This window comes from Acinetobacter sp. YH12233 (assembly GCF_013417725.1).
Classification (GTDB): domain Bacteria; phylum Pseudomonadota; class Gammaproteobacteria; order Pseudomonadales; family Moraxellaceae; genus Acinetobacter.
In genome coordinates this window covers 1-114,118 of sequence record NZ_VPDK01000007.1, presented here as the reverse complement: position 1 = coordinate 114,118, position 114,118 = coordinate 1, and the positions used below count along the sequence as shown (strand labels likewise).

The 114,118-nt window shown below is 40.4% G+C and carries 98 protein-coding genes, 2 tRNA genes and 8 pseudogenes; 48 read left to right on the top strand and 60 right to left on the bottom strand.

Translation table 11 applies throughout. The annotated features are described in order from the left end of the window. Positions 1–137 precede the first annotated feature (137 nt). Together FTV12_RS05325 and FTV12_RS05320 are read right to left on the bottom strand one after the other, a co-directional pair. Positions 138–1,694, bottom strand: a pseudogene (locus FTV12_RS05325) (LysM peptidoglycan-binding domain-containing protein); the annotation flags it as partial. A gap of 15 nt (positions 1,695–1,709) precedes the next feature. Next, positions 1,710–4,508, bottom strand: a complete 2,799-nt coding sequence (locus tag FTV12_RS05320; RefSeq protein WP_180033651.1) for a type VI secretion system Vgr family protein — start codon at positions 4,506–4,508, stop codon at positions 1,710–1,712. Positions 4,509–4,781: 273 nt separating this feature from the next. On the opposite strand from FTV12_RS05320, the gene FTV12_RS05315 reads away from it, so the two are divergent. The 3 genes from FTV12_RS05315 (at position 4,782) to FTV12_RS05305 (ending at position 8,934) form a co-directional block, all read left to right on the top strand. Next, a complete protein-coding gene (locus tag FTV12_RS05315) occupies positions 4,782–5,936 on the top strand; it encodes a methionine aminotransferase (protein WP_180033650.1) in 1,155 nt (384 codons plus the stop codon). A gap of 103 nt (positions 5,937–6,039) precedes the next feature. Continuing rightward, positions 6,040–7,404: an MATE family efflux transporter gene (locus tag FTV12_RS05310; protein WP_180033649.1), complete on the top strand. Its 1,365-nt coding sequence runs from the start codon at positions 6,040–6,042 to the stop codon at positions 7,402–7,404. A 162-nt stretch (positions 7,405–7,566) separates the two neighbouring features. Next, positions 7,567–8,934, top strand: a complete 1,368-nt coding sequence (locus FTV12_RS05305) for an LLM class flavin-dependent oxidoreductase (RefSeq protein WP_180033648.1) — start codon at positions 7,567–7,569, stop codon at positions 8,932–8,934. Positions 8,935–9,083: 149 nt separating this feature from the next. Here FTV12_RS05305 and FTV12_RS05300 read toward each other — a convergent pair whose 3' ends face one another. The 10 genes from FTV12_RS05300 to FTV12_RS05255 form a co-directional block, all read right to left on the bottom strand. Beyond that, on the bottom strand, positions 9,084–9,899 hold the full coding sequence (locus tag FTV12_RS05300; RefSeq protein ID WP_180033647.1) for an ABC transporter ATP-binding protein: 816 nt from the start codon (positions 9,897–9,899) through the stop codon (positions 9,084–9,086). Positions 9,900–10,235: 336 nt separating this feature from the next. Next, positions 10,236–11,048: an ABC transporter ATP-binding protein gene (locus tag FTV12_RS05295; protein ID WP_166138948.1), complete on the bottom strand. Its 813-nt coding sequence runs from the start codon at positions 11,046–11,048 to the stop codon at positions 10,236–10,238. Positions 11,049–11,066: 18 nt separating this feature from the next. Further along, the gene (locus FTV12_RS05290) at positions 11,067–11,828 is read right to left on the bottom strand and encodes an ABC transporter permease (RefSeq protein WP_159124133.1); all 762 of its coding nucleotides are present in this window, start codon (positions 11,826–11,828) and stop codon (positions 11,067–11,069) included. 10 nt (positions 11,829–11,838) lie between these two features. Beyond that, positions 11,839–12,693, bottom strand: a complete 855-nt coding sequence (locus FTV12_RS05285; RefSeq protein ID WP_180033646.1) for an ABC transporter permease — start codon at positions 12,691–12,693, stop codon at positions 11,839–11,841. A gap of 27 nt (positions 12,694–12,720) precedes the next feature. Then, entirely contained in the window at positions 12,721–13,788 is a 1,068-nt protein-coding gene (locus tag FTV12_RS05280; protein WP_180025416.1) for an ABC transporter substrate-binding protein, read from the bottom strand. Positions 13,789–13,815: 27 nt separating this feature from the next. Further along, positions 13,816–15,303 carry a hypothetical protein gene (locus tag FTV12_RS05275; protein WP_180033645.1) on the bottom strand — a complete coding sequence of 496 codons (1,488 nt, stop codon included), beginning with the start codon at positions 15,301–15,303 and terminating at the stop codon, positions 13,816–13,818. A 13-nt stretch (positions 15,304–15,316) separates the two neighbouring features. After that, entirely contained in the window at positions 15,317–15,532 is a 216-nt protein-coding gene (locus FTV12_RS05270; protein WP_179992729.1) for a molybdopterin-binding protein, read from the bottom strand. 110 nt (positions 15,533–15,642) lie between these two features. Next, positions 15,643–16,347, bottom strand: a complete 705-nt coding sequence (locus FTV12_RS05265; protein WP_180033644.1) for a Crp/Fnr family transcriptional regulator — start codon at positions 16,345–16,347, stop codon at positions 15,643–15,645. Between the two features lie 118 nt (positions 16,348–16,465). After that, on the bottom strand, positions 16,466–17,407 hold the full coding sequence (locus tag FTV12_RS05260) for a TauD/TfdA family dioxygenase (RefSeq protein WP_180018351.1): 942 nt from the start codon (positions 17,405–17,407) through the stop codon (positions 16,466–16,468). A gap of 185 nt (positions 17,408–17,592) precedes the next feature. Continuing rightward, positions 17,593–18,441 (bottom strand): SDR family oxidoreductase, encoded by an 849-nt coding sequence (locus tag FTV12_RS05255; protein ID WP_180033643.1) that lies wholly within the window; start codon positions 18,439–18,441, stop codon positions 17,593–17,595. A 219-nt stretch (positions 18,442–18,660) separates the two neighbouring features. Between FTV12_RS05255 and FTV12_RS05250 the strand changes: the two genes are divergently transcribed. From FTV12_RS05250 to phoR, 3 genes are all read left to right on the top strand, one after another. Then, on the top strand, positions 18,661–19,353 hold the full coding sequence (locus FTV12_RS05250) for a TetR/AcrR family transcriptional regulator (protein ID WP_179992733.1): 693 nt from the start codon (positions 18,661–18,663) through the stop codon (positions 19,351–19,353). A gap of 221 nt (positions 19,354–19,574) precedes the next feature. Continuing rightward, positions 19,575–20,285, top strand: coding sequence for a phosphate regulon transcriptional regulator PhoB (gene phoB, locus FTV12_RS05245; protein ID WP_159124126.1), 711 nt, complete (start codon positions 19,575–19,577; stop codon positions 20,283–20,285). A 24-nt stretch (positions 20,286–20,309) separates the two neighbouring features. Next, a complete protein-coding gene (phoR, locus tag FTV12_RS05240) occupies positions 20,310–21,668 on the top strand; it encodes a phosphate regulon sensor histidine kinase PhoR (RefSeq protein WP_159124125.1) in 1,359 nt (452 codons plus the stop codon). Between the two features lie 51 nt (positions 21,669–21,719). Here the strand turns inward: phoR and FTV12_RS05235 are convergent, their stop codons facing one another. The 3 genes from FTV12_RS05235 to FTV12_RS05225 form a co-directional block, all read right to left on the bottom strand. Further along, a complete protein-coding gene (locus FTV12_RS05235; RefSeq protein ID WP_180033642.1) occupies positions 21,720–22,370 on the bottom strand; it encodes a glutathione S-transferase in 651 nt (216 codons plus the stop codon). Between the two features lie 120 nt (positions 22,371–22,490). Then, positions 22,491–22,889 (bottom strand): OsmC family protein, encoded by a 399-nt coding sequence (locus FTV12_RS05230; RefSeq protein WP_180033641.1) that lies wholly within the window; start codon positions 22,887–22,889, stop codon positions 22,491–22,493. A 32-nt stretch (positions 22,890–22,921) separates the two neighbouring features. Next, positions 22,922–23,869: a pirin family protein gene (locus FTV12_RS05225; protein WP_180033662.1), complete on the bottom strand. Its 948-nt coding sequence runs from the start codon at positions 23,867–23,869 to the stop codon at positions 22,922–22,924. A gap of 495 nt (positions 23,870–24,364) precedes the next feature. On the opposite strand from FTV12_RS05225, the gene FTV12_RS05220 reads away from it, so the two are divergent. Next, positions 24,365–25,717 (top strand): GGDEF domain-containing protein, encoded by a 1,353-nt coding sequence (locus FTV12_RS05220; RefSeq protein WP_180033640.1) that lies wholly within the window; start codon positions 24,365–24,367, stop codon positions 25,715–25,717. Between the two features lie 159 nt (positions 25,718–25,876). Continuing rightward, positions 25,877–27,100, top strand: a complete 1,224-nt coding sequence (locus FTV12_RS05215; RefSeq protein ID WP_180033639.1) for a GGDEF domain-containing protein — start codon at positions 25,877–25,879, stop codon at positions 27,098–27,100. A gap of 51 nt (positions 27,101–27,151) precedes the next feature. On the opposite strand, the gene FTV12_RS05210 is transcribed toward FTV12_RS05215, so the two are convergent. Further along, positions 27,152–28,084 (bottom strand): restriction endonuclease, encoded by a 933-nt coding sequence (locus FTV12_RS05210; protein WP_004780654.1) that lies wholly within the window; start codon positions 28,082–28,084, stop codon positions 27,152–27,154. A 93-nt stretch (positions 28,085–28,177) separates the two neighbouring features. Beyond that, positions 28,178–29,746: a glutamine-hydrolyzing GMP synthase gene (guaA, locus tag FTV12_RS05205; RefSeq protein ID WP_104426908.1), complete on the bottom strand. Its 1,569-nt coding sequence runs from the start codon at positions 29,744–29,746 to the stop codon at positions 28,178–28,180. 481 nt (positions 29,747–30,227) lie between these two features. Between guaA and FTV12_RS05200 the strand changes: the two genes are divergently transcribed. Then, on the top strand, positions 30,228–30,866 hold the full coding sequence (locus tag FTV12_RS05200; protein ID WP_034704672.1) for a DedA family protein: 639 nt from the start codon (positions 30,228–30,230) through the stop codon (positions 30,864–30,866). A gap of 25 nt (positions 30,867–30,891) precedes the next feature. Here FTV12_RS05200 and FTV12_RS05195 read toward each other — a convergent pair whose 3' ends face one another. The 5 genes from FTV12_RS05195 to FTV12_RS05175 all read right to left on the bottom strand — a co-directional run bounded on the left by FTV12_RS05195 (position 30,892) and on the right by FTV12_RS05175 (position 33,694). Further along, complete coding sequence (locus tag FTV12_RS05195) at positions 30,892–31,485, bottom strand: threonine transporter RhtB (RefSeq protein WP_180033638.1); 594 nt, start codon at positions 31,483–31,485, stop codon at positions 30,892–30,894. Positions 31,486–31,679: 194 nt separating this feature from the next. Then, positions 31,680–32,072 carry a hypothetical protein gene (locus tag FTV12_RS05190; RefSeq protein ID WP_180018360.1) on the bottom strand — a complete coding sequence of 131 codons (393 nt, stop codon included), beginning with the start codon at positions 32,070–32,072 and terminating at the stop codon, positions 31,680–31,682. Between the two features lie 13 nt (positions 32,073–32,085). Next, complete coding sequence (locus FTV12_RS05185; protein ID WP_159124118.1) at positions 32,086–32,922, bottom strand: ParA family protein; 837 nt, start codon at positions 32,920–32,922, stop codon at positions 32,086–32,088. A gap of 61 nt (positions 32,923–32,983) precedes the next feature. Further along, positions 32,984–33,376 (bottom strand): SirB2 family protein, encoded by a 393-nt coding sequence (locus FTV12_RS05180; protein ID WP_108675632.1) that lies wholly within the window; start codon positions 33,374–33,376, stop codon positions 32,984–32,986. A gap of 9 nt (positions 33,377–33,385) precedes the next feature. Then, positions 33,386–33,694, bottom strand: coding sequence for a BolA family transcriptional regulator (locus FTV12_RS05175; RefSeq protein WP_180033637.1), 309 nt, complete (start codon positions 33,692–33,694; stop codon positions 33,386–33,388). Between the two features lie 230 nt (positions 33,695–33,924). Here FTV12_RS05175 and FTV12_RS05170 point away from each other — a divergent pair. The 4 genes from FTV12_RS05170 to FTV12_RS05155 all read left to right on the top strand — a co-directional run bounded on the left by FTV12_RS05170 (position 33,925) and on the right by FTV12_RS05155 (position 36,074). Continuing rightward, positions 33,925–34,000: transfer RNA gene (locus FTV12_RS05170), tRNA-Gly, on the top strand. Between the two features lie 45 nt (positions 34,001–34,045). Next, positions 34,046–34,121, top strand: a tRNA-Gly gene (locus tag FTV12_RS05165). A gap of 349 nt (positions 34,122–34,470) precedes the next feature. Then, entirely contained in the window at positions 34,471–34,788 is a 318-nt protein-coding gene (locus FTV12_RS05160) for a helix-turn-helix domain-containing protein (protein WP_180033636.1), read from the top strand. Further along, positions 34,785–36,074, top strand: coding sequence for a type II toxin-antitoxin system HipA family toxin (locus FTV12_RS05155; protein WP_180033635.1), 1,290 nt, complete (start codon positions 34,785–34,787; stop codon positions 36,072–36,074). The genes FTV12_RS05160 and FTV12_RS05155 overlap by 4 nt, the downstream gene beginning before the upstream one ends. An 18-nt stretch (positions 36,075–36,092) precedes the next feature. Here FTV12_RS05155 and FTV12_RS05150 read toward each other — a convergent pair whose 3' ends face one another. After that, complete coding sequence (locus FTV12_RS05150) at positions 36,093–39,440, bottom strand: DEAD/DEAH box helicase (RefSeq protein ID WP_180033634.1); 3,348 nt, start codon at positions 39,438–39,440, stop codon at positions 36,093–36,095. A 247-nt stretch (positions 39,441–39,687) separates the two neighbouring features. On the opposite strand from FTV12_RS05150, the pseudogene FTV12_RS05145 reads away from it, so the two are divergent. Next, positions 39,688–39,924 (top strand): annotated as a pseudogene (locus FTV12_RS05145) (hypothetical protein); the annotation flags it as partial. Positions 39,925–39,953: 29 nt separating this feature from the next. Here FTV12_RS05145 and FTV12_RS05140 read toward each other — a convergent pair. Then, positions 39,954–41,303 (bottom strand): annotated as a pseudogene (locus FTV12_RS05140) (fructose-specific PTS transporter subunit EIIC); the annotation flags it as partial. 12 nt (positions 41,304–41,315) lie between these two features. Between FTV12_RS05140 and FTV12_RS05135 the strand changes: the two are divergent. Further along, positions 41,316–41,459: pseudogene (locus FTV12_RS05135) on the top strand (IS4 family transposase); the annotation flags it as partial. A gap of 420 nt (positions 41,460–41,879) precedes the next feature. Here FTV12_RS05135 and FTV12_RS05130 read toward each other — a convergent pair. Beyond that, on the bottom strand, positions 41,880–43,499 hold the full coding sequence (locus FTV12_RS05130) for an oleate hydratase (RefSeq protein ID WP_004883953.1): 1,620 nt from the start codon (positions 43,497–43,499) through the stop codon (positions 41,880–41,882). A gap of 383 nt (positions 43,500–43,882) precedes the next feature. Between FTV12_RS05130 and FTV12_RS05125 the strand changes: the two are divergent. From FTV12_RS05125 to FTV12_RS05115, 3 pseudogenes are all read left to right on the top strand, one after another. After that, positions 43,883–44,973, top strand: a pseudogene (locus tag FTV12_RS05125) (IS4 family transposase). A gap of 120 nt (positions 44,974–45,093) precedes the next feature. Next, positions 45,094–45,228 (top strand): annotated as a pseudogene (locus FTV12_RS05120) (IS3 family transposase); the annotation flags it as partial. Between the two features lie 113 nt (positions 45,229–45,341). After that, positions 45,342–45,464: pseudogene (locus FTV12_RS05115) on the top strand (VF530 family DNA-binding protein); the annotation flags it as partial. A 624-nt stretch (positions 45,465–46,088) separates the two neighbouring features. Here FTV12_RS05115 and FTV12_RS05110 read toward each other — a convergent pair. After that, positions 46,089–46,490, bottom strand: a complete 402-nt coding sequence (locus tag FTV12_RS05110) for an NUDIX domain-containing protein (protein WP_180033633.1) — start codon at positions 46,488–46,490, stop codon at positions 46,089–46,091. Then, the gene (locus tag FTV12_RS05105; protein ID WP_159123826.1) at positions 46,487–47,077 is read right to left on the bottom strand and encodes a TIGR00730 family Rossman fold protein; all 591 of its coding nucleotides are present in this window, start codon (positions 47,075–47,077) and stop codon (positions 46,487–46,489) included. The genes FTV12_RS05110 and FTV12_RS05105 overlap by 4 nt, the downstream gene beginning before the upstream one ends. Before the next feature lie 519 nt (positions 47,078–47,596). Here FTV12_RS05105 and FTV12_RS05100 point away from each other — a divergent pair. The 9 genes from FTV12_RS05100 (at position 47,597) to glmS (ending at position 57,555) form a co-directional block, all read left to right on the top strand. Further along, positions 47,597–48,565, top strand: coding sequence for an alpha/beta hydrolase (locus FTV12_RS05100; protein ID WP_180033632.1), 969 nt, complete (start codon positions 47,597–47,599; stop codon positions 48,563–48,565). Between the two features lie 336 nt (positions 48,566–48,901). Then, positions 48,902–50,413, top strand: a complete 1,512-nt coding sequence (locus tag FTV12_RS05095; RefSeq protein ID WP_180011581.1) for an aldehyde dehydrogenase family protein — start codon at positions 48,902–48,904, stop codon at positions 50,411–50,413. Positions 50,414–50,827: 414 nt separating this feature from the next. Then, complete coding sequence (ribBA, locus tag FTV12_RS05090) at positions 50,828–51,949, top strand: bifunctional 3,4-dihydroxy-2-butanone-4-phosphate synthase/GTP cyclohydrolase II (protein ID WP_180033631.1); 1,122 nt, start codon at positions 50,828–50,830, stop codon at positions 51,947–51,949. 11 nt (positions 51,950–51,960) lie between these two features. Further along, entirely contained in the window at positions 51,961–52,431 is a 471-nt protein-coding gene (gene ribE / locus FTV12_RS05085) for a 6,7-dimethyl-8-ribityllumazine synthase (RefSeq protein ID WP_004280926.1), read from the top strand. Positions 52,432–52,435: 4 nt separating this feature from the next. Continuing rightward, complete coding sequence (nusB, locus tag FTV12_RS05080) at positions 52,436–52,885, top strand: transcription antitermination factor NusB (RefSeq protein WP_005233270.1); 450 nt, start codon at positions 52,436–52,438, stop codon at positions 52,883–52,885. 17 nt (positions 52,886–52,902) lie between these two features. Continuing rightward, entirely contained in the window at positions 52,903–53,820 is a 918-nt protein-coding gene (gene thiL / locus FTV12_RS05075; protein WP_180033630.1) for a thiamine-phosphate kinase, read from the top strand. 22 nt (positions 53,821–53,842) lie between these two features. Further along, positions 53,843–54,319 (top strand): phosphatidylglycerophosphatase A, encoded by a 477-nt coding sequence (locus tag FTV12_RS05070; protein WP_180033660.1) that lies wholly within the window; start codon positions 53,843–53,845, stop codon positions 54,317–54,319. Positions 54,320–54,339: 20 nt separating this feature from the next. Next, positions 54,340–55,704, top strand: coding sequence for a bifunctional UDP-N-acetylglucosamine diphosphorylase/glucosamine-1-phosphate N-acetyltransferase GlmU (gene glmU / locus FTV12_RS05065; RefSeq protein ID WP_180033629.1), 1,365 nt, complete (start codon positions 54,340–54,342; stop codon positions 55,702–55,704). Positions 55,705–55,716: 12 nt separating this feature from the next. Then, positions 55,717–57,555 (top strand): glutamine--fructose-6-phosphate transaminase (isomerizing), encoded by a 1,839-nt coding sequence (gene glmS / locus FTV12_RS05060; protein WP_180011571.1) that lies wholly within the window; start codon positions 55,717–55,719, stop codon positions 57,553–57,555. A gap of 595 nt (positions 57,556–58,150) precedes the next feature. Here glmS and FTV12_RS05055 read toward each other — a convergent pair. Together FTV12_RS05055 and FTV12_RS05050 are read right to left on the bottom strand one after the other, a co-directional pair. Next, on the bottom strand, positions 58,151–58,636 hold the full coding sequence (locus tag FTV12_RS05055; RefSeq protein WP_180003567.1) for a GNAT family N-acetyltransferase: 486 nt from the start codon (positions 58,634–58,636) through the stop codon (positions 58,151–58,153). After that, complete coding sequence (locus FTV12_RS05050; RefSeq protein WP_180003568.1) at positions 58,626–58,892, bottom strand: DUF1778 domain-containing protein; 267 nt, start codon at positions 58,890–58,892, stop codon at positions 58,626–58,628. Before FTV12_RS05050 ends, FTV12_RS05055 begins: the two co-directional genes overlap by 11 nt. Positions 58,893–59,321: 429 nt before the next feature. On the opposite strand from FTV12_RS05050, the gene FTV12_RS05045 reads away from it, so the two are divergent. The 6 genes from FTV12_RS05045 to FTV12_RS05020 all read left to right on the top strand — a co-directional run bounded on the left by FTV12_RS05045 (position 59,322) and on the right by FTV12_RS05020 (position 68,744). Further along, on the top strand, positions 59,322–60,125 hold the full coding sequence (locus FTV12_RS05045) for a TnsA endonuclease C-terminal domain-containing protein (protein WP_180003570.1): 804 nt from the start codon (positions 59,322–59,324) through the stop codon (positions 60,123–60,125). Next, entirely contained in the window at positions 60,112–62,232 is a 2,121-nt protein-coding gene (locus FTV12_RS05040; protein WP_180033628.1) for a Mu transposase C-terminal domain-containing protein, read from the top strand. The genes FTV12_RS05045 and FTV12_RS05040 overlap by 14 nt, the downstream gene beginning before the upstream one ends. Beyond that, positions 62,229–63,911: an AAA family ATPase gene (locus FTV12_RS05035; RefSeq protein ID WP_180033627.1), complete on the top strand. Its 1,683-nt coding sequence runs from the start codon at positions 62,229–62,231 to the stop codon at positions 63,909–63,911. The genes FTV12_RS05040 and FTV12_RS05035 overlap by 4 nt, the downstream gene beginning before the upstream one ends. 25 nt (positions 63,912–63,936) lie before the next feature. Beyond that, entirely contained in the window at positions 63,937–65,490 is a 1,554-nt protein-coding gene (locus FTV12_RS05030) for a TnsD family Tn7-like transposition protein (protein ID WP_180033626.1), read from the top strand. Between the two features lie 158 nt (positions 65,491–65,648). Further along, complete coding sequence (locus tag FTV12_RS05025; RefSeq protein ID WP_257220874.1) at positions 65,649–67,121, top strand: Tn7-like element transposition protein TnsE; 1,473 nt, start codon at positions 65,649–65,651, stop codon at positions 67,119–67,121. Between the two features lie 252 nt (positions 67,122–67,373). Then, positions 67,374–68,744: a phosphomannomutase CpsG gene (locus FTV12_RS05020; protein ID WP_180033624.1), complete on the top strand. Its 1,371-nt coding sequence runs from the start codon at positions 67,374–67,376 to the stop codon at positions 68,742–68,744. Positions 68,745–68,795: 51 nt separating this feature from the next. Here the strand turns inward: FTV12_RS05020 and FTV12_RS05015 are convergent, their stop codons facing one another. From FTV12_RS05015 to tviB, 24 genes are all read right to left on the bottom strand, one after another. Then, the gene (locus tag FTV12_RS05015; protein ID WP_373687221.1) at positions 68,796–70,259 is read right to left on the bottom strand and encodes a capsule assembly Wzi family protein; all 1,464 of its coding nucleotides are present in this window, start codon (positions 70,257–70,259) and stop codon (positions 68,796–68,798) included. 187 nt (positions 70,260–70,446) lie between these two features. Then, positions 70,447–71,460, bottom strand: a complete 1,014-nt coding sequence (gene galE / locus FTV12_RS05010) for a UDP-glucose 4-epimerase GalE (protein ID WP_180033623.1) — start codon at positions 71,458–71,460, stop codon at positions 70,447–70,449. Further along, the gene (gene pgi, locus FTV12_RS05005) at positions 71,453–73,126 is read right to left on the bottom strand and encodes a glucose-6-phosphate isomerase (protein WP_180033622.1); all 1,674 of its coding nucleotides are present in this window, start codon (positions 73,124–73,126) and stop codon (positions 71,453–71,455) included. Before pgi ends, galE begins: the two co-directional genes overlap by 8 nt. Further along, positions 73,126–74,382 carry a UDP-glucose/GDP-mannose dehydrogenase family protein gene (locus FTV12_RS05000; protein WP_180033621.1) on the bottom strand — a complete coding sequence of 419 codons (1,257 nt, stop codon included), beginning with the start codon at positions 74,380–74,382 and terminating at the stop codon, positions 73,126–73,128. The genes pgi and FTV12_RS05000 overlap by 1 nt, the downstream gene beginning before the upstream one ends. A gap of 13 nt (positions 74,383–74,395) precedes the next feature. Further along, a complete protein-coding gene (gene galU / locus FTV12_RS04995) occupies positions 74,396–75,271 on the bottom strand; it encodes a UTP--glucose-1-phosphate uridylyltransferase GalU (protein ID WP_180033620.1) in 876 nt (291 codons plus the stop codon). Between the two features lie 23 nt (positions 75,272–75,294). Further along, the gene (locus FTV12_RS04990) at positions 75,295–75,918 is read right to left on the bottom strand and encodes a sugar transferase (RefSeq protein ID WP_180033619.1); all 624 of its coding nucleotides are present in this window, start codon (positions 75,916–75,918) and stop codon (positions 75,295–75,297) included. Positions 75,919–76,032: 114 nt separating this feature from the next. Then, positions 76,033–77,136 (bottom strand): glycosyltransferase family 4 protein, encoded by a 1,104-nt coding sequence (locus FTV12_RS16665; protein ID WP_180033618.1) that lies wholly within the window; start codon positions 77,134–77,136, stop codon positions 76,033–76,035. Beyond that, entirely contained in the window at positions 77,133–78,233 is a 1,101-nt protein-coding gene (locus tag FTV12_RS04980) for a glycosyltransferase family 4 protein (protein ID WP_180033617.1), read from the bottom strand. Before FTV12_RS04980 ends, FTV12_RS16665 begins: the two co-directional genes overlap by 4 nt. A gap of 32 nt (positions 78,234–78,265) precedes the next feature. Then, complete coding sequence (locus FTV12_RS04975; RefSeq protein ID WP_180033616.1) at positions 78,266–79,321, bottom strand: EpsG family protein; 1,056 nt, start codon at positions 79,319–79,321, stop codon at positions 78,266–78,268. 42 nt (positions 79,322–79,363) lie between these two features. Beyond that, positions 79,364–80,329: a glycosyltransferase gene (locus FTV12_RS04970; protein WP_180033615.1), complete on the bottom strand. Its 966-nt coding sequence runs from the start codon at positions 80,327–80,329 to the stop codon at positions 79,364–79,366. Continuing rightward, on the bottom strand, positions 80,326–81,597 hold the full coding sequence (locus FTV12_RS04965; RefSeq protein WP_180033614.1) for an oligosaccharide flippase family protein: 1,272 nt from the start codon (positions 81,595–81,597) through the stop codon (positions 80,326–80,328). The genes FTV12_RS04970 and FTV12_RS04965 overlap by 4 nt, the downstream gene beginning before the upstream one ends. Before the next feature lie 36 nt (positions 81,598–81,633). Beyond that, positions 81,634–83,478: a nucleoside-diphosphate sugar epimerase/dehydratase gene (locus tag FTV12_RS04960; RefSeq protein WP_180033613.1), complete on the bottom strand. Its 1,845-nt coding sequence runs from the start codon at positions 83,476–83,478 to the stop codon at positions 81,634–81,636. A gap of 70 nt (positions 83,479–83,548) precedes the next feature. Beyond that, a complete protein-coding gene (locus tag FTV12_RS04955) occupies positions 83,549–84,721 on the bottom strand; it encodes a DegT/DnrJ/EryC1/StrS aminotransferase family protein (RefSeq protein ID WP_180033612.1) in 1,173 nt (390 codons plus the stop codon). Positions 84,722–84,744: 23 nt separating this feature from the next. Further along, complete coding sequence (locus tag FTV12_RS04950) at positions 84,745–85,401, bottom strand: NeuD/PglB/VioB family sugar acetyltransferase (protein WP_180033611.1); 657 nt, start codon at positions 85,399–85,401, stop codon at positions 84,745–84,747. Further along, entirely contained in the window at positions 85,394–86,002 is a 609-nt protein-coding gene (locus tag FTV12_RS04945) for a sugar transferase (protein ID WP_180033610.1), read from the bottom strand. The genes FTV12_RS04950 and FTV12_RS04945 overlap by 8 nt, the downstream gene beginning before the upstream one ends. A gap of 146 nt (positions 86,003–86,148) precedes the next feature. After that, positions 86,149–86,688, bottom strand: a complete 540-nt coding sequence (locus FTV12_RS04940) for a serine O-acetyltransferase (RefSeq protein WP_180033609.1) — start codon at positions 86,686–86,688, stop codon at positions 86,149–86,151. A gap of 65 nt (positions 86,689–86,753) precedes the next feature. Further along, positions 86,754–87,893 (bottom strand): glycosyltransferase family 4 protein, encoded by a 1,140-nt coding sequence (locus tag FTV12_RS04935; protein ID WP_180033608.1) that lies wholly within the window; start codon positions 87,891–87,893, stop codon positions 86,754–86,756. After that, positions 87,890–88,990, bottom strand: a complete 1,101-nt coding sequence (locus tag FTV12_RS04930; RefSeq protein ID WP_180033607.1) for a glycosyltransferase — start codon at positions 88,988–88,990, stop codon at positions 87,890–87,892. Before FTV12_RS04930 ends, FTV12_RS04935 begins: the two co-directional genes overlap by 4 nt. After that, entirely contained in the window at positions 88,987–90,105 is a 1,119-nt protein-coding gene (locus tag FTV12_RS04925; RefSeq protein WP_180033606.1) for a glycosyltransferase, read from the bottom strand. The genes FTV12_RS04930 and FTV12_RS04925 overlap by 4 nt, the downstream gene beginning before the upstream one ends. A gap of 24 nt (positions 90,106–90,129) precedes the next feature. After that, positions 90,130–90,693 (bottom strand): acyltransferase, encoded by a 564-nt coding sequence (locus FTV12_RS04920; RefSeq protein ID WP_180033605.1) that lies wholly within the window; start codon positions 90,691–90,693, stop codon positions 90,130–90,132. Between the two features lie 145 nt (positions 90,694–90,838). Further along, complete coding sequence (locus FTV12_RS04915) at positions 90,839–91,429, bottom strand: acyltransferase (RefSeq protein WP_257220873.1); 591 nt, start codon at positions 91,427–91,429, stop codon at positions 90,839–90,841. Then, positions 91,426–92,598, bottom strand: coding sequence for an oligosaccharide flippase family protein (locus tag FTV12_RS04910; RefSeq protein WP_180033604.1), 1,173 nt, complete (start codon positions 92,596–92,598; stop codon positions 91,426–91,428). Before FTV12_RS04910 ends, FTV12_RS04915 begins: the two co-directional genes overlap by 4 nt. Then, on the bottom strand, positions 92,595–93,620 hold the full coding sequence (locus FTV12_RS04905) for an NAD-dependent epimerase/dehydratase family protein (protein ID WP_180033603.1): 1,026 nt from the start codon (positions 93,618–93,620) through the stop codon (positions 92,595–92,597). The genes FTV12_RS04910 and FTV12_RS04905 overlap by 4 nt, the downstream gene beginning before the upstream one ends. A 24-nt stretch (positions 93,621–93,644) precedes the next feature. Next, positions 93,645–94,922 (bottom strand): Vi polysaccharide biosynthesis UDP-N-acetylglucosamine C-6 dehydrogenase TviB, encoded by a 1,278-nt coding sequence (gene tviB, locus FTV12_RS04900; protein WP_180033602.1) that lies wholly within the window; start codon positions 94,920–94,922, stop codon positions 93,645–93,647. 423 nt (positions 94,923–95,345) lie between these two features. Between tviB and FTV12_RS04895 the strand changes: the two genes are divergently transcribed. The 3 genes from FTV12_RS04895 to FTV12_RS04885 are packed head-to-tail and all read left to right on the top strand — an operon-like array spanning position 95,346 to position 99,055. Then, positions 95,346–96,395, top strand: a complete 1,050-nt coding sequence (locus tag FTV12_RS04895; RefSeq protein ID WP_180033654.1) for a polysaccharide biosynthesis/export family protein — start codon at positions 95,346–95,348, stop codon at positions 96,393–96,395. Between the two features lie 3 nt (positions 96,396–96,398). After that, positions 96,399–96,830 carry a low molecular weight protein-tyrosine-phosphatase gene (locus FTV12_RS04890; RefSeq protein ID WP_180033601.1) on the top strand — a complete coding sequence of 144 codons (432 nt, stop codon included), beginning with the start codon at positions 96,399–96,401 and terminating at the stop codon, positions 96,828–96,830. A 26-nt stretch (positions 96,831–96,856) separates the two neighbouring features. After that, the gene (locus tag FTV12_RS04885) at positions 96,857–99,055 is read left to right on the top strand and encodes a polysaccharide biosynthesis tyrosine autokinase (protein ID WP_180033600.1); all 2,199 of its coding nucleotides are present in this window, start codon (positions 96,857–96,859) and stop codon (positions 99,053–99,055) included. A 106-nt stretch (positions 99,056–99,161) separates the two neighbouring features. Here FTV12_RS04885 and FTV12_RS04880 read toward each other — a convergent pair. The 3 genes and pseudogenes from FTV12_RS04880 to FTV12_RS04870 all read right to left on the bottom strand — a co-directional run bounded on the left by FTV12_RS04880 (position 99,162) and on the right by FTV12_RS04870 (position 101,580). Further along, positions 99,162–100,745: pseudogene (locus FTV12_RS04880) on the bottom strand (IS66 family transposase). A gap of 74 nt (positions 100,746–100,819) precedes the next feature. Beyond that, positions 100,820–101,155 (bottom strand): IS66 family insertion sequence element accessory protein TnpB, encoded by a 336-nt coding sequence (gene tnpB / locus FTV12_RS04875; RefSeq protein WP_180033599.1) that lies wholly within the window; start codon positions 101,153–101,155, stop codon positions 100,820–100,822. Further along, positions 101,152–101,580, bottom strand: coding sequence for a transposase (locus tag FTV12_RS04870; protein ID WP_180033598.1), 429 nt, complete (start codon positions 101,578–101,580; stop codon positions 101,152–101,154). The genes tnpB and FTV12_RS04870 overlap by 4 nt, the downstream gene beginning before the upstream one ends. 256 nt (positions 101,581–101,836) lie before the next feature. On the opposite strand from FTV12_RS04870, the gene FTV12_RS04865 reads away from it, so the two are divergent. From FTV12_RS04865 to FTV12_RS04825, 9 genes are all read left to right on the top strand, one after another. Then, entirely contained in the window at positions 101,837–102,550 is a 714-nt protein-coding gene (locus tag FTV12_RS04865) for an FKBP-type peptidyl-prolyl cis-trans isomerase (protein WP_180033597.1), read from the top strand. Between the two features lie 48 nt (positions 102,551–102,598). Continuing rightward, positions 102,599–103,288, top strand: coding sequence for an FKBP-type peptidyl-prolyl cis-trans isomerase (locus FTV12_RS04860; protein WP_180033596.1), 690 nt, complete (start codon positions 102,599–102,601; stop codon positions 103,286–103,288). Between the two features lie 163 nt (positions 103,289–103,451). Further along, entirely contained in the window at positions 103,452–104,186 is a 735-nt protein-coding gene (locus FTV12_RS04855; RefSeq protein ID WP_180033595.1) for a dienelactone hydrolase family protein, read from the top strand. 79 nt (positions 104,187–104,265) lie between these two features. Further along, positions 104,266–104,625, top strand: coding sequence for an HIT family protein (locus FTV12_RS04850; RefSeq protein ID WP_005233203.1), 360 nt, complete (start codon positions 104,266–104,268; stop codon positions 104,623–104,625). Between the two features lie 165 nt (positions 104,626–104,790). Then, the gene (mutY, locus tag FTV12_RS04845) at positions 104,791–105,819 is read left to right on the top strand and encodes an A/G-specific adenine glycosylase (protein ID WP_218949126.1); all 1,029 of its coding nucleotides are present in this window, start codon (positions 104,791–104,793) and stop codon (positions 105,817–105,819) included. 90 nt (positions 105,820–105,909) lie between these two features. After that, the gene (locus tag FTV12_RS04840) at positions 105,910–106,413 is read left to right on the top strand and encodes a M23 family metallopeptidase (RefSeq protein ID WP_171431287.1); all 504 of its coding nucleotides are present in this window, start codon (positions 105,910–105,912) and stop codon (positions 106,411–106,413) included. A gap of 15 nt (positions 106,414–106,428) precedes the next feature. Then, positions 106,429–106,674: a hypothetical protein gene (locus FTV12_RS04835; RefSeq protein ID WP_004780440.1), complete on the top strand. Its 246-nt coding sequence runs from the start codon at positions 106,429–106,431 to the stop codon at positions 106,672–106,674. 21 nt (positions 106,675–106,695) lie between these two features. Beyond that, a complete protein-coding gene (locus FTV12_RS04830) occupies positions 106,696–107,277 on the top strand; it encodes a DNA-3-methyladenine glycosylase I (RefSeq protein WP_180033594.1) in 582 nt (193 codons plus the stop codon). A 4-nt stretch (positions 107,278–107,281) separates the two neighbouring features. After that, the gene (locus tag FTV12_RS04825; protein ID WP_180033593.1) at positions 107,282–108,304 is read left to right on the top strand and encodes an NAD(P)-dependent alcohol dehydrogenase; all 1,023 of its coding nucleotides are present in this window, start codon (positions 107,282–107,284) and stop codon (positions 108,302–108,304) included. 85 nt (positions 108,305–108,389) lie between these two features. Here FTV12_RS04825 and FTV12_RS04820 read toward each other — a convergent pair whose 3' ends face one another. After that, positions 108,390–109,280, bottom strand: a complete 891-nt coding sequence (locus FTV12_RS04820; RefSeq protein ID WP_180033592.1) for a LysR family transcriptional regulator — start codon at positions 109,278–109,280, stop codon at positions 108,390–108,392. A 113-nt stretch (positions 109,281–109,393) separates the two neighbouring features. On the opposite strand from FTV12_RS04820, the gene dkgB reads away from it, so the two are divergent. After that, a complete protein-coding gene (gene dkgB, locus FTV12_RS04815; RefSeq protein ID WP_180033591.1) occupies positions 109,394–110,179 on the top strand; it encodes a 2,5-didehydrogluconate reductase DkgB in 786 nt (261 codons plus the stop codon). A 30-nt stretch (positions 110,180–110,209) separates the two neighbouring features. Further along, entirely contained in the window at positions 110,210–111,385 is a 1,176-nt protein-coding gene (locus FTV12_RS04810) for an MFS transporter (RefSeq protein ID WP_180033590.1), read from the top strand. Between the two features lie 52 nt (positions 111,386–111,437). Here FTV12_RS04810 and FTV12_RS04805 read toward each other — a convergent pair whose 3' ends face one another. Further along, entirely contained in the window at positions 111,438–112,082 is a 645-nt protein-coding gene (locus FTV12_RS04805) for an START domain-containing protein (RefSeq protein WP_034170748.1), read from the bottom strand. 57 nt (positions 112,083–112,139) lie between these two features. Then, complete coding sequence (gene dapB / locus FTV12_RS04800; RefSeq protein WP_180033589.1) at positions 112,140–112,961, bottom strand: 4-hydroxy-tetrahydrodipicolinate reductase; 822 nt, start codon at positions 112,959–112,961, stop codon at positions 112,140–112,142. 353 nt (positions 112,962–113,314) lie between these two features. On the opposite strand from dapB, the gene FTV12_RS04795 reads away from it, so the two are divergent. Beyond that, on the top strand, positions 113,315–113,473 hold the full coding sequence (locus tag FTV12_RS04795) for a hypothetical protein (RefSeq protein WP_257220872.1): 159 nt from the start codon (positions 113,315–113,317) through the stop codon (positions 113,471–113,473). A gap of 30 nt (positions 113,474–113,503) precedes the next feature. On the opposite strand, the gene FTV12_RS04790 is transcribed toward FTV12_RS04795, so the two are convergent. Beyond that, positions 113,504–113,701: a hypothetical protein gene (locus FTV12_RS04790; protein ID WP_104426834.1), complete on the bottom strand. Its 198-nt coding sequence runs from the start codon at positions 113,699–113,701 to the stop codon at positions 113,504–113,506. Positions 113,702–114,118: the final 417 nt, after the last annotated feature.

Sequence of the window (114,118 nt, the reverse complement as noted above, 5' to 3'; positions counted from 1 at the left end):
TTCTTGACTCAAGCATTAATGCAGTACGATCTTCAAAGTTAAGATGATGGTATGACAATTTTATATACTCCATAAACCCTTTAAATTAATTAGGTGGTTTATGTCGCACTTCAAGTTTTACTCTGCCAAGTATTTACAATTATTCCTGCACAATTAAAAATAGAATTTATATTTAGTGATTTAGCAATCTCAACTATCGGCTTACCATTTAGATCTTTAATCTCTTTTTTAAAGTATTCATCATTAAAGTAAATACTCGAGAATCTTGTTACATCAAAATGAACCCAAGTAGTTGCTCCATTTGCTCCACTCTTAAATTTTGTTGGCTCTAAATATATTTTATCAGAAGCCCTTTCTTCACTTGCTCCCATTTTTACAGTCATAATTTCTTTTCTAATAAACTCTACATCTTCTATAGCCTTAGTTCTTTTCCCATTTTTTTTGATGTGTATATCTAGCGCTAAACCCATATGGTTTACTGTGGTTCTGCCTTTTTTCTTATTATCACCTATACATCTATAACCAGATTCAATATAAGCCACTTCAAGGCCTTTAGGTTTAAATTCATTTTTTAAATAGAAATTTAAAGATTTTAATATCCATATTAATGACCTATGTAATCCTGGATATTCATTGGCAGTATTAAAGCCTGACTTTGTATTTCTTCTATTCATACCATAGCCTGAACATTCTCCACAAGGGCAACTGGCTTTAGCCATAAAATTAGCAATCGGGTATTCATAATAAAACTTATCTAAAGCAACTAAAACACTGCCACATATTTTTCCAGTTTCTGGCACCCCCATATAATCTCTTTGAAACTGTTTAATACATTTCGCAGTTAAAGGAGTAAACTCATCTGTAGGTAATGCACCTCCAAATCCAGCTAATCTGATATTAACTTCTCTAATTAATTCACTTTGACCTTTTGATATACACTGAGGATTATTTTCACACAAATTTTTGGTATTGGTTTTAGGTGTTCCACTCTCTTGGCTACGGTCTTCTGTAATATCAATTTTTACCGATTCTGAAAGTGCTTTTTTCCCTTCTTCATACCATTCATTAAGTTGTTCTAACGCTTTCCTTTGGTATTCTTCAAATGTAGTAGCAATGCCTGTATCTGCCGTAGTAGCAACTTTTTTATCTTCTGTTTTACTTTTTTCTATTGGTTGAGTACTCGTTTTTTTATTCGTACTAATATTATTCCCTGTTGCAGGTGTATTAACTGGTAGCTTAATTACTTGGCCTATACTAATTCTATTAGCATCTTTTATTCTATTCAGCTTTTCAAGTGCTCGAACTGTGGTCTGATATTTCTGCGCAATAGATGATAAAGTTTCACCCTTTTTAATAGTATGTGTTTTACGCTTATAACTTCCCTGACTTCCATTATTATCAACTGTTTTTAAATCCAATAGAATTTTAGGGCTAATTACCGTGACAAGCATACGATCTTTCGACATTGTGAATGTCTGAACTTTTTTCATACCTATGCCAAAAAGGCTTTTGACGTAAATATCTAAAACTGTTCCTTTATCTCTTTGAATCTCGTATAGGCATCCTTTAGAGTTGGTAAAGCCACGCACTACATGTTGGCCTGTTTTACTATTTTTAACTTCATATTGAACTTTAGAAATTGGGTTACCCAATAAATCTAAAATTTGTATGGTTGCTAAAGACTTATTCACCATTTTTGTTTTTATATCCTAGTTATTATTATGTTCTATTAAATCTTCTACATCATAACCCTGAACATTTAATTCCCAATCATCATTAAGGCCTACTAAAACTTCAATCTTAGAAGGATCTGCTGTAGTCATTTTTTTAGTACGACCATGCTCATCAAGCTGACCTGATATATATGAATTTGTCTCTGGAATAAAAGCTTTATAAGTTAATGTACTGAAGTCAGATTGCCAAAATAAATCATATACATCCAGTCTGTTGCTATATAAAGGCTTGTTGGGAAGCTGAGGTACTTCATACGTTACGTTTGCTCCCCCCATAAAACTATGCTTCCCAGCCTTACACTCAAACTTCCCACTTGTAGTACTAAATACTCCCTGTCCATTAATCTTTAACTGAGATCCACCCGCAGTCAGTACAATTTCTTTAGGACTTATAATTTCAATCTGATCTTCAGTCGAAATAATTTTGATTTGTTTGCGAGCAATAGCTTCAATTGCATCATCTTGTGCTTGAAGCTCAATTTTGCCTTTTGCCGCAATGGCTCTGAATCCTTTTTGTGCTGCAAACAGGCTAATCCTGTCCTGGGCATGGGCAATTAAAGATTTCTGGGTTGAAAAATTGATGCTATCCGCGGCACTGTGGTTAATCTGTTTATCGGCTGATAAATGCAAATCTTGATTCGTTGAAAGTGCAATCGAATTTGGTGCACAAAGTACCATTAGCGCCTGTTTAAAGGTTTCAGCCGTACTTTGATCCTGCTGTTCAATTTGGTTCAGAAAATTTGTCAGATGATCTAACCCTTCTAAGGGATCTGTTTGCTGATTTTTGGCAATCTCACTTAAGGCTTTACTATGATTCAAACTAGATTCAAGCTGGCTTTTCGCAGGACTGGCATTTAAGTGATTGGCATTGGCATTTTCTTGTTTATAGGTAGAGAGAAGCAAGCCAGCTCCCGCTCTAAGTGCTCCCCATTGATCTGTTCTTAACTCAAAGCCCTCACCACGCCCGTCGCTAGCCTCATCTTCTTTTGGATGACTTAGATTTCCTAAATTTAGCTGACTGGCCCCATGACTACTTTGCAGCTGTGCACTAATCTGTCCAGTTGTATCATCGAAGCGAAGCTGGTTAAAACCTTCACCCTCCACCTCTTGAGAACGGATACCACTTAGTTTTTTAGTGAATGGCAACTGCCCCTTCTTATCAAACATAGTTTGATAACGTTCAGCTTCATGAATACGTCCAACAATAAAGGGACGATCAATATCCCCTTCGAAGAAATCAATCACTACGATTTCCCCGATACGTGGATGGAATCGGGCGCCATAACCTTCACCTGCCCATGGCGTTAGCACATCTACCCAGGCCGAATCAGTGTCATTATCATTGGCGCCAGCACCACCATCATGCTGATGATCTTCACTACGGGTAAATAAAAAACGAACCTTCACGCGTCCCCATTCATCGACATAAATAGTCTCACCTTCAGGCCCTACCACTTTCGCCCGTTGTGGATAGGCCATTGGCCGATGTTGTAGTGGATGATATTCAGGTATCACCTGAATATCTCGACGAATTAAATACAGCTCACTGCCTTGTCTCTCGTCATCCAGAACTTTCCAGCGACTGGACAGCATGAGCTGATCCACCTGTAGCAAAATGTCTTTTGGTAAATTATTCTGGTTATAGAAATCTTTACCTAAGATGAGAAACTCTCGCTGATTTTCCGGATGTTGATCAATTTCGGGATGATCATGCAGCTCAAACCAGTAACCCACTTGGGCATCACGAACACTACTGCTGGCCTTAAAATATTTGGACTGCATGGCATGATAGTGACTAAGTTGCTGACTAAGTTGATCCAGTTGAGCTGGACTGGATGATGTAGCCTGATCTTCTCTATTTAGGTCACTGGTCCAAGCTGGGCTGATGTTCCAGACATCTTCCAGATTTAAACTAGTATGATCCTGAACACTACTCTGCTGAATATTCACCAATCGCTGGTTTTGCTCCTGCTCCAGATCTATAGCTTGCCAGCGTTGCAATCCAACATTGTTTGGCACTAATTGGCGCTCAGCAATTAGGCTGGTGATAGTATCGAATTGCTCAGTTGCATGACTGCGATGGAAGCGGATGGAACGGCGCTTTAAGGCTTGAAAATATTGCTGCTCATCAACAAGACGCAGGACTTGTGGCTGAATGGTTCGAGCTGATATTGAAATGATTAATTCCTTTTCATCAATCAGCCAGTTAATACCCTCACTACGCCATAGGCGGGTCAGAAAGTCATAATCACTTTCATTGGACTGTATGACCAATGGCCGTACATCATATTCACGATTTAGTCCGGAAAGATCCAAACTTAAACTTCTCGCAAATAAGCCACTTCGCTTTTGCCATTCAGTAAACAGAATTTCACTAATCGCTTTGACACTTTTATTCAAAAACACACGACTATTACGGCGTTTATGCCAAAGTGAAGTCGCATCTTCGAGAGTCAGCTGATAGACACTTAAAGCACCATCGCTATGCCCCTGTTTAGCTGCGGTAATGATACCTGTAGTCCGGAAAAGCTCACCTTGATCAGTGACCTGATCAACAGCAACCTGACAGCCAATAAACTGTTTTAAGGCAATATAAGGATGGGTGGATAGACAAAGTAATTCAGCATGTAGCCCCTCATTGATCCAGTGCCTGCCTTCAATACGCTGAATCAGAACCTGAGAATTTAAAATTTCATTAGAAAATCGGAGATGAAGTGCACGCTTCTGTGAGCTTAGACCCAAGCCTTCAAGCACCGTATAAATACTCTGTAGCATTTTATAATTATTATTTAAGGTTATTTTTATCGCACTGATTTTAGGGAATAAGCTTAGAACAATCCATCTTGGTATTTATTTCACATGAATTAACCACGAATAGCCTTAACCTGACCTTATATTCTCTATGTTTATGAAATAGAAGATGTATTCTGTTTCAACCTTTTCGATTTTTCTGATTATTTGCTGATTCACTTACTGCTACACTGAAAGCCGAATACTTTATATCTCCTACATCATCCTCGATTACAGGATAAGCCAGAGGCCAAGGACATGCTTGAGTTACATTCTAAACTTCCCAATCTGGGCGTTACTATTTTTAGTACTATGTCGGCCTTGGCACAAAAACTCGGAGCAATTAACCTGTCACAAGGTTTTCCAGATTTTCCTGCTCCACCGCAATTGATTGAAGCCCTCAGTCGGGCGGCTGAAAATGGTTTTAATCAATATGCACCGGGTGATGGTTTACCAGTATTACGTGGGCTGGTCGCTGATCTTTATCAGCATCGTGACCAGCTCATTCTAGACCCGGTAGATGAAATCACCATTACTCCTGGCGCAACGATTGCAATCTTCTGTGCAATTCAGGCAACGGTACGAACAGGTGAAGAAGTCATTATTTTTGATCCCAGTTATGACAGCTATGCGCCAAGCGTGAAGCTGGTCGGTGCCAAACCGATACATATCGCTCTAGAATATCCTGGTTTTTCTGTGGACTGGAATAAGGTCAAAGATGCAATCAATGACCGTACCCGCATGATTGTAGTGAATACACCGCATAATCCCACCGGAACGGTATGGACAGAGCAAGACTGGCAACAGCTGATTGAACTGATTCGTGATCGCAATATTGTAGTTCTGTCTGATGAAGTTTATGAACATCTGGTATTTGATGAAGTTCGTCATCATTCTGCAGCATCATTTCCGGAACTCCGTGAACGCAGTTTTGTGATTGGTTCTTTTGGTAAAACCTTTCATGTGACCGGCTGGAAAACTGGTTTCTGTGTTGCACCGCCAGCCTTAATGCAGATGTTCAGACAGATTTACCAGTTTGTCAGCTTCTGTGGTGTAACGCCAATTCAGGTGGCTTTGACTGAATATATGCAGCTACATTCTGAACATATCCATGAGCTGTCCGGTTTTTATCAGGCCAAACGGGATTTGTTTAATCATGCACTGACAGACTCCCGTTTTCACTGGACGCCGTCTCAAGGTACCTATTTCCAGAATCTGGATTACAGTGAAATTCGTCCTGATCTGGATGCACTGTCGATGTGTCACTATCTGGCTGAACAGCATGGCATTGTAGCGATTCCGGTATCAGCGTTTTATCAGGAGCCGCCTAAAGATTTACACTTATTACGCTTCTGCTTCGCCAAAAAAGATGAAACCTTAATAGAAGCGGCACAGATTCTTTCCAAAGTTTAAAAAAATAGACTTATTGGTTACTGAAAAGCTAAGGCGTTCTTGATGCGGATCAAGGATAATTTAGTCCTGATAAATATATGAAAAATCAAGAACAGGATGTCATATGGCACAGCAAGCATTGGTTCACCAGCAGAATTTATGGAAAACATTTTTTATTTTCCTGTTACCGCTGGTGGTTACCAACATCCTGCAAAGCCTGTCCGGTACGATTAATACTGTTTTTGTCGGGCAAATGCTCGGCGTGCAAGCAATTGCCGCTGTGGCAGTATTTTTCCCGATTCTGTTCTGTCTGATGGCTTTTGTGATTGGTCTCTCTGCAGGTTCTACGGTTCTGGTAGGACAAGCTTGGGGTGCCAGAAACCTGGAAAAAGTGCGCTGTGTAGTTGGCTCTACCCTGTTTATGACACTGATTGGTGGCAGCCTGATTGCCCTATTGGGTGTATTTTTTGCTGAAAATATCCTGCAACTCTTGGGTACAGATCCGGATGTGATGCACCTGTCTTTGCCTTATGTGCAATGGATGCTGGCCGGTAGTCCTCTGATTTTTATTTATATTATTTATACTTCAATTTTACGCGGGGTTGGAGACAGTACTACGCCACTGTTTGCCTCTGCCCTAACGATTGGTGTGGGCTTGGTAGTGACACCGGTCCTGATCGCGGGTTATTTTGGTTTTCCTAAGATGGGGGTCATCTCTCCAGCAATTGCAACCATTCTGGGCAACTTGGCTGTTCTGTTATTTCTCATTCTCTATTTAAATTATAAGCGTCATCCTCTAAGACCAGACTGGGCGTTGATCAAAGATATCCGTCATCAGCCCCAGCTCAGCAAGATTATCCTGCGCTTAGGTATTCCAACCGGGGTTCAAATGGTCACAACTTCAGTCGCTGGTCTGGTCATTGTAGGTCTGGTCAACCGTTATGGTGCAGAAGCGACGGCGGCCTATGGTGCCGTGAATCAGGTGCTGAATTATATTCAGTTCCCTGCCCTTTCTATTGCCATTGCGGCTTCCGTCTTTGGGGCACAGGCCATTGGTGCTGGTAAAAATGATTTGCTCAATAAAGTGACCCGAACTGCCTTAAGTATGAATATCTTGTTCACAGGTAGTCTGGTGATTCTGGCTTATCTGTTTTCTAAATATCTGATGGCACTATTTATCACTGATCCGCAGGTCGTGGTATTGGGTCAGCAACTTCTCTTCATTGTCCTATGGTCGATTTTGTTCTTTGGTGCTAGTGCAATTTTTGCTTCGATCATGCGGGCCAGTGGCACAGTAACAATCCCTATGTTGATCAATATCATTGCCATTATTGGAATTGAAGTACCAGCTGCCTATATGTTCAGCCGCTGGTGGGGTTTACAAGGGATCTGGTATGGCTATGCCCTTGCCTTTGTCTGTCTTTGTATTATGCAAGGCTTGTATTACCAGTTTATCTGGAAGAAAAAGACCATCGAGGCACTGGTTTAATCTTCCGGCCTGAACTACTGGATAAACCTTAGTAAACCACCTCTAAAGAGCGTATTTCCTGCTTAATCCATATTTTTTATATGGATTCATTTTTATTATATTTTTCAGGCATGAAGATCCTTGTTATAAGCAGTGTATTGTATAAAAACACAAGGTCTTCTCATGGCTAAACGACAAATTAAACTGGGTGCTTTTATTCCAACGACTTCGCAACATGCGGCAGGTTGGCGCCATCCTGAATCTCGTCCTCAGGATCATTTAAGCATTGATTATGCGATTGAATTAGCAAAAACTGCTGAACGCGGCCTGTTTGATGCCTATTTCCTTGCAGATGGTCTGGCAGTCAACTGGAGTCATGGCGCTTCCAAACATAATAAGAATGTCGGTTATAGCGATAAAGTTGTGGGCTTTGAACCCGTCACCTTATTCGCAGCAATTTCAGCCGTCACCCAAAATATTGGTTTTATTGCCACTGCTTCTACCACCTATGAAGAACCATATCTGTTGGCACGAAAATATGCCTCTTTAGACCATATCAGTAAGGGTCGTACCGCATGGAATGTCGTGACCACCATTTCTGCTGAAACCGCGCGGAACTTTGGTTTTAGTGCGCATCCGGATGCCAAAGTCCGTTATGAGCGCGCGGATGAATTTATTGAAGTTGTACAGAAGCTCTGGGACTCCTGGGAAGATGATGCATTCCTCTATGACAAAGAAAATGGTCATTTCTTTGATACATCTAAACAGCACGAACCCCTGCATAGCGGCAAATATTTTAATGTCCAGGGTGCACTCAATGTCCCTCGTCCACCACAAGGCTATCCAGTGATTGTTCAGGCGGGCCAATCTGAAGATGGACGTGAGCTGGCCGCCAAATATGCCGAAGTGATTTTTACCGCCCAGCAAAGCCTGTCTGATGCACAAGCCTTCTACCGTGATGTTAAAGGCCGTCTGGCTAAATACGGTCGTCATCCGGATGATTTAAAAGTAATGCCGGGGGTCTCTGTCTTTGTAGCTAAAACTGAACAGGAAGCCAAAGAAAAATATGAATTACTGAATCGTCTGATTCATCCAGATGTCGGTTTGGGCTTACTGTCTGGTCTGGCAGGGGATATTAATCTTTCAAACTATGATTTGGATGCCCCATTTCCTCTAGAAGATATTGAGATCAAGTCTAGCCGTCAGCAAATGATGTTTGAGATTGCTGCGAAGCATCACTTTAGTATTCGCCAGCTATATGAATATATTGCCTCTGCTCGCGGTCACTGGACACTGATCGGGACACCTGCACAGGTAGTCGACCAGCTACAGGAATGGTTCGAAAATGAAGCGGCTGATGGTTTTAATGTCTTGCCACCAACGACACCTACCGGTCTGAATGACTTTGTCGATTTCATCGTACCTGAGCTACAACGCCGTGGTCTGTTCAGGACCGAATATGAAGGCACAACCTTACGTGAAAACTTAGGATTGAAACGTCCAGAAAATCAGTATGTGATTGCGCAACAAAATACTGCGGTTGCCTCTTAAACCATCCATTATAAAAAATGCCCGATAGGGCATTTTTTATTTCTTTAAGTTAAGTACTGGGGTAATTGATGCTAATAAAAATGACAAATATGGGCGAGGTTGTGTCGCTGTTGATTTCTGTTTAATTTAAAATGAATGAAGACCCTAGCCTACCAGCAAAACTGACCAGAGCCTGTGAGTAGCGGCTGTTGATCCTTCACGATTGAAAAATTTAATGCTTTTAGAATTTCTTTTTTCAACTGCTGTAGTCGCGTATTCTGGCGCTTACGTGGATAAGATAAGGGTACTTTTAAAACCTGTTCGATTCGCCCAGGATTAGCCTGCATCACGACTACTGAATTGCTCAGCAATAAGGCCTCAGCAATATCTTGGGTTGCTAAAATCACGGTAATTTTTTTGGTTTTCCAGATTCGCTGTAATTCTTCATGCAGATGATGACGCATTAGCGCGTCCAGTCCAGCAAAAGGATCATCTAATAATAAAATATCCGGTTGAGTAACCAGGCTTTTGGCAATGGCCACTTTCAGATTCATGCCAGCAGACAAGTGCGATGGATAAGCATCCTTAAACGGCGTCAGTTGCAGCAATTCCAGCTGTTCCTGAATTCTTCGGTTTTCCTCTTCTTTACTTAAAGGGATTTGATGTAAAGCCATGCGGATATTTTCCGTCACACTGAGCCAGTTAAACAGTCGATGATCCTGATAGACAATACTGAGATTTGGAAGATGTTCAGCTGGCTGTTTCCCCTGAATCAGAATCTGGCCCTGCTGATGCTGTTCCAAGCCCATCAGTAAGCGTAACAATGTGGATTTACCGCAGCCAGCATACCCTACCACACTGACAAAATCACCTGCATGAATATCTAGATTAATATCTTCGAGGACTTGGGTCTGCTGATCTGGTGCGGTGCTATAACTTTTATATAAATTTTGAATCGTGATTCTACATTGAGATTGCTCCGTCATTTTTCCTCACCTTTTGCTGCAATACATATTTAATGATTGTTCTAGACTGGATCTATCCTGTTTATGAACTTGGATAAATTTCTGTCTCTTTTAGATCTGCTGAAAATAGGACTCTTTTGACTATAAAAGAGTTTAGGGTAAGGAGTTATCTTGATTTTTTATTTGGTTATCAAAAGCATGTATAGATTTTAATAGTTAGATATAAAATTATATATTTCAATAACTTAAAATTTTTTTCTTCTAGAAAACGTTATTTAAAATATTCCGAACAACCAAATCGCAACAATGCTTAGGGCAATAAAAAACCCGCGAATGCGGGTATTCAAATGGCTCTGCTTACCAGGCCAATTTATACTGTTCCAGTTCATGCGGCACAAGCTCGACCTGATCCTGGAAGTCAAGCAAGATGTCATTTTTAATGGCCGCCAGACGGTAGTCTTCACGTTTACGCGGACGTTCCAGATCCACTTTCACAATACGTTTGATTCGTCCCGGATGGGGTTGCATTACCACTACGCGATCACCTAACAATACCGCCTCTTCTACATCATGGGTGACCAGAATAGAGGTGATCTTTTCCGACTGCCAGATCCGCTGTAATTCCTGTTGCAAGTTGGCCCGAGTCAAGGCATCCAAGGCACCAAAAGGTTCATCCAGTAATAAAATTTGTGGACGATTCACCAGACTACGCGCAATTGCCACACGCTGGCTCATCCCCCCAGACAGCTGACTTGGATAGGCAGTTTTAAACTGGCTCAATTGCACCAGTTCCAGATGATAATCAATGAGTTCCTGCTTTTCGGCTTTGCTCAGGCCTGATTTTTCCAGCGCTAAAGCCACATTCTGCTCGACACTCAGCCAAGGGAACAAACGGTGATCCTGAAACACAATACCGCGATCCAGACTGGTGCCCTGAATCGGTTTGCCATCAATCAAAATACTGCCTTGAAACTCGGCATCAAGGCCCACCAAAAGCCGCAATAAGGTTGATTTACCACAGCCACTATTACCGACAATACTAATGAACTCGCCTGGCTGGATATTCAAATTAATCTGATCTAATACCTGCAACTCTTCCCCATCTTTAGGGAAGAACTTGTCGAGTTTCTGGATCTCGACATGACCCTTAATATTCACCTGTTGATTCATGTTGTTATCTCACATCTTTTATTTATTGGCCGCCTGACGCCAGCGTAAGTTATAGTTTTCAAAGAATTGTGCTGCCTTGGAAAATAACAGCCCGACAATCGCAATAATGGCCATGCCATATAGCACCACTTCCATCTGGAACAGGTTCTGTCCGTCCATGATTGGATTGACCACGCCAACCGAGGACACAAAAAAATACTCCGCGCCCACAGTCGCCACCCATGAAAATACCAGCGCAATATTCAAACCGGCAAAAATACTTGGGGCTGCTGCGGGTAAAATCACTTTAAAAAAAGTACGTACCGGACTGAGCTGGAAGATCTGCGCCACTTCTTTAATTTTGACCGGCACATTCTTGACCCCGTCATAGGTATTAAAGAACACCGGATAGAACACCACTAAGGCAATAAAAATCACTTTTGAAACTTCACCGTGTCCAAACCACATGATCATCAGTGGAATCCAGGCAAATACAGCCACGTGTTTAATGGCATTCAGTGTTGGAGAAAAGATTCGATCCAGCCAGACATTTAGACCCAGGGCCAAACCCAGCACTGCACCCATCACTCCACCGGCAATAAACCCTGCCGTGTTGCGAAGTAGGCTGGCGATAATGTTTTCTGTCACCTCGCCTGCCTGCCAGCTTTCTACAAAGGCTTGCCATACAGCAGCTGGCGGTGCCAGCAAAGCAGGATCAACCCATTGTTTTGCGGTCACGATTAACCAGGCAACCCACAGAACCGAAGGAATGACCCAGCCGCGATAATCTATTTTTTTCATGATATTCTCTCTATCTAGCCTGATCCCAACCACGGAACTGTTTTTGTATGAGGCGGATAATGACGTCAAAGCCAAATCCCACCAGTCCAATCACCACTACAGTTGCCATCACCACATCGAGCTGGAAAATCTGACGGCCATAGACCATCACATAGCCGATCCCTTCACTTGAGGCCAGCAGTTCTACTGCAACCAGAGCGCCCCATGAACTTGCCAGAGATAAACGCAGACCACCGATAAAACTGATAAAAGCACCCGGCAGAACCACATTTTTAAATCTGGACCAGGTGCTCAACTGATAAACTTCCGCGACTTCGGTCAATTGCTGTGAAATATTGCGCACGCCTTTAAATACATTCATGGTCATCGGTACCAGCGCGGCTTTAGCAATCAGAATAATCTTGAGGGCTTCATCAATCCCGACCAGTAAAATTAACAGTGGAATCCAGCCAATCACAGGTACCAGATTAATGGCTTTGAATGTGGGCCAGATATAGGCTTCTGCTCGACGCGATAGTCCCATGGTCAGACCTAAGACCAGTGCCAGTACAATGCCGGCACTGAACCCATAGCCAATTCGGCTCAGACTGACACTCAAATTGCTCCACAGTTCGCCAGTTTGATACAGATCTTTCAGGGCCACCCAGACCAGTTCAGGTGCAGGAAGCAATAAAGGATTCACCCAGTTCCGTTCTACCAACACATGCCACAGATAGAGCAACGCGATGGGGAAAATTGCTCCGATTCCCCATATGAACACCTGATTCTGTTTAAAAAAATTCAGAATATTTTTTCGGTTCAATCTGGATGCAGCACTGTCCTGTGTCGGTATCTTGGCTGTTTCAAGCTCGATTTCCTGTAACATCACTCAACCTCCTCAAGGGCATGATGGTTATTGCCCATTGGCATTCAGAGGTTTCCAATAGTTCTGTAAATTCAAAGTTTTTAAAGCATTATTGACATACTTCGGCTCAATCCAGGAATCAACATCAATATTGCCGCGAATCAGTTTCAAGTCTTGACCCGCTTTAAGCTTCTGCTTAATGAGTGACACGTTATAGGCATCAAAAATCGGGGCACTATGACGTTTCAGATCTACCCCAATATGGGCTTTATTGATGTTGCTATACGATATTCCAGATTTTGCCCAGAGTTTAAACAGGGCATCTTTATTAGCGGGCTTGCTTTCCCAAGCCGCTTGTTTGACCAAAACATTCACTACACGCTGAACCACTTCAGGATATTTTTGCTCAAACTTGGAATTCACCAGTACATAGCCTGAGGTTTTATAGAGATCAGGTTCATTTTTGGTACTATAAATAATCTTGGCAATACCGCGATCGACTACAGGAAAAATATAGCTACTGCTCCAGATTGCATCAATATCACCACTGGCTAAAGCGGAATACGCCACTGGGCCATCCATGTTGACAAAACGGAAGTCTTTCTCACTGAATCCGTATTTTTTGACCACATTAATAATCGATAAATGCAGATTGGTTCCTTTAAAGAAGCCTATTCGTTTCCCTTTTAAATCAGCAATCGATTTAGCCGGAGAACCCGGTGCTACCACCAGATAAGTATTATCCTGTGAGCCAGCCATGGCGACCAGTTTAGTGTCCAGACGACTGGCTTTGCCAATCAGTCCAGGCAAATCACCAATCCAGGTAATATCGACCAGACCATTCGCATAAGATTCATTAATCGCAGGACCCGCTCCTTTAAAGTTATTCCATTGTACTTTGATGCCATCTTTCTGGAATTCTTTTTCAAATAAACCCAAGGTCTGTGCAGTCGCATAGTAATTACCATAACCTACAGGGCGATTACCTGTACCGACCATCGGCGAAGCAAAACGGATCACGCTGGGTTTCGCCTCTGCGGCAGAGGTCTGAATCGCTGGCAGCAGTGTTGTTGTAGAGAGAAGGCCGGCAAAGAATACTTTTGACCATTTAAACATGTGAAAATTCCTTAAAATATTTAAAAATTAAAATCCGTACTGGAACTGTGCGACCAGCTCGTTATAGCTTTTTTGGGTCAGATCGTTATTTACATGATTAAGATTGAGCTGGAACTTGGTGGTTTCAGCAAAGAAGGCATTTAAACCAATGCTGTGAATATCCACCGTTTGATTGGCCAGATTCTTGTCACGATCAATGCTGTCGTAACGATAGAAGGCCTGGTAAGACTTTGGCCACCAGTCGTCATAACGGCCCTGATTACGGAAGCCTTTGACAAACTGCTCACCGAAGTTCCAGAACAAGGTGCCTGTATGCGACTCACTTTCACGCTTATAGGTCTGTGCGGTTTGTGAAATGTAGGTGTCATCTTCACCTTGCACATATTCATAGGTCACACCGAATGGATGGTGGTTATAGTAAATATCGAAGCCTTTACGCAGCACATCGCCTTTACCAGCAAAGGCCGCACTAGTTCCATCAATTTCAAATAGATTGCTTTTGCCTTGATACCAGGACAGACCAAAACTCAGTTCACGCAGCCATGAGTTATATTCAGCAGGCAAGGTATAACGCAAACGTCCAATAAAGTTTTTGTCATCATTGTCATCCGATTTATTGGCTCCATTACCATTCACCAAGCCAAAGGCATAGCTGATCATTGGCGAGCGATAGTTATATCCATAGTCCACGGTTGGTAAGGCATCGCCACGTACAATCAAGCCGACTTCACGCAGTGCCAGTCCATAACCTAGGCCCGGCAAACTGAACAAGGCATTGTTAATGGTAGGTTTTAGGTCTTCAGTGGCCTGAACTTCCTGGCCAAATGGTAACAGTTGCTGACCTAAAGTAACGCTCAAGCGTCCCGTGTCGGCACTTAAGGTTGGCAATACGTGATAAGTCAGTTGCGCATCCAATAAGTTCAAATAACTGTTATTGGTTCCTGTCTGTGGAGAAGTACCAAAACGTAGATTGAAATCCAGGTTCTTGCCTTCTTCATAGTCTTTGTACAGATTGCCAATAAAACCAATTTGGACTGCACCTAAATCAAACGAAGAGTGACGGTCTTGAACTGCCATCCCGGTATTGGTGCCCGTAGGTGGAGTGCGCTGTGCTTCATCGATATAAGAAGCTTTGGCCTGCACGACTCCATTAATCAGCAGCTGACGTGTTGATAATGCCGTTTTGGTATCGCGGTCACGTTGTACCTGATATTTATAGTTTTCCAGATCGCTTTGCAGACCTTGCAACTCGGCACGTGTCACAAAGCTTTGGTCATCATCAGATTCAGTTTCTGCATCAGCAGATAGTTCAGCCTCATCAGCAGTAGTGGCTTCTGTAACGGCTTCGTTCTGATTCTGAATCTGCGCTAACTGGGTTTTTAATTGTTTTAATGACTGCTCGAGTTGACTGACCTGTTGTTGTAACTGACCTACCTCCGCATCTGCATGCGTTAAGCCAATACTCGCGCTTAGCAGAGTCAGTACCGTTGCCCCTTGTTTAAAATATTGCTTCATACAATCGACACACCTACAGTTTTGCCAGTGAAACATCAGTCGATTTGATCAGCACAATCACCTGACTTCCTACCTGCAAATCCAGCTCTTCTACAGAACGTGTCGTAATTACCGAAGTGAAAATACCCGAAGCAGTCACCACATCGACTTCAGAAACCACATCACCTTTTACAATTTCCTGAATAGTACCTTTTAACTGGTTACGCACATTAATAGATTGAATTGTCATTATTAATTCCTGTTGTTTTGATTGGAATTAATATGCATGATTTTTAATATAAAGAAAAATAATATAAATAGATTTTGATATATTATTTTATAAAATCTAAAAATATTATTTTAAATCCAGTTAATCTGATAATTTAAATATTCTTTATTTTTAATCACGATATTCTCATATTGCCAATCCAGAATATTTTGACTTGCCAGATTCTTTATTTCTTTATTAATAGTTTGGCGTGAAGCAGAGAGTAAATCTGCTAAATCATGCTGCGAAATTTTGAGTTTAATTTCAGTTCCCAGAGGATGAGATCGACCATATTGAATCGAAAGGTCATGCAAAACCTTGCATACTTTTTGATGTAAATTAGCGATTTGCAGGAATTTGACCTGCTGGATCAGATATTGCATCCGATGGCTGAGAATGTTTAAAGCATCCTGCTTTAAGTGATTGTTATCATTTACTTCTTCTATAAATATATGCTGTGGAATTTGCAGGACCTTGACCTGATTAAAAGCATAATAATCATAATCAATCACTTGTGTATTGAGGCAAGGAAGCAGGTTAATCAGATGCTTTTCCGAGAAATAATTAAAGGCATGAAAACGACCTGATGGGCTTAAATATCCAATCTGGATAATCCCATCAAGCAATATATATAAAGCAGTATGGCAATTTTCTTTATTTAATATCAAATCGCCTTTTTGATATTTTCGAATCGTTGAATATTTTAAAATATAATCCAGCTTATCCTCAGAGATATTTTTAAATATATTTTTTAATATGTCATAATCCACATTATTTTTTGCAGTATGAATTTTCATAAAATGATCCACCCTATATTTTATTTAAATATTAGATGGATCATTAATGACTGGCGAATCATTTATTCTTGATTCTTTAGCTATTTATATGCAAAGTTTCCAATTGAATAAGAATTACTTATGAAACTTTTTCATAAATACCGTCTTCGCTGTTATAGCGGAAATTGCTGATATCCTGCTTGACATCTTTACGCAGTTCACGGCTTGGACGGCCATCCACACCGACTGGCACATCACCCTCTAAAGTTACACGGCGTACTACACGGTGCTGGTCACCATAATCATTAATCGCACGGTGTTGCGTTGCACGGTTATCCCAGATCGCCACATCACCTGCACTCCAGCGCCAGCTGACAATATTTTCCAGCTTCTCTACATAACTTTGGAACAGGTCGAATAAACGGCGTGATTCACTTGAGCTATAACCGACGAAGCTCTTAAAGAAATGGCCCAATAACAAGGTTTTTTCACCTGTTTCAGGATGAACGCGTACTAATGGATGTTCAGTTTCATATTCAGTTGAATTGAAGTAGTTTTTATACTTTTCCAAAGCTTCTTTTGGAACACTGACTTTTGCAGCATAGTCAAAGTTGTTGCTGTGAATCGCACGCAAGCTATCCGCCAGTGTTTTCAGTTCTTCAGGTAAATCATTGTAGGCAGCGGTTGTATTTGCCCATACGGTATTGCCACCTACTGCGGGTGCAACCACGCTACGAAGAATAGAAGCTTTTGGATAGGCATCAATAAAGCTGATGTCCGTATGCCAGCTGTCTGCACGTGCACCACGTGAATCAATTTCCAGAATATGTGCAGAGCCATCTTTTACCGGCACAGTCGGGTGATTTAACGGCGTGCCTAAACGTGCTGCAAAGGCTTCTTGAGCGACATCATCCAGATGTTGCTGATCTTTAAAGAAGATCGCTTTATGCTGCAATAATGCTTGATTGATTTCATTCACCACTTCATCAGCCAAATCCGCTGACAGTTTTATGCCCTGGATTTCAGCGCCGATACGGCCACCAATTGGTTGAACCTGGATGTGTTTGTATTCATAAGCCATGATCATTTCCTCTATCTATAATTATGTCGACCTTCGGTCTGTGAAATCATCATGCCGAATCGGCTTATCTAACGCTGTCAATTTATTGACATTCTTATGCACCATTTTTGATTTATAAAATACTTTAGCTGCTTAAGTTTTCGGGCATAAAAAAACCCGCTTACGCGGGCTTTGATCAGATCGTTTTAAGCTGACTTTTTCTTCTGCTTGCCGAGGCGGGTAGCTAAAGCCGTGACCTTCTGATAGCCAGTTGGCATGAGGCGCTGGATTAAATCAATTGCTTTGGCATCATTCCCAATCAGCAGACGGCGTTTGTCTTTTTGCACCGCGTCCAGAATTTGACGCGCTGCTTCTTCCGGTGGACAACGCAGCAGCTTATTGAAATTCTGTGCAGATTTTTCCGGGTGCATTCCCAGACTACGAATACTGTCATTCATTTTCGCTGCAATGGCGATATTGGTACGGATTCCGCCTGGGTGTACACAGAGTGCGCTTACACCGCAGTTTTCCATATCCAGTTCCTGACGCAAGGATTCAGTAAAACCACGCACAGCGAATTTAGTGGCATTATAAGCGGACTGGGTTGGCTGGGCAGTTAAACCGAACAAGCTGGAAATATTAATGACATGACCATCACCGGTTTTCTTGATTAAAGGCAGGAACTCTTTGGTGCCATAGACCACGCCCCAGAAGTTAATGCCGACGATCCATTCCAGCTCTTCATAGCTAGCGCCTTCTACGGTAGAACCGAGTGCCACACCAGCATTGTTAAAAATCATATTCACGCTGCCATGATCTTTCTCGACCTCAGCGGCCCAAGCGTGCATTTCTTCCAGATTAGCCACATTGACCTTTTTGGTTGTGACACGAACATCACTACCTTGTAGCAGCTCAACAGTTTTAGCCAGACCCTGTTCATTCACATCGCTTAAAGCTAAATGACAGCCCTGCTTTGCTAAAAGCACTGCAAGTTGCTGGCCGATACCTGAACCTGCACCTGTGATGGCCGCGACTTTATTATTAAAATTTTTCATTGAATTTCCTTGATTAAAACACTGCCCTTCCATGACAGCCTGTTTTTCTGTCGCATAGGGATACAGCACACCGTTTCAATATAGTTTTGACAATCCTTATTGTCAATAATTCCAGCATGTCTCTACGGACCAATTTTCAGGTTTGAATTTCAGCATAGGTCAAAGCCGGATTTATTGATAAGATACTTAAAATCTCAAGCACATGAGTCTATAGTCTTTATGACGGATGCAGTAAATTCAGGACAAAAACTAGCAAGTAAAAGTAAGGAACGCCAGTTTAAAGGACTTTCCATGGCTGAGCGTCAGCAGGCGCGTCGTGAAAAGCTGATTGAGGCCGGGATTGAGGCTTATGGTCGTCATGGTTTCTTTTCAGTCACAGTGAAGGATATCTGTAACGAAGCCAAACTGACTGAACGTTATTTTTATGAATCCTTTAAGAAAAGCGAACATCTGTTCCAGACTATTTTCCTCAAGCTGATTGACCAGTTACAGCAGAATGTCATGCAGGCGATGATGCAAGCTTCTTCTGATCCAAAGAAAATGATCGAAGCCGGTCTGACTGCCTTGCTGACGACCTTACGTGACAATCCGGGTATGGCACGAATTATTTATATCGATGCGATGCTGGTTCAGGAACTGCATAATCAGGCCACGATTCATGAAACCATGGGCCGTTTCGACCGTATGATTCAGGCCTTTGTCATGCTGATGATGCCGAACCTGAATCGTTCTGAAAGAGAGATTTCCCTGGTCTCGACCGGACTCAATGGTTATGTTACCCAGATTGCCATTCGCTGGGTCATGAGCGGCTTTAAACAGTCACTGGAAGAAATTCTATCTTCCTGTAGTCTGGTGTTCTTTGCTTTACTAGATACTTTGGGTACAGAAAAACCGGCGGATCCGGTTAGATAATTTTTAAATCAAGATAAGGTCTACGTAGATCTAGCTCTCAGTGATCTACAAGATTTTGAATTAAGACCCTCTTATAAAATAACAGCTTAAATTGTGACAAATCTTTGCGAAAGGCCCCGGAACTACCTATTCTGCAATGATACTGTCATAATTAATCTTTGTAATAAGCCTGTCATAAATATAAAACGGTCCACCGTTTGCATGAAATAGGGTATTGCGCTGTGAAAGATGACTACATTCTAATTGTTGATGACGAACTGCCGATTCGTGAAATGATCCATACTGCTCTGGATATGGCGGGCTTTCAATGTTTACAGGCAGAAGATGCCAAGCAGGCTCATCAAATGATTGTGGACCAGCGTCCAGCATTGATTTTGCTGGACTGGATGATGCCAGGTGGCGTCAGTGGTGTCGATCTGTGCCGTCGTCTGAAACGTGATGAAAATCTGTCCGAAATTCCGGTCATCATGTTGACCGCGCGTGGTGAAGAAGATCATAAAGTTCAGGGACTGGATGCCGGTGCCGATGACTATATGACTAAACCATTTTCGACCCGTGAGCTGGTTTCACGTATTAAAGCTGTTTTGCGTCGCTCTAATGCCCTCAGCGGTGAAAAATCCATTGATGCTAACGGACTGGTATTAGACCCAGTCAGTCAGCGCGTGAATTTTGGCAGTACTATTCTGGATATGGGACCGACTGAATATCGTCTCTTGGCATTTTTCATGACCCATCCGGAACGTGCTTATACCCGTGCGCAATTGCTGGATCAGGTTTGGGGTGGCAACGTCTATATTGAAGACCGGACTATTGATGTGCATATCCGTCGCCTGCGTAAGGTACTTGAACCTTATGGCGCTGACCGTTATGTACAAACTGTGCGTGGCACCGGTTACCGTTTCTCGACCCGTGCCGACGTTGCACTGGGTTAATTGTTTTTAGGTAAATCTTGTTTTATGTATGAGCCCTATCCTGTTCCCGAACTGTCACATGAGCACAAAAGACTCCGTTACAGCAGCCTATGGGATTTTGCCAAGCAAGATTTACGTCTACTTCTTCTCTTCCTGGTGATTGCCAGTTGTATTGGCCTAGGCATCGGCTATTTCTGGATCTGTATCGTTCTGGCCTTTGTTGCCTTCTTTGGCACACAGTTGCGTTCACTCTACCTGGTCAATGAATGGATCTCGAACCGTCCCTATGATGTACCACCAAATATCAATGGGATCTGGGGTGCTTTACTGTTCAATGTCTATCGGGCCCAGCGTCAGGAACGTGTCGTTCAGGCGGAGATGGTCGAGCTGATTGACCGTGCTCAATCCTCGCTAGTCGCCCTACAAGAGGCTGTGGTACTGATTGATGAAAATCAGCAGATTGAATGGTGGAATCCGGCGGCAGAACGGTTACTGGGGATTGGTCAGGAAGATCGCGGCCGCAATATCCTGAGTTTGTTACGTCAGCCAAATTTCATTGATTACTATCATCATATTGATGATGCACCTGATGGCCTTAAAATGAAGTCTTCGATATTCGAAGATCATTATGTGCAAATCAAAATGACCCGTTTTGGCGGTGAAAGCCGCTTACTGGTCGCCTATGATGTGACCCGGATGCATAATCTGGAACAGATGCGTAAGGACTTCGTCGATAATATTTCGCACGAACTGCGTACGCCGTTAACTGTGCTCAGTGGCTATATCGAAACCTTTACCGATCAGGAAGATATTAGTCCACGTTGGAAACGCGCCTTTGACCAGATGCAGTCCCAGACCCGTCGCATGAATGCGCTGGTGAATGACCTGTTGCTGCTATCCCGTCTGGAAAATGACAAGAATATTGCCAAGAATCAGATTATTGACATGCCTAATCTGATGAATCAGCTGTTTGATGATGCGCAAGCCTATAACGTGGATTATGGCCATACCCTAAATCTGGATATTGACAGTCACTGTGACCTGATCGGCTCAGATATGGAAATTGCCAGTGCCTTCAGTAACCTGATTACCAATGCTATCAAGTACACGCCTAAAGGTGGAACTGTCACCATGGGCTGGCATGATGATGGTGAATCGGCCTATTTTGTCGTAGAAGATACTGGAATTGGGATTGATCCTAAACACTTGCCACGTTTGACCGAACGTTTCTACCGGGTAGATTCTGACCGTAGCCGCCGTACTGGTGGTACAGGTTTAGGACTGGCGATTGTGAAGCATGTACTGATGCAACATCAGGCCCAACTCGAAATTGATTCCCGTGAAAATCAGGGATCCACCTTTAAGGTGATTTTTCCTAAAGAACGACTCAGTTTCCCGGACTGATTCAGAAATAAAAAAGGTGCAAATCGCACCTTTTCTTTTTTAGCGAAGGCTTTAAGACTTTAATGCCTGCTCCTTGGATAAGGCCCGTAAATAAGCTGCACGATGCGAGATCCGTTCCAGATAGGCTTGAATCGCCGGATAGCTTTTACCGGTACGGCTTTGCATAGCTTCAAGCGGGAAGCTCATCTGGATATCAGCAAAACTGAAACGACCGGCAAAATATTCATGCTGGCTTAAATGATCTTCCAGAAACTGGATATGGTCTTTTAAACGGCTTTGCACAAACTGCTTCTTCACCCCTTCACAAATTGTTTTAGCCACGGGACGTACCAGAAATGGCACCTGCTCAGGGACTTTGGTCATCACCAGTTGCATGACCAGCAAAGGCATCAAAGACCCTTCTGCATAATGCATCCAGTAGCGGTATTGCGCCTTGTTCTCGGCACTGATCGGCTGAAACTGATGGGTCGAATCATAGGTTTCTTGGAGATACTCCAGAATGGCGGCAGACTCAGCCAGTACCAGATTCTGATCTTCCAGAATCGGGGCTTTACCCAGAGGATGAACCTGTTTCAAAGCAGGCGGAGCAGAATAGTTAGGCAGGCGTTTGTAATACTTGATCTCATAATCAAGTTCCAGCTCTTCCAAGGCCCACATGATTCGAAATGATCTTGATTGTTCGAGATGATGTAAAACACGCATATTAGACTCATGATTTTATTGTTATTACTGCGTGAGCATAGCAAAAAGTCTGGCTCTAACTAAAGAGTTTATCAGTCTACTTACATTTTCCCTACCGGATATAGCGTACTCTCTTTTAGCTTAAATCAGGCTAGTGCGGATCTCCAGACTGCGTAACAGGGTTTTGGTCACCGGAGTTTTGGCACAAATCTCCAGAATTTTCTGCTGCAAAGCCGAATCATGAGTAATATCGAAACTTAAGCGTCGTTCAATCCATTCCTGTCCTTCTTTATTCACAAAAAATTCTGCTTCAACCTGAAAGTCGCCCAGTTCAATGTCCTTATGTTTGGCATACATACGCAAAGTAATCATGGTGCAAGAGATCAGGCTGCCTAAAAGCAGATCATAAGGTGCAGGACCTGCATCCTGCCCGCCGAAGGATTCAGGTTTATCAGTCAGGTAATGATGCTGGCCATGACTGATTTCTCCCTGCCATGGTATGGTTAAGCTCTGTATTTTGGCAATTGCGATACGGGCCATACTGATCCTTTGTTCTTATGATTATGTAAAAGTTATTTGGAAGCTCGCATATGTTCTGGAAATGCCGGCGCTTCCATACGCGGCCCATCATAACTAGGAATGGTGCCAAAACGCGGGTGTCCCATCATCCACTGTTCACGGGCCAGCTTCAGTTCTTCCACATCACGACCCACCAGATTCCACCACAATAAAATAGGGCTTTCAAATGGCTCTCCACCAATCAGCAAGATTCGCCCACCCGCATGAATTTCAACATCTACATGCTGCAATCCCGGCTCAAGAATCACCATATTATCTTCGGTCAGTTCATGCCCATTAATACTTGCCAGACCCTCAAGGGCAATAAAGCCATATTCAAATCTTGGATCTAAACTCAGACGGGCACGGGTACTTTCAGCAGCAAATAGATCCACCCCCAAAAGTTCGGTATGCACTTTAACCGGGGATTGTGTATTTAGGAATTCCCCGACCAGGACCGTACATTGAATGCCTTGTTCTTCGATCACAGGTAATTCCGGATAATGATCAAACGCGGGAGCCATATTGATCTTGTCATCAGGTAGGGCGATCCAGAGCTGTGCTGCATGCATCTTGGTTTCAGTTTCCGGTGAAACCTCTGTATGCGAAATGCCATAGCCTGAAGTCATCAGATTAACCTGTTTCGGCCGGATCAATTGCCGGTTACCCAGACTGTCACTGTGCATCATGGTGCCTTCAATCATCCAGGTAAAAGTTTGTAGGCCAATATGCGGATGCGGTCCGATATCCAGACCATCTCCCTGAGGAAACTGAGTAGGACCGGCATGATCCAGAAAACACCAGGCGCCAATCATGCGTTTATGCCGACTCGGCAAGGCGCGTTTAATGACTGTTCCCTGCCCGATTTCCGCACGCCGTAAAGGAACTTCCTGTATGAACTGATTGATATACTTTTCACAATCATCTGAATTTGACAGTTCAATATCATTATTATTCGACATGGTTGAGCTGACCTCGGCAAGTTCATTCTGGCTGTATGCTGCATCAAGACATCTTTCCCTGATCATCATAAGATGTCTACCTCATACAACAATGTACCGCGTCTACCCACAAAATCTATCTTTGGAAATATTTCGATACGTATAAAATGTGCTACTCATCAGAACAGTTCAAATACTTAAAGGCTTCAGTCTTCCAAATCCTGTAATCAAGATCTTGGTGATGAATCATATAATCATTCAAGCACCTTACATCAGTTCGTTTAAATCAACTTATTCATCATACTCATGTTTCACGTGAAACGCCTATTTTTATTGATATAAATGATTAAAATCAGCAATCTATAAAAATGTGATCCGTATAGCTTCATATTTACAAAACAAAAATTTTGTTACGTTTTCTTTGTAAAATTCGTACTACCCCCTGATTCTAGGGAGATTTTTTTTTATTCATTTGGTCCATAATAGGACCCAATAAAAATAAGATTGGATCAGGACATGTCATCCTCGAATGAAAATATATATTCAACGGCGAATATGTCTTTTCAAAACTCGACCACAGATAGATCATTAAAGTTGGCCGAATGTGATCTGCAAAATCGCCAGTTAATTGAAGATGCGCTTGTACATCGCGCTGCACCTATTCCTGCGCAATTCCAGCAGTACTTTTATAACTATCTTTATGTGCATCGTCATCAAAATCTTCGCCAGATTAATTACATGGCGCAGATCGCCTTTTTGCTGTATTTCTTTGCCGATATTTTTATTATTCCTGACATGTTTTTCCTGTCTGGCCTGATCCGGGTATCACTGGTCATTGCTGTCATGTTTTGCTGCTATTACCTGTTTAAGCATCAAAAGAATATCCGGGTTCTGGACATGATTTTGCCTGTGGGCACGACTGTGGCTGCAGCGACCTGGATTAGCCTGCTCCTGCTGTCGAGTAGCCCGCATGTGTCAACTTATATCTATGCCTCTGCGATCTTTGTTTTAATTACCAATCTCTGTGTACAGACCGAGTTTAAGGGTGCGCTGTATTGTTCTATTTTTATCGCCCTGTTTATCATGATTGGGGTAACCCATCTCATGAGTCTATCGCAGGCCTTTATTTTCGCCGTTGTTTTCACGCCTCTCTGGGCGTTTAGTATTTATATCAACTGGAATAATATCATCAACATACGGCGCTCTTTTTTACGCACTTTGCTGGATGAATGGAACTATCAAACCTTAAAAAATCTTGCTCATACTGATGATCTGACGCAGTTATTTAATCGTCGTCATTTTGTGGATATGGCGGAACGTTCAATCCATCAATGGCCAAAGCCTGCCAGCACCTGCCTATTGATGTTTGATGTCGATTATTTCAAGAGAATCAATGACAATTATGGCCATGATGTGGGTGACCGGGTGCTACAACTGATTGCTGAAATTACCCGTAAAGAAATGCGCTCTAGCGATGTACTGGCACGTTTTGGTGGAGAAGAATTTATTGCCTTGCTGGAAGATACCCAGCTACAGGACTGCCTGATGATTGCAGAACGGATTCGCTGTTCGATTCAAAAGCAGGTGATGCACATCAATTCTGACCAGAAAATCCAGTTCACGATTTCTATCGGTATTGCTGAACTTGAATCTCCGCAACAGGAGCTTGAAGACCTGATTAAGCATGCAGATATTGCGCTTTATGAAGCTAAGAAAGCGGGAAGAAACCGGATTCGGGTCTATCATCCCAATATGCTGCAACCGGCTAAACCCCTATCTCCAAATCCCTGGAATGTATTTAAACCTTTGAATAAACAGGAGCAGTCTGGCGCTCATCATAAAGCGAAACAGTCTTGGTCTGCTTTGTAACCTGATAGCAAAATCAAGATTATTAGACAAGAATTTAAGAATTAGGCCTAAATTTGTTTGTGATGCTTTTCAAATAATTCCTAAAAGAATAGAATATTTTTCATACAAATATAAATATTCATCTTATTCATTTCTTTGGATTTAATGTGGGAAGGCGGCATGCCAGATAAATATGAAGAAGAAGCTCGCCTCCTGTTTCAGGATGCCCTTCAAGATCCTCTTGTTCGTATTCCTGGGTCTTTAAAACCTGCCTACTTTAACCATCAGAAACAGCTCACTTTAAAATACCTGTTGCAGGTGAACCTATTCGCACAGGTGGCATATGCCTCCTACACCCTTGCCGATATTCTGGTGCTGAATAACATTATGAATTTGCTCATTCTGACCAAGCTAGGCTATACCTTGGTGATCGTGCTGATAACCATCTGGATGTATCATTTTTACCGGAATTTGCCTGTATTTGACCTGCTGTTGCCGACCTCGATTATCGGAGCAAGTGCAATCTGGTTTTTTAATCTGAATCAGTCTGAAAGTCCGCATACGCTCATTTATCAATATGCTTCACTGGTCTTTATTGTCCTGGCCAATTTATGTGTGCAGATTCGCTTCTGGCCTAGCCTGATTAATTCCGGTCTGATTACATTGGTGATTTATATTGGTGTGTATTTCAATACTCAAGCTGACCTGTACCAGATGTTCTTGTTTTCTCTGATCTATATGCCGGTTTTGACCTTCAGCTTATATATCAGCTGGAGCTCCACATTAAAATCCCGTTTAGTATTCCTGCAACATACCCTGAATGAATATCATCGTCAGACTTTTGAAAATCTCGCCCATACTGACTCGCTGACAGGCCTGAATAATAGACGCTGTTTTGAATATCTGGTGCAACAGCTGATCCAAAAGAATCTCAAACAGCCTGCTCCAATCAGTTTGCTGGTCTTTGATGTCGATCATTTTAAGCAGATCAATGACCGTTATGGACATGATGTTGGAGATCAGGTATTGCAGTTGATTGCACAGACCACACGCAATGAAATGCGACGCCATGATGTGCTGGCACGGTATGGGGGTGAAGAATTTATCGCATGCCTGCCTGAAACTTCACTAGATGATGCGTTAAAAATTGCCGAGCGTTTAAGACACAAAATCGAAAATATTGTGGTCAATCTGGAACATGGGCATCGTCTTGATTTCACCGTTTCAATTGGTGCGGCCATTCTGGAAAGCAGTGAAACGGATTTAATGGCGCTGATTAAACAGGCTGATATTGCCCTGTATCAGGCTAAAGCCAATGGTCGGAACAGAGTGGAATGTTATGACCCTGAACTGGATCAGAGCTTGCTTGGAGAGCTTCAAAACTGGCAGGTTAAACCGGCTTAAATTCATTTGAAAGATAATAAAAAAAGAGCGCCGAAGCGCTCTTTTTATGAGTTAAAAATTATCTTCATCAAAACGATCTTGATCAATTTTATAGATATGAAAACTGCGTTCTATTTGTACGCCTAAACCAAATTCAATCATTAAAGACGTTAACTTATCACCATCAATTAATACAATTCCCGACTTCTTTGCGGATTCAATTGCCTCTTTACTAAAATTAGAAGTAGTAATAAATACGCCTTTCTTGGCAACCTGATCCGCTAAAGCCCCTTTAAACTGCTGAATATCAGGACGTCCTACTGTATTTTCCCAACGTTTTGCTTGAATATAAATTTTATCTAACCCTAATCGGTCTTCACTGATGACTCCATCAATTCCACCATCGTTGGTTTTACCAATTGCTTGGGCTGCATCTTGATGTGAACCACCGTAGCCCATAGCAACAAGCAGATCTACAACAAGTCTCTCAAAAAATGAAGGAGACTTTTCCTTTACCATTTGAAGTAAATCACTTTTCAAATTGAACCTTAATAATTCAGTCGTAGTCTGAATTGTTTCTTCAGGTGTTTGTGTTTCTTGTAATTTATTTGAGTTTTCAAAATTTTTTAAAATTTCGACCTCTAATCCCTCTTCGTTTTTCTTTCCAAATTTAAAATCTATAAATCCATCAAACTGTGCTAAAAATTCATTAGTTATTGCTTCTAAGTTTTTTAAATCAATTTTTCTTCCTAAATCGCTAATTTCACAATATGCTCGTTTTGGTTGATGAATTAAACCTGCTTTGACTAAGTATGTCTTTGCCCAAGCAACTCGATCTTTAAATATATTTTTACCACTTGGTAGTACCTTATTTAGATCTTCTTCAGGTAAGCCAGAACGCTCAGCTAGGATATTGGCGGCATCTGAAATTTTAATTGGCCCTTCTATTTCTGATAATAATTTCATCAAAGGCAGCATTAACTGATCATAAGTAGGTAATGACATATATTTTTTAGCTTAAGAATTAATTTTTCTTGAGTATAAATGAAAAAAAGAGCGCCTAAGCGCTCTTTTTTATAGGTAATTTTCGTTAGAAAATTACTCCCATTCAATTGTTGCTGGTGGCTTAGATGAAACGTCATACACCACACGAGAAACTTCAGCAATTTCGTTCATGATACGTGTAGAAATACGGTCAACCAAATCATATGGCAGATGTGCAAAACGAGCTGTCATGAAGTCGATGGTTTCAACTGCACGAAGTGCAATTACCCATGCATAACGACGGCCATCACCGACTACACCCACAGACTTCACTGGTTGGAATACAGCAAAGGCTTGAGCAGTTTTGTCGTACCAGCCGCTTGCGCGAAGTTCTTGCATGAAGATGTCATCAGCAAGGCGAAGAATATCAGCATATTCTTTTTTCACTTCACCCAGAATACGAACACCAAGGCCTGGACCTGGGAACGGATGACGGTAGATCATGCTATGTGGCAAGCCTAGAGTGGTACCCAATTTACGTACTTCATCTTTAAACAGGTCACGCAATGGTTCAACCAGGTCAAATGCCAAATCTTCTGGCAAGCCACCTACGTTGTGATGCGACTTGATGACATGTGCCTTACCTTGTTTGCTAGCAGCAGATTCAATCACGTCTGGATAAATCGTACCTTGTGCAAGGAAGGTTACGCCATCGAGCTTGCGTGCTTCTTCAGCGAAGACTTCGATGAATTCACGACCGATGATTTTACGTTTTTTCTCTGGATCAACTTCTCCAGCCAATGCAGAAAGGAAACGATCTTCAGCATCAGCACGGATCACGCGGATCCCCATGTTGTCTGCAAACATCTGCATCACTTGATCGCCTTCGTTCAAACGAAGCAGACCGTTGTCTACAAATACACAAGTCAACTGATCGCCAATTGCCTTGTGTAGAAGTGCCGCTACAACCGATGAATCGACACCACCTGAAAGACCTAACAATACTTTTTCATTGCCAATCTGTGCACGAAGCTGTTCTACACGCAGGTCAATAATATGTTCTGGTGTCCACAGACCACGACACCCACAAATCTGGTGTACGAAGTTAGACAGTAATTCTGCACCTTTCGAAGTATGTGTCACTTCAGGGTGGAACTGGATCCCATAGAAACGGCGGGTTTCATCAGACACCATGGCAATCGGGCAGCTTGGTGTGCTTGCAGTCACCTGGAAGCCTTCTGGAATACGTGCAACCTTGTCACCATGACTCATCCAGACATGCAGCTGGTTCTCACGGTCTTGCAGCTGACCAATCAGCTGGTCACGTACCACGATATCCACTTCTGCATAACCGAACTCATGTACAGTACCTGGCTCAACTTTACCGCCAAGCTGTTCACACATGGTTTGCAAGCCATAACAGATACCCAGTACAGGTACACCTAACTCAAATACCACTTGCGGCGCACGCGGGCTGCCTTCCAGGTGAACACTTTCAGGTCCACCAGACAAGATGATACCGTTTGGATTAAATGCGCGAATGTCTTCTTCAGACATGTCATAGGCATACATTTCAGAATATACACCAGCTTCACGGACACGACGTGCGATGAGCTGACTATATTGAGAACCGAAATCCAGAATCAGGATACGATCTTCAGTAATTTGAGTATTGGTAGTCATGACAAACAACTATGAAAGGCAAACGAAAGATAAGCGCCGTATTCTAGCATTTTTATTAGGCTTAAGCACACTATTCCCATCAGCATAATAATTAAGCAGTTTATTTCTTTAAATAGAATTAAGCTTTCGATTCAGCAAGAGAGCTTTCCCTTCTCTCCACGGAATTCAGCGTATTTACGCTATTTGGATTTGAATATTTTAGGATCGGCCAGTTAAGTGGCTATTGAAAGTTTATTTCATCTATCTCTATCACTGTCTTCATTTGATAGCGTTTAGGATTGAAAATGGGAGCCACCTTTTGATTTTTATTTTAATGACGTTTTCATGCTAAGCCTGTTTTCGCAGGAATTCACCGCCAATTTGTAAGATAAATTTTTAATTCACCCATCAGGGATGAGCAGGCAATTATTTTCCTGTTCGGTACTGACTTTCATGCCCCAGACTGTTAGGATTTGATCACCTTTTCGCTTGTTTTTTCCCTATGGAACTGCTTGATTTTATCCTCCACGTTGATGATCACCTGCTCGAATTCATTACCAATTACGGCATCTGGATTTATGGCATTCTTTTCCTGATTATTTTTGTTGAAACGGGACTGGTGGTGATGCCGTTCCTGCCGGGAGACAGTCTGCTATTTGCTTCAGGTGCGCTTGCGGCTTCAACGGGTGCTATGGATCCATGGGTACTGATTCCGCTACTGTTCACTGCGGCAGTGCTGGGCGACACCCTGAATTATCATATTGGTAAATATATTGGGCCACGTGTATTTGAGATTGAATCACGTTTTATTAATAAAAAGCATTTGCTTGCTACCCAGCAGTTCTTTGTGAAACACGGCGGTAAAACCATTATTTTTGCCCGTTTCATTCCTTTCGCACGTACCTTTGCACCTTTTGTTGCCGGTGCGGGAAGTATGAATTACAAATATTTCCTGACTTACAATATGATCGGTGGCTTTCTCTGGATCAGTTCGTTTGTGATCTTGGGTTATCTATTCGGCAATATGCCAATCGTCAAAGACAACTTCACTCATCTGATTTTCGGCATCATTATTTTAAGTGTCATGCCAGGGGTGATTGGCTTTATTCAGCAGAAACTCAAGAAAAATAAAATTGCCTAGAAGCCTAGCGCTGTTGAGTGAACATTTACTCCAGCCAATTAATCAGCAAGGGCACCAGACAAAGCAGTAAAAACAGAGCCGACCCTTTATAAATCAGGTCGGCTTTTCTTTTTGCCGACTCTCCCGCCAGAATCGCTTGTCCAAAGATCATCCAGAACAACGCAACAGGTAAGGCAATCCCAGTAAAAATTGCAAAGATCAGAACAAAGTTACTCGGACTTTCCCAAGTAGAGAGCGGTAAGATTCCGGTTGCCAGAAGCGCTGCTTTGGGATTTTTCAAGGTTCCCTTAAACATCTGCCAGGGACGGATTTGAGGATGACTCTGATTATATTGTTCCAGTTGCCGAGCCTTGAATAAATGGAAGGTCATCCAGCCCACACCGATTGCACTCAGCACATGCACCAGTTCCTGAAAACTCGGCCAGATTGGTGAAAACAGATGAACCAGCAGAGCCCACCCATTGATCGCATATAAATACCCCACCAGAATGACGGGAATATACAGACTGGTTTTGGCTGTTCCCTGCTGATAGGCAGAACTGGCCACCAATGCATTGGCAGGTCCAGGGATCATCAGCACTGCTATTGTTGCAAAAACAAAGAGCCAGTTTTCAATCATGGTGGTTAAACATATCAGACAAGGTGATTACCTTAACCAATCTCGTGTTCTGATCACAAGACGAGATCTTTCAAAATTTTATGCGCATCGGTCATTTTTTCTGGCAAATACTGTGAATTCTGTCACTTGACCAATCACTTTTAAGATAGAAAAAATGCCGACCTAAAGTCAGCATTTTTTTGATGTTTAGAGGGCTATTTATTGGTGTTTTGACGGATCACAATTGGGCAAGCTTTAAATTTTGCAGCTTGTACAATAGCTTCCTGTTCACCCAGTAGACGTGCCGTTTCAGTGCGCTTGGTATTGGAAGATTGTCCCATATTCACTGATACACTCGGACCAATGCCCCAGCCGCCGCGGCTGCCCCAGCCACCACCGACGCCTACCCCTACGCCGACACCTGTACGTTTAGGCGGCTCAACACCATTATCAAGATACTGCTGAATACGGTTGTATTCACCCTGAAGCTGCTGACAGTTGAGGGTCTGATAATGGGTCGGTGAAACATAGGTCGGTTTGACCGTCGTTACACAGGCACTCAGCAAGCTAAGTATGCTGATTGCCAGACTTATTTTCACAAGTTTCATAGTTAACTCGATCTTAATGCTGCTCTATCTCATTGAACAATGATTGATAGGCCTGAGTCAATTTATGATCAGTTGCCAAGTGAATTAATGGCTGATTTTTTTGATGTGACTCTTTCATCAGCACCGACGGCGGCAACATGCTGTTCAGCACCGGAAGACCTTCATCTATCAGTTGCTGTACCACTTCGCGTGGCAGTTTTGCCTGAGCCTGAAACTGGTTGACCACGATGCCTTCAATTTCCAGACGTTCATTATGATCATCCTGAGTTTCGATGACATTCTCAATCAAGGTTTGTAAGGCTCGTTTAGAAAACACATCACAGTCAAATGGAATCAGAACACGGTCTGCAGCAATCAGTGCTGAAAGCGTAAAGAAATTAAATGCCGGCGGAGTATCGATAAATACCCGGTCATAATGCTCAGCAAGTGGTTGCAAGGCATCGCGCAGCTTATAAATCTTATGTTTGGATTCCAGTGCATGGGCCAGCGTGCCCAAACTCGGACTCGCCGGAATGACATCCAGATTTTTAAAAGGTGATTGATGCAGATAACTTTCCAGCCCTTTAGCCCGGGTCTTGAGAATGGAGCCAATCGCATTACCAATTAAACTTTTGCTCTGCTGGTTCCCCAATACATCTTCAAAATAGTTTTCAATATTCGGCTCCAACGCCGGCTTGTCACTCGAATAGGTTGCATCATCTCCTAGTAAATACTGGCTGGAGTTTGCCTGCGGATCAAGATCGATCAACAGGGTTTTAAGCCCCTGATGCGCACTGATTGCAGCCAGATTGACTGCAATACTCGATTTCCCTACCCCACCTTTCTGATTAAATACCACACGAGTATGCATAAACACCCCTCTTTATTTTTCTAATGATCAGTATGTTTTAGTTCATTGACTGATGAATAATTTAGCCAAAATTCGGCTTGATCATGACCAATACTATAATCGCAATAAGTGAAACCACAGCAATAAATAAGCCAGCACGGCGTTGTACCAGCAGGATTGAATCATCTTTTTTATAGGCTTTGCCCAGGGATGAAATTAGCACCAGGAATAAAATGATTTTGGCATAAAACCAAGGCTGTACATCAAAATTCTTTAAAAACAGGGCAATAATCCCAGTTAAGGCAATCACGCTAATGACCAGGTGCTGCAAAGCGACCAGAAATACACGTGCTTTTGGATTCGGCTGATTGCCCTGTGTATCCACAAACAGGGTAATAGCACGTGCAAGAATGGCCACAATGGCCAGTCCTGCCGCAGACATATGAATAATCTTGACTAAAAGCTGGGTATCCATAAAATCCTCTTAGTTTTTCGGTGCATGTGCACATTCTGGACTAGACGTGTCCTGTCCTGTCCACTCTTCAGGCAAGAAAGCATGAATTGCCAAGGCATGAATTTTATCTTTAGAAAGCAAATCACCTGCCGCAGCATAGACTTTTTGATGGCGTTGTACCGCACGCAGGCCAGCAAAAGCTTCGCTGACAATCACCACCTTAAAATGCGATTCCTTACCCGGGAAATATCCACCATGACCTGAAGATTCATTCACGACTTCCAGATAAGTAGGTGACAATTGTGCCAAACGGTCTTTCAGTTGTTGTTCTAAGCTCATGGCCTGACTCCGATTCAAGATATGGGTCCAGTATACCCTGTTCTATCCGCTATTTCGGTGCAAGAAATGTCTGCAATTATTTGATTGTGCCGAGATTTCATTAAATTTTGCATAAATTTTGTCTAATTGTCTGGAAGCACAGAGAATATTGCTTTTATTTTATGCAATCGACACAAGATTTTTCATAAAGTTATTGACCCTGTTTTTGCATGCTGTATTATACACGGCATGCGGGAATAGCTCAGTTGGTAGAGCACAACCTTGCCAAGGTTGGGGTCGCGAGTTCGAGTCTCGTTTCCCGCTCCAAATTCTTTTTTGTTCATTTTTTAAAGTAAAAAATCGATCGACCCTGCGGGAATAGCTCAGTTGGTAGAGCACAACCTTGCCAAGGTTGGGGTCGCGAGTTCGAGTCTCGTTTCCCGCTCCAAATTCTAAAAGCCCTCATCGAAAGATGGGGGCTTTTTTATTGTTGTTTTATTCAATATTTTACTTCATAAGAAATTTTTATACTTAAAAAAGTAAGTTTACAAAAGTGCTCTTTCAAAACTGTGAACAAAAAACCGTGTAGATGATGCTCCAGAGCATCAATCATACAAGATAAAAAAAACTCCAAAACAAAAGATAGTATTAGCTACTACCAAGTGGCTTATGTTAAACAAGATCAGCTTGCCTAGATCCTAAATATTGATGCCGCGGAGCCTGTTAATAATTTCTGTCATTGCTTCTTAATAAAAAAGCAACTAATATGCTTCTTACACCACCAAAAAGCAATAAATATGTCTACACTAAATAAGTCTTTACTACAGCAAGTCAAAAAAAGACGAACCCTATTGGGCTTAAAGCAAGTTGATATGCAATCCCGTACAGGCATTTCAAGACAGCAGTATCAAAAACTGGAAAGTCAGGGCAACCCTCGATTAGAGACCTTAGAAATTATAGCGGCAGGATTAAATGCTCAACTGATGCTCATCCCTGATGATAAGGTTCATTTGATCAGACAATTATTGAATGATGAAATTAAAGTCACTATTGAAGATCAGGATGACTTAATGACTAACCCATGGAAGGGTCTTCTCGGAGGAGAGGAACCATGAATACTGTTGCCGTCCTGAAATTAACATTACATCACGGTATCGTTGGATACTTGGCAGGATTTCAGAGCGGAAAAAATATTCTGGTTTTTACAGATTCTTTCCGCTTTGATCAGCAACGTCCGACCTTGAGCTTGCTTACTTCCCCCTTGTATCCTCAAGCGGATAAAATTTTAGAAAAGACCTATGTTACACATCAGCGCTTACACCCCTTGCTATCAAACTTGCTACCAGAAGGGGCATTACGTGAACTGATTGCACAAAGCCTCAAAGTACATATAGACAATGAATTTCAGTTATTGGCAGATTTAGGTCATGATTTACCTGGAGCACTCATTGCGACTCCATTAGATCCAGAAGAAATTCCAGATGAAATAAAATTCAAACTGCAGATCTCGAATCCAGATCAAATTTTAAAGCAAGAGATTCGAACAGATAATAAGTTTTCCTTGGCCGGCGTCCAAATGAAGTTTTCCATGAAAGCCAAAGATGGGCGTTTTACACTAGCACAGGCAACGGAAACGACTCTACTCGGGGACTGGATTATCAAAACTCCTTCTTCCAGACATGCTTTTGTTCCGCTAAATGAATATTCTATGATGACCCTTGCCAAAACGGTCGGAATAGATGTCCCTGAGATTCGCTTGGTGGATATGGCCCTTTTACAAGACCTTCCACCATTAAATTTACCCCAAGAGCAATATGCTTTCGCAATCAAAAGATTTGATAGACAGAGTACTGCTGATACTACAGAGCTTATTCACATCGAAGACTTTGCTCAGATCTTCGGTGCATATCCACAGCAGAAATACAGCACCACAAATTATGAGCAGATAGGAAAGATCATTTATCAATTTTCAGATAACAAAATTCTTGATATTCAGCAATTTGCCAGCCGCTTACTTGTCAACATTTTGCTCGCCAATGGAGATGCACACTTAAAGAACTGGAGTATGATTTATCACGATAAAACAACGCCAAGATTATCCCCTGCATACGATATATTGATGACAAGTGTATATATTGAAAATGAGCGTCATTTCGCATTGAATCTTGCCAAAAATAAAGATTGGTATTTAGCTGAGATGAAACACTTTGAACAATGGGCTGAAAAAGTCGGTGTTCCATGGCGTGTTATTGAAAAACAACTTCACGCGATCATGGACAAAGCACGTTCAGTATGGCCAGTGCTATTACTAGACTTACCTATGATTTCTGTTCATAAAGAAAAATTAAGAGAACATTGGAAAAAATTGCATCCAGACTTTCAGATACTTACAGATGATTAGAGGAAACCTGTAACCAAGCTAAAATTTCTCAAACAATTTCATCACATCATTTTCCGTCAGTTTCGCTTCTCCCTCATGATCTGTGCTTAGAATAGACTGTGCCAGTTCTGCTTTATTCTGCTGCAAGGCAATAATTTTTTCTTCTATGCTTTTATTGGTAATCAGCTTATACACAAATACCGGCTTGTCCTGTCCAATCCGCCATGCACGATCTGAAGCTTGATCTTCAGCAGCAGGGTTCCACCATGGATCATAGTGAATGACCGTATCTGCGGTAGTTAGATTCAGACCGACCCCTCCTGCTTTTAGACTGATTAAAAATACCGGCACTTGTCCAGACTGAAACGCTGTAATGACTTCATCTCGCTTTTTGGTCTTTCCAGTCAGCTTCACATAGCCAATTTCTGCGTGATGGAGTTGTTGTTCAATCAGTTCCAACATTGAAGTAAACTGAGAGAAGATAAGAATTTTTCGCCCCTCTTCCACCATTGGAACAACCATATCCATCAACTGTTCAAGTTTGGCAGAATGCGCCTGCCCGGTTTTAACTGAATCCAGTTTCAGTAAGCTAGGATGGCAGCACACCTGACGTAGCTTCAGTAAGGCATCTAAAATTTGAATTTGACTACGTTTAAAGCCTTTTTCTGCCACAATTTTCTGAATGCTTGCCTGCATCGTGGCACGAACAGCCTCATATAGCTTGGATTGCTGCTCATTCATGTCAATATTGACTTCAATCGTGGTTTTTTCTGGCAACTCTTTGGCTACGTCAGTTTTCAAGCGACGTAAAATGAAGGGCTTAATCCGGTTGACCAACTTTTGTCTTAACTGCTGATCACCGCGTTTTTCAATCGGATGACGGTACTTTTTATTAAAAATTTCTTGTGAATATAAAAATCCTGGCATCAGGAAATAAAATAGTGCCCACAGCTCACCCAAATGATTTTCCATAGGTGTACCGGTTAGACATAGACGATGTCGCGCTGTTAATTGCCGTGCTACCTGTGCAGCTTTGGCACGCGGATTTTTGATATTCTGCGCCTCATCCAAAATGACTTGATGATATTCATATTGCTTTAGTTGCTCTTCATCTCTCGCCAGAAGCGGATATGTGGTTAACACAATATCATAGTGCGGAATCTGCTCAAAATACTGATGGCGATCGGGCCCCTGTAGCAGCAGTACCTTCAGCTGAGGGGTAAATTTCTCCGCTTCTTTGAACCAGTTATGCATCAGCGATGTAGGTGCAACAATTAAGGCGGGTCTGTCCTGCAAATGACCAGCCTGCTTTTCCATGAGTAAATGGGCTAAAGTTTGTGCTGTTTTCCCCAAGCCCATATCATCTGCCAGAATCCCGCCATGCTGGGTTTCCCTTAAAAACTGTAACCAGCCTAAGCCCTGCTGCTGGTATGGACGCAACTCCCCCTGAAAACCTTGTGGTGTCGGCAGTTGTTGCTGGTAGCCTTGTTTGAATTTCTGTACAAATTGCTGCAGCTGGTCACTGACCTGCCATGTCATCCCAAGATTATGCTGCAATTCTAATAATTGACTCGCATCATAGCGATCAATACTGCGCTCTTCTTGCTGTAAAATACTCTGCAGATGCAACAATACCGGCTTAATATCCCTAGCGGATAGAGCCAAATCAGGTTGATCAACTGCAGTTTTCACGGTGAAAATTTGACTGTCATGCAGATGAATAAAAGTCCGCGGATCAAGTAAATCAGGATGTTCTTTCACCAAAGCCACAAGTGCATCGAGTAAATCATAGCTATTGCCTGCACTGTCCTGAACGGTCGCCCCGATATTGAACCAGTCCTGCTGGCCTTCAGATTCAGTGATGGAAATATTTAAATTTTCAACATATTGCAGCTTAAATGGGCTGTGTTCCAGATGCTCTATCTGCCATCCCATCAATTCAATTTGATTGATGGGCATCAGCTGTTTGATCCAGTCTCCATAGAACGCAAAAACCATAGAATCAAGACGTTGTTTATCCAGTTTTAATTGCTGGTAATAATTAAGATCTTTCACCCACTTCAGTGATTCGACCAACAGCTGTAAACGCTGGATTGACTGTTGTTCCTGAACTAAATCCCGAAGCTGTCGCACCATTTTCCCATGCTGCTCACCAATAAAACTGTCACCTGATGTACCTGCTTTTATTCGCCCACCAGCATAGGAAAATTCAATTTCAGCACAAACAGACTCTTCCCATTTCCAATCAAATTTATCTAAAACACCGAAGCGTAAAATTGGCTGGGGACTACCCTCAAGGACATCAATATGCTGAATAGACTCGGGCCGAGGCAGATTTTTCACGTCTGAATATTGATGAGTCAGTTGCTCAAACTCTGGCAAGAGCATAGATGGAAGATCAGGCATCTGTAAAAAATGGTACAGAAGATTTGCCGTATATTCACCATATAACTGGCCCACCGTGTTCTGTTGAATATCCACATAACACGGTGGCTGGCTCGCGAGAATCTGAATATGAGGATTTGATTTTAAATCGAGTCGAATATCACCATTGACCAATTCAATATTTAAATGCTCAGTCTGTTGTTTAGCCCCTTGTTCCCATCTAAATTCGATGTTGTAGCCTTGTTCTGACCATTGAAGTGCAGCATGGCTCTTTTTTTGCCAGTACACATCGCCACTTTGAATAAAAGATTTGAAATGCTCCAATAAAATTCTGGAGATATCAAGATTGCTTTGATAAAAGCGTTCGTCACTGTTTATTTTGGCATAATAATAAATCTGGTTAAATAATTGTCGTTTTTGTTCAGGTAAAGTCAGATGCTTTCTGGTGATATTTTCATATTGGGTATAATAACTTTCCCCCGCAATTGAGCCGTTTTTATTGCGTCTGGCCTTCTGAACATCAACTGTCAATTTCTTTAAGCTGACAGACTGATCTAACAGGTAAATTAAATAATTGTTTGTTTTGACAGATTGCTCTGGTTCAGTCTGTTGTAAATACCGTTTAAAATCATTCAACCAGCGCTGCGCCTGATCATCCCCCCGTTGGCGTTTTGTGATTCCCTGCGGGGATTGAGAGTCAGCATAACGCTGCTGAAATTCCTGGCGATATTCCTGAAAGAATAACCGCGCTAAAGCAGCAGCATGTTTACAGTTATATCCAACCGGACAAGTGCAGTCGTCATCGATTAAACGGTCTTTTTGGGGATTATAGGTAATTGCGGTATCGTAATAATCTGTTCCTTCAATTTGGGCATACATCGTAACCCCGTCTTTTTCCTCAAAGAACTCAATCGTTTCCCTATCAATGTGTTTAGCATAGCTCAGACTGCGCTGAAGAGTTGCAGTACTAAAGCGAGATAGAAAATTGATCAATGAGGACATAATTACCAGAAACCAAAAATGTTTATACAATTATAACGGACAAAGCTGTCATTTCAGAACAGTACTGCTCGCCAACGTATCAAAAGGAAATAAATCCATGCTCAAAAACTTAATGTTTACTACAATGGATGGGGTGAATATTGGCTTTGGGGTACATTGGTTTCCTCAACCGCAATCACAGGTCGGCCATTAATCGCCTTTGAATACAGTGCAGAAGCGATCAGTAAAGGTTTAGAACTTTCCTCCACATCAAATGGATATCATGGGTGAGGCACTGAATATTCCTCGACAAGCTCTTGTGAAACTTGGTACTCAGGAAGCAGAACTTTGTGTCCAAGAAGTTGATGAAATTATTGGCTCGATTTGTAAGGTTACAATCTGATTCAGCAATATCGCTCATGACCTATTACCTGGACAAATTCAAGCAGAGACTCTCCAACTGATCCAAAATAGGATTGAGCATAATATTCATTTATTGCACTAAATAGCTTTCACAAAGCTTCTATGAAGGGCTTATTCTAACCGTTGTTTTATTACGGCATAAGCTACACCAGTCACCACACTTCCAATCGCAATCGCCAATAAATATTTTAATGGATAATTCATCGCATTCGGAATGATCAGTACCATTACACCGCCATGAGGAGTGACTAGTTCACATTTAAATAATGCAACCAAAGCCCCAGTTACAGCACCACCTGCGATCGCACATGGAAGCACTCGAATCGGGTCTTTGGCAGCAAACGGAATAGCCCCTTCCGAAATGAAACATAGGCCCAGAACTACAGCAGCCTTCCCTGCATCTTGCTCAGGTTTGGCAAATTTATGCTTTGCTAGAAAAGTTGCAATTGCCATACCCAATGGCGGTACCATACCCGCAGCCATGGTAATCGCCATCGGTCCGTATGTTTGTGACGTAAGTAAGCCCACCGTAAAGGCATAAGCCGCTTTGTTTATTGGGCCCCCAACATCAATACACATCATACTCCCAAGGATAACCCCCATGATCATGGCATTGGTCGTCCCCATATTGGCAAGGAAGTGTGTGAGTAATTCAAACAATTGTGCAACAGGCTGTCCAACCACATAAATCATGATTAAACCAACAGCTAAACTGGCCAATAGTGGAATAATCAATATTGGTTTTAATGCTTCTAGGCTACTCGGGAGTTTAAGCTGTTTCGATAAAAATAACGCAATATAACCTGCAATATAACCTGCAACTAATCCACCGAGAAAGCCTGCCTCTAATTGTGTGGCAAGTAAACCGCCAATCAAACCTGGAGTTAAACCCGGACGATCCGCAATAGAATAAGCAATGTAACCTGCCAGCATAGGTACCATAAGAGTAAATGCTGCAGCACCTATTTGCTTTAAGGATGCGGCAAAGCTTCCTTCAACAGGATTGAGGCCAAACATAAACGAGATGGCAATGATCAAACCGCCCGCCACCACCATCGGCAGCATGAAAGACACCCCTGTTAAAAGGTGTTTATAAATTCCTGTTTTTTCTTTGTTTTCATTTCCTGTCTTAGTGGCTATTTGCTTACCCGTTTCAAGCACTTTGGCCTCAGCAATTGCATTTGCAAAAGTCTTATCCGTTTGTTTAAGGGCAAATCCTGTACTGCAGCGATATACACGTTTGCCTACAAAGCGATCTGTATTGACCTCAATATCCGTTGCTAAGATCACCACATCTGCTTTGGCAATACTTTCTGCCGATAAAATATTTTTAGCCCCAACCGATGCTTGGGTTTCAACATCAATCTGATAACCGTGCTTTACTGCACCTTGTTGTAAGGCTTCGGCCGCCATAAACGTATGCGCAACACCAGTTGGACATGCTGTAATGGCGACAAACCGTGTAACCCCTACATTTCAGTAAGTTTATTTCGCTACGGTTTGGACTATGTTCAAATGGCTATTCTACGTTTGATTGGTTTTGGAAAAAAAGAAGAATTTAAGAAAGTGCTAGCAATTTTAAGAAAGAAAAAGCCTGATAGGGCAAGGATCCTATGAAATTTGTCGTGTACAGAGGTAATTTTTATGAAATCTAAAATCATGAGAAAAAGATAGAAAAGCACTTAGTCAGTTTCGGAGTATTATTTAAAACGTGGAGATGTTTTTCCTATGTTGATTAGTCAATTTATTTACGAATGAGGTATAAAGTTTTATCTAATTTTTCTTTTTATCCAATTTAAAATTAGGTGCGTACACGGCCTCAACTTTCAATAAAGTATAAAAGGTGTTTGTGTAGGCAATACCCTTACTTTTGATAAGCCAAAAGAAAGCAAAAGCCTTTGTTACCCATACATAACATCCCTATTATGATGGATAACGTGTGGCATCCCTGCCACACTCGTGTATCCAAACGTTGCTTAAATTAAACTATGTAATAGTGGCGACATAAAGGTGCTCTTATCGCTATATATTAAAAACTTAGTGGAACACTGTTTCTAAAGCTTTTAAACCCACTTTGGGATCAAGTAGACCGTTGTAAATTTCAGGGATTTCACGTTCCACCCCAAAAAATTCATAAATGGCAAGCATCGCCCCACGAACTGAATATTCCACAGTAAAGACCACGTCATCTTCAATTTCCACAAACTGTCCAAGGAAAGCAAAGTTTTGTGAGCCTTGTGGAATTACCTGTGGACGATCCCCCGGTTTACGGCAGGCGAATAGGGCAGAGGCGTATGGCATCATGGCGGTAGTAACATCAGTCGTTGCCAAAACATGATCTAAAATGTCGTCAAAACCGAGCTGTTTAATCAGTTCTGTTAGGATTTCTTGCCCCGTGGCTTCGGACATTGGTTTTTTGATGTAATCGCCTATATGGTCAATTTGGAAACCGTAGCCCCATAAGGTATATAAACCTTCAGGTAAGTCGGCAAAGTGTGGCTGTGCAGGAACCACGATGGATAAATGCCAACCCGACTCATACCAAGTCATGAGTGCGCCTGTGCCTGGTTCATTGCCTGTATAGTCAATAATACGTTTAAGTAGCACGTCATCTTTCATGGTCAGAGTGAAAGACTCCCACTTATGTTCATCGACATTGCCATAAAAAGTCATTGGACGGCCAAAGTCTGGGGCTTTTTGTGCCAGCGTTTCCCAAAGCGTCCAGCCATGATCTTCTCGATGACGAATAAGGGCAGGCACGTCATGATTACCGCCATAACGTGAGTCTGCTGTAATAGAGCCTAAAGTGAAAATAGCTAAATCATTGGCTTTCAGATTAATTTGCTCTGAGCCTTCAGGCAATTGTACATATAGGCGTGAAGCGTAGCGTTCTTGAGTTTCAGCATTGGTAATGAAGTCTGCATCTGTGACATAGTGTCCAAAACGCACATCGACGCCTTGTGCGACTAACCAACGCTGTAGGGGCAGAATCATCGAGTCATATTGGTTGTACTTGGTACGTTTCACACCCGCTAAGGTATGAATGCGTGGCAATTCTTGAATAAAACGCAAGAAATAGCGTCTTAACTCTGCTGCACTGTGCCATTTTTGAAAAGCGAAAGTCGTGCGCCACATGCGCCAGAAATTGGTTTCAAAAAAGGTTTCATCAAAAAACTCATCAATGCGGCGACTGCCAATTTTTTCTTCTTTTGAAGCTAATAGGCGCAGCATCTGTGCACGATGTAGCGTATTCAGACCAAGCTTTGCTGCATCCGCAATGACATGTTCGGCATCAATCAACCGTGCATTGGCGTGGGTTTTCACTTTTTCATTAAACTCACGACATTCTTCACGCACCGAAATGTCTGGATTTTCCAAAGATGGAATACTGGAAAATAAGTCCCATAGGCACAAATAAGTTTCATCGGTCAGCATTCGCCCACCACGTGTTACCCAAGCTTGCGCGGCATGCGGTGTATGTCCACCATCCATCGAACCACCTGAAATATCGAGTTCTTCTAAAATATGGATATTTTTGGCAGGGACTTTGGCATCACGGATTGCAAATGCAGCAGCAGCCATACCTGCGATACCACCACCAATAATCCAAAGATGGGACTGTTGCGCGTCTAATGGGGTGCGCTTCTTATTTTGCATGGTTCACCTTTAATTATGATGTTAAAAATTATGAAGTAAAAAAATTGGTTTAGAAAAACCTTAAAAATAGTATGTCTTTTTATATATGAAAAATGTATGAAATGGGAAGCAATCCCCTCATTATATTTTGTAATCAAAAATAGACGTATGATGGCTATTTTTAATACACATTTGTCTTTTTATTAAAATTGAATATGATCTAAATAATTGATGTTAATGTTTATTGTTGAGTAATTGCTCTATTGTTGTTTTCACTATGCCGTATGCTAAATTTCTTTAAAAATAGGCTTTTTATTTATCATTAAAAAATATCTTTGTACACGACAAAAAAAGATAACTCATTGAAATAATGGCATAATACTTGTTTTCTGACGACGAATATGATGACACATTTCAATGAGTTACATCTCATCTTAAACAAATATCTAAAGTGGAACAAGTCACATGCAAAATGTTTTACACTGATTATGCTTGCATTAATTGTAAAACAGACATGTAATCTTTCTTCTGCATCTAAAGCCTTACCCATCAAGTGATTACCACAATCATTTTATCGACGTATACAACGCTTCTTTGCAGATCAGTATTTCGATTATCGTCAAATTTCTCAGTTAATTTTCAATATATTTTCATTCGATAAAGTCCAATTAACTTTGGATAGAACTAATTGGAAATGGGGAAAACGAGATATTAATATCTTGATGTTAGCCATCGTCTATCGTGGAATAGCGATACCTATTGTTTGGACATTGCTCAATAAACGTGGAAATTCAGATACAAAAGAGCGTATTGCTTTGATTCAACGCTTTATCTCCATTTTTGGTAAAGATCGTATTGTGAATGTGTTTACAGACAGAGAATTTATCGGTGAGAAATGGTTTATATGGTTAATTGAAAATGACATTAACTTCTGTATACGTGTTAAAAAAACTTTATTGTGACCAATCACTTAGCCAAGAATCATAAAATTAGTGATTTATTTCATCATCTTCAAGTTGGTCAAACTGAATGTCGTAAACGACGTATTTGGGTTGGTCGAGTGAAACTGTATATTAGTGCGCTACAATTAGAAGATGGAGAGCTTTTACTTGTTGTTTCTCCTATGTTTAATGCTTCTGCTATTCGTGATTATGCATTACGCTGGGAAATCGAAACGTTATTTAGTTGTCTCAAAGGACGTGGATTCAATCTTGAAAATACTCGTTTAACAGACCCTAGACGAGTCAAGAAATTGATAGCAGTGCTAGCTATCGGTTTCTGTTGGTGCTATTTAACAGGTGAATGGCAACATGATCGGAAAAAAGCGATAAAAATAAAGAAGCATGGACGACTTTCAGTAAGTTTATTTCGCTACGGTTTGGACTATGTTCAAATGGCTATTCTACGTTTGATTGGTTTTGGAAAAAAAGAAGAATTTAAGAAAGTGCTAGCAATTTTAAGAAAGAAAAAGCCTGATAGGACAAGGATCCTATGAAATTTGTCGTGTACAGAGATCTGTGTTATAGCGTTTTAAAACATCAGACTGCCTATCAAAGAGATTATTTATTAGCCGAATAATCTCAAAACCTGATTGACTACCAAGACGGTATCTCAGGTCGCTGACTTCACATATATTAAAACTCATTCAGATTGGGTCTAAACCACATTTATTATTGATGTTTTTTCATGTGCAATTGTTGGCTGGAAAGTATCAACACGTAAGAATACAGATATGGTGCTTGATGCGCTGAGTTATGTATCGTCTTTTGAGCTTGAAGCAATGTACGATTATAAGATTAACCCGTTAGGTCAGGTGGCCTAACTTAAATAAAAAAGTCTCCGACAAACCCGGTACGGTTCAGTTTTTGCATAGACCCAAGTGTTAAATCATCATTACGATTCTTGCGTACCACACCATGGACACGTGAAAAAGTAGAAAGCTTATATTTGTACGTCTTACGCCAAAAGGCCAAACAGAAACCGTAGCCTCAGGCAACACCCCTCTCATCATAAAATTATACCAGTCAGTAAAACACTCTTAGATTAAGCATATGAATGTTGGTTATTATTGTTGATTATCACAATAAATTAGTGACCAAAAATCAAAGTACCCTACCCCACCTTAAATTACGTCACACAAAATTAAAACTCTATATAACTGTTATATATAGAGTTTATTAACATACCAATTATGTAATTTAGTGTATTTTATGTCGGTGACTCTTGCCAAGGTTGGGGTCGCGAGTTCGAGTCTCGTTTCCCGCTCCAGATTCAAAAAGCCCTGATCGAAAGATTGGGGCTTTTTTTATTGTCGTTCTCAATGACTAAATATTCTGCCTAACCCTGCTTTTTTCTCAAATTAAGAAAATTTTCTTTAAATCTTGAATCTCTAGAACTCTGGTTCGATTTATCTTTTTAGGGAACTCCTGCTAAAAGGATTGCACTTCATACAGGTTTAAGCATCTAATTCATCCAAGCAATTAATGATAAAAAACCATAAAAAAAGCCCATTTGAGGGGAAATGGGCTTTTGTAAACATCAATGTTAACGCTCTAATATGACAATCTGGTTAAATTTCATATCTATAGATTAAAATTTTTTGAGATCCCATTAGATTCCTAATAGCTGCTTACACCACGGGATTGAAATATCCCGAGTTAAGGGAGCTAAAGGCAGGGCTGGATGATTGAGATCAACCCATTGCATTTCCGCAAGTTCAGCCTGAACCTGAGGCTGACTTTTTAACTTAACCTGATACAAATAACTGACCAGCGAATGATTCAATTCGTTCGCAGCCACGGTTTCATATTTGCCAATATAAGACAGTATTTCCATCTCACAGCCTGTTTCTTCCAGAACTTCTCTAGAGAGTACCGCTTCAGGCAGTTCATTGGGTTCCAGCTTTCCACCCACATGCATAAAGAAATCGGTATCTTTTTTACGAACCAACAAAATCTGATTCTGTTCATTCAGAATGATAGCCGCAGCAATCGTAATCACTTTATTACTCATACCGATTCTACTACCTTTACGCTTTTATTCCATTTCGGTTCAGGCGCATGATAATGCTCCAAAGCATCCAAAACTTCCTCAATTGAACTTGAGGAAATCAAGGCATCGGTAAAACGTGACTGGGTAAATCCAGCCTCAGTCGTTTTCATCAGGAAATTTAGCAATTCATCATAAAATCCATGGATATTTAAAAATGCACAAGGCTTCTGATGAAGGCCCAACTGCCCCCAGGTCAACTGCTCAAAAATTTCTTCTAAAGTCCCCACCCCACCCGGCAAAGCAATAAATGCATCCGCCAGATCAGACATTTTTGTCTTACGTTCATGCATATTTTTCACCACATGCAGCTCTGTTAACAGCGGATGGGCCAATTCTGCATCGACCAGATTTTGTGGAATTACTCCAATGACTGTTCCACCAGCATGTAATGCACTATCAGCCACAACACCCATCAGTCCAGCTCGGCCGCCACCATAAACCAGCGTGATTCCCCGTTTCGCAATAGACTCACCCAAAGCTTGGGCCTGCTCTTTAAAATTTTCGCTATTCCCCATAGCTGAACCACAAAAGACTGCAATAGATTTCATTTTTTATCCCCTCATCGATCAACATATTCTAACTGCATTAAAATAAAAAAATTGTCTTAAAAACAAGCAAAATAACCATAAGCGGCTAGTTTATCGAAGCTCATGATTCAGAATAAATCCTCACTTCTACAGAAAAATACGGATAATTTTTAGTCAGACTTGTACGCATTGACTTACATCGATTCCGGTTCTTTACGGCTATCCCAGATAGTAGAATTTTCCTATGATACTTACATCAGGAACAGGAAGTTCCATATAACAATGACAATAGATAAGCACAAGGATTGTAAGGTACGACAGGAGTTATACCGAGCTAACCAATACGAAAAACCCCGGCAGGATGCCGGGGTTTTTTATTAATTTTTATTTAGTCAATCAGGCTGCCAATGACCTGAAATTTTATATTTGACTATTCTCTGAATGGTACTACTGATCTCGAATGGGTCAGACAGCAGGATTTGACAAATGCAAGCCAATCCACAAGGATAAGTGAATAAAAATAATCATGAGTAGAACAATATGTCCCATCCGCTTTCCAGCCTTGAATATCAACCTGATATTCTAGGTGAAGGTTATGAACAGGCCACTTTAGAATTCCCGCCAGATACTGAAGGTACAGTAGTTGCCACACTGATCCGCAAAAAGGCAGACCAGCCCACCCCTAAAGCTGTCCTTTATATTCACGGCTTTATTGATTATTTTTTCCAGACTGAAATGGCAGAGCGTTTTAATCAGCAAGGTTTTGATTTTTATGCACTGGATTTACGTAAATACGGCCGATCCTATCTGTCCCATCAGAAACTTTATAATGTCTATCATCTTTCAGAATATGATGCAGAAATCAGCCAGGCTCTTGAAATTATTGGACAGGAAGGCCATGACACGGTTTTACTCAGTGGCCATTCTACCGGCGGATTAATTACTACTTTGTATGCAGCACATCATCCAGATCATCCCTTAATTAAAGGCTTATGGCTCAATAGTCCTTTTTATGACTTTAATATGACGCCTTTTGAGAAAAAGTTTCTGGTGCCTAAATTGAGCCGTCTGGGAAAACGTTTTCCGGAAATGCTATTTCCTAGCCGCTTAAATCGTCATTATGTGCCTAGTCTGCATATTAGCTATCAGGGGGAATGGCATTTTGATCTGGAATGGAAAAAACCTAGCTATCACTGGGTGCGTCTGAGTTTTGTACATGCCATTCACGAAGCACAAAAAGAAATTCATCAGGGTGTACGTTTAAGTATTCCGACTTTGCTGATGCATGCCCACAAAACCACTTATCCCCTACGTTTTAATCGTAATACTCAAACCAGTGATGTGATTCTTCAGGTACGCGACATGATTGAACATGCGCAGAAAATCCAGGGCGATGTGAAACTCTGTTCGATTCAAAATGGGATACATGATCTGGTTCTTTCAGAAAAACCGGTCCGTGAGCAGGTCTATCAGCAGCTATTTCAATGGCTGGAAAATAAAGCCCTATAAGCCAGATGAATAAGATAGGTAGCAAGCTCTGCCTGTCTTATTTTTCAATAATTTTATTTATCTATTTCGATTGGATATGAAATAAAAATATCAAGCTGATCAGTAATGCTTTTTACATATTAAAATCATGTCATTATAAAAAGAAAATATTGAAATTTATAAAAATAATAAATTCCATTTTTATCCAAATGTTGCCTTTTGTAGCAAGCTTGTAAGTATTTATGCTGCGATTTTTTTCCCTCTCTATAGTAGAGCTGAGATGTTGAATCTGAGGGCTTTTGCAGAGCAGAAGTGGTTCGGCATTCATCAATAATAATCATATCAAGGAATAGAATTATGCGTTATGCAGATCCCAATACTGACGGTTCAAAAGTGCAATTTAAATCCCAATACGAAAACTTTATTGGCGGCAAATGGGTTCCACCAGTCAAAGGTGAATATTTTGATAATGTCTCCCCCGTAGATGGTAAAGCCTTTACCAAAGTTCCGCGCTCATCAGTGGAAGATATTGAACTGGCGCTGGATGCGGCTCATGCCGCCAAACAGCAATGGAATAACAGCTCCCCTACTACCCGTTCCAATATTTTATTAAAAATTGCCGATCGTCTTGAGGAAAATCTTGAGTTACTAGCAGTTGCAGAGACTTGGGATAATGGCAAGCCGATCCGAGAAACCCTGGCAGCCGATATTCCTTTAGCCATTGACCATTTTCGTTATTTCGCTGGCTGTATTCGTGCCCAAGAAGGTGGCATTTCAGAAATTGATGAAGACACCATCGCCTACCATTTTCATGAGCCATTGGGCGTTGTGGGTCAGATTATCCCGTGGAACTTCCCGATTCTGATGGCGGCTTGGAAACTGGCCCCAGCTCTCGCAGCCGGAAACTGTATTGTGCTGAAACCTGCTGAACAGACACCGGTGAGTATTTTGGTGCTGGTTGAACTGATTCAGGACCTGTTACCTGAAGGGGTGTTAAATATCGTGAATGGCTACGGCGTTGAAGTCGGCCGTCCACTGGCGACTAATCCACGCATTGCCAAGATTGCCTTTACCGGTTCTACCGCTGTGGGTCAGCTGATCATGCAATATGCCACCGAGAATATTATTCCAGTGACGCTGGAACTTGGAGGTAAATCTCCGAACCTGTTCTTTGCTGACATCATGGATCAGAAAGATGATTTCCTGGAAAAAGCTCTGGAAGGCTTTACCATGTTTGCTTTAAACCAGGGTGAAATCTGTACCTGCCCTTCACGTGCGCTGGTTCAGGAAAGTATTGCCGACCAATTCCTGGAACTTGCAGTAGAGCGAGTGAAAAAGATCAAGACTGGTCATCCCCTGGATACCGAGACCATGATCGGGGCTCAGGCTTCACAGGAACAGCAGGACAAGATTCTCGGCTGTATTGCAACAGGTCGTGAAGAAGGTGCGGAAATCTTGTTAGGCGGCAATGAGCGTCAGGAAGTAGGACAAGGTTTTTATATCGAGCCAACAATTTTTAAAGGTTCCAATGACATGCGAACCTTTCAGGAGGAAATTTTTGGACCGGTATTGGCAGTGACCACGTTCAAAGACTTTGATGAAGCCATCAAGATTGCCAATGATACCATTTATGGACTCGGTGCCGGTGTCTGGTCACGTTCAGCACATACCTCTTACCGCGCTGGTCGTGCGATTCAGGCCGGTCGGGTCTGGACCAACTGCTATCACATCTACCCGGCTCATGCAGCCTTTGGGGGATATAAAAAATCCGGGATTGGCCGTGAAAACCATCGCATGATGCTGGATCATTATCAGCAAACCAAAAACCTGTTAGTGAGTTATTCAACCAAACCAGCAGGTTTCTTCTAAACTGATCTGAACTCAGGTGGACTTCGGTCCACCTGATTCATTCATTATTTCAAACAGAACTTTAAACTGATTGGTAAAAAATTCATAAAAGGAAGAATGGGGGGAGGCATACGTATTTTTAGGGGCTGTATTAAACCAATAAATAAAACTGCATAAAAAATAAGAGATTATTTATAGTTATGTTGATTTTAAATAAGTTTGTCATTTTTTATGCTTTCTGACCGTTTAAAAATCCAGCATAAAGCCTGTGCTTTCATTTAAAGTCGACTTTTCATGCTACGCAAGACTGTGTATAACAATGAACCCCTGAGGGAAAGCAATAAGCATAGGCAAAATTGCTTAAAAAGCGTTAGACTATGCAGTAATAATGTCATGATTCGGTCTGGTATAGATCACAAAAGAAGGTGAAGGTTGATGCCGCTCAATACAGTTGAAGAGCTTGTAGCAGATATCCGTGCAGGAAAAATGGTTATCCTGATGGATGACGAAGACCGTGAGAATGAAGGCGATCTGGTGATTGCTGCGACCCACGTGCGTCCTGAAGACATCAACTTTATGATCACCCATGCGCGTGGTCTGGTTTGCCTGACTTTAAGCAAAGAACGTTGCCAGCAGTTAAATCTACCCTTGATGGTGGATGCCAACGGCGCTCAGCACGGAACCAACTTCACCCTTTCAATTGAAGCAGCCAACGGCATTACTACTGGTATTTCTGCAGCTGAACGTGCGCATACCATTCAAACTGCGGTGGCTGCACATGCCAAACCAAGTGACATCGTACAACCTGGTCATATCTTCCCATTGATGGCACAGCCAGGTGGCGTATTACACCGTGCTGGTCATACCGAAGCCGGTTGTGACTTGTCTCGTCTTGCGGGTCTTGAGCCAGCTTCTGTGATCTGCGAGATCATTAAAGAAGACGGCACCATGGCACGTCGTCCAGATCTAGAAATCTTTGCGGAAAAGCATGGTCTGAAAATTGGTACCATTGCTGATCTGATCCATTACCGTATGACCAATGAACAAACGGTTGAGCGTATCGATCAGCAAAGTATTGATACTGAATACGGCAGCTTTGACCTGTACCGCTATCGTGAACTGGGTAATCCGGATATCCATCTGGCCTTGGTCAAAGGTGAGCCTAAAGAGGGCGTGACCACAGTGCGTGTACATGGTTTTAACCCGACCCGCGACTTGCTCAAACTGAAAAAACAGGATGGCGAGCCAGCCTGGAACCTGGATCGTGCCTTAAAAGAAATTTCAAACAGTGATCGTGGTGTTCTGGTCTGGATTGGCCAGCGCCATTTACAGGACTTAGGCCCTGCCTTAGATGCACTTACAGCACCAAAAAATGTAAAATCCAATGCTGCCCTGTCTCATCAGTATCAGACCATTGGTGTCGGCGCACAAATTTTACGTGACCTCGGCGTGGAAAAAATGAAGCTGCTTAGCTCTCCATTACGTTTCAATGCCCTGTCCGGCTTTAACTTAGAAGTGGTGGAATACATCACCGCACAACAAACATCAGAGAAATAATCGAGGTTCCTATGGCAGTTCGCCGTATTGAAGGTATGTTGCATCTCGCGAACGAAGACCGTTATGCGATTTTAGTTGGTCGTTTTAATAGCTTTGTTGTTGAACATCTGTTAGAAGGTGCCATTGATACATTGAAACGCCATGGCGTATCAGAGGATAATATCACTGTTGTTCATGCACCTGGTGCTTGGGAACTTCCTGTAGTTGCGAAAAAACTGGCAGCTTCAGATCGTTTCGATGCCATCATCGCGCTGGGCGCTGTGATTCGTGGCAGCACGCCTCACTTCGATTTTGTAGCTGGTGAATGTGCCAAAGGTTTGGGCGTAGTTGGCTTGGACACTGGCTTACCAGTGATTAATGGTGTATTGACTACGGATAGTATCGAACAGGCGATTGAACGCTCGGGTACAAAAGCAGGTAATAAAGGTAGTGAAGCTGCCTTGACTGCTATTGAAATGGTTAACTTGTTAAAGGCTATTTAACGCTATGTCGCAAACACTTCAAGCAACTTATGCAGCAAAACGTAAAGCACGTCGCTTTGCTGTACAAGGAATTTATGAATGGCAGATGAGCCACAATCCGGTGCATGAGATTGAAGCACGTACTCGTGTAGACAATGCCATGCACAAAGTGGATCTCAGCTATTATCATGAATTGTTGACTCAAGTGGTTGCCAATCATGAAGCATTGGATGCTTTGCTTATCCCTGTGCTGGATCGTGAACTTTCTGCACTTGATGGTGTAGAACTCGCTACACTTCGCCTAGGCGCCTATGAACTCAAAGAACATCTTGAGATTCCATACCGCGTGGTTCTGGATGAAGCAATTGAGTTAGCTAAACACTTTGGCGGTGCAGACAGCCATAAATACATCAATGGTGTATTGGACCGTTTAGCAACAACTTTACGTGCAGCAGAAAAACAGCAAGCCAACTAATCTAGTCGAATTGTTGTATGGCTGAGTTTTCGATTATCGATACCTATTTTAATCGTCAGAATAAAAATTCTGTCGATTTAGGCGTTGGCGATGACTCAGCCTTGCTCACCCCTCCTCTACAGCAACAACTGGTCATCTGTGCCGACACCCTCGTTGCTGGACGTCATTTTCCTTTAGACACCGATCCTCATGCGATTGGCTGGAAATCTGTCGCTGTTAATCTTTCTGATATTGCAGCCATGGGCGCGACCCCGCATAGTATTTTACTCGCCTTGAGCCTACCCCAAATTGATCATGACTGGTTAAAAGCCTTTAGTCAGGGTCTCTATGATTGTTGCGATCAATTTGGTGTGAGCTTAATTGGTGGTGATACCACCCAAAGTCCTCATTTGACCTTATCTGTGACTGCCCTGGGCTGGGTAGAGATTGGTAAAGCTGTACCCCGTTCAGGTGCCAAGCCTGGTGATCTGATTTGTGTATCCGGTACAGTGGGTGATGCTGCTTTTGCTTTAAATCATCTTGGTCATCCATTACAGAAACGTTTGGATTATCCAACCCCACGCTGTCAGTTGGGTACTGCCTTAAAAGGCCTAGCCAACAGTATGATTGATGTCTCGGATGGCCTCGCACAGGATCTGGGACATATTCTCAAAGCTTCTCAGGTAGGAGCGACTTTAGGACTTGAAAAATTGCCGATCAGTCCGGCCCTGCAGGCATTAAATGATGAACAGCGTTGGCAATACGCACTCGCGGGTGGTGATGACTACGAGTTATGCTTTACAATAAACCCGCAAAATTATGAAAAATTATTGCAAAAACAGCTGGATGTTTCGATTAGTATAATTGGCTCCATTCAGCAGCAACACGGTTTAACTTTTGAAAAAGATGGCGTAGATCATTCACTTCAATTTAACGGATATCAACATTTTGCATAAATCTGCGATCAATTTTAAAAGCATGTCATGGACCAACCGGCTCATTGTCTTTAGTGGGGTAGGATTTGGTTCTGGTCTGGCGCCTAAAGCGCCCGGAACTTTTGGTTCAGCTTTTGCACTTTTATTTGTACCCATCTGGCTCTACTTAGGTTTTGTAAATAGTCTTTTTGCCATTGTCATCATGTCCCTGGTTGGCATATATATCTGTGGCCAAACTGCCAAAGTCATGGGTGTACATGATGATGGACGCATTGTCTGGGATGAGTTTGCAGGACAATCCATCACCTTTTTACCACTGATCTATTTAGCCCAGATGAACTGGTTATGGCTACTCATTGGTTTTGCCCTGTTCCGTTTATTTGATGTCTGGAAACCCTGGCCGATTCGGGTCATTGACCGTCAGGTTGGTGGTGGTTTTGGCATCATGCTGGATGACATTATCGCTGGTCTCTGGGCAGCACTTTGTATTTGGATTTATTTTTACTTTACGATGGCTTAAGCCATATCTAGGATTAGAACATGTCTACGACTGTGATTATTCTTGCTGCAGGTAAAGGAACCCGTATGCGTTCCAACTTACCGAAAGTATTACAACCGCTTGCAGGACGACCTTTACTCGGCCATGTGGTCGACACAGCAAAAAAACTCAATGCAGACAATATTATTACCATTTATGGTCATGGCGGTGAGCAGGTTCAGTCCGCATTTGCAGACCAGGATATCCAGTGGGTAGAACAGGCCGAACAGCTTGGTACCGGTCATGCCGTACAAATGACACTACCTGTTTTGCCTAAAGATGGTATTTCACTAATCCTGTCGGGTGATGTCCCTTGTATTAGCCAGCAGACGCTTCAGAATCTGCTCGATGCTACTCAAGAGCAAGGCATTGGCCTAGTAACATTAACGCTTGCAGATGCCAGTGGTTATGGTCGTATTGTACGTAAAGATGGTCAGATTCAAGCCATTGTTGAACATAAAGATGCTTCTGAAGAACAGCGCCAAATTAAAGAAATTAATACCGGTATTTATGCGGTCAGCAATACCAAGTTACATGAATGGCTACCAAAATTGTCTAATGATAATGCCCAAGGTGAATATTACCTGACTGATATCGTGGCAATGGCACTAGCAGATGGTATGAGTGTTGCATCTGTAGAACCTGAGCTAGCTTTTGAAGTGGAAGGCGTTAATGACCGTGTGCAACTGGCTGCTTTAGAGCGTCAGTTCCAAGCTTATCAAGCTAAACAGCTGATGCAGCAAGGTGTACATCTGATTGACCCAAGCCGTTTTGACTTACGTGGTCAACTCACTGTTGGTAAAGATGTGCGGATCGATATCAATGTCATTATCGAAGGTGAGTGCGAACTCGGTGATAATGTTGAAATTGGTACAGGCTGCGTAATTAAAAATACCAAGATTGCTGCAGGTACTAAAGTTCAGCCATATAGCATCTTTGATCAGGCAATTGTGGGTGAAGAAGCACAGATTGGTCCATTTGCACGCTTGCGTCCAGGGGCAAAACTGGCAGCTGAAGTCCATATTGGTAACTTTGTTGAAGTGAAAAATTCTAGTATTGGTCTAGGTTCCAAAGCGAATCACTTCACTTACTTAGGTGATGCTGAAGTTGGTAGCGGTTCCAATATTGGTGCAGGGACGATTACCTGCAACTATGACGGTGCCAACAAATTTAAGACCATCATTGGGGATCATGCTTTTATTGGTTCTAACAGCTCTCTGGTTGCACCGGTCCAGATCGGTAATGGCGCGACAGTGGGAGCGGGTTCAACGATTACCCGTGATGTGGCAGAGAACAGTTTAGCGGTAGAACGTTCTAAGCAATTTGCCAAAGAAAACTATCAGCGTCCGCAAAAAATCAAGAAATAAGAGGAAGTTAGTATGTGTGGTATCGTCGGTGGCATCGCGGAACGTAATATCAGCAATATCTTAATTGAAGGCCTAAAACGTCTTGAATACCGTGGCTATGACTCTGCGGGTCTGGCCTTAATCAATAATAGCCAGGTGCTACGTGAGCGCCGTGTGGGTAAAGTCGCGAATCTTGAGCAAGCTGTGAATGAATCACAGATTAATGGTTCATTAGGCATTGCGCATACACGCTGGGCAACTCATGGTAAACCGACTGAAAACAATGCTCATCCCCATATTTCGGGTAATGTTGCTGTGGTTCATAACGGGATTATTGAAAACTACCAGGAGCTGAAAGATGATCTTGAAGCTTTAGGCTATGTATTCACTTCACAAACTGATACTGAAGTGGTTGCCCATCTGGTCAACGATGCACTGAAATCTACCCCTAGCCTGCTTGAAGCAGTACGTCAGGTCGTACCACAGCTGAAAGGTGCTTATGCGCTCGGGATCGTACATACAGATCATCCAGATGAACTGATTACCGTACGTGAAGGTTCACCACTGGTCATCGGTGTCGGTATTGGCGAGAACTTTATCAGTTCTGACCAATTGGCTTTATTACCAATCACGAATCGCTTTATCTATCTTGAAGAAGGTGATATTGCACGTCTGACCCGTACTACCATTGAAGTATTTGTGGATGGTCAACTGGTAGATCGCCCAGTCAAAGAACTGGATGCCACCGTGAGCAATGCTTCTAAGGGTGAATATAAGCACTACATGCTCAAAGAAATCTATGAGCAACCTGAAGCCCTAAAACAGACTATTTCACAAGCCTTGAATGACAATACCTTGCGTGAAGATTTTCTGGTAAATGCTGAACAGGATTTTTCAACAATCCAGCAAATCCAGATTATTGCCTGTGGTACCAGTTACCATGCCGGCATGATTGCCAAATACTGGTTTGAACAGCTGATTGATCTGCCTTGTCAGGTCGAGATTGCCAGTGAATTCCGCTACCGTACGCCAGTGATTGTCAATAATACACTCTATGTGTGTATTTCTCAGTCAGGTGAAACAGCCGATACCTTAGCTGCTCTGCGTGATACCCAAAAACGTGCTACATCAAAAGGTGTAAATATTACGACGATGACGATTTGTAATGTTGCAACTTCTTCAATGGTACGTGAAACAGATTACAGCCTGCTGACTTTAGCGGGTCCTGAAATTGGTGTGGCTTCGACCAAAGCCTTTACCACCCAGCTCGCAGCTTTGATGTTACTGGTACTGAAAATCGGTACAGTGAAAAATGCCATTTCAGCTGAACAGATGACTGAGATCACGACTGGACTATGGCATATGCCTAAGGTACTGCTAGATACTTTAAGTCATGATGATGAAATTCTGCGTCTCTCTGAACTCTTTGTAGAGAAACAGCATTGTCTGTTCCTAGGCCGTGGTACACACTTCCCGATCGCACTGGAAGGTGCACTAAAGTTGAAAGAAATTTCTTATATTCATGCAGAAGGTTATGCGGCGGGTGAGCTGAAGCACGGTCCATTGGCTTTAGTAGATAATGATATGCCAGTAGTAATTCTGGCACCGCAAGATGACATGCTGGATAAACTGAAATCCAATATGGAAGAAGTTCAGGCACGTGGTGGTGAATTATTTGTCTTCGCTGATGAAAATAGTGGCATTAAAGCCAAAGAGCGCCAGCATGTCGTGCATATTCCTGAAGTAAACGCTGTTTTAGCGCCAATTGTTTATTGTATTCCAGTACAGCTACTGTCTTACCATGTGGCAGTCCTGCGTGGTACTGATGTTGACCAGCCACGTAATCTGGCAAAATCAGTAACAGTTGAATAATTCATAAAATTAACCTGTTATATGTGTGTTCGTATAATTAAGTTTGTACCAAATAATTAAGTTTAGATTTAATTATTTAAGTTTGGATATTAATGAAGTAAACGAATAACCCCCCACCCTGTAGAACCAGTGATTCTTCACCAAGTCTACAGGGTTTTTAATATAATTAAATTCAAATTAGAGTCAAACCAGAAATATAAAATTATTACTAATATATTCAATTAGATAGATATATAAAAATCTCACCCTAGATTCAAAAAGCATTCCTTTTTGACCTCACCTTGAAAAAATTTCATTTTTATTTAAAGTATGCTTCGCCTTTCTGCGCAAGAATTCGCATTTTAAATGCGGAAGAATATTATGCAAACTTAATTTCATCTAGAATTAAAGATAGTAAATATTAATACAAACTTAATTTTAAAAATAAAAAACAATGAATAAGATATATCAACAACTTAAGATAAAAAATAAAACAAACTTAATTAAATTACCATAATTAGACGCAGTATTTGGTCATAAAGCAAAATAAGGGATAAGGAACTATGTGCAAACTCTGAATAAGTCTATTAGCTATTCCTGTTACTAGCAGCCCACCTTATTTAAAATGAGGTATTTCATTCACTGGATATATTAATGTTAATGGATTTGATGTTAATGAGATAAAGCCAAACCGCTGATAAAACTCCATAGCTTTTTGATCCTTAGCATGTATTACAACAAAATTTACGCCAATAATTTGAGCAACTTTTGAAACTTGTTTAAGAGCATGTGCTAAAAGTACTTTTCCAACTCCTTGCCCCTGTGCTGCTTGATCAACGGCAAAGCGACCCACAACCACACAAGGTAAGGGATAACGAGGTAATCGTTTAGTGAGAACAGCATCAACCCCATCAAATCCTATAGAGGTACTTGATAGACAATAAAATCCCCTCACCTGTGCATCATCAATAGCAACATAGGTTTTACTTGTTCCTGATTTCTGATGTTGGGATGCGTATTGTTTTATGAACTTATTTAAATCATCTTGCCCACAATTAAATGATTTTTTCTGATGATGGGCTTGTAAAACCTCAATTTTCATCCAATAAACTCATTAAATTTTTCATCTCTTCATTTGCAGGGCGTGGATTTTCAAGCAAATTCATTAACATATCACGATCAGCATTATTTACTTTTAACTCGTGATTAGATTTAAGTAATTCTTTTGCTCGTTCAAATGAGGATTGGATCATAAAGGAACTCACACTAAGACCCAATAAATTCGCAGCTTGCTCAATTACATTCTTTGCATCTACGGTTGAACGAACATTGATTCGTTCTGTTGCTAAGTTAGCCATATTTTCCACCAATTTGTACATCATAATGATGTACAAATTATAGCAGATTAAGGTAGTACTTTAAGATCCAAATTTACATATTTTGTTCTAAAATATTTGGAATAGAAAATAAGCATTTTACTATGAACCAGAATGAATGGTCGGGTTTGAGTCTGAATATGCAATTGGTTTACATAAGAATATGCAACGATGTTTACTAAGATGTAATTTGAATACTTTTGCCTATCATCAACGTTTTTTTAAACTCATTAATTGAGTATTAAAATACCATATTAATTATTAAGTTGCTGAATTAAATAAATAATTAAATAAAAATTATAAAATTTTGTTTGTATATAAATATATTTAAGTTTGTATGTTTTTGCTAAATACAAAATTAACCCGCTTCAGATATGATTAATTATCCACCAAAACCCACAGGTCTTCTGTATGGCAAAAATTATAAAAAACTATGAAGAACTAGTAACAGAAGGGTATGGCCAGGGCCATGGACGCGATTATAAACCTTGTAAAACTGTTCAAAACTTCAGTTCAATTGGTCGCTCTCACAGAGTACAAGGCCGTGTCAGTAAACGTCTTCATCACTTATTTTCTGATCTAGAGCTATCTACCTTTTTACTGCTTGACTGGAATCAGAACGTTACAGATATTCGCGAGCATTATCCTTTGGATATCTATGATCTTAACTCCATCTGTTCTCGTTTCCGAATGAAAAAAGTGTCGATTGACTATATACCTTTTACCCTATCTTCAGATTTTTTAGTTGATTTTGGTAAGTTTTCTATAGCCCTTGACACTCTTTACAGCAAAGATCTGAATAAAGCTCATGTTATTGAGTCATTAGAAATTAAACGTCGCTACTGGGAAGAAGAGCACAATACGCCGTTCAAGTTGATTACTGAAAAAGACATTCCTGCTACGGTACTAGAGAACATTAAATGGTTGTATGTAGAAAAAAATGACCTTGAAATAACAAATCACATGATCGATCTAGCAGTTTATTTTATGGAAGAAATTAGCCAGTACCCTCAAAGCTCATTAATCCAATTTTGTAAGCATTTTGACCAAACTCAAAAAATGGGTATCGGAGCGACGCTCGCATTGTTTAGAAAATTATTTGCACTGCGAATACTTCAATTTAATCTAGAAATTTCGTACTTGGAGCTTAAACTCTCTGATATTCATGCAAGTAATTTGCTCCAGAATGAGAATACAGTCCATGCAACTAATTAATTCAGTTTACATCTTGAATTCAACACAATACCGAATACTCAAATTCTTACCGCAGTATACGGTATGGATTGCGATTGATAATAAAAATGCTTTTCCTGAACTCATTTTGTCTAAGGAACTTCAAACTCTCTCAGATGATCAAAGCCTGATACCAGCGCAAGATCCTTATGAATACTTAAAACGATTAAACTTGAGTGAAGATTCTATTCAACTCAAAAAAAGAGATGAAAACTTTTTAATTATTCAAGATTTAATTAATGATGAACAAGTTCTTATCAATGCAAAAATCAGGACTGCAAAAATTAAAACTCTACATCTAGAGAAAGAAGTATCAATTAATAAAATTCTACGACTCCTAAGACGCTACTGGCAGCGTGGTCAAACGATAAATGCTTTGGTACCGGACTATGAAAACTCAGGTGGAAAAGGCCAAAAAAGAACGATAGGTGATAAAAAAATTGGCAGACCACGCATCTATGAATCAAATGAAGGTAAGAATGTTACTGAACAGGTTGAATTATATTTTAAGAAAGCCATCGAAGAGTATTTAGTTCCTGTCAAAAAACAATCCATTAACGAAACTTATCTTCGGTTTAAAAATTTATTTTCCAAGCACTTTCATCAAGTGCAAGCTGGAGATATTCCAACGTATGCTCAATTCTACTACTTTTATAATACGCGATATAGAAATAAGAACAATTCCAAGGAAATTCTGAAGAATCAGAAAACCCTGAAAGATCACAAACCTCTGACTTCAACAGCGACCAAGCAAGCAAATGGTCCTGGTGCACGTTATGAGATAGATTCAACAGTCGCTGACATCTATCTAGTATCATCACGAGATCCATCACAGATTATTGGCCGACCTACCGTATATATTGTTATCGATGTATTCAGCAGGATGATTACTGGACTTTATGTCGGTATGGAAAACAGTTCATTTAACACAGCTATACAATGCCTCAGCGTTGCAATCCAAGATAAAGTGACATTCTGTCAGAGTTATGGCTTGCAAATACAACCAGAAGACTGGCCTATTTATGGTTTACCTGGTGCCATACTTGCAGACCGCGGTGAACTAATTGGCTATCAAATTGAACTTCTTGAAAAAAACTTTTCTGTTCGTATTGAAAATGCGCCACCGTATCGAAGCGATGCCAAAGGTATTGTGGAGAGGGCTTTTGGAATCATTCAGTCACGCTTTAAATCCTACGAGAATATTGGTGTTGTTTCTGGATTCAAGGAAAAAAAGAAAGGCGGACATGATTATCGACTAGAAGCTTGTCTAACTCTGGAAGAGTTCAGAAAAATCATCTTAAGCTGCGTCTTGTTACGCAATAATTTTGATATTTTGACGAAATACGATCGTAGTGCCGATATGCCGACTGACCTGCCTTCTACCCCCCTTAAGCTCTGGCAGTGGGGTCTACAGCACCGTACTGGGATGTTGAGACAAGTGGATAACAAATCACTATATGTTGGCTTGCTACCTAGGATCGATGCATCCTTAAGTGATAAAGGACTTAAAGTCAAAGGATTAGTCTATCAATGTTTGGAAATGCATCAACAAGGCTGGTTTATTCGTAACACGACCAAATCCCGCCCGAAAAAGTTGCGGATTGGTTTTGACCCATACTCAGTAAATACCATTTATGTTTTCTTTGATGAAAATAAATTGGAATACTGGGAAGCCCACTTAAGTGATGCCTCACGTCAATATCAGCATCTGACCTGGTGGGAAGCTGAACAAATTCAAAAAGCGATCAAAACTGTTGAAAAACAGCATTCGCAACTAAAGTCTGTAGCCATCAGTGAATTGCAGGATTTTACTGACAAAATCATTCATGCAGCACAGAGTCGGCAGGCTCAAGTAGGAGTACACCAACTTTCTAAAGCACAACGTACTCGGGATATCCGTCAGAATAAACAAGAAGCTATCCAAGTGGAACGTGCGGAACATCTCCAGAACAGACCCAGCAATTCTATCCAGACTATCAATCCCAACCAAGACAATTCTCAAATATCCCAATCTGACAGCAGCAATCTGGATTTAACCAGTCAACCAGACTTAATGAGACAATTATTTGAAGAGGACGATGAAGAATGAATAATAATGAAATAGTAGTTAATACATCGATACAAGACATCTATGGGGATAATCCTCTCATTACTCAATTACCGCCTATCCTTGATACAAAGTCAGTCATTAAACACCTACGGGGAAAACTGAAATTTATTCCAGAACAACGTTTCTTACCCCAACCAGAAAGAATCCATCTGATTGCTCAGCTGCCTCATGATTTTTTTCAACCACTGACCAAACATCTATCACTGGAACAAAAAATTTCTATCATGATCCGGCAAGGTTATGTGAGTAGAAACATCAATAATGGTGATAGACAAAGGCATTTACACGCCGCTTTTCAACAACTTGAACCATCAAATGAAAGTTCTTACCGATATGCACCTCCAGAATCAACTGCGACCAGCATGTCAATTATAGGATGCTCAGGAAGCGGCAAAACAACGACGATGAACAAGATTTTGCGTTATTACCCGCAAGTGATTGAGCATAAAGAGCTAGGATTAAAACAAATTGTTTTCCTTAAAATTGATTGCCCGCATGACAGCTCTTTAAAAAACTTATGTTCAAACTTTTTTAGAGCAGTAGATTTAGCATTAGGAGATACTAACTTTGAGCATCGTTTCACCAGAAGCCGCTTAAATGTGAATGCAATGCTGCAACAGATGAAAATTATCGCAAATAATTATTCTATTGGACTTCTGATCATTGATGAAATCCAGCATTTGAATACAAAAAAATCTGGCGGGGCTGAGATCATTCTTAATTTCTTTGTCACGCTGGTGAATGTGGCATCGATCCCTATCGTGATGATTGGGACACCTAAAGCGAATGAAATCCTGCAAGAAGACTTAAGGTCAGCTAGACGCAGTGCAGGATTAGGCTCTTTAATCTGGGAACCTATGCGAAATGAAGCGCCTATTCCCGATCCTGGCGACCCTGATCAAATGATCATTTCTGAATGGTATGCCTTTACCAACAAGCTGTGGCAATATCAATGGATTCAACAACCAGCTGAACTGACCGATGAATTAAGAAACACTTGGTATTATTATACGCAGGGCATTCCAGATTTAGTGGTTAAGCTGTTCTGTCTGGTACAAATTCACGCCATCACCATCGGCCTGGAAAAAATCACCTCAGAATTATTTAAAAAGGTCTATGAAGAACAATTACAGCCAGTCCACGACATTTTAGATGCACTGCGTTCAGGCAATCCCGCACGTATTGCACGGTATTCTGACCTAACCATCCCTCAAGTTCAAATTGAAGAATATGTTGAAAAACAACGTTTTAAATCTGAATTAAAAATGGAAAAACAGCATAAAGATTTAGGACCGCATTATTCTACCCTCATTGGTATGCTGACAGCCTTTGGTCACCCGGCTGCTACAATAGATCTGCATGTCACTTCTGCATTAAAAAAATATCCAAACGAGAACTTACAGGTACTACTCCAGCATATTCTGGAAGTATTAGACGGCTCTGTAGCAAAAGATAAATTGGACCAGCCTCAGACCACAACTTCGGTAAGAAAACCAAGAACATCACGCAAAGTCATGAAAGCAGAAGAATGGAAGAGCACTGAAGCCAATGACTTACGGAATTTTTTCAGTCAAGCACAAGAACAGGAAGTAGATGTTTATGAATTATTAAAATCATCTCACTATTTGTTTGATCCTACCTGTCCGGTTTTGCATTAAGTAAAAAATAGAGAGTAGGGGTATTATGATTTCAAATTTTCCAACACCATATCCAGATGAGTTAATTTACAGTGTGATTGCACGTTATGCCATTCACAATGGAATTTTAAGTCCCAAATACCTTACTGAAGAATTATTCAAAAATAGGAACCTAACTCCGACTTACGATTTACCTTCGCATATAGATACTTTGGCCAGTTATTTACCAGACCAATATAATGCGCTTACTTTGATCAGCCAGCACACTCTATTACCCATTTATCTACCATTTCAGACTGATACAGTAATGCATTATGCAGTGGAGGCATTACGGAGTGAGAAACACTATCCCTTGCATACTAAATTAGGGAAAAATGCATCGCTGATCAAAGCAGTGAGTTTTTTTCGATTTTGCCCGCATTGCTGGCAAGAACAGATCGAGCAATATGGTGAAGTTTACTGGAAACGCAGCTGGCAGATTACAGGATATGAATATTGTACAAAACATAAGTCTGCCCTTTTTATAAGCTCGATCCCATGTAATGGACTAGACCGAAAATTTTATGCTGCTCATTTAAATGCTCTTCAGCATTCTTCACAACTTATAATTAATGCACATGACTTAGATCGCCATATCGAACTTGCAGAATTAATCGAAGAATTACTCAGTCATTCCCCCCACATTAGTGTGCGAAATTTTCCGATGTTATCGAATGCCTATTTCAATCTCTTAAAAGACAGTGATTTACTGTTAGGTCACAAAAATATCAACTATGAAAAAGTTCGTCAGCTTGTCGTCGATTATTGGGGTGAAAGTTTTCTTCAATACTATCACTTAGGTGATCTACTATCTGAGAACTGCTGGCTCAAGAATATATGCAGAAAACATCGTAAAGCATTTTCTTATCTTGAACATTTCATAGTATTAAAAGCTCTTGTTCCAGAGCGAAAACCGATTGATATATATGAGCAATATATTCGCCAAGCATCAATCGAACTAACCGACTTGGATCAAGCGGACGAAGCTCCACCTATATGGGTTAATAATAAAGTAGATAAGATTTTATCTGAAGATCAAAAACAATGGACAAAATTAATTCAGAAAAATTCTGCTAAGCAGGCGCGTCAGTGTGACCCGGCACTTTATGCTCGTTTATATCGCAATCATAAGGACTGGCTATTACTGACAAATCAATCTGCTGTGATATTGCCTTCTGCTATTACCAAGACCCGTGTAGATTGGAAAAAGAGAGATCGACAGTTTATTAAACAACTCATCAAAATCCGGGATCAATTATTAGAAGATCTCGACTCCCCACAATGGACAAAAAAGTTTTTTATTAAGCTGCTTGGTTCGGTGAGTATGATTGAAAAAAACTGGCAGTTTCTCCCATTTACAGCCGCCTTTCTAGATCGTTACGCCGAGTCTGTAGGTTGTTATCAAATACGACGTCTTACGCGAACATTTATTCGTCAACGCACTGAAAATCAGTTCTGTCCACCGAGTGTCTTTCTTCGACTATCCGGATTAAGCCCTGAACGCTTAACGCCAGAAGCTCGTAGATTTTTTAATCATATTGAGAGAGAAATAAAACAATGAGCGATTGCCTAATCGACGATTTACCGAAGAATTTGATTTATTACGTTGCAACAGAAATTAGTCGACGTGGCCAAACTCGATTCGATATTAATACTCACTTGTCTAATCCGAATATTAAACGTCATATTCAGCTTAAATTGCCAATTGAGAGTATTCTTATGTTTGACTACCAGGCTCCAATTGTGAATCCAGAGCCAAATATCAAATCTAAATCCAAGCCAAAGAAATTATTTTCTCATCAACTTGAAAGTGTAAATTTCACAGCATTCAAAACTATCACTCTATCTGAGGATGAGCTTCCAAAAATGCATCGAGGTCGGATCTGTTTTGAGTTTGATTACTACTCAAAAGTATTAAATAAAAATATTATTATTCAAATACCGAAACTCACTCTTGCTCGAGATCTATTCTTTTCACATCCTTATCTTTTACGTGCAGCACTTTTTGCGGAAAACTATTCAACAGATATTGTAGTCGATATGGATGATGAAAAAGCTATCCATATCACTATCGCAAAAAACAAAAAAATTTTGAACGCAGATATCTCTGATCCTCATTTTTTAAAGAAGTTCGCTTTAATTTTATTACAACCCGACTTAAATAAGGCTTTCCTTAGTATTTATCAGAAAACAATTCTGGATCAAAAAGGCGCTAAATTTTTTAATTTTGACATGGAAGCTCCTGATATCAAAAATATAGATTTAACAGTGGGTGGAATTTTTGATAAAGAAAAAGGCATTTACAGAATTGAACGTATCTTTTCTTTCAGAAATCTTGATACAACTATCAACCGCCCTATTCACTTTCATTTCACATCAAAAAAAATAATACAGCAGGTCAAAAATGCTGAAGATCAAAATTCAAAAAAAACAAAACCAACGAATCCGCCCATAAAGAAACTTCATCAAAATGCGGATGCAGATATCGATCAACCGTTGGTTAAGCTAAGAAACCTACCTGGAGAAATTTATACAATAGAAGACTTAAAAATTTCATTAGAGACCCCCCCTACTGAAAGTACAGTCCGAAAAAGACAAAAGCAAATGGATAAAAATCCAAATCAAGAAGAAGGATTCGCTGGTGGCGAAGGAGATATAGAAGGTACGCTGCCAGGATGCACAACAGAATCAGAAATTCCCTTAGAAAGTGTCACTCATCAAGATTTAATTAAACTTCTGGATCAAATTAAGAAAAAAGGATACGAAGTTCAAGAAATTAGGAATGCTCCTTTTAACCAATATAAGCCTTACAGAGGGCACAAGTTTTCCAATAGCACGCAATCACGATATTTTTATGTCTATTATGTATATAAAAAGACGACTAAACATACAAAAGATAATGAACAATTTTATCTATGTGAAATTGATAACTCAGATGGTAAAAAGAACATATCTACATTATTACTCCGATATGAAAAAAACACTAAATTATTAATCGGGACAGATTTGAACAAATTAAACAACTCCATACTTTCTCAATCACTCAGTTGGCCTAAAAAATTTCTCTCTGAAATAAGAGGTATTACTGCCTTTACGACAATCAATCATCCTTCAAAAAAGCAACAGGTTGAAGAGGTAAATTATTACGCCGATTGGGCTGAAAGAATTTTACAAAAGGTACAATTGCTGTAAATTGGGGTGGTGAAAATGAATGCTAGTCAATTTACACCGCTATATAACTCTAATGAATATAAGAGAATCTTTGATGAAAGAGTTCTCAACGTTAAATTGAAAAAACTTCTTTAACTTCAGCTCCCTAAACTCATTAGTTTTAACATTCGTACAGGAGATCATAAAGTTAAATAGCAACTTCACTGACAGGAGCTATTTTCGATCTATAATGATATTTTTCTCCACTGTTCAGGAATGATTTCGAGAATTTAAATGACAAAACTCACCTGTTTTAAAGCCTACGATATTCGTGGCAAGCTTGGTACAGAACTCAATGAAGACATTGCATACAAAGTGGGGCGTGCTTATGGACAAATCTATCAGCCTAAAACTATTGTCGTCGGCTGTGATATTCGCCTGAGCAGCGAAGACCTAAAACAAGCGACCATTCGTGGTTTAAATGATGCCGGTGTTAATGTTTTAGATTTAGGGATGACAGGCACTGAAGAAGTCTATTTCGGTGCTTTCCATCTCGATGTTCAAGGTGGTATTGAAATCACGGCAAGTCATAATCCAATGGATTATAACGGAATGAAATTAGTCCGTGAAAATGCACGACCAATTGGTGCAGATTCAGGATTAAAAGAAATTCAAGCTTTAGCAGAATCAGGGGATTTTGTAGATGTCGCTCAAAAAGGAAAAATTCAATCCTATAATATTTTGCCTGAATTCATCGCTCATCTGATGACCTACATCAATCCGACAAAAATCCGTCCGCTTAAACTGGTTGTGAATGCCGGCAATGGTGCCGCAGGTCATGTCATTGATGCGATTGAAGCAAAGTTTAAAGCACTGAATGTGCCTATTGAATTTATCAAGATTCATCATGAAGCCGATGGCACATTTCCAAATGGCATCCCCAACCCAATTTTAGTTGAAAATCGTGATAGTACGCGCAATGCTGTACTTGAGCATGGCGCAGATATGGGTATTGCTTGGGATGGCGACTTTGACCGTTGTTTCCTTTTTGATGAAAAAGGTCAATTTATTGAAGGTTATTATATTGTTGGCTTACTAGCCCAAGCCTTCTTACTCAAACAATCAGGCGAAAAAATTGTGCATGATCCACGTCTGGTTTGGAATACCTGTAATGTGATTGAGCAATATCAAGGCCAAGCGATTCAATCTAAATCGGGTCATTCCTATATTAAAGAAAAAATGCGTGAGCATAATGCTGTGTATGGCGGTGAGATGTCAGCGCATCATTATTTCCGTGATTTTTCTTATTGTGACAGCGGCATGATTCCATGGTTACTGGCTGTTTCTGTACTTTCAGAAACACAACAAACACTTTCTTCACTGGTTGAAGATATGATTGCCAAATTCCCCTGCTCGGGTGAAATTAACTTTAAAGTCGCTGATACCCAAGCCACCATTCAAAAGATCTTTGATCATTACGCCAATCAAAATCCAGTAATTGATTATACAGATGGTGTGAGTTTAGATTTTGGGGCTTGGCGCTTCAATGTCCGTGCATCCAATACCGAGCCATTATTGCGTCTTAATATTGAAAGCCGTGCAGATCAAAATGCTATGCCGATGCAAAACTATGTAGATGAACTTAGCCGAATTATTCTGGGATAATAAAAAATGCCGAATAATATCTTATTCGGCATTTTATCAATTTGCTTTAGATCAGAACAAAGATCGATCCAAAGGCAACTCCAAGCCGACTGAAATACCACTATCTTTGCCATTACGATCTGAATCTGCAATCCAACCACTCAATTTTAATGGTATATCGCGGCGTAGTTGATGTGTCCATGTTAAATCAATGCCTTTGAGCTCATCACTTACCGGAAAAGCATGATTAATACTTTCATTTGACTGATTTACCTTGGCAACAAAAGCACGTCCATTTAGACGATTCATTGCATCAAAACGAATATCCCCACCGATGCTATACATTTGACCATCTCCACCCATGGCATGCCCTAACGGGAAACCGTGTTGGTAATAACCATTTGTATAAATATGATGATCATAAGAAATACCGAGCGCATCACCATTGGTTCGCGTATCTGCCCACTCCGCATAAATTTGATAAGGCATGTTATTCAATTGAGAAGAATAATCTACGCCAGCCAAATACATTTTTTTTGCAGGTAGAAGTCCTGCTTCATCCTCACCTACATATTGACCATAGATACTCATCGGGATGCCAGTGAAGTGATTCAGATTTAAACGTGCATCGAATCCTGCAATTTGATTCGATGCATTATTCTCACCAGCACAAACACCATCATCACATCCATTATCTTTTCCAATAAAGGCATTCCAATAAGCTTTTAAGCTATCAGGTTGCCCCTGACCATCAATTTGAAAAGTTCTTGACGCACCAAGCTCAAGATAAGGTAAAGGTTGCGCGGTCAATCGTAGACCTAATAGATTCGTATCAGGAACAGCTTTATAGTCATCTAATCGGCCAGCAAAAGCTTGATATTGCCAAGGTCCAATCCAAGATAGCCATTTAGTTTCAAAGGCTTTTTGATCTGCTCTTTGCATGGTAAAGCCATATACAGGGCGACTCGCATCACCTCGGATTAAGCTACCATCATGTCCAGGTCCCCAATAAGTTGGAATTTGACCTGCAATCAACCACTGATTCCACAATTTTCCTGCAATATAGGAACCTTCCACATTCACATCTTGCCCATGATCAATAATTGGGTCTTTTTCTGCATTCACACGCAGTCGTGCATCCCATTGTGCACCACCAGCATTTAACTCAAGAGCTGCTTGATATTGTGACTTTTGCTCATCGGCAAATTTTTGTGGGATATTTTGTGGATCAGTTTCGGCAAATAATGTGAGTTTGACAGGTGCATTTTCTGTTTCTAAATGACTACGAACCTGATCGATTACTTTTCGTTGAACTGAATTTTCAATTTGAGCATTCGATAAAGCTCGTTGTATTTCTTCACTACTCAATGGCCAGGTTGATGTACTAATCTGAATCACACCTTGTTGATTCAGCCAATTGAGATCTGTACGTAAATCTTCATTATTTAAGATAATCCCTTGCGCCATGGCAGGTAATGAAAAAGCTGACAAAACAGCCAAAGACATTAATTTTAAATATTTATCTTTCATCAACATTTTAAAATCCTAGCTATTTTGTAGAATATCATAACGATATTTTTCATTTTTAAAGCATATGTATATTAATATTTGCAGAATTGATACACGAAAGAAATTGATGAATAAGCAAGATAATCAACTGAATCATCCTGCTCTTATTCGCTTATGTTCTATCTGTAATTTTAAGCTTTATTAAACTGATACTTTAAAAGCCATTCGGATTTTTCTTTTGCCAGTTCCAACTATCTAACAGCATATCAGCTAAGCCAAACTGTGGTTGCCAACCTAACTCTGCTACAGCACGGGTATTATCCGCAAATGATGTCGCAACATCTCCAGCACGACGTGGTGCAAATTCAAAAGGAATTTGAATATCATTTACTTTTTCAAATGTCGTGGCAATTTCAAGTACAGAACAACCATTCCCTGTGCCAATATTCCATGCACGGCAGCCCTGTGCATTTAGCCGATTATTTAGAGCACACAAATGTGCATTCGCTAAATCGACAACATGGATATAATCACGAACACCCGTGCCGTCCACAGTCTCGTAATCATTGCCAAAAATAGACAGTTTTTCACGTCGCCCTACCGCAACTTGGGTTACATAAGGCATTAAATTATTTGGAATCCCTTGCGGATCTTCACCAATTTGACCACTTTTATGAGCACCAACTGGATTGAAATAACGTAATAAGGCAATGGACCAACGCGTATCTGATAATGCCATCTTTTCTAATAACTGCTCGACAATCAGCTTGGTATAACCATAGTTATTGCTTGGCATACCTGTTGGCATCGTTTCATTTAAGGGTGAAACATTGGCTTCGTCATAAACGGTTGCAGATGAGCTGAAGACTAGATTAAAGACTTCTGCACGCTCCATTGCTTTGACCAAGCTAATCGAGCCTGAAATATTATTTTCAAAATACTTCAGTGGAAATTCTTGGCTTTCACCCACAGCTTTTAGACCGGCAAAATGAATAACAGCATCAATGTTATGGCTGTTAAAAATCTGATCTAAAATCTGTTGATCTAAAATATCACCTTCAATAAAGTCTAATGTTTTAGAGCTTAATGCTTGTACACGTTTTAAAGATTCTGCTGAACTATTCGATAAGTTATCGAGTATAACTACCTCATGACCTGCGTTTAAAAGTTCCAAACAAGTATGTGAACCTATGAAGCCTGCACCACCTGTCACTAATACTTTAGACATTTTCCTTTCCCATTAAAATATTGATGAGCCCTTGTGTTGATGCATCGAGACCCGATAAATCACTCTGTTCGCCATTCAAAATAGGCAGCAGCTGATTGGCAATTTCTTTGCCTTTTTCTACACCCCATTGATCAAAGGGATTAATATTCCATAGTACAGACTGAACAAAGACTTTATGTTCATACATTGCAATCAATATACCTAGACTATATGGATTAAGTTCCTGTAACAGTATCGTAGTACTTGGCTGGTTGCCTTCGTATTGCTTATAGCTTTCTAATGTTGCTACTTCTTTTGGATCTAAAGCTTGATTACCAAAAGCCAAAAGCCGAGACTGTGCCAAACAGTTTGAGAGTGCTAAATGATGTTGTTCAATTAAGGACTCGGCATTGTCTACATAGGTAAATTGCTGTGCGTTATAGCGTTGTACTGGAGCGATAAAATCACTACTAATAGATTGTGTACCTTGATGTAACAACTGATAGAAGGCATGTTGCGCATTCGGTCCAACTTCCCCCCAAATAATCGGGCAGGTATCCCATTGTACCTTTTGATCATTACGTTGGATCGATTTACCATTCGACTCCATTTCAAGCTGTTGTAAATAGGCAGCAAAATACTTTAAGCGACCATCATAAGGTAAGACAGCATGGGTCTGTATATCTAAAAAATTATTATTCCAAGCCCCTAACAGGCCCATCAGCACAGGAATATTTTTTTCAAAAGGCGCATTTTGAAAATGCTGATCAATCGCATGCGCACCCGCTAAAAATTGCTTAAATCCGTCTACGCCAATGGTGAGGGCAATGGGCAAACCAATGCAAGACCACAATGAATAACGACCACCAACCCAATCCCATAATAAGAATTGGTTTTCAGCAGCAATGCCCCAAGCAGTCATTTTTTCAGGCTTAGTCGATACCCCAATAAAATGATGTTTCAAAATTTGAGGTTCTTGCCCCAAAGCCTTTTCCAACCAAACTCGAGCTGTTTGCGCATTGGATAATGTATCAATGGTGCCAAAAGATTTGGATGAAATCACAAATAACGTTGTTTCTGGACGTAACTGATGTAATAAGTCTGAAAGCTGGGTCCCATCAATGGTTGAGACAAAATGAATATTTAAAGGCTTTTCAGTGGTTTTTTTAAAATCAGATAAGGCATGACTAACCATCAACGGACCTAAATCTGAACCACCCACGCCAATATTCACCACATTTTGTATGACTTCACCTGTGGCACCACGACATTGCCCAGCATGGATTTTATCCACCAAAGCATACATACGTTCAAGTTGGATATGTACCAACGCTGCAACATCTGCATGCTGCTGAGTATCTTGCGGTAAACGCAGCGCCCAATGCATAGCTGAACGTTGTTCAGTATAATTAATACTTTCAGATGAAAATAATCGTTTAATCCACGATTTTAAATGTTGCGCATCTGCCCACTGTACTAAGTGCTGCAATACTTTTTGATTAATACGATGCTTACTAAAATCAAATAAAATCGGTGCTAAAGACACGCTGAATCGATCAAATCGTTGCGGATCTTCAGCGAATAGTTGTGTTAAGTGCTTTGAATTAAATTCTACTTTTAACTCATTCAAGCCTGAAATTACAGCATCTAAGTTTTCAATAGAATAAGGATAAATTGGTGCAACCATTAGCGTCCTACCCCCATATAAGCAAAGCCTTGTGATTTGACATAGGCAGGATCATAAATATTTCGACCATCCAAAATTAGTGGATGCTGCATAATTTTAAGCAACTGAGGATAATCTGGGCTCCAATATTGCTTCCACCCCGTCAGTAGGCACAATGCATGTGCATCTTGAGTCGCTTCGTACTGGTCCTTGCAAAAGATTAGATCTGCACGTTGTCCATATTCTTTTTCGATTTCAGGCAAGGCTTGAGGATCATGTAATTTAACAATTACACCCTGTGCCCAAAGGGCCTTTAACATGGCATGAATCGGCGATTGTTGAACACGGCCGGTATTTTCCTTAAAGGCAGCGCCCCAAATCGCAACAGTTTTCCCTGCTAAGTTACCTTGATAGTAATTCCACAATTTTCGGAACAAAATTTCTTTTTGCTGCTCGTTAATGTCCCAAACTTGTGCCAACAATTGGCTATTGGCACCGGTACCCAATACTGTATGCGTTAAAGTCTGAATGTCATGGGAAAAATTTTCCCCACCAAAACCCGCGCCAGGCGACAAATACGATCCACCAATTCGACTATCTGCAGCCATCCCTTGACGGACATATTCGATATCAATGCCAAGCTTTTCTGCAACAACAGCAAGGTCATTAATATAACTAATTCGCGTTGCCAACATACCGGAAATACTCAGTTTTGTGAACTCAGCATCTAAGACAGGCATGAACAGATATTGATTCTCTCTTGGGAATAAAGGCCGCAGTAATTCCTTTATTTTGATTTGAGTTTTCTCATCACTACACCCCACAATGAGTGGCTCTGCCTGAGCCATACTGGATAGTGCATTACCTTCTTGGATCATATCCGGTAAATAAACCCACTGATCATGAGGCATATGATCTTGAAATTTATCCGTGCCGTGTAGACCCAAGGTAGAAGCATTAATCATTAGTTTTGGATGGATGATTGGGCGCAATTTTAATTGTTTTAAAATTTCAACACCCTGAGTTTCTTCTGTTGGTAGAAAACTGAAAAAATACGCATCAATATCAAATGGAATTTGATCAAAATTGCAGTAATTTAAAAAACCTTTTTCTTGCTGCCTATCCAATAAATGCTTTACTGCATCATCTAGTGCATAAGTTTGTTCAGAGATTGGTTTTTTAAAGACCTTGCACCAAAATATGTGATGCCCACACTCAGCCAACAATGCTGCCAACACACCTGCATAAAGGGTTTGTCCAAAGACTGCAACTTTCATCAAAACTCCTCAATTATAATTTGAGTTCTTGAATTAGGGCTTTAAACTCTTCACCCAATTTAGGATGGTCTACACCATAATGTAAAACCGCTTTGAGATAGCCCAACTTACTGCCACAGTCAAAAGTTTGGCCTTTCATACGATAAGCTTCAACCACATCTGTTTGCTGTAGCATCGCAATTGCATCCGTTAATTGAATTTCATTGCCTGCACCTTTGGGTGTTTGCTCGAGTAATGTCATAATTTGAGCAGGGAGAATATAACGCCCCACCACTGATAAATTTGATGGTGCGGTACCTACTACCGGTTTTTCCACAATACCTTGCATAGCACTACTCTGCCCTTCAGCAGGTATTGTAGCAACATCAACAATACCGTATTGATCCACCAAATGATCAGGTACAGCTTCCACCATAATTTGTGCTGCTTGAGTCTGCTCAAAGCGTTGGATCATCAAACTAAGATCATTCTCTGCTTCAACATCTTTAACCAACACATCGGGTAGCAATACCGCAAAATCATCTTCACCCACAACTGCTTTTGCACAGAGCACAGCATGACCTAAACCGAGTGGCTGTGGTTGACGCACACTTATCACACTGACATGCGGAGGTAAAATTTCAGTAATTTCTTTAAGTAAATCAAATTTCTTTTTATGTTCTAGCGTTGTTTCAAGTTCAAAGTTACGATCAAAATAGTTTTCAATTGATGCTTTTGAACTATGGGTCACCAAAATAATCTGTTCAATACCTGCTGCGACGGCTTCACGTACCACATATTCAATAGCAGGACGATCAACAACAGTGACCATTTCTTTAGGAATAGATTTACTTGCAGGAAGAAAACGAGTGCCAAGGCCTGCGACTGGGAGAATAGCTTTTTTAATCATTGCATTTTACACAAAATAAGATGTTATTTACGAAGAGAATCAGCTTGAGAATTGTGCTGATTAGAGAAGCGCACTGCACCAACTTCTTGATCTGGTGCATTAATTCCTTCTTTTTTCAACATCACATTAACTGTTTTAAACATAATTTTAAAATCTAGCCAAATTGAATGGGTGTCCACATATTCAACATCTAAATCAAACTTTTCTTCCCAAGACAAATTATTACGTCCACTGACTTGAGCAAGCCCTGTCATGCCAGGCTTTACCTCATGACGGCGCATTTGATGTTCAGAATAATGATCTAAGAAATCCTTCATTTGTGGTCGGGGGCCAACAATACTCATTTCACCCTTTAATACATTTAAAAGCTGTGGCATTTCATCCAATGATGTAGAGCGTAATTTATGACCAAAAGATGTGATTCTTTGATCATCAGGTAACGCATTACCATCTTTATCAAAGGCATCTTTCATAGATCTAAACTTGATCATCTTAAAAATTTTAGCATTTTTTCCTGGGCGCTCTTGCAGAAAAAAAATAGGAGATCCTAAATTTTTACGAACTTTTAGGGCAACAAGTATAAAAAATGGCGATAACACTATTAATGCTATTAATGCTATTATTAAATCTACAATTCTTTTTAACATTACATTTTAAACCACTTCATTAAGCTTACTGAAAAGTAGGCTATCAATGTTTCAACATCAAGTAAATTGATAAAGTATCAAACATCATATAGCTTTTACTTCCACATATAATACCTAGGAAAAGTATATTTTATGATATTCATCTATCATTTTTTCTTTGTTAAACAACTTCAACGCTCGCGATCTTGAATTTTCACCAAATTTAGAGACAAGGTCGCGATTATTGATAAATGTAACAATACAATCTTTAAGCCCATTCGATCCGCCACTATACAATAACCCCGTTTCTCTATCTAAGACAACCTCAGGAATTCCTTCAACTCTAGTAGATATAGCAGGAATTTTAAAAAATGCAGCTTCTACAAAATTAAGGCCAAAAGCCTCCCATTTAGATGGTTGACAAATAACATCAACTGAATTTAAAAATTCATTCTTATCATAAACCCACCCCACAACATCTATATTTGATTCTAATTGTAAATCTTTTATCATACTGACACATTTAGACTTTAATTCGCCACTTCCAGCTAGCGTAAATCTTACATCAGGATTAGAGTCAAGAATTCCTTCTAACTTCAAAAGATACACAGCATTAATAAATTCTATTGGGTTTTTTTGATCATCCAATCTTGCAAAAAAAGCAAAATTCAAACCTGTATTAATTCTAGATTGACTTTTTAACATTTGGAATTTAGAAAAATCAACACCATTGTATATAGTTTTTGTATTAGCTAACGGATAATATTTTTTATAAAAACTATTTACAGTAATATTGTAATGACCAAAATATAAGGATGATAATTCAGCAAAATAGAACATTATTCTTTTAAAAAAGGGAATATGTTTGTGAAAAGCAATACCATGGACAGTATGTACTATTCTCTTACAACCAGCTAATCGGGCAGCTATTCTTGCAATTACTCCAGGTTTAGTCGAATTGGTATGTATAATATCAAAATTGTTTCCTTTAAAAATTTTATATAAATCTTTAAAAGCATAGTAATCATGCTTTCCAATCTCCCTTCTTAAAGAAGGAACCTCAATAATAGTTACACCAATTTCATTAAACTTGCAAATAAAGTCTTCACTATAATCCTCCAATTTAGCACATATCATATAAAGTTCATTATTCTTACTATTCAAACTAGACATAATATCCAAAGAGACCTGCTGGGCTCCAGATAGCTGAGGAACAACTTGTACATGAGCGATTTTCACAATTCCCCCTTATTCTCAATCTGATTATTATAAACTTTTAAATATTTATCAACCATAATTTCAATATCAAAATCTTTTGATCTTTTTAGAGAATAGCTCGCACATTTTTCATAAAATGAACTTTCATTATACAACTTTAAAATAAGTTTCTTTAAGCTATCAATTTCATTATTAAATAAATATTCTTTATTATTAACAACAAAATCTAAACCTTCTACATCTGAAGCAATAAATGGCCTTCCTATAGACATAGCTTCCAAAGCAGCTAATGACAACCCCTCATAATCAGATGCCAATATATTAACATCAGCCATTTTCATTAACTCGTAGATATCAGTTCTTGCACCTAAAAATATCACTTTATGAGATAATAATTCTTCTAAAACTTTATTTTTAAAAAAATCTAGAGTATATCCACTACCAGCAAATAAAATTTTTATATTTTCAGGTAGCAATTTAACAACCTCAATTAGCAAATCTTGTCTTTTAGGCTGATCAAATCTAGCTGACATTAATATAATAAAATCATTTTTTTTCAAACCAATTTCTTCACGAATAGCAGATTTAGAAATGGAAATATTATTTGTATCAACGGCATTTTGTATAATTTCATATTTGGAATCTTTAAATGATAAATTTTTTTGTAAAAAAAATTTAACTTGTTCTGACAAACAGATAATTTTATCAAATTTACTATAGATGAATATTTCAATATATTTAAATAAAAAATTAGAAGCCCTCCTGTTAAATGACGAGTGCTCTGTGAATATGATAGGAGCTGATTTTTTATTCAGCATTCTAGCAATTGACACTTGATACGATGTAGGAAAAATATGGGTATGTATTACATCATATTTATCTAAATATTTGGAGATTTTCAATGCATATAATATATTAAATCTATTAATATTCTTTGAAATAGTTATAATATTTATATTACTATTCTTTAATTCTTCTAAAAAATGTGAATCCCTCCCATCAATCAGCAGAACATCAACTTCGAGCCCCTTTAGTTTCAATTTTTTTGCTAAATTAACGACAAATCTAGCACCTCCACTAGTTTCAGGAAGAAAATCAATGATTTGCAAAACTCTCATAAAAATACTCACGACATAAAATTAATTAAAACCTAAAGAATCTCTAATAAATAAGCCCATAAATAATTCTTGTAAGGTATCCAAGCAATTTTTACAATTTCACTATTCAACAACCATGTGCCAATAAAACCTGTATAGAATAAAGTTAAAAATAAAACTATAATTTTTTTGTTAATCGCATAAAAATTCTTATAGATATTAATTAAAACATATAAATCAAAAAATATTAAATATACATTAAACCTATCAGCAAGTGTTGAATACACAAATGACATAGCAGTACAATACAAAATCAATAGAAAAAAATAGTCTAAAATTAAATATTTAGATTTAAAAAAAACTTTTCGATAAAACAAATAAAATACTAAAGGTATAAAATGCAAAGTAAGCCTCATAAGTGCGCCACTAGAAGTAACAACATCATTAGTAGTATAAATAGACCTATCACTAATACTAGACATATACACAATAAATGTAACAAAAATCAAACTACAAAATTGATAAATCACCATCAACAATCTTTTATTCTTCAAATATAATATAGGATAAAATAACATAAATACAATTGCTGTTTTATGAAAAAGCGAAGCAACCAATAAAAAAAATATAAATTGATATCTTTTATCATTCAAAAGAAATATAAATGCATAAACTAAAATTGCAACAGCAATTGCTTGCCGAGTATAGCCTAATGAAACCACCAGTATATGATATGGAAAATATATCAACATACATAACCAATATTTTTCTAATTTAACAAAGCTTAAAAATATAAATACACATATTATTATTGAGGAAATAAAATTAACAAACCAAATTTCTCTAATATTTAAATAATTACCTAAAAGATTCAAAAAGGAATAACCAGGATCCATAATGAACATTGCTTCAGTAAAACCCAAATACTTAAAATCTTTGTATATAGAAAAATAATTTTCCCAATCCCCACCAACTTCATAGCGAAAACCTATAAAAAAAATAAGAAAAATAAGAAATAAGAAGAAAAATATTTTACTTAAAGGTGTTTTATAGTTGACAATAAAATTGGTTAATACAATTGAAAACCATATCAAAAAATATATATACATACTATAAAACCCTACAATATTAAAAAATTTAGTTGAAATTAATTATTTCTTTAAAAACTTAACTGTACATAAATACAAATAATAGAGGAACAAATTTAACTTAAATAAATTTCCAACATAAAAACTATTAATATCACGTAAATTATGATTTATTTTTAATACTTTGACAACCTGCGACGACTTCCTTATTCCTTCAAATAACCCATAATACTTAATACAATGTTTAGAATATATTTCGATAAAATCAACATATTTTCCTAAAAAAATTTCATCGTTTTTTACTGCATGTTTGTAAATTTCAATTCCATGTTTTGCACTCTCTACAATTTTTAGACTTGGTTTACTTACTGAACTATTTTCATGTAAAAAATAGTTTACTAATGACTGATTCAAACCATATACCGCAATATCTTCAGAATATAAAAAAGGTAATGCCATGATATCTTCAAAAATATAACCTTTAGGGAATAGGTCTTCTGGTATCATTTCTCGTCTAAAAACTCTTAACCATGAATACCAATGGCGTGAATTAATAAGCTTTTTTCTAGTATCAAAATCATTATCATAAAACCCAGACTTCTCACATAATTTTAAATCCCTTACTTTTATTATTTTATTTTTAATATTTTTCACAATATCTGCATTAAATTCTAAAATATCTATATTTTTTTCACTCGTCAACACATCTAAAATAAGTTCAATATAATTACTTTTAACCATATCATCCGGATCTAAAAATGTAATATATCTACCTTTTGCTACAGAAATACCATAATTTCTTGCAGCACTTTGGCCTTGGTTTACCTGTTCTAAAAAAACAATATTCTCACTTGAAAAATTGTTTTCGCAAATGAATTGTTTAATATTTGCTATTGATTTATCCTGTGAGCCATCATCAATAATAATCAACTCAACGTTTTCATTTAATTGTTTAATTAAGCTATTTGCAAAACTTAATATAAAACACTCGACACCATACACTGGAACAATAATACTCAGAGTAATCAATTAACTTTCTCTCTATAAGTGGATAATTTAAAAAATCTTTTTTGAACATCAAAAATTATTCCTTTTTTATAAAAGTAATTAAACACAGTAAAAGACATAATTTCTGTAATCAAAATAGCAACTATTGCTCCTTTTAAACCCCACATAAAAATAAATACAGCAGTTAATACAATATTAAAGAAAACCAGATACAAAGTTTTTTTCTTTAAATAATCATATGCATTAAATTTTAACAAATACTTTTCAGCAATAGTAGACAGGCCCGAAAAAAGTGTAACAACTACAGTCAAGAGTAAAATTTCATTGACAGTTACATATTCATCACCATATAACCACTGTACAATATAATTTCCTGTGACAGCAAAAAAAGCCATTACCACAAAACAAATCACCACAATTACTACACTTAGTTTTGCAACCATTTTTTGGCTTTTTTCAAAGTCTTTTTCAGTATAAATTTGTGTAAAATAAGATGAAATAATAGCTGAAAGGACAAAGTAAAAACTATTACCAAGCGTCATAGCAACAGTATAAATACCAAGATCTTGCTGAGATTTTATTCCAAGAATAATATATGAGGTTTTAGTGAAAATCGCTACAGATAAAGAATAAAATAATAATTTACGACCAATACCTATCATAAATTTTCTATACCTATTTATTCGCTCTTGTGTAACATTTTTTTGTTCAAATTTAACTCTATTAAATAAATACCTACGGATAAAAAAAGGAATAAAAGTGATTAAAATAATTGGAATGCTTAATAATTCAACTGCAAGTTGAAATTTTGCTATACAGTAACGAACAAATAAAGATATAACTAGTGCAAAAATATTACAATATGCATTAATTTTTGATTCAAGAATAGCATTAAAGTAAATAATATATACATCATGTACAGCAAAATAAATTGCAATACTTGTAGCAATAGAAAATATAAATGTAAGTTGATCCGCAAAAAAATAAATATAAATCAATGTCAACAAAGACAATCCTACATAAATACAATCACGAAAAATTTTTGTTGAAATAATTATATACTCACCTATTCTTCGATTTTGCGCAGTTTTCTGAAAAATAATATTTTCAGACCCTAACATTGCAATGGTTTGAATAATTGCAAAAACAGAAGTAGCAAATGTCAACTTCCCAAAATTTTCTGGTCCTATATATTTTGCAACAAATGAAGTTACAAAAATAAGACCAAAAATTGAAATCACTTTTTCAGACATCATCCAAAGTGAGTTAGAAAATATTTTTTTTGACATTTCTATTTACTACACCCAAGAACTGAAAAATTTAAATTATTTATTATAACCATCGACATATTGCTTCAATTTATTAAACATTTTAAGTGAATCTTCAGATAAGTGGTACTGTTGAAACTGAGAAAATGCATTCTGAATTTCTTTATATTCAACATATTTCTCATACGACTTCAAAATCCGTTCACACCCTGTTTGTTCCACACTTTCCGCATCAATCAACAACTCTTCATACAATTTTTCACCAGGTCGCAATCCAGTAAATTCGATTTTGATATCACCAACACCATTTTCATCTATCGGTTTAAAACCACTCAAACGAATCATTTGTTGCGCCAAATCGACAATTTTAACCGGCTCACCCATATCCAATAAAAACACATCACCGCCTGTACCCATTGCACCAGCCTGAATCACCAACTGCGCCGCTTCCGGAATGGTCATAAAGTAGCGTGTCACTTCAGGGTGTGTCACTGTAACAGGTCCACCTTTCGCAATCTGTTTTTTAAACAAAGGAACGACAGAACCTGATGAACCTAATACATTACCAAAACGTACAATACTGATTTGAGTTTTAGGATTTGTCGATGCCAAACCTTGGCAATATAGTTCAGCCATCCGTTTAGAAGCACCCATGACATTGGTCGGGCGTACGGCTTTATCAGTCGAAATCAATACAAAAGTTTCTACGCCTTGATTAACTGCAGCATCCACACTACGAGCTGTACCAATCGAGGTATTATAAACCCCTTCAAAGGGATTGGCCTCAACCAAAGGTACATGTTTATATGCGGCGGCGTGATACACCGTTTGCACTTGGTATTGCTGAATAATACGTTCTAATTTTTGCTGATTGGTGACAGTGCCTAAGACTGGAATGACTTGAATGCCTGAATTTTGTAATTCTCGATCGATGCAGTACAAAGCAAACTCCGTCATCTCAAATAAGATTAAGAGCTTGGGCTCATGTTTCACGATTTGACGGCACAGTTCTGATCCGATGGACCCCCCTGCTCCAGTGACCATCACCACTTTATCTTGAATATTTTTTTGTAATAATTCAGGCTTAGGCGGTACAGGATCACGTCCAAGCAAATCAATAATGTCTACTTCTTGAATATCTGAAACGCTCACCTGCCCATCGACCAATTGGGTGACACCGGGCAATTCCATGATTTTCACTTGAGCTTGCTCAAAGGATTCGATCAGCTGTTTTTTTCGGCTGCGCCCCACGGATGGCATCGCCAATAAGATTTCTTCAATTTGGAATTTGGCAATTTGTTTTAACGCTTTTTGCGGTGCATAAATGTGTAAACCACTGAGTGACTGGCCTTGTAAAGACTTTTTATCATCAATAAAAAATACCGGCAGATAATTGTCTGAACGATAGAGCGCTGCCGCAATTTGTTGACCGGCTAAACCTGCTCCATAAATTGCTACCCGTTTACGATTTTGCTTTTTGGCAAAACTCCGTAAAGTCACATAGCGCAGAACTGCACGACTCCACCACATCCATGAAAAAACCACAAAGCCATACATGAGTGGAATACTCATCGGAATAAAGGCTAAATTGAGTTTTTTAATGGCATATAAAGCGACAATTTGAATAAAGGTCGCAATAGAAATTCGCAGTAAATAATCTTCATTAAAAGATCGGACAATGGCACGATAAATACCGAGTAAGGCAAAAATGGCCACACCCAGAATAGCAACAAAAACGTACCAATAATCCAGACCCGACATTACCGCTACATCAGGCTTAGCCAAACGGATGGCGTATACCAACCACATAATAATCGGCAAGACGCACAAATCCATCGCCACTAAAACGATTTGTTTTTGATGGCGCGGCAATGAAGCTAGGTAACGGATCAGGTCTTTCACGTCAGGCTCAGATGCATAGGGGAGAAAAAGATTTGGCGCTATTATACGCCAAATCATTGGGTTTTGAATTTTAGCGCATTTTAGCCATGACATTTTCAATCACATGTACTGTTTTCACGATACTTTCTTCAGAAAGTGTGGGATGTACCAAGAACATTAAGCTTGATTCACCCAATTGTTTTGCATGGGTCAAACGTTGTGCGGGACGCCACGGTGTACCATCAAAGGCATGTTCTAAATAAACTTCCGAACAAGAGCCGCTAAAGCATGGCACAGCTTGCGCATTTATTTCTGCCATGATCCGGTCACGCGACCATCCTTCAGGCAAACAGTCTACATTGACTTGTACATAGCATTTATAGGCTGCATGGACATATTCTGAAGATGGTTGAGATACCGTAAAATATGAACTATGTTCAAAAGCAGCGAAAATGCGTGCCATATTGACATTCCGCTGGGCTGTCCAAGTTGGCATCTGTTTTAGTTGTAGACGACCAATCACCGCCTGCATTTCCATCATGCGCCAGTTGGTACCAAAATGGTCATGTAACCAACGAAATCCCGGTGGATGTTGCTTGTTATATACTGTATCAAAGTTTTTACCGTGATCTTTATACGACCACATTTTTTTCCACAGATTTTCATCATTGGTGGTGACCATCCCGCCTTCACCACCAGTAGTCATAATTTTATCTTGGCAGAATGACCACGCTCCAATATGACCAATTGAACCAGCAGAGCGACCTTTATACATGGCACCATGGGCTTGGGCGCAATCTTCAATGACATATAGACCTTTTTCTGCAGCCAACTGCATAATCGGATCCATATCGCACATCCAACCCGCCAAATGTACGCAAATGATGGCTTTAGTATTCGGTGTGATCGCTGCTTCAATCGTACGGCGTGAAATATTTTGTGAATCAAGTTCGATATCTGCAAAAATAGGATTAGCTCCTGCAGTCACAATAGAACTGGCAGAAGCCAAGAAGGTTCGTGATGTCACAATAACATCATCACCTGCACCAATATCCAAAGCTTTCAGAGCAAGATCCAAAGCGACTGTACCATTTGCTACGGCAACCGCATGCGATGTCCCCACAAACTGTGCAAATTCCTTTTCAAATTCACGGCATTCTTGCCCTGTCCAATAGTTGACTTTATTGGATAAAAGAACCTTTGAAACCGCATCTGCTTCAGCTTGTGTGAAACTTGGCCACGGTTCAAATGCACTGTTTAACATGGATATTTTCCTAGTTTAAAAATTTATTTTGCTGTCAAAATCCGGGCAGGATTACCAACAACGGTAACACCTGCAGGTACACTTTTGGTCACTACTGCACCCATACCGACAATAGCGCCACGACCGATAATTAAAGGCTGATCAGGTGTGCCTTGTTTAATCACTGCGCCTGCACCGATATAGGCATGATCTTCAATATAGATATTGCCGTTGCATTTTACGCTCGGCGCAAAAGTAACGAAATCCCCAATGATGCAATCATGTTCGACATAGCTATATAAATTGGCATGAAAGCATTTGCCGATTTTGATATTGGATGTAATGGTGACAAATGGGCTAAGTGCTGCACCTTCAGCAATTTCAGCATCATCCATCAAAATGACGTTATCGGCTGAAATTGACCAAAGCTTAATATCATCAGCAGCTAAACGGTTGGCAATTTTTTCACGGACTTTACTATTGGCAATCGCAATTTGTACGTATTTTTCAGCTGCTGATTCAACTAAAAAAGCGTGGTAATTCATGGCACGATGACCATTTACTTCGACCATTGAATTGAGTGCATCATCAATAAATACAATTTCTGAAGTGTCGTGTTCACGGAGCAATTGCTGACGTGCAACAGGCATTAAACTGCGTCCACAACCTGAAACACCATAAATCGCATAGAGCTTAGTCATTTTTATGCTCCGATGAGCCGGTAAATTTGCTCATAGTCGCCTCACCTTCGGCACTGATATCATCCTTAGCAATCACCTTCTGAATTGTTTTCAGCATGATTTTAAAATCTAGCCACAACGATTGGTGTTCCACATACCAAGTATCGAGTTCAAATTTCTTTTCCCAGGAAATAGCATTGCGTCCATTGACTTGAGCGTGTCCGGTAATTCCCGGACGGACATTATGGCGTTTGGCTTGTTCTGCATTATATAAAGGCAAATATTCCATCAGCAGTGGTCGTGGCCCGACAATACTCATATCTCCTTTAATCACATTCCACAGTTCCGGCATTTCGTCCAAACTTGTGGCACGCAACATTTTGCCAAATGGCGTTAAACGCTCACTATCGGGTAATGGGTTACCTTGAGCATCCACCGCGTCTTTCATAGTACGAAATTTAATCATTTCAAAGGGTTTGCCATGTAAGCCTGGACGTACCTGACGAAACAACACCGGCGAACCTAGATTTTTTTTCACCTTATAAGCCACCAAGGCATACACAGGAGATAAGAGCACCAGCGCAGTTGAGGCAATTGCAATATCCAGTACACGCTTTAACATGGGTTCACTCTTTCGGTTGATTTAACAGCTAAGCTAAAAAGCTTCGTTTCACGATTATAAATAAGATTCAAACAACAACATATTTAGAAAATGTTTTGCTGATTGAACCCATCACAACTTGGTCGATTCACACCATTTGCACGGAATTATAGATCCGTCCAACGACGATTCACTGAACTTCCGGGATTATTCATGCTCAAGACCTTGGCATAATTCCCTGCAGCCGTTGCATTTTCAGGAATGTCCTTGGTCACCACACTACCAGCACCAATCGTTGCATTATCACCAATTTTGAGATGTTCAATAATGCAGACATTGGGTCCAATATAGACATTATCGCCAATTTCCGCTGCTTGACGTCCGCCATTGGCACCAATAGTAATAAATTGAGATAGATTAACATTGTTACCAATTATCGTCGTCGGATTGACTACCAATGGCCCACCGTGGCCAATATATAAACCATAGCCAATTTGAGTGGTAGTATGGATATCAATGCCATACTGCTTTTTTTTATAATAATAAATAGGGTAAGCAAACTTCGCCCAAAATGTTTTTGCACTGGCTAATCGCAGCCAAAACGAAAAATTAAAGCCACGATTAAAAAAATAATTTTTCAGAAATGCTTTGACCGTCACTGTACCGGTGTAACGATATAAATCACTTTTAATATATTTCAAAGTCATACGTTTAACTCAGATCCGGATATAAATTCAGGCGATATTTTTTAGCCATGAAATTAATGTCCTTTCTAGATCATTCCCATTTCTGTCAGCATGTGGCGATTCACTTGATGCACATCATATTTATTTAAGGCAATTTCACGCGAACGCTGCCCCATGTAATCAATCAGTTTCGGATCTTCAATAAAATAGCGCATAGATTGCACCAATTCATCTACCGATTTCACTGCGACTAAATAACCATTCACCCCATGATTGACGGTTTCACGACAACCCGGTGCATCCGTGGTAATCACTGCACGCCCCATCGCCATGGCTTCTAACACTGTACGTGGCGTGCCTTCACGGTAAGAGGGCAACACATAGACTGAACTGGCTGCAATTGCAGGTCGAACATCACTCAGTTTACCCCAAAAATGAAGTCGTTGATCCGTAATCCAACAATCTAATTCGGCTTGTGCAATCGCGGATGGATTATCATCAATCCAACCGACCAAATGAAATTCTGCTGCTGGATAATCTTGTTTAATGATGCGCGCCGCTTCTGCATATTCACGTACGCCTTTGTCACCCAATAATCGTGCAATCAGCAAAAAGGATGCTTTAACCATACCCGCATCATTTTTCGGTAACAGCATCACCTTAAAATCCTGCACATTAACACCCGAACCATTCACCACCACTGTGGGCTTATCGGCAGCGAGCAAATGCATGTCTTGAAATAATTTCAAATCGTCTGGGTTTTGAAAAAAGACTTTATGGGCATGTTTTAAAGCTTGCGCATATAGACCATGCACCATTTTTTGGAAAATACTGTGTTGTCCCGATTCCACATTTTGGAAGGCATAGCCTAAACCGGTAATCAAAGCAAAACGTTGAGGAACTTTAGCCAACCATGCTGCCAAGGTGCCATAGATCACCGGTTTAATCGTATAGGACAGCACCACATCGGGCTGAATTTGGCGAATCTGTTGATATAAATGCTTGAGTAATTTCAAGTCCGCAACAGGATTCGTCCCTGTGCGCTGCATCGGAATTTCATGTACCTGATAGCCAAGTGCAATGAGTTTTTGATGTTCATCCGGAAATTGATTCAGCTCTGGTGCCATGATATGCACCTCATAGCCGAGTAAGGAAATCGCCTCCAATAATTTGCCACGAAAGTTCAATGCAGAAGGTAAAAAACTGCTGATCATTAAAAATTTCATGCGTCTTGACTCCACATCTGCATGTATTGCTGACTCACATGGTCAATGGAAAAATTGGATTCAACCCGCTGACGCACCAATTGCTTCATGTTTATTTTTTCATTTGAACTGAGTTGAACATAATTCAAAATAGCTTGGGCTAAAGCTATTGAATCCCGTGGCGGTACAATCCAGCCAAAGTCATCGACAATAAATTTAGCATCCCCCACATCGGTACTAATACACGGCAACCCCGAAGCCATGGCTTCGACCAAGACATTGGGAAATCCTTCGGTAATCGAGGTCATTAAAAAGGCATCTATCGACTGATAAAAAGCAGGCATATCTGAGATTTGATCGAGTAACTGAACTTTTTCACTCTCTAATTGATACTGCTCAAATAATGCTTTCACTTCAGGATGCTCCAAACTGGCGCCCCCACCCGCAATTTTAAATCGAATCGGATGGTCTTTGAGTAAGCTCATGGTTTCAAATAAATAAGGATAACCTTTAGCGGTATGATAACGCCCAGCAAAACCAATCGTAATCGGCTGATGCAACTCCGGATTCGGTTGGAATTGCTGCAAAAACACCCCATTCGGAATTACTACACTTTGCGAATTGCTCAATCCGTATGTTTGATGCTGAATTTGTGAAGAATGTGCGCAATAGACAATACCTGCTGGCTGACTAGACAAATATCGACTCAGAATTAATGCTGTTTTGGTACTCAAAGACTCTTCTTTGGTCGAGGCCAAAGAATGATGAATACCCCAAAAGACTTTGGGTGCTTGTTTCAAACCCAATAGGCTTAAACTGGTCAATACATTGGCATGATACATCCAGCATTGCACAGCCTGTGGTGCCCACTGCTTAAGTAATTGACGCAGTTTTAAAGTCACTGGCAAGGTATTTATACCATTCCAACCCAAGGCATAATGTGCCTGACAACGCTGCAATGTCGTTTGATAGACAGTCGAGGTTTTCATCAATGCAATCACAACATGTTGATATTGCGATTCAGTTTGTTCAATCAAGCGTGCCAGCATCATTTCTGCCCCACCGACACCAGCAAAATTAGTGATCACATGCACAATGGTCGGTTTCGTTGCACTCATTGTGTTTGCTCCATCAAACTAAGATACTGTTGTTGCACGGTCTGCTTATTGAACTGTTGGCAATGTTGCTTAAAATCCTCAAGCGTATACTCAACATAAGCACCATATATGGCTTGCTGCATCGCATTCACCATCGCGGCCTGATCATTACAGGGTACCAATAAACCAAATTTTGAATCTTGCAAAATTTCCATCGGGCCACTTGGACAATCGGTACTTACCACTTTCACTTGAGATGCCAAGGCTTGAATCAATACACCCGGCAAGCCTTCCCAATTGGAACTTAAAACAAAGAGTGCTGCATATTTAAAATAGGCATAAGGATTGGCATCAAAACCTGGGATGTCCACCACTTCCGTTAAATTAAGCGATGCCCGTAATGCTTCGAGCTCAGACCTCAGCTCGCCTTCACCTAAAATAATTAAACGTGTTTCAAGATGTGCTTGATGTAGTTCAGCAAAAGAGCGAATTAAAAAAGCAAAATTTTTCGCTTCGGTTAAACGCCCTACCGCCAAAATAACCTTGTGATCCTTGCTAAAAAACCGATGCTGAACCGGTGCTTTCAGCTTTTCAAAATAAGCAGCATCTAAAACGGGGTTGTAGATGGTCTTTAAATTATTCGTTTGATATTGATAATAGTCACGAAAATCATCTCGTACCCCATTTGAGACACAGACCACTTGCGCTGCATCTCGATAGGTCCAATTGACCAAAGTTTGAAAGATCCATTTTTTCATCCCTGACAATTTCATGTTCTTTGATGGAGTCGAAACTTCACGGAAAATTAATTTCACTGGCACTTTTGCCAGTTTTTTTGCGATTCCACAGACAATATTACTGTGCGTTTGCGTCGCAACCAGCACTTGATAGTTTTCTTTTTGCAACAGTAATTTTAAAGGCTGTATCGCACTAATTACCCGACCACAAGCCAAATCAACCAAGTTAATTTTAGGACTAACTTCAGGCAATAATTTTGATTTTTCATCCGTGAGATTACAGACCACCAAATCAATATTCAAACCTTGTTCAGCAAAACTATTCGCCAGTTGAATCACTGTACGTTCTGCACCACCACCACCCAATGTGGGCAAAAAGAACATGACTTTATTCAACATGATGGAAGACCTAACAATGGGAGATTAAAAATGATGTTGTTGCGCAGCTTGTTTTGCATTTTGCAGTTCAATAGCGCGCTGCACACGCTGTTGATAATCACTAATACCCACTAATTCAGCATCGCTGACGCAGGTATCTTTAATTTTGGTTTGGAAGTCGGCAAAACTAGAAACGACTTTTGCAGGTGCACCGACTGCGACAGAATCATCCGGAATATCTTTGATTACCACCGAACCTGCTCCAATCACCACATTCGAACCAATAGTCACGCCCGGCATGACAATCGTATTCACCCCAATAAACACATGTGAACCCACTTGAATTGGCGCAAAGCGTTGATAGCGTTGGCCTTCAGCATTTTTTACCAAACAGGTACTGCCATCATGGGTAATAAATTTTACCCCTGAAGTCACTGTAACATGGTCACCGATACTGACCAAAAATGGCTCTGAACCCCAACTTTTAATATAAATGCGGCAATGTTCACCGACCTTCACCCCTTTTTTACGCGCATACGCCACACTGCCTTTGAGCACAAAATAAGCCAAGTCAAAAATTGCAGTGAATACGGATTTAATCAATGCCATGCACGATACCTAAACGGTAAATAGAGAATGAAAGTGGCCTATTTTACGCTGATTTTCAGCCCAGACCTAGACGCTATTTTCGCAGATTGCTTAGGTTAAAAATTAAGGGGTAAATTCAATCTAAAAATGAATGGAAGCCAAACTACTATTTAATTTTTTTCGCCGGCACACCAACATACACGCCCGACTCAGTCAAAGATTTGGTCACAAGGCTACAGGCTCCAATCACCGTATCATTTGCAATCTGAACACCATCTAATACCGTCACCCGTGCGCCGAGCCAAATATTTTCACCGAGCTTCACACCTTGCTTAGTAATCGCGTCTTTGACCAACACATCCGGATCATCAAATTTATGATTACTCGCAATAATAATACTTTGCGTGCCGATACGAGTGTTATCGCCAATTTTCACCCCACCGCAACCATTAATAAATGATTTGGAATTAATACTGACGTCTCGACCAATTTCAATCTGACCGCCAAAGCATTTGATATAACAACTTTCACCAATAAAACTATGGTCTGCAATATGTAGAGATGCACTCTTTTCGACAATTAAACTGACCTGATCGCCAATATAAACATGCTTACCAATTTTCACATCGCCTGAAATTTCCAAGCAGCAATTCTTACCAAAATATTTAAATTTCGTCCCAAAAGCCAAGTTATAGAAAAACTTGCGGCCTTGTGCACTTAGCCATTTGAACAGTTTTAAGGCTTTAAAAAACATCATTTTTTAGCGCTCCATACCGCATATAAAATGGCAAAGTTATAGAAAATCAGCGATACAGGTACCGCCAGCAACATATAAATTTTATTTTCGACACAGAAATATAAAGCGGCAAATAAGCCAATTTTAATGATCAGTTCTACAATTTGTAATTTAAATAATACCTGACTATTGCGCTTCGCAATTAAAAAGGCAGAACTTGGTGGATTACAGAATATTGCCCAGTAACCCAATGCCAAAATCGCAAAATAGTGAGAAATACCGACCCATTCCTGACTAAAAATCAATAAATATACTGATTCCGGTAAAACAAAGAAAATAGCAAAAAATGGTAAAGAAACCAAACTCAGCAACACACTACTTTTAAATGCATCTTGTGCCGCATCAGACTGTTTAAATTTACGAATAAAGAATTGGCGTAGGGTTTGCGAAATTAAATTAATTGGCACCCGCAGCGTACGTTCAACAATGGCATAAAAGCCCATCGCCTGCACACCAACAAAATGAGACACCGCATAATAAGGTAGGTTGTGTGAAAAACTGTTCAGCAAAGCGTGTGGGGTATTGCTATAAATAAAGTCTTTATAGCCTTTAAATGCATTCCAACTAACTTGATACAATTCATGCTTCAGTACATAGATGAATACTGCCAGCACCATCAACACTGAACTAATATTATAACTGTTAATTAAGCTGATACTGAACACGAGCGGCAATGACAATTGCACTGCAACCACGATCAAACTGCGAAAAATATTCAGTCCTGCACAGAAAAATTCTTGATGCGCGGCGAACTGATAATTGTATAAGCTTTGAATCAGGGTATTCGCCATAACACCACTAACAATTGCCAACACCATACTGAACTCTAAAAAGAAACTCAGCACAACTGCCGACACAAAACTGATCACTAAAGAGAACACAGCACCTTCAAACATCAGGCTTTTTTTATCGGACTCTTCTGCGACCAATAAGGCTTGATCCAGTCTTAAATTGGCAATGGTCGATAAAACACTGACCACCGCCAATGCAATACCGTACGCACCGAAATCATGGACAGAATATAAGCGCGTTAAAAAAGGAAGTGCGGTAAATGTGATTACCGCACCGACCAATAAACTCGCTGTAATTAAGCCAATCGACTGATATTTGGCGACGAGGTGTTGCATCATGTCAGATTATTAACATACCAACGCATCGCCAATTGAATCCCTTCTGCAATTTTAAATTGTGGTTCATAGCCCAAATGCTGCTGAATTTTCGCAATACTGGCTTGTGAATGACGAACATCCCCTGCTCGGAACTCACGATACACAGGATCGCGTTCAAAATTCACTTGATTTTCTGCGAGTGCCACTTGAATTGCACGATACAACTCATTCAAAGTCGTACGATCACCCACTGCCACGTTATAGACCTGATTTTTCGCCGCTTCATCTTGGGTTGTTGCCGCTAAAATATTGGCTTGCACTGTATTGTCAATGAAACAAAAATCACGACTGGTTTCGCCGTCTCCATTAATGAAGACATCTTCACCTGCGATCATAGACGACGTCCATTTCGGAATCACCGCCGCATAAGCACCGTTTGGATCTTGGCGCTGACCAAAAACATTGAAATAGCGTAGACCAATTGCTTTAAAGCCATATGTTTTTGCAAAAACATCTGCATACAGCTCATTAACATACTTAGTCACTGCATAGGGTGAAAGCGGTTTACCGATATTTTCTTCGACTTTGGGCAATGCCGGATGATCACCATACGTTGAACTACTCGCCGCATAGGTAAAACTCGAGACCTGAGCATCACGTGCGGCAACCAACATATTTAAAAAGCCTGTGATATTGGCGCTATTGGTCAATATAGGATCTGCAATAGAGCGAGGTACTGAGCCTAAAGCTGCTTCATGCAATACATAATCCACGCTTGTGCAGGCATTTTGACAATCTGTAATGTTACGAATATCACCTTCAATGAAGCGAAAATTTGCCCATTGCGCTGTTGATACTAAACCTTGAACTTCATCCAAGTTATGCTGATGGCCCGTGGCGAAGTTATCTAAACCCACAACTTTTTGGTTCAGTTTTAACAAGGTTTCCAATAGGTTTGAACCGATAAATCCTGCAACACCTGTCACCAACCATGTTTTCGGTGCTTGTTGCAATTGTGCACAAACCGTTTGATATTGGCTCATTTTCATATCCTAAAATGTGGTGAATTACAGACGCAAATCAGATTCAGATTGATCGAGTACATATTTCAAGTCATACAACACATGACTCGCCTTACCTAAAGCACGAATTTCTGCTGCACCCATGGCTTTAAATTGCTCATGTGCCACCGCCAAAATCACTGCATCATATTGACCATTTTCAAGACGAGCTACTGGCGTAATACCGTATTCATGTTGAGCTTCAGCAGTATCGATCCAAGGATCATACACATCCGCTTGAATATGATATTCCTGCAACTCATGCACTATATCGATAATTTTGGTATTTCGAATATCGGGACAATTTTCTTTAAAGCTTAGACCTAGCACCAGTACTTTTGCACCTTCGACCTGAATCTTTTTCTTGATCATACCTTTGACAAGCTGGGTCACCACATAAGCCCCCATACTGTCGTTTAAACGACGGCCTGCCAAAATAATTTCAGGGTGATAACCAATCGATTGTGCTTTATGGGTTAAATAGTAGGGATCGACACCAATACAGTGCCCTCCAACAAGCCCCGGACGGAACGGTAAAAAGTTCCATTTGGTTCCTGCCGCCTGCAACACTGCTTCCGTATCGATATTCATTTTATTGAAAATCAACGCCAACTCATTAATTAAAGCAATGTTGACATCACGCTGAGTATTTTCAATGACTTTGGCTGCTTCAGCCACTTTAATACTGGGTGCTTTATGCGTACCCGCCTCAATAATCAGGTTGTAGACTTCATCTACATAATCTGCAATTTCAGCTGTAGAGCCAGAAGTAATTTTCAAGATATTAGTCACGCGGTGCAATTTATCACCCGGATTAATACGTTCTGGACTATAGCCTGCATAAAAGTCTTGGTTGAATTTCAGCCCTGAAACGCGCTCTAACACTGGAATACATTTTTCTTCTGTTGCACCCGGATAAACAGTAGATTCATAAACGACTACGTCACCTTGTGAAAGAACTCGACCAATACTTTCCGATGCTTTCACCAAAGGGGTTAAATCGGGCTGTTTGTACTCATCAATCGGAGTTGGTACTGTGACAATAAAGAAGTTACATGACTTTAAGTCTTCCAAATTTGCGGTATATGCTAATTGCGTAGACTGCGCCAATTCTTCCGGAGACACTTCTAAAGTGTGATCTTGACCTGATTTGAGTTCATCAATACGCTTTTGATGGATATCAAAGCCCACTACAGGGACCTTTTTACCAAACTCAACAGCCAGTGGTAAACCCACATAACCTAATCCGATAATGGCAATTTTTAATTCGGAGAGTTGTAACATACTGAAGCCTATGTTATAGATGAACCACAATCATCGTTATGTTGTAAATAGAGGGTTAATATAGCAGAAAATTAACTTATACATGGGGGAAAGATAGCTAACTTGTATCGTAATTCGCTATAAATGGTTGATCAACAATGGGGGAAATTTACACCTTATTTTAAGTTGCATAGCGATTTCAGCAGCAATTTCCTTTATTTTATAAAACTTTTATAATCTGACTAAACATCCCTTATAAAACTTACTATTGTAAACATCTTTGGCTATATTAAAGCGTTTGATTGGTATAAACTTTGCAATTCTGAAAATGAATAAATTGGATATCTTATCCCGTATTCTAATGGGTCAAATAATTTAATAAATAGGATTTGGATTCGAGTGAGTTACTATCGTTTTAGTTGCATATTAGCACTAGGTTTAAGTATGACAGGTTGTGCCATTACATCAGGCCTTCAAACCTATGATTTACCAGCAGAAGGTGCATATCAAACTGATCAAGGTGCTCAGTTAAATGTTGTTCCATTAACTCAAAACAATGTCCCAGCTATCAGTCAATCTAACAACCAAAATTATTCTGATCTTCAGTCTTTATTTAGATCTCAACAGTCGATTTATCGACTTAGCCCTGGTGATGTTCTTTCAATTCAACTTTGGGCTTATCCTGAAATTACCCCTCCTATTCAAGACGCAACCAACATTAAAGCAGTGGGCTATCCCATTGACCCGAATGGCCGCGTGCACTTACCTTTAGTCGGTTCTGTCAAAGTTTCAGGAAAAACGCTGGCTGAAGTGAACACCTTTTTACGTAGCCAATTTAGCAAATATCTGAAACACCCTGACGTGGTTGTTCGTGTCCTTTCATACGAAGGACGACGTTATTTCGTGAATGGGCAGGTTCTTAAAAGTGGTCAATATACTCTAAATGATCAACCGATTAGTCTTTACACAGCTTTAGGTCAAGCCGGCGGTATTGACACAAAAACAGGTGATACCACAAATATTCAACTCATTCGAAATGGGTCGACCTATAATTTGAATACCATTCAATTAGAAAAAAATGGTCTATCCCTACACAATTTATTGATACAACCCAATGACACTATTTTTGTAAATACCAAACAAGATCAAAAATTATATGTCATGGGCGAATCAAGCAAAAGTCAGGCAATTAGCTTGAGAGATCAAGGTATGACTTTAAGTGATGTCTTAGGTGAAAGTGAAGGAATCAACCCATACTCAGCAAGCGCAGCCAAAATTTATGTCATGCGAACTGATTTAAATAATAATGAATCGACAATCTATCATTTAAATTTAAGCAGCATCGGTAATTTAGCATTAGCTAATCAATTCCAAATGAAAAAAAATGACATCGTGTATATTGATGCCTCTGGTTTAGCACGTTGGCAGCGCATCATGAATCAAATTATTCCATTCTCAAGTGCTTTATATAGCTTTGATCAGCTTGGAAAATAAGACATGGCCTTTCAAAATATCCTTGTTGTTTGTGTAGGAAATATTTGCCGAAGCCCCATGGCTGAGTATTTTTTAAAATCAAATTGCCCAAATCACCACATCGAATCTGCTGGCTTATCGGCAATGGTTGGGCATCCTGCAGATGAAAAAGCTATTCATTGTATGGATCAATTTAATATTGATATGCGCACACATGTTGCTAAACAAATTACTGCATCGCTAATCAAGCAAGCAGATTTAATTTTAGTGATGAGCAATAATCAAGCCCAGCATATTGAAAAGCAATGGCCTTTTGCCAAGGGAAAGGTCTTTCGTTTAGGTCACTGGCAAGATCAAAATGTACCTGACCCATACAAGCATGACCAAGCTTTTTTTGATGAATCCTGTCAAAACATCAAGCTATATGTTCAGGATTGGATCAAACATTTAATTTAAATTATTGAATAATCAGTTGTTAAACTATGACTCAAAACTCAAAAACAGAAGACGATACTATTGACTTAAAAGAGCTATTTTTTTCATTGATTGCTCAATGGAAATTGATCGCACTTTGTATCATTTTAAGTTTAATATGTGCCTTACTTTATATCCGTGTTACACCATCAACCTATTCAACTGACGCTTTAGTACAAGTAGAAGATGGTAAAAGTGCTGCATCGGCGGCATTAATGGGTGAGTTGAAAGAAATCTCTGGTGGTTTAGGTCAGAAATCTCCAGCCGATGCTGAAATTGAAATTTTAAATTCACGCATGGTATTAGGTAAAGTGATTAATGATCTTAACCTTAATATTAAAGTGTTAGATAGCAAAAATACTGTACTCGGTCGACTCATGTCTGCTGAGCAAGGTCAATTAAAATTTGATGCCCAAGGTGTGAGTTATAGTACGCAACAACATCATTTTTTAATTAAGCAACTTGACGTTCCAAATTACTATTTAGATAAAAAATTAAATCTTAATTTTAAACCCGATAATAAATTTACATTAAGTTATAAAGATAAAATCTTGGTTGAAGGCTTATTAAACCAAACTAACCAATTCAACGATACTTATGGTACTTGGAAAATTAATATTTCAAGTCAAAATCCATTTGAACAAGAATTTATCATCTCCAAATTATCACTTCCTTCAGCCGTGAAAGCGCTCAAATTAAACTATGGCGTCGCTGAAAAAGGTAAAATGACGGGAGTCATTGGATTAAATTATTCAGGTGAAGACAAGCAACATATTACAAATGTATTGAATCATGTTTTGGCAATTTATCATGAGCAAAACATTGAACGTAAGACATTAGAATCCAAACAGACTCTAAATTTTCTTGATCAGCAACTTCCAGAATTAAAGCAGCAATTGGAAAAATCAGAGCTCAAATTCAATGAGTTCCGTGAAAAATATAATACAGTTGATGTGACTCAAGAATCAGAACTCATGCTCAAACAAAATATTGAGCTTGAGAAAATGCGTATTGAGCTAAAACAAAAGCAAGCTGAATTATCGGCTAAATACACTCCAGATCATCCATTAATGGCTGAAATTAATGCACAAGTCAGTGCACTAAATCAGAAAACTAGTGAATTAAATCAATCTATTAAGAAGCTCCCTGAAACTCAGCGTTTATATTTACAGTTATATCGCGATGTAAAAGTAAATACTGAACTTTACACAGCATTATTAAATAGCTATCAACAGTTAAAAATTGTGAAAGCAGGCGAAATTGGCAACGTTCGAATTATTGATACTGCTGTTGAACCTGATCGCCCGATTAAACCTAAAAAACTGATCATTTTAATATTGTCACTCTTTGTGGGTGGTTTTATTGGTGTCTTAATTGCACTTCTTCGCAATATGATGCGTTCAGGTATCAAAGATTCAACTGAAATCGAAAATAATCTTGATCTGCCTGTCTATGCGACAGTACCACGTTCCCCAGTTCAAGAAAGCCGTATTAAACTCTTGAAGAAGAAGAAAACAATCCCTGTACTTGCTGTTAAACACAGTGATGACATCGCGATTGAAAGTTTACGTAGTATGCGTACCGCAATTCACTTTGCTTTATCATCTGCAAAAAACAATTTGATTATGATTTCAGGCCCTGCACCTGAAATGGGTAAATCTTTTGTTTCAACCAACTTAGCGACTATTTTAGCGCAGAGTGATAAACGCGTACTAATTGTTGATGCAGATATGCGTCGTGGCTATTTAAATAAATACTTCAATCAAGACAATCAACCCGGTCTTGCAGAATTTTTAAATGGGCAAAGTGACATTGACAGTATTGTCAAAACTACAGAAATTCCAAATTTAAGTGTAGTGACTCGCGGTAAGAGCCCAACCAACCCTTCTGAATTATTAAGCTCAAGTAAGTTCAAAGAGTTTTTAGATTTAATTGCCGACAAGTTTGATCATGTGATTATCGATACCCCGCCTGTACTTGCTGTAACTGACGGTATTATCATTTCACAATTTGCAGGTGTGAATCTTGTCATCGCGCGTTATGCAAAAACCCAGATGAAAGAACTTGAACTCACTATCAATCGCTTTGAACAAGTGGGTGTCAAAGTTAATGGTATTATCTTAAACGATATCCAGCGTAGTTCTGCTGGTTATGGTTATGGCTATAACTATTCATACGGTTATAAAGCAGCTAAAGATCAAGACTAACTTTCAGCTATTTAAAAAAGCCAGTGTTTATACACTGGCTTTTTTTATATAAACCAGCACCTAAAGATTATGTATGTAAGCGTCCGCTGAACCCCATGCCTATTTTTTAATTTTGGTCGGATTTCCAGCGGTGTGGCAGTAATTCTTCTATTTGGGTCACTTTATGCGTCGGCAGCCTTTTCAGCACATCACTTAAATAGGCATACGGATCCAGTCCATTCAGCTTTGCTGACTGGATTAACGTCATGATGTTTGCCGCTCGCTGACCACTGCGCAATGAACCTGCAAACAGCCAGTTCTTACGTCCCAAAGCCCAAGGCCGCATTTGGTTTTCGGCCCAATTATTGTCAATGGGTAGATTGCCATCGTCCAGATAGCGGCTTAAAGCTGGCCAACGCTTCAGAGTGTAATTGATCGCCTTGGCAGTTGGAGAACTCGATGGTACCGTCAGATGATGTCGGTTGAGCCATTCATACAGTTGTTGCATCACCGGTTGACTGTGCTGTTGCCGGTATTCGCGGCGGTGTTCCGCTGTACCATCGGTCTTTTTCCTGAGTTCTGCTTCTATCGCATACAGTTTCTGAATCAGCACTAATGCCTGTTCAGCGACCTGACTTTTCCCAGTTACATGCAGTTCATGGAATTTACGACGTGCATGGGCCATGCAGCCCACCTCAATGACCTGGCCTGATTTAAAGCGTGCTTTATAACCACTGTAATCATCACAGACTAGATAACCCTGCCAGCCTTTCAAGAACTCTGCAGCATGCTGGCCTGAACGACTATCCTGAAAGTCATAGATCACCGCCTGAACTGGATTGTACTGTGTGGTGGCATAGGCCCAGACATAACCTTTCTTCGGTTTTTTATTATTCTCACCCATCCGCATGATGGTGACGGGTGTTTCATCGGCATGGATTACCCGCTGTTGCAACACCACCTGTTTTAAGGCATTGGCCAGAGGTTCCAGTTCCACCCCGCAGCGACCTATCCAGTCAGATAAAGTGGATCTGGACAGATCAATGCCAGCCCGCTGATAGATCAGACGCTGACGGTACAGGGGTAAATGATCAGCGTATTTCGAGACCAACACATGGCTAAGCAGTTCGGGTGAAGCAATGCCTTTATCAATCACATAGGCGGGCATCGCTTGCTGAGTCAGGGTGTCGCACTGATCACAGACCCATTTGCCACGCACATGCTGTTCCTTATAGAACTGTGCCGGTCTGAAATGCAGTTTTTCACTGATATCTTCGCCGATACGACGTAACTGGCAGCCACAAGCACATTGGGTTGATGCAGGTTCATGCTCAATACGAATGGTGTGTAGATGATCTGGCAGCAGTCGACGTTTAGGTTTGTTGACTGTGGCTTTCTGTGTCGCTGCATCAGTTTTATCTGCATTCAGCCGTTCCAGTTCCAGATCAACGGCTGCGATATCTTCTTCGACTGCTTCGTCCCATAGATGGATTTGTTTTGCGGTTAGATGTTCGTTTTTACTGCCGAATTTGTGCTATTTAAATAGTGCGAGTTCATGCTCGTATTTTTGGTTGAGAATAGAAAGATGTTGAACTTGAGCATCTAATTGTTGATTTGATTGCGCTAGAGACTGATGCTGCATCGCCAACTGTCTGGTAAATTCCAGCAGTTGTTCATGGGTCAGTTGGCTTAAGTCAGGCAGCGTATTCATGACCGCAGTATGCCTGAGGTCATGAGAAGAATGAAATAGAACGTTTGGAGAATGGCAGAATGTACGAGCCTGGTTTAGAGCATCGTCACCACCTGCTGTCGTCCAATGCGCTGCCAGGGCAAACCCTGAATCAGTGCCTGTAACTGTTCTGGACTGAGGGCTACGCTTTCACCTTGGTGAAGCTGAGCCCAGTGGAATTTCCCCTGTTCCAGCCACCGGGCACACAGCCAGATGCCCAGCCCATCATGCACCAGCACTTTCATACGATGGCCACGTTTATTACAGAACAGGTAGGCGCAATGCGGTTTGATGTAGCCAAAGGTTCTGAGCACCTGTGCCATGGCAGTATCCATACCTGCACGCATGTCCATGGGCTGGGTAGACAACCAGATTTCATCGATACGGATCATTTGATCAAGCCTTGAAGTAAAAGCAGTAATTCAGTTACTGACTCCACCGGCCAGTCGATCTCGATCATCTGACTCCTTGCGGAACCTTGTTCATCATGTAATGGAATCCTGATATGAGCGGTAGCTTTCTTCTCTGGCACAGGTGGCGGAGGTGCTTCTTGTTTGACTGGCGTCGGGTGAAGAATGACGGGAAGGAAGTCGGTCTGTGGAATGGATGAGATTGTTAATGATGGAACCATTGATCTGGACTGACGAATCCATTTATGCAATAGATTGGCATTGATCTGATGTTGCATTGCGACCTTGGCCACTGATGTATCTGGCTGCTGGCATTGCTGAATAAGTTGATGTTTAAATTCAGCCGTGAAGGTTCGACGGGGCTTTTTTAGCGTTGGTGCAGTGTCTATAACTGTCTTTAAATCCATAAATAGGTGTCCACTTAAATTTTAGTGGACACTATCGCGGTATTCATGAGTTAGAAAAAGTGGGGCTCAGCGGACGCTTACTTATGTATAAAAAATGTTTTATATATTCATGCTGTTATAGTATAAAAATTAGAAGATGACTATGATGAACTTTCCTACACAGTGTTTGCTCTAACTTTCTTAGCAAACGCATGTTAGGAAAAGTCTGCTAGAATTTCAGCAACTTTTTACATATAAAATAATTGTGGGAAAATATATGAGTAAGGCCCTACCTATCGCTGTCGCTGTTCTACTCGGCGGTGCCGCACTTGTTCCTGTTTACTATGCAACCAAGACACCTGCTACGCAATCAGCAACATCAACCCAACCTGCTGCAAATGCTTCAGCTGTCGCAAAAATTAGCTATGCACTAGGTTACGAAGTCGCACATCAAACACCACCTGAGTTGGATATTGATAGCTTTGTAACAGGTGTGCGTGCTGGCCATGCTCGTACTAAACCAGCTTATACAGAAGAAGAATTACAGGCAGCTTATGAGCAGTTCCAGAAAGAAATGCAGCAAAAGCAGCTTGACAGTGCAAAACAGGCCCAAGCTTCAAGTGATACTTTCCTGACTGAAAATGCGAAAAAAGCAGGCATTAAAACAACTGCTTCCGGTTTACAGTACCAAGTCATGAAAGAAGGTACAGGTAAACAGCCAAAAGCCTCTTCAATTGTGAAAGTGCATTACACTGGTAAACTGGTAGATGGCACTGTATTTGACAGTTCAGTAGAACGTGGTGAACCGATCGAGTTTCCATTGAATCAGGTCATTCCAGGCTGGACTGAAGGTCTGCAGCTGATGAAAGAAGGCGGTAAGGCAACTCTATATATTCCGTCAAATCTGGGTTATGGTGAACAGGGTGTTCCTGGTACGATTCCTCCGCATAGCACTTTGATTTTTGATGTGGAATTAATCGAAGTAAAATAATACAAATAGGGAGAGCGACCAGCTCTCCTTTATTTTTGAGAATTGATAATGAAAATACAAATCAGTTTAATGGTTTTGCTGCTCAGTTCAGGCAGCCTTTTTGCTAAAGAGATCAATAATACAAGTAGTGAAGCTGAGAAGATTGGCTACAGCTTTGGTTATCTGATGGGTCGCAGTAATGCAGACACTTTAAAGGATCTTGACCTAGATGCATTTAGCCAGGGTTTAAAGACAGCCGCTGCTGGACAAAAATCCAGTTTAAGCGATGAAGAAATGACCCAAGTGCTGACTCAGTATAAACGTCAAAGTGATGCCAAAGAACTGATTGTGCTTAAACAGAAAGCTGAAGAAAATGCCAAAGCTGGCAAAGCATTCTTGCAGGAAAATGCCAAAAAGCCCGGCATTAAAACCACCAAATCTGGTCTGCAATACCTGGTGCTGAAAGAAGGTAAAGGGAAATCACCAAGCGCTAACAGTAATGTCCGTGTCCATTATGAAGGTCGCCTGATTGATGGTACCGTTTTTGACAGTTCGATTGCCCGCCAGCAGCCAGTCGATTTCCGTACCACCCAAGTGATTAGTGGCTGGACAGAAGGCTTACAGCTCATGAAAGTCGGTGCCAAGTACCGCTTCTTTATCCCTGCTGATCTGGCCTATGGACAGATTGGTTCGGGAGATATCATTGAACCAAATAGTACCCTGATTTTTGATATCGAATTACTGGAAATTATTAAATAAAAATTCCTTTAATTGTAAAAACTAAAAAGAGAGGCAAATTATTTACCTCTCTTTTTTTGTACTGATGAGAAACGAATTAGTTGGAGCTTTTCATGTATATTCATAGCAGTTTTGCTATTTTATAGTTTAATCAAAATATTCAACAACAATAGAGGACTTCAGCATGGCAGCAATCAAGACCCGCGAAATTCAATATACTGCGCAGGATGGCAGCACTTTGATTGGTTATTTTGCCGCACCGGAAACTGATGCACCTGTAGCAGGTGTTATCGTGGCACCCGAATGGTGGGGCCGCAATGACTATACTGAACAGCGTGCCCGTGAACTGGCGGAACATGGTTATGCCGCGCTGGCAATTGATATGTATGGTGACAAGAAAGTGACCACCAACTCTGATCAAGCCTATCAATGGATGATGCAGACGTTTGAAGATCCGGACACCATTGTGAATCGTGCAAAAGCAGCGCTAGATACACTGGCTGCACAGGATGAAGTCAATCCGGAAAAACTGGCTGCGATTGGTTTCTGCTACGGTGGTAAAGTGGCTCTGGATCTGGCTCGCTCAAATGCACCTTTAAAAGCTGTGGCTACTTTCCATGCCAACCTGTCTCCTAAAGCACCTGCACAAGAAGGCCAGGTACAGGCAGAAATTCTGGTCCTACATGGTGAAAAGGACAGTATGGTGAGCCTGGATGATGTCGCCAGCTTTAAAGAAGAAATGCAGGCGGCTAAGGTCGAGCATAATGTGATTGTATTTGAAAATGCCAAGCATGGATTTAGCAACCCGCTTGCGGATGAGCGCGCCAAGGCCAGTGGTGTCGATCTGGGCTACAATGGTGAAGCAGAAAAACAAAGCTTGGCTGCCATGTATGAATTACTGGCACGACAACTCGCCTAATAACAGATAAATTGATCCGGCTCATGATCGAACTGGGTCATACCTGAAAAAAATAAATTCAATGAAAGGAGCCAATATCATGACTGAAAATAACTGCCCGTACTGTAATTTTGACGAATACGATATTCTGGCTAAAAATGATTTTGCTGTCGTGTTACCTGAACCCAACTCCCTGTCCAAAGGACATTATGTAGTTACTCCATTACGTCATGTGGCGTCATTTTTTGAAATCACAGATAAAGAACGTAAAAGCATGATGTCCTTACTTGAACAGGCCCGTAATGAACTACAACTACGCTATCAACCTTCGGGTTTTCATGTCGGGTTTAATGATGGCGAAGTATTTCAGGAAAAATCAGAACATTTACACATTCATATAATCCCGCGTTATGAAGGCAAGGTATTAAAGCTGGATGCACGCTGGGGCATTGAAGAATAAGAATTTAATTTTTTTGCCGAGTGAATGCTTTTCGAAGTGTTCACTTGTCCCTTCCATTTATTCATTTTTACTCTTTTACAGTCTCGCTGTTTTAGCAGACTTTTCATCTTTTAGCTGAGTCTCTTCAGTTATACTAGGCCTCGTTTTCCAGTTTGTTCTATTTTCATGTTTGTATTTTCAGATGCCCTTTTAGAATGGTTTGATGTACATGGCCGCCATGATTTGCCATGGCAAGTGGCTGATGATCCCTATAAGGTCTGGGTCTCTGAAATCATGCTACAGCAGACTCAGGTCAAAACTGTGCTGCAATATTTTGAGCGGTTTATTCAGCGTTTTCCGACAGTACAGGACTTAGGTACAGCTTCCTGGGATGAGGTTGCACCCTATTGGGCGGGGCTGGGCTATTATGCTCGTGCCCGCAATTTGCATAAGGCAGCCGGTATTGTAGCAAGACAGGGGCATTTCCCAACTAGTCTGGAAGAATGGATTGCCCTGCCCGGCATTGGCCGCTCAACCGCGGGAGCCTTAATGTCTTTGGGTTTACGTCAGTACGGCGTGATCATGGATGGCAATGTCAAACGGGTGCTGGCACGATTTTTTGCGATCGAAGATGATCTGTCTAAACCAGTACATGAACGTGCCTTGTGGGAGCTTGCTGAACAGCTCTGCCCGGTTGATCGGAATCATGATTATACCCAGGCGATTATGGATCTCGGTGCGACTGTCTGTATTCCCAAAAAGCCTTTATGCCTGTATTGCCCAATGCAGCAACATTGCAAGGCACATCAACAGGGTCTGGAAAATGAATTGCCCTTTAAAAAAGCCAAAAAGCCGGTACCGGTCAAAGCAGCTCAAGTGCTGTTGATCCAGTCAGGTGATGAATGGCTATGGCAACAGCGTCCTAATAGTGGTCTTTGGGGCGGGCTCTGGTCTCTGCCAATTATTGAAGACACTCATGCATTTGAACAACTGTGCCAACAACTGGGTCTGAAAAATCTCGTACAAAAGGTCCAGATCAGCCACAGTTTCACCCATTTTACCTGGCAGCTTGAAGCCATGGTTTTTGCAGTCGATGCAGATCAGCAGGAACATCTGGCGATTGAGTTACAGGGCTTCTGGATGAACCCGGAAACTGCGGTCAATGCAGGTATTCCAACCGCCATGAAAAAATTGATTTCTACCGTAAATTTATGACATAGTCTGGAACAAGAAGAATCATACTGGCCTCATTTAAGGATAAATATTTTGCGCCATTCTCTTGCGTTTGTCGGGCTTTCTTTGGTGATGTTATTTCTGGTGGCGTGTAGTAGCGCACCGAAACATCCTTCTGCGGTTCAACTTAATCCGGCACTGGTCAAAAAACTGAATCATATGCGTATGCCCTCTTCTCTGCCGATTCCGGTAGATCGGGTCCAGGCTCGTGAATTGAAAGATACTTGGGGAGCTTCGCGTAGTAGTGGCCGTTTGCATGAGGGCATTGATATTCTGGCTCCACGTGGAACCAAGGTTCGTAGTGCGACGCCTGGTCTGATCGCGGATTTACGGAATAACAATTTGGGTGGTAAAGTAGTCTGGATTCTGGGTCCAGGTGGTGCCTGGCATTATTATGCACATCTGGATGGTCATAAGCGTGGCCTGAAAGTTGGTGACTATGTCAAAAAGGGTGATGTCATTGGTTATGTCGGTAATACTGGCAATGCCCGGCATACTGCGCCACATCTGCATTATGGTCTCTATTTAAATGGTAAGGGCCGTGGTGTTGTTAACCCTTATCCATATTTACGTTAATTTTAGGAAGTTTACATGTCAGAAGCGTTGATCAACCGTCTGGTCGAATTTGCTGAATCAGGCAATCAACAGAAAATCGTGCTCAATGGCCAGACCTATCAGGGCTGGATCATGGAAATTACCGAAGAGGCGCTTCTGATCAGTACCGGTTATGCCGATAAAAGTGGTAAGGATATGTGGATCCAGTTCAGCGATCTGCAGCAGGCAGAACTCTCCTACTGGGACAATCAGCAAGATCAGTGGACGACATTTAAATTATAAGATAATCAAAAGGAGCATCCCTTGACGATCCAACGCTGTGGCTGGTGCTCTGATGATTCTCTGTATACTGCTTACCATGATCAGGAATGGGGACAGGCGCTGCATGATGAAAAACGCCTATTTGAAATGCTGTGTCTGGAAGGCCAACAGGCCGGTTTAGCCTGGATTACCGTACTCAGAAAACGTGAATCTTATCGCAAACATTTCTTTCAATATTCGATTGAAACGATTGCTTCTTTTACAGATGAGCAACTCACCGCAAAACTGCAAGATGCTAGTCTAATCCGGCATATCGGTAAACTGACTGCAATTCGCGATAATGCCCGGGCCTGGCAACAGCTTAAATCTCAAGAGATTGATGTGGTTACATGGTTGTGGTCCTTTGCCCAGCACCCCCGATTGAATAATGATGTGGCAGATTATCGTCAGGCTCCGGCACAAACCATTGAAAGCCAGAACATGTCCAAAGCCTTAAAAAAAGCAGGCTTTAAGTTTGTCGGCCCTACGATCTGTTATGCCTTTATGCAGGCAGTCGGCATGGTCGATGACCATGAAAATTACTGTCACTTTAAAACAATATCCTCCCATTCAAATAAGAGCTGAATCTATGTCCAATAATATCATTCAAGCCTATGCCGCAATGTCTGCGGGTGCCGCCCTGGAACCTTATCAATTTGATGCGGGTGAACTTCAGCCGCATCAGGTCGAAATGAAAGTTGAATACTGCGGCCTATGCCATTCTGATATTTCAGTACTCAATAATGACTGGGGATCTTCGGTCTATCCTGTGGTGGCCGGACATGAAGTGATTGGAACCATTACGCAACTGGGTTCTGAAGCCAAAGGCCTAAAAGTAGGTCAACGTGTCGGTATTGGCTGGACTGCGGAAAGCTGCCAACATTGCGATCCTTGTATTTCAGGTCAGCAAGTGCTGTGTACCGGTGGTCAGGTTGCAACCATCGTCGGTCATGCAGGCGGTTTTGCGGATAAAGTCCGTGCTGGCTGGCAATGGGCAATTCCCTTACCTGAAGATCTGGACCCGGAAAGTGCTGGCCCCCTGCTCTGTGGCGGGATTACCGTATTTGATCCGATTCTGAAACACCAGATTCAGGCCATTCACCACGTCGGTGTCATTGGTATTGGCGGTTTGGGACATATGGCGATCAAGCTGCTGAAAGCTTGGGGTTGTGAAATTACCGCCTTTACTTCAAATCTGGATAAAACCGATGAGCTGAAAGCCATGGGTGCAGACCATGTAGTGAATAGTCGTGACCCAGCAGCGCTTAAAACGCTCCGTGGTAAATTTGATCTATTAATGAGTACTGTAAATGTCACATTGGACTGGCAGGCTTATCTATCAACACTGGCACCAAATGGCACTGTACATATGCTGGGCTTACCACTGGAACCCATGCAAATTTCTGCAGGTTCACTGATTGGTGGTGCTAAATCAGTGACTGGCTCGCCAACAGGTTCACCAGCAGCTTTACGTCAATTACTAAAATTTGCGGCACGTAAAAATATTGCGCCACAAATTGAGTTATTCCCAATGTCGGAAATTAATGCTGCGATTGAACGTCTGCACTCAGGCAAAGCCCGTTACCGGATCGTACTAAAAGCCGATTTCTAATTTGTACCAATCATTAGTAAATCTAGATCTGCCCTAGCCTCATGTTAGGGCAGATTTTTTATGGCTATATCTATAAATGATTGGTTTATAAATATTTAGCCAGCTTCTGAGCCAGAAATTCAATAAATAGATGTACCCGTTTAGGCAAATGCTCCTGACGGTAATAAACTGCATGAATTTTTTGATAATGCAGCTCAATCTGCTCTTCAAATAGCGCCTCTAAACGACCCGCCTGTAAGTCGTCCTCGACCAGAAAGCGTGACAGACAAGTAATACCCACCCCGTATAAAGCCAATTGACGAACCGTTTCCCCATTAGGTGCTCGAATCTTTGGCTTCACAGTGATAGGTTCGCCATTTAGCCGTACCGGCCAGGTGTTCAAATGCGTAGGCTGACTAAATCCCAGTAAAGTATGCTCCGATAAATCTGCCACTGATTGCGGTCTGCCCTTTTGCTGTAAATATTCAGGGCTAGCCACAATATACAAACGGCTGCGGCATAATAATCTGGCATGCAGGCTGGAATCATGCAGTTCTCCAAAGCGGATCGCGACATCGGTTTTATGTTCCAGCAGATCAATCACCTGATCATGATTATTCAGTTCAATTTCGATGTGGGGATAGCGCTGCATAAATTCCTGAATCAGCGGCACGATTACATGCAGCACAAAAGGTGTCGCTGAATCTACCCGAATCAATCCTGACGTATCACTATCTGATTTCAGCAAAGCATCCTCAGCTTCTGCCAAATCATTGAGAATTTTGCGCGCCTTTTCTAGAAATAGCTGGCCTTCTTGAGTCAGTTTCAGCTTACGTGTGGTTCTTTCTAAAAGAGTAACATTTAACTTATTTTCCAGACGTTGCAGTGCCCGACTGACACCCGAAGTGGTTTGGCCTAAACGTTCTGCCGCCATGACGATAGAACCACTATCCACAATAGTGACAAAAGCCTGTAATTCTTCAATCGTTGATTTCATTTGTCACTCTTTTATTGATTTTCGGTCAATAATATTTTGCAAATTCAGCTATTTTTTCGCAACAATAAAAAGCACAAAATACTCAACATCGAAAATACTTAAAGATTAAAGCTATGAATATTGTTCCTCAATTTGGTGTCGGTACCTTTCGCCTGTCTGGACAGACCGTCATTGATTCAGTCAAAACAGCACTGGAAGTCGGTTATCGCGCTGTAGATACGGCACAGATTTATGCCAATGAAGCAGAAGTGGGTCAGGCCATTGCAGAAAGTCAGGTTAATCGTAACGAGCTGTTCATTACCACCAAAATCTGGACAGATAATTACGCACCAGACAAACTGATTCCAAGTCTCAAAGAGAGTCTACATAAACTACGTACCGATGCAGTCAATCTAACGCTCATTCATTGGCCTGCACCTCGTTTAGGCGTTCAAATTCCTGAGCTGATGCAGACTTTATTAGAAGCCAAACAGCAAGGTCTGACTGAGCATATTGGTGTGTCCAATTTCAATATTGAGCTGACCCAGCAAGCGATTGATAGTATTGGTCTGGAGCATATCGCCACTAACCAGATTGAACTCAGTCCTTATTTACAAAATCAGCGTCTGGTGAATTTCCTACAAGCACAGAATATTGATGTCACCTCTTATATGACACTAGCTTATGGCAAAGTGCTGAATGATCCTGTCCTGCAAGGAATTGCTGCCCAGCATCAGGCTTCGACTGCACAAATTGTACTGGCTTGGGCCTTGCAAAAAGGTTTTGCTGTGATTCCTTCTTCAACCAAACGTGAACATCTGCTTGCCAATCTGACAGCGCAGGAGATACAGCTGACTCAAGAAGAAATGGCTTTGATCAGCACCTTGGAGCGTAATGGCCGCGAGGTTGATCCGGACTAGCTTGCGCCTATCTGGGATTAAACAGAAACCATGAAAGTTAATTTTCCTTTGCTTGCACTGGCGGTTGGCGCCTTTGCAATTGGTACCACTGAATTCTCTCCTATGGGTTTTCTGCCAGAAATCGCTCGTGATCTGGAGATTTCGATTCCTCGTGCCGGGATGCTAATCAGTGCCTATGCTTTAGGTGTGATGTTGGGTGCACCGCTAATGACCCTCTGGTTAAGCCGTTATTCCAAACGTAAGTCTCTCATTTTACTGATGGCGATTTTTACGATTGGTAATATTCTGGCGACATTAGCGCCTAATTATCTGGGGCTGATGGGGGTACGGATCATCACCAGCTTGAACCATGGTGCTTTCTTTGGGATTGGTTCAGTTGTCGCTGCCAGTGTCGTTCCGAAAGATAAACAGGCCAGTGCCGTAGCCATGATGTTTATGGGCCTGACCATTGCCAATATTGGCGGGGTGCCACTAGCAACCTGGATAGGACAACATATCGGCTGGCGTATGGCTTTTCTGGGTATTTCCCTGCTTGGTTTGCTAACCATGTTCTCCTTATGGAAAGCCTTGCCTGAAGGCCAAAGCAGCCAGAAACCAGATGTAAGGCAAGAACTACAAGTATTGACCCGTTTACCAGTGGTGTTAGCTTTATTGACCACTGTGATGAGTGCGGGGGCCATGTTTGCTCTCTACACTTATATTGCGCCGAGTCTGCAAAGTTTTACTCAGGCTTCCCCTGCATTGATTACTTTGATGCTGGTGTTGATCGGGATAGGTTTCTCGATTGGTAACCATCTGGGTGGCAAATTCGCAGATCTATCTTTAGATAAAACCCTGATTGGCTTTTTAATCTTGCTCATGCTGATGATGCTGCTCTTCCCGATTCTGGCAAGCACAGCTCTTGGCGCAGGTCTGGCATTAATCATCTGGGGCGCTGCTGCCTTTGCCGTGGTTCCACCTTTACAGATGCGAGTCATGTCCGTGGCTTATGATGCGCCTGGGCTGGCTTCTTCGGTAAATATTGGTGCCTTTAACCTCGGGAATGCTTTGGGTGCGATTGCGGGTGCCAGTGTGCTAAATCTGGGACTTAGCTATAGTGCGGTTTCATTTACCGGTGCTGGGCTCAGTGCTGTTGCTTTGCTTCTGGTCGTGATTCAAATGAAACTGGTTCCACAGCAAGATATGACTACGCAGCAATGCTCTTAAAATTTCCTTCATAAAAAAAGTCCGCCTGATGCGGACTTTTTTTATTGGCTATTTAGCGTAAAGCTTCAGGTAACACAGGCGTTGCCACAGGTTTAGCCAGTTCGGTTTTCATCTTTTGCAGCATCTGATAAGGCTGCTGTTGCACAAACATATTCACAAAGGTTAAAGGAATCGAACCTTCAGGATTGGCATAGCCATAAGTCGATACCTTGACCTTGTTATTGGCCAGTTTCTGGAAAGTCCAGTCTCCCTGATAATCAGTCAAACGCACATAATTCGGGTTTAGGGCATACCCAGTCTGAATCGCTTTATTCTTGATGGTGATCTGACCATTGGCATCCTTGATCATTTTGCCCTGCACAATCAGATCACGGTCTTTTAAAGGGAATGGAAAATCCAGCACCATATACAAGGTGAAATCGCCTTTTTTATCATCACGCGACAGCACCTTGATACTGCCCATATAAGGCACCCATTTCACTGCATGATCAACATCCAGAATTAAAGAGACGGCATTCTCAATCGGGACATTGTAGGTGGTTTCGGCTTTATAGAGAAAAACGGGATTCCGCTCATCCTGATAGGTCCAGACTTTAATATTATTTTTATTAATGCTGAGCTTGGCATTCTGCACAGAGGTCGACTGTGCTGTAGCGGCAAAGGCTACAGCACACGCCATTAATATTAATTTCTTCATTCCATTGTCATCTTATTTTAGTTTTAAGTTATTTTTATATAGGATTTTGACGAAAATTTATACTTGAATATCGTTAAAACCAAGTACATCCTTCATGTCATATTTACGCGCATCACGACCAACGACCCAAGCTGCGGCACGTACGGCACCCGCTGCAAAGTTCATACGATTGGTGGCTTTATGCGTAATTTCAACACGCTCGCCTTCGCCAATAAACATTGCAGTATGTTCACCGACGATATCACCGCCACGAATGGTCTGAAAACCAATGCTTTTACGTTCACGAGGACCCGTATGCCCTTCACGATGATATACCGCATCTTTTTTCAGATCACGACCCAGTGCTCCAGCAATCGCCTCACCCATCATAAGAGCTGTACCTGATGGCGCATCTACCTTATGACGGTGATGCGCTTCGATCACTTCAATATCGACCGTATCACCAAAGACTTTAGAGGCAAGTTCTAACAGTTTGATCGAAACGTTCACACCAACTGAATAGTTCGCTGCATAGACCACTGGTGTTTCTTTTGCAGATTCATCCAGATAAGCCTTTTGTTCGTCATTCATACCAGTAGTACCAATCACGATCGCAACGCCATTTTCACGGCAGATTTTAAGATGATTCACCGTCGCAGCAGGTGCTGTAAAGTCGATCACCACGTCACAGTCTTTGACCACTTCTTCAAGATGGCCGACAACCTTTACACCCAAGTTCCCTACGCCAGCCAGTTCACCGGCATCTGCACCAATGAGTGAGCTTTCAGGGCGCTCAACAGCTGCTGCCAATTGGTAACCGGCTTCTTTCACCGCCTGAATAAGGATGCGTCCCATACGGCCGCCTGCGCCTAAAATCCCAATGCGTGGTGTCGCTGACATAACATAGTCCTGATGTTGATTCGAAATTGCTCTTACTATAGCAAAACTCGCTCATAACACTAAGATTGATCGCATAAAAATCAATGAAAAGAATTAAAGAGGGTCATGAGGGTTTTTGATATGCAGTCCATATAAACAATAGTTTATGGCTGAGTAAAAAGAAAAATAATTCCATTAGAGGAATAATGATTAAATGCTTAGTCAGAGATAAACTCATTTAAAGAAAAATCTAGTTAATAAGAATTAGTTTCTAATTATAAGTAATTGAATTTAATAAAATAATAAATATTTTTCCATAATAAGTATGATCTTGATTTTTCATATTTAGAACATTTGTATTTAAGGGAAATATATTGAAAATCCAGTTTGACCGCCTCAGCAATATAAGTACCACTGATATTATTGAACTAAATACCCATCATCGTGTACTGAAGCATATGCCTTTAGCGCATGGCATTATTTTCGATGAAGCACGATGTATTGCTTGGGTAAATAAAAGTATAAATCCATAATACTTTTTTAAATTTAAGAATGTTTAAGGATCAAGCATCAAGTAGTTGACCAACTTCCAAGCTGGTATATCCACGTTCTTTAAAGATCAAAATAATCGCTTTTTTATAATCTTCACAAATAGATGTTTTATATTTAGTGATAAGTTGAATCTCGGAATTCAGCTCCAGATCATTTTTTAAGGTCAAGACTTCAGTAGAGATCTTATTAAAAATCTTTAAATTAAACATATAGGCACCTGTTATCAGTTGTAGCGGCCCAACTACAACAAATACCTGCCTTAGCTCAGCTAGACACCCTTGGTCGCAAGGATTACAAATTAGAAAAAGTTCTGCAAGTTTTGAGGAATTGACAGATTAAATAACCTTCTAAATCCTGCCTATTTAGTAAGATTGTCAGCCTAAAAATTAATTTTATATATCAATTTCTTAATAATCTCATGATTGCTAAAAATTTAATAGGAACCAGTTTTTGTAACAATTCTTTTAATATTCCAGATTATTCATAATATTTTTAGGGTGTGTTGACACTTTTAGCTTAAAAAAATAGCGAAGTAGTAAAATCAAATCACCAAACCCAATTTTACTATTCGCTATGCCTCGTACCATGCTGACAGATCAACACTGGCAAAAGTTGAAAGTTATTCT

Bases quoted from the DNA above. Each gene is read 5' to 3' on its own strand.
- FTV12_RS05320 (WP_180033651.1), bottom strand. From the start codon at position 4,508: ATGCTACAGAGTATTTATACGGTGCTTGAAGGCTTGGGTCTAAGCTCA.
- FTV12_RS05315 (WP_180033650.1), top strand. From the start codon at position 4,782: ATGCTTGAGTTACATTCTAAACTTCCCAATCTGGGCGTTACTATTTTT.
- FTV12_RS05310 (WP_180033649.1), top strand. From the start codon at position 6,040: ATGGCACAGCAAGCATTGGTTCACCAGCAGAATTTATGGAAAACATTT.
- FTV12_RS05305 (WP_180033648.1), top strand. From the start codon at position 7,567: ATGGCTAAACGACAAATTAAACTGGGTGCTTTTATTCCAACGACTTCG.
- FTV12_RS05300 (WP_180033647.1), bottom strand. From the start codon at position 9,899: ATGACGGAGCAATCTCAATGTAGAATCACGATTCAAAATTTATATAAA.
- FTV12_RS05295 (WP_166138948.1), bottom strand. From the start codon at position 11,048: ATGAATCAACAGGTGAATATTAAGGGTCATGTCGAGATCCAGAAACTC.
- FTV12_RS05290 (WP_159124133.1), bottom strand. From the start codon at position 11,828: ATGAAAAAAATAGATTATCGCGGCTGGGTCATTCCTTCGGTTCTGTGG.
- FTV12_RS05285 (WP_180033646.1), bottom strand. From the start codon at position 12,693: ATGTTACAGGAAATCGAGCTTGAAACAGCCAAGATACCGACACAGGAC.
- FTV12_RS05280 (WP_180025416.1), bottom strand. From the start codon at position 13,788: ATGTTTAAATGGTCAAAAGTATTCTTTGCCGGCCTTCTCTCTACAACA.
- FTV12_RS05275 (WP_180033645.1), bottom strand. From the start codon at position 15,303: ATGAAGCAATATTTTAAACAAGGGGCAACGGTACTGACTCTGCTAAGC.
- FTV12_RS05270 (WP_179992729.1), bottom strand. From the start codon at position 15,532: ATGACAATTCAATCTATTAATGTGCGTAACCAGTTAAAAGGTACTATT.
- FTV12_RS05265 (WP_180033644.1), bottom strand. From the start codon at position 16,347: ATGAAAATTCATACTGCAAAAAATAATGTGGATTATGACATATTAAAA.
- FTV12_RS05260 (WP_180018351.1), bottom strand. From the start codon at position 17,407: ATGGCTTATGAATACAAACACATCCAGGTTCAACCAATTGGTGGCCGT.
- FTV12_RS05255 (WP_180033643.1), bottom strand. From the start codon at position 18,441: ATGAAAAATTTTAATAATAAAGTCGCGGCCATCACAGGTGCAGGTTCA.
- FTV12_RS05250 (WP_179992733.1), top strand. From the start codon at position 18,661: ATGACGGATGCAGTAAATTCAGGACAAAAACTAGCAAGTAAAAGTAAG.
- phoR (WP_159124125.1), top strand. From the start codon at position 20,310: ATGTATGAGCCCTATCCTGTTCCCGAACTGTCACATGAGCACAAAAGA.
- FTV12_RS05235 (WP_180033642.1), bottom strand. From the start codon at position 22,370: ATGCGTGTTTTACATCATCTCGAACAATCAAGATCATTTCGAATCATG.
- FTV12_RS05230 (WP_180033641.1), bottom strand. From the start codon at position 22,889: ATGGCCCGTATCGCAATTGCCAAAATACAGAGCTTAACCATACCATGG.
- FTV12_RS05225 (WP_180033662.1), bottom strand. From the start codon at position 23,869: ATGTCGAATAATAATGATATTGAACTGTCAAATTCAGATGATTGTGAA.
- FTV12_RS05220 (WP_180033640.1), top strand. From the start codon at position 24,365: ATGTCATCCTCGAATGAAAATATATATTCAACGGCGAATATGTCTTTT.
- FTV12_RS05215 (WP_180033639.1), top strand. From the start codon at position 25,877: ATGCCAGATAAATATGAAGAAGAAGCTCGCCTCCTGTTTCAGGATGCC.
- FTV12_RS05210 (WP_004780654.1), bottom strand. From the start codon at position 28,084: ATGTCATTACCTACTTATGATCAGTTAATGCTGCCTTTGATGAAATTA.
- guaA (WP_104426908.1), bottom strand. From the start codon at position 29,746: ATGACTACCAATACTCAAATTACTGAAGATCGTATCCTGATTCTGGAT.
- FTV12_RS05200 (WP_034704672.1), top strand. From the start codon at position 30,228: ATGGAACTGCTTGATTTTATCCTCCACGTTGATGATCACCTGCTCGAA.
- FTV12_RS05195 (WP_180033638.1), bottom strand. From the start codon at position 31,485: ATGATTGAAAACTGGCTCTTTGTTTTTGCAACAATAGCAGTGCTGATG.
- FTV12_RS05190 (WP_180018360.1), bottom strand. From the start codon at position 32,072: ATGAAACTTGTGAAAATAAGTCTGGCAATCAGCATACTTAGCTTGCTG.
- FTV12_RS05185 (WP_159124118.1), bottom strand. From the start codon at position 32,922: ATGCATACTCGTGTGGTATTTAATCAGAAAGGTGGGGTAGGGAAATCG.
- FTV12_RS05180 (WP_108675632.1), bottom strand. From the start codon at position 33,376: ATGGATACCCAGCTTTTAGTCAAGATTATTCATATGTCTGCGGCAGGA.
- FTV12_RS05175 (WP_180033637.1), bottom strand. From the start codon at position 33,694: ATGAGCTTAGAACAACAACTGAAAGACCGTTTGGCACAATTGTCACCT.
- FTV12_RS05160 (WP_180033636.1), top strand. From the start codon at position 34,471: ATGTCTACACTAAATAAGTCTTTACTACAGCAAGTCAAAAAAAGACGA.
- FTV12_RS05155 (WP_180033635.1), top strand. From the start codon at position 34,785: ATGAATACTGTTGCCGTCCTGAAATTAACATTACATCACGGTATCGTT.
- FTV12_RS05150 (WP_180033634.1), bottom strand. From the start codon at position 39,440: ATGTCCTCATTGATCAATTTTCTATCTCGCTTTAGTACTGCAACTCTT.
- FTV12_RS05130 (WP_004883953.1), bottom strand. From the start codon at position 43,499: ATGCAAAATAAGAAGCGCACCCCATTAGACGCGCAACAGTCCCATCTT.
- FTV12_RS05110 (WP_180033633.1), bottom strand. From the start codon at position 46,490: ATGAGTAATAAAGTGATTACGATTGCTGCGGCTATCATTCTGAATGAA.
- FTV12_RS05105 (WP_159123826.1), bottom strand. From the start codon at position 47,077: ATGAAATCTATTGCAGTCTTTTGTGGTTCAGCTATGGGGAATAGCGAA.
- FTV12_RS05100 (WP_180033632.1), top strand. From the start codon at position 47,597: ATGTCCCATCCGCTTTCCAGCCTTGAATATCAACCTGATATTCTAGGT.
- FTV12_RS05095 (WP_180011581.1), top strand. From the start codon at position 48,902: ATGCGTTATGCAGATCCCAATACTGACGGTTCAAAAGTGCAATTTAAA.
- ribBA (WP_180033631.1), top strand. From the start codon at position 50,828: ATGCCGCTCAATACAGTTGAAGAGCTTGTAGCAGATATCCGTGCAGGA.
- ribE (WP_004280926.1), top strand. From the start codon at position 51,961: ATGGCAGTTCGCCGTATTGAAGGTATGTTGCATCTCGCGAACGAAGAC.
- nusB (WP_005233270.1), top strand. From the start codon at position 52,436: ATGTCGCAAACACTTCAAGCAACTTATGCAGCAAAACGTAAAGCACGT.
- thiL (WP_180033630.1), top strand. From the start codon at position 52,903: ATGGCTGAGTTTTCGATTATCGATACCTATTTTAATCGTCAGAATAAA.
- FTV12_RS05070 (WP_180033660.1), top strand. From the start codon at position 53,843: ATGTCATGGACCAACCGGCTCATTGTCTTTAGTGGGGTAGGATTTGGT.
- glmU (WP_180033629.1), top strand. From the start codon at position 54,340: ATGTCTACGACTGTGATTATTCTTGCTGCAGGTAAAGGAACCCGTATG.
- glmS (WP_180011571.1), top strand. From the start codon at position 55,717: ATGTGTGGTATCGTCGGTGGCATCGCGGAACGTAATATCAGCAATATC.
- FTV12_RS05055 (WP_180003567.1), bottom strand. From the start codon at position 58,636: ATGAAAATTGAGGTTTTACAAGCCCATCATCAGAAAAAATCATTTAAT.
- FTV12_RS05050 (WP_180003568.1), bottom strand. From the start codon at position 58,892: ATGGCTAACTTAGCAACAGAACGAATCAATGTTCGTTCAACCGTAGAT.
- FTV12_RS05045 (WP_180003570.1), top strand. From the start codon at position 59,322: ATGGCAAAAATTATAAAAAACTATGAAGAACTAGTAACAGAAGGGTAT.
- FTV12_RS05040 (WP_180033628.1), top strand. From the start codon at position 60,112: ATGCAACTAATTAATTCAGTTTACATCTTGAATTCAACACAATACCGA.
- FTV12_RS05035 (WP_180033627.1), top strand. From the start codon at position 62,229: ATGAATAATAATGAAATAGTAGTTAATACATCGATACAAGACATCTAT.
- FTV12_RS05030 (WP_180033626.1), top strand. From the start codon at position 63,937: ATGATTTCAAATTTTCCAACACCATATCCAGATGAGTTAATTTACAGT.
- FTV12_RS05025 (WP_257220874.1), top strand. From the start codon at position 65,649: ATGTTTGACTACCAGGCTCCAATTGTGAATCCAGAGCCAAATATCAAA.
- FTV12_RS05020 (WP_180033624.1), top strand. From the start codon at position 67,374: ATGACAAAACTCACCTGTTTTAAAGCCTACGATATTCGTGGCAAGCTT.
- FTV12_RS05015 (WP_373687221.1), bottom strand. From the start codon at position 70,259: ATGTTGATGAAAGATAAATATTTAAAATTAATGTCTTTGGCTGTTTTG.
- galE (WP_180033623.1), bottom strand. From the start codon at position 71,460: ATGTCTAAAGTATTAGTGACAGGTGGTGCAGGCTTCATAGGTTCACAT.
- pgi (WP_180033622.1), bottom strand. From the start codon at position 73,126: ATGGTTGCACCAATTTATCCTTATTCTATTGAAAACTTAGATGCTGTA.
- FTV12_RS05000 (WP_180033621.1), bottom strand. From the start codon at position 74,382: ATGAAAGTTGCAGTCTTTGGACAAACCCTTTATGCAGGTGTGTTGGCA.
- galU (WP_180033620.1), bottom strand. From the start codon at position 75,271: ATGATTAAAAAAGCTATTCTCCCAGTCGCAGGCCTTGGCACTCGTTTT.
- FTV12_RS04990 (WP_180033619.1), bottom strand. From the start codon at position 75,918: ATGTTAAAAAGAATTGTAGATTTAATAATAGCATTAATAGCATTAATA.
- FTV12_RS04980 (WP_180033617.1), bottom strand. From the start codon at position 78,233: ATGAGAGTTTTGCAAATCATTGATTTTCTTCCTGAAACTAGTGGAGGT.
- FTV12_RS04975 (WP_180033616.1), bottom strand. From the start codon at position 79,321: ATGTATATATATTTTTTGATATGGTTTTCAATTGTATTAACCAATTTT.
- FTV12_RS04965 (WP_180033614.1), bottom strand. From the start codon at position 81,597: ATGTCAAAAAAAATATTTTCTAACTCACTTTGGATGATGTCTGAAAAA.
- FTV12_RS04955 (WP_180033612.1), bottom strand. From the start codon at position 84,721: ATGTTAAACAGTGCATTTGAACCGTGGCCAAGTTTCACACAAGCTGAA.
- FTV12_RS04950 (WP_180033611.1), bottom strand. From the start codon at position 85,401: ATGACTAAGCTCTATGCGATTTATGGTGTTTCAGGTTGTGGACGCAGT.
- FTV12_RS04945 (WP_180033610.1), bottom strand. From the start codon at position 86,002: ATGTTAAAGCGTGTACTGGATATTGCAATTGCCTCAACTGCGCTGGTG.
- FTV12_RS04940 (WP_180033609.1), bottom strand. From the start codon at position 86,688: ATGACTTTGAAATATATTAAAAGTGATTTATATCGTTACACCGGTACA.
- FTV12_RS04935 (WP_180033608.1), bottom strand. From the start codon at position 87,893: ATGAAATTTTTAATGATCAGCAGTTTTTTACCTTCTGCATTGAACTTT.
- FTV12_RS04930 (WP_180033607.1), bottom strand. From the start codon at position 88,990: ATGAGTGCAACGAAACCGACCATTGTGCATGTGATCACTAATTTTGCT.
- FTV12_RS04925 (WP_180033606.1), bottom strand. From the start codon at position 90,105: ATGTTGAATAAAGTCATGTTCTTTTTGCCCACATTGGGTGGTGGTGGT.
- FTV12_RS04920 (WP_180033605.1), bottom strand. From the start codon at position 90,693: ATGGCATTGATTAAATCCGTATTCACTGCAATTTTTGACTTGGCTTAT.
- FTV12_RS04915 (WP_257220873.1), bottom strand. From the start codon at position 91,429: ATGATGTTTTTTAAAGCCTTAAAACTGTTCAAATGGCTAAGTGCACAA.
- FTV12_RS04910 (WP_180033604.1), bottom strand. From the start codon at position 92,598: ATGATGCAACACCTCGTCGCCAAATATCAGTCGATTGGCTTAATTACA.
- FTV12_RS04905 (WP_180033603.1), bottom strand. From the start codon at position 93,620: ATGAGCCAATATCAAACGGTTTGTGCACAATTGCAACAAGCACCGAAA.
- tviB (WP_180033602.1), bottom strand. From the start codon at position 94,922: ATGTTACAACTCTCCGAATTAAAAATTGCCATTATCGGATTAGGTTAT.
- FTV12_RS04895 (WP_180033654.1), top strand. From the start codon at position 95,346: ATGACAGGTTGTGCCATTACATCAGGCCTTCAAACCTATGATTTACCA.
- FTV12_RS04890 (WP_180033601.1), top strand. From the start codon at position 96,399: ATGGCCTTTCAAAATATCCTTGTTGTTTGTGTAGGAAATATTTGCCGA.
- FTV12_RS04885 (WP_180033600.1), top strand. From the start codon at position 96,857: ATGACTCAAAACTCAAAAACAGAAGACGATACTATTGACTTAAAAGAG.
- tnpB (WP_180033599.1), bottom strand. From the start codon at position 101,155: ATGATCCGTATCGATGAAATCTGGTTGTCTACCCAGCCCATGGACATG.
- FTV12_RS04870 (WP_180033598.1), bottom strand. From the start codon at position 101,580: ATGGATTTAAAGACAGTTATAGACACTGCACCAACGCTAAAAAAGCCC.
- FTV12_RS04865 (WP_180033597.1), top strand. From the start codon at position 101,837: ATGAGTAAGGCCCTACCTATCGCTGTCGCTGTTCTACTCGGCGGTGCC.
- FTV12_RS04860 (WP_180033596.1), top strand. From the start codon at position 102,599: ATGAAAATACAAATCAGTTTAATGGTTTTGCTGCTCAGTTCAGGCAGC.
- FTV12_RS04855 (WP_180033595.1), top strand. From the start codon at position 103,452: ATGGCAGCAATCAAGACCCGCGAAATTCAATATACTGCGCAGGATGGC.
- FTV12_RS04850 (WP_005233203.1), top strand. From the start codon at position 104,266: ATGACTGAAAATAACTGCCCGTACTGTAATTTTGACGAATACGATATT.
- mutY (WP_218949126.1), top strand. From the start codon at position 104,791: ATGTTTGTATTTTCAGATGCCCTTTTAGAATGGTTTGATGTACATGGC.
- FTV12_RS04840 (WP_171431287.1), top strand. From the start codon at position 105,910: ATGTTATTTCTGGTGGCGTGTAGTAGCGCACCGAAACATCCTTCTGCG.
- FTV12_RS04835 (WP_004780440.1), top strand. From the start codon at position 106,429: ATGTCAGAAGCGTTGATCAACCGTCTGGTCGAATTTGCTGAATCAGGC.
- FTV12_RS04825 (WP_180033593.1), top strand. From the start codon at position 107,282: ATGTCCAATAATATCATTCAAGCCTATGCCGCAATGTCTGCGGGTGCC.
- FTV12_RS04820 (WP_180033592.1), bottom strand. From the start codon at position 109,280: ATGAAATCAACGATTGAAGAATTACAGGCTTTTGTCACTATTGTGGAT.
- dkgB (WP_180033591.1), top strand. From the start codon at position 109,394: ATGAATATTGTTCCTCAATTTGGTGTCGGTACCTTTCGCCTGTCTGGA.
- FTV12_RS04810 (WP_180033590.1), top strand. From the start codon at position 110,210: ATGAAAGTTAATTTTCCTTTGCTTGCACTGGCGGTTGGCGCCTTTGCA.
- FTV12_RS04805 (WP_034170748.1), bottom strand. From the start codon at position 112,082: ATGAAGAAATTAATATTAATGGCGTGTGCTGTAGCCTTTGCCGCTACA.
- dapB (WP_180033589.1), bottom strand. From the start codon at position 112,961: ATGTCAGCGACACCACGCATTGGGATTTTAGGCGCAGGCGGCCGTATG.
- FTV12_RS04790 (WP_104426834.1), bottom strand. From the start codon at position 113,701: ATGTTTAATTTAAAGATTTTTAATAAGATCTCTACTGAAGTCTTGACC.